The sequence below is a fragment of the Escherichia sp. 93.0816 genome (assembly GCF_013368855.2).
In the GTDB taxonomy this organism is placed as follows: domain Bacteria; phylum Pseudomonadota; class Gammaproteobacteria; order Enterobacterales; family Enterobacteriaceae; genus Escherichia; species Escherichia ruysiae.
Genome location: NZ_JABWNC020000001.1, coordinates 170,338 through 284,255, shown reverse-complemented (window position 1 = coordinate 284,255; position 113,918 = coordinate 170,338). Strand labels below are relative to the sequence as shown.

General features: G+C 49.1%; 118 protein-coding genes, 1 tRNA gene and 9 pseudogenes (2 of these 128 only partly in view). 56 read left to right on the top strand and 72 right to left on the bottom strand.

All coding sequences use genetic code 11. The features are described 5' to 3' along the window. Positions 1–1,245: the 3' portion of an EAL domain-containing protein gene (locus HEM79_RS01475; RefSeq protein ID WP_021550657.1), read on the top strand. The gene continues 354 nt to the left of window position 1, outside the view; the window shows 1,245 of its 1,599 coding nt (coding positions 355–1,599); its start codon lies off the left edge, out of view; the stop codon is at positions 1,243–1,245. Between the two features lie 3 nt (positions 1,246–1,248). Here HEM79_RS01475 and yoaE read toward each other — a convergent pair whose 3' ends face one another. Next, a complete protein-coding gene (yoaE, locus tag HEM79_RS01470) occupies positions 1,249–2,805 on the bottom strand; it encodes a CNNM family cation transport protein YoaE (protein ID WP_000394977.1) in 1,557 nt (518 codons plus the stop codon). Continuing rightward, complete coding sequence (locus HEM79_RS22540) at positions 2,793–2,951, bottom strand: protein YoaL (protein WP_272941839.1); 159 nt, start codon at positions 2,949–2,951, stop codon at positions 2,793–2,795. Before HEM79_RS22540 ends, yoaE begins: the two co-directional genes overlap by 13 nt. A 316-nt stretch (positions 2,952–3,267) precedes the next feature. Here HEM79_RS22540 and manX point away from each other — a divergent pair, with 316 nt between their 5' ends. The 5 genes from manX (at position 3,268) to mntP (ending at position 7,462) form a co-directional block, all read left to right on the top strand. Continuing rightward, positions 3,268–4,239 (top strand): PTS mannose transporter subunit IIAB, encoded by a 972-nt coding sequence (gene manX / locus HEM79_RS01465; protein ID WP_021550656.1) that lies wholly within the window; start codon positions 3,268–3,270, stop codon positions 4,237–4,239. A gap of 62 nt (positions 4,240–4,301) precedes the next feature. After that, positions 4,302–5,102, top strand: coding sequence for a PTS mannose transporter subunit IIC (gene manY, locus HEM79_RS01460; protein WP_000406930.1), 801 nt, complete (start codon positions 4,302–4,304; stop codon positions 5,100–5,102). A gap of 12 nt (positions 5,103–5,114) precedes the next feature. After that, on the top strand, positions 5,115–5,966 hold the full coding sequence (gene manZ / locus HEM79_RS01455) for a PTS mannose transporter subunit IID (RefSeq protein ID WP_001516270.1): 852 nt from the start codon (positions 5,115–5,117) through the stop codon (positions 5,964–5,966). A 54-nt stretch (positions 5,967–6,020) separates the two neighbouring features. Beyond that, positions 6,021–6,479, top strand: coding sequence for a DUF986 family protein (locus HEM79_RS01450; RefSeq protein ID WP_176241183.1), 459 nt, complete (start codon positions 6,021–6,023; stop codon positions 6,477–6,479). Between the two features lie 416 nt (positions 6,480–6,895). Next, positions 6,896–7,462 carry a manganese efflux pump MntP gene (gene mntP / locus HEM79_RS01445; protein WP_016235190.1) on the top strand — a complete coding sequence of 189 codons (567 nt, stop codon included), beginning with the start codon at positions 6,896–6,898 and terminating at the stop codon, positions 7,460–7,462. Here mntP and rlmA read toward each other — a convergent pair. The 5 genes from rlmA to mgrB form a co-directional block, all read right to left on the bottom strand. Beyond that, positions 7,459–8,268 (bottom strand): 23S rRNA (guanine(745)-N(1))-methyltransferase, encoded by an 810-nt coding sequence (rlmA, locus tag HEM79_RS01440; RefSeq protein ID WP_176241184.1) that lies wholly within the window; start codon positions 8,266–8,268, stop codon positions 7,459–7,461. The two genes, mntP and rlmA, sit on opposite strands and share 4 nt — an antisense overlap. A 165-nt stretch (positions 8,269–8,433) precedes the next feature. After that, entirely contained in the window at positions 8,434–8,643 is a 210-nt protein-coding gene (gene cspE / locus HEM79_RS01435; RefSeq protein WP_001062678.1) for a transcription antiterminator/RNA stability regulator CspE, read from the bottom strand. Positions 8,644–8,682: 39 nt separating this feature from the next. After that, positions 8,683–8,799, bottom strand: coding sequence for a DUF2627 domain-containing protein (locus tag HEM79_RS01430; protein ID WP_032141266.1), 117 nt, complete (start codon positions 8,797–8,799; stop codon positions 8,683–8,685). Positions 8,800–9,465: 666 nt separating this feature from the next. After that, complete coding sequence (locus HEM79_RS01425; RefSeq protein ID WP_001006854.1) at positions 9,466–9,753, bottom strand: YebO family protein; 288 nt, start codon at positions 9,751–9,753, stop codon at positions 9,466–9,468. 74 nt (positions 9,754–9,827) lie between these two features. Beyond that, entirely contained in the window at positions 9,828–9,971 is a 144-nt protein-coding gene (gene mgrB, locus HEM79_RS01420; RefSeq protein WP_000714530.1) for a PhoP/PhoQ regulator MgrB, read from the bottom strand. A gap of 157 nt (positions 9,972–10,128) precedes the next feature. Between mgrB and HEM79_RS01415 the strand changes: the two genes are divergently transcribed. Further along, positions 10,129–10,368: a YobH family protein gene (locus HEM79_RS01415; protein WP_001211004.1), complete on the top strand. Its 240-nt coding sequence runs from the start codon at positions 10,129–10,131 to the stop codon at positions 10,366–10,368. A 141-nt stretch (positions 10,369–10,509) separates the two neighbouring features. On the opposite strand, the gene kdgR is transcribed toward HEM79_RS01415, so the two are convergent. Next, positions 10,510–11,301: a DNA-binding transcriptional regulator KdgR gene (kdgR, locus tag HEM79_RS01410; protein ID WP_001262206.1), complete on the bottom strand. Its 792-nt coding sequence runs from the start codon at positions 11,299–11,301 to the stop codon at positions 10,510–10,512. 176 nt (positions 11,302–11,477) lie between these two features. Here kdgR and HEM79_RS01405 point away from each other — a divergent pair, with 176 nt between their 5' ends. Next, entirely contained in the window at positions 11,478–12,851 is a 1,374-nt protein-coding gene (locus HEM79_RS01405; protein ID WP_176241185.1) for an MFS transporter, read from the top strand. 45 nt (positions 12,852–12,896) lie between these two features. Here HEM79_RS01405 and htpX read toward each other — a convergent pair whose 3' ends face one another. From htpX to msrC, 4 genes are all read right to left on the bottom strand, one after another. Next, complete coding sequence (htpX, locus tag HEM79_RS01400; protein ID WP_000984500.1) at positions 12,897–13,778, bottom strand: protease HtpX; 882 nt, start codon at positions 13,776–13,778, stop codon at positions 12,897–12,899. Between the two features lie 191 nt (positions 13,779–13,969). Beyond that, entirely contained in the window at positions 13,970–16,018 is a 2,049-nt protein-coding gene (prc, locus tag HEM79_RS01395) for a carboxy terminal-processing peptidase (RefSeq protein WP_176241186.1), read from the bottom strand. Positions 16,019–16,037: 19 nt separating this feature from the next. Continuing rightward, entirely contained in the window at positions 16,038–16,736 is a 699-nt protein-coding gene (gene proQ, locus HEM79_RS01390) for an RNA chaperone ProQ (protein ID WP_000431380.1), read from the bottom strand. Between the two features lie 96 nt (positions 16,737–16,832). Next, on the bottom strand, positions 16,833–17,330 hold the full coding sequence (gene msrC, locus HEM79_RS01385) for an L-methionine (R)-S-oxide reductase (RefSeq protein ID WP_001043882.1): 498 nt from the start codon (positions 17,328–17,330) through the stop codon (positions 16,833–16,835). A gap of 129 nt (positions 17,331–17,459) precedes the next feature. On the opposite strand from msrC, the gene yebS reads away from it, so the two are divergent. From yebS to HEM79_RS01360, 5 genes are all read left to right on the top strand, one after another. Next, entirely contained in the window at positions 17,460–18,743 is a 1,284-nt protein-coding gene (yebS, locus tag HEM79_RS01380) for a membrane integrity lipid transport subunit YebS (protein ID WP_001207286.1), read from the top strand. Next, positions 18,712–21,345 (top strand): lipid-binding membrane homeostasis protein YebT, encoded by a 2,634-nt coding sequence (gene yebT, locus HEM79_RS01375; RefSeq protein ID WP_176241187.1) that lies wholly within the window; start codon positions 18,712–18,714, stop codon positions 21,343–21,345. Before yebS ends, yebT begins: the two co-directional genes overlap by 32 nt. Before the next feature lie 79 nt (positions 21,346–21,424). Next, the gene (gene rsmF / locus HEM79_RS01370; protein WP_176241188.1) at positions 21,425–22,864 is read left to right on the top strand and encodes a 16S rRNA (cytosine(1407)-C(5))-methyltransferase RsmF; all 1,440 of its coding nucleotides are present in this window, start codon (positions 21,425–21,427) and stop codon (positions 22,862–22,864) included. 117 nt (positions 22,865–22,981) lie between these two features. Beyond that, complete coding sequence (locus tag HEM79_RS01365) at positions 22,982–23,218, top strand: DUF1480 family protein (protein ID WP_010345804.1); 237 nt, start codon at positions 22,982–22,984, stop codon at positions 23,216–23,218. A 105-nt stretch (positions 23,219–23,323) separates the two neighbouring features. Continuing rightward, positions 23,324–23,515 carry a YdfD/YebW family protein gene (locus HEM79_RS01360; RefSeq protein WP_000457831.1) on the top strand — a complete coding sequence of 64 codons (192 nt, stop codon included), beginning with the start codon at positions 23,324–23,326 and terminating at the stop codon, positions 23,513–23,515. Here HEM79_RS01360 and pphA read toward each other — a convergent pair whose 3' ends face one another. The 4 genes from pphA to yobA form a co-directional block, all read right to left on the bottom strand. Next, the gene (gene pphA, locus HEM79_RS01355; protein WP_176241189.1) at positions 23,516–24,172 is read right to left on the bottom strand and encodes a protein-serine/threonine phosphatase; all 657 of its coding nucleotides are present in this window, start codon (positions 24,170–24,172) and stop codon (positions 23,516–23,518) included. Positions 24,173–24,580: 408 nt separating this feature from the next. Beyond that, positions 24,581–24,922, bottom strand: a complete 342-nt coding sequence (locus HEM79_RS01350) for a YebY family protein (protein ID WP_000976488.1) — start codon at positions 24,920–24,922, stop codon at positions 24,581–24,583. A 12-nt stretch (positions 24,923–24,934) separates the two neighbouring features. Next, complete coding sequence (copD, locus tag HEM79_RS01345; RefSeq protein ID WP_021550651.1) at positions 24,935–25,807, bottom strand: copper homeostasis membrane protein CopD; 873 nt, start codon at positions 25,805–25,807, stop codon at positions 24,935–24,937. A gap of 3 nt (positions 25,808–25,810) precedes the next feature. Next, positions 25,811–26,182: a CopC domain-containing protein YobA gene (gene yobA, locus HEM79_RS01340; RefSeq protein ID WP_000255066.1), complete on the bottom strand. Its 372-nt coding sequence runs from the start codon at positions 26,180–26,182 to the stop codon at positions 25,811–25,813. A gap of 138 nt (positions 26,183–26,320) precedes the next feature. Between yobA and holE the strand changes: the two genes are divergently transcribed. From holE to exoX, 3 genes are all read left to right on the top strand, one after another. Beyond that, entirely contained in the window at positions 26,321–26,551 is a 231-nt protein-coding gene (holE, locus tag HEM79_RS01335; protein ID WP_000916765.1) for a DNA polymerase III subunit theta, read from the top strand. Between the two features lie 100 nt (positions 26,552–26,651). After that, on the top strand, positions 26,652–27,308 hold the full coding sequence (gene yobB / locus HEM79_RS01330) for a carbon-nitrogen hydrolase family protein YobB (RefSeq protein WP_176241190.1): 657 nt from the start codon (positions 26,652–26,654) through the stop codon (positions 27,306–27,308). Positions 27,309–27,332: 24 nt separating this feature from the next. Further along, positions 27,333–27,995, top strand: coding sequence for an exodeoxyribonuclease X (gene exoX, locus HEM79_RS01325; RefSeq protein WP_000944297.1), 663 nt, complete (start codon positions 27,333–27,335; stop codon positions 27,993–27,995). Here the strand turns inward: exoX and ptrB are convergent. From ptrB to yebG, 4 genes are all read right to left on the bottom strand, one after another. Next, positions 27,992–30,052, bottom strand: a complete 2,061-nt coding sequence (gene ptrB / locus HEM79_RS01320) for an oligopeptidase B (protein ID WP_021550650.1) — start codon at positions 30,050–30,052, stop codon at positions 27,992–27,994. The two genes, exoX and ptrB, sit on opposite strands and share 4 nt — an antisense overlap. 209 nt (positions 30,053–30,261) lie before the next feature. Further along, entirely contained in the window at positions 30,262–30,921 is a 660-nt protein-coding gene (locus HEM79_RS01315; RefSeq protein ID WP_176241191.1) for a tellurite resistance TerB family protein, read from the bottom strand. Positions 30,922–31,236: 315 nt separating this feature from the next. Continuing rightward, positions 31,237–31,593: a protein YebF gene (gene yebF, locus HEM79_RS01310; RefSeq protein WP_010345796.1), complete on the bottom strand. Its 357-nt coding sequence runs from the start codon at positions 31,591–31,593 to the stop codon at positions 31,237–31,239. 66 nt (positions 31,594–31,659) lie between these two features. Beyond that, positions 31,660–31,950: a DNA damage-inducible protein YebG gene (gene yebG / locus HEM79_RS01305; protein WP_000257576.1), complete on the bottom strand. Its 291-nt coding sequence runs from the start codon at positions 31,948–31,950 to the stop codon at positions 31,660–31,662. 141 nt (positions 31,951–32,091) lie between these two features. On the opposite strand from yebG, the gene purT reads away from it, so the two are divergent. Then, entirely contained in the window at positions 32,092–33,270 is a 1,179-nt protein-coding gene (gene purT, locus HEM79_RS01300; RefSeq protein ID WP_176241192.1) for a formate-dependent phosphoribosylglycinamide formyltransferase, read from the top strand. Between the two features lie 56 nt (positions 33,271–33,326). On the opposite strand, the gene kdgA is transcribed toward purT, so the two are convergent. From kdgA to HEM79_RS01280, 4 genes are all read right to left on the bottom strand, one after another. Beyond that, positions 33,327–33,968 carry a bifunctional 4-hydroxy-2-oxoglutarate aldolase/2-dehydro-3-deoxy-phosphogluconate aldolase gene (gene kdgA / locus HEM79_RS01295; protein ID WP_000800512.1) on the bottom strand — a complete coding sequence of 214 codons (642 nt, stop codon included), beginning with the start codon at positions 33,966–33,968 and terminating at the stop codon, positions 33,327–33,329. 36 nt (positions 33,969–34,004) lie between these two features. Next, positions 34,005–35,816, bottom strand: coding sequence for a phosphogluconate dehydratase (gene edd / locus HEM79_RS01290; protein ID WP_001069467.1), 1,812 nt, complete (start codon positions 35,814–35,816; stop codon positions 34,005–34,007). A 234-nt stretch (positions 35,817–36,050) separates the two neighbouring features. Further along, entirely contained in the window at positions 36,051–37,526 is a 1,476-nt protein-coding gene (zwf, locus tag HEM79_RS01285; protein WP_000301722.1) for a glucose-6-phosphate dehydrogenase, read from the bottom strand. 15 nt (positions 37,527–37,541) lie between these two features. Next, positions 37,542–37,841, bottom strand: coding sequence for a hypothetical protein (locus HEM79_RS01280; RefSeq protein ID WP_000156104.1), 300 nt, complete (start codon positions 37,839–37,841; stop codon positions 37,542–37,544). 22 nt (positions 37,842–37,863) lie between these two features. Between HEM79_RS01280 and hexR the strand changes: the two genes are divergently transcribed. After that, positions 37,864–38,733 carry a DNA-binding transcriptional regulator HexR gene (gene hexR, locus HEM79_RS01275; RefSeq protein ID WP_001056712.1) on the top strand — a complete coding sequence of 290 codons (870 nt, stop codon included), beginning with the start codon at positions 37,864–37,866 and terminating at the stop codon, positions 38,731–38,733. A 126-nt stretch (positions 38,734–38,859) separates the two neighbouring features. Then, positions 38,860–40,302, top strand: coding sequence for a pyruvate kinase (gene pyk / locus HEM79_RS01270; RefSeq protein ID WP_000091160.1), 1,443 nt, complete (start codon positions 38,860–38,862; stop codon positions 40,300–40,302). A 121-nt stretch (positions 40,303–40,423) separates the two neighbouring features. On the opposite strand, the gene lpxM is transcribed toward pyk, so the two are convergent. The 3 genes from lpxM to znuA all read right to left on the bottom strand — a co-directional run bounded on the left by lpxM (position 40,424) and on the right by znuA (position 43,784). Then, entirely contained in the window at positions 40,424–41,395 is a 972-nt protein-coding gene (gene lpxM / locus HEM79_RS01265) for a lauroyl-Kdo(2)-lipid IV(A) myristoyltransferase (protein WP_010357026.1), read from the bottom strand. Positions 41,396–41,513: 118 nt separating this feature from the next. Then, complete coding sequence (mepM, locus tag HEM79_RS01260; RefSeq protein ID WP_001184035.1) at positions 41,514–42,836, bottom strand: murein DD-endopeptidase MepM; 1,323 nt, start codon at positions 42,834–42,836, stop codon at positions 41,514–41,516. Positions 42,837–42,851: 15 nt separating this feature from the next. After that, positions 42,852–43,784 carry a zinc ABC transporter substrate-binding protein ZnuA gene (gene znuA / locus HEM79_RS01255; RefSeq protein WP_024195121.1) on the bottom strand — a complete coding sequence of 311 codons (933 nt, stop codon included), beginning with the start codon at positions 43,782–43,784 and terminating at the stop codon, positions 42,852–42,854. 78 nt (positions 43,785–43,862) lie between these two features. On the opposite strand from znuA, the gene znuC reads away from it, so the two are divergent. Both znuC and znuB read left to right on the top strand, forming a co-directional pair. After that, a complete protein-coding gene (gene znuC / locus HEM79_RS01250; RefSeq protein WP_000202981.1) occupies positions 43,863–44,618 on the top strand; it encodes a zinc ABC transporter ATP-binding protein ZnuC in 756 nt (251 codons plus the stop codon). Continuing rightward, complete coding sequence (gene znuB / locus HEM79_RS01245; RefSeq protein ID WP_000571472.1) at positions 44,615–45,400, top strand: zinc ABC transporter permease subunit ZnuB; 786 nt, start codon at positions 44,615–44,617, stop codon at positions 45,398–45,400. Before znuC ends, znuB begins: the two co-directional genes overlap by 4 nt. 543 nt (positions 45,401–45,943) lie before the next feature. On the opposite strand, the gene HEM79_RS01240 is transcribed toward znuB, so the two are convergent. From HEM79_RS01240 to HEM79_RS01230, 3 genes are all read right to left on the bottom strand, one after another. After that, the gene (locus HEM79_RS01240) at positions 45,944–46,390 is read right to left on the bottom strand and encodes a YcgN family cysteine cluster protein (RefSeq protein WP_203218637.1); all 447 of its coding nucleotides are present in this window, start codon (positions 46,388–46,390) and stop codon (positions 45,944–45,946) included. 92 nt (positions 46,391–46,482) lie between these two features. Continuing rightward, a complete protein-coding gene (locus HEM79_RS01235) occupies positions 46,483–47,142 on the bottom strand; it encodes a fumarylacetoacetate hydrolase family protein (RefSeq protein WP_000284295.1) in 660 nt (219 codons plus the stop codon). Positions 47,143–47,213: 71 nt separating this feature from the next. After that, a complete protein-coding gene (locus HEM79_RS01230) occupies positions 47,214–47,507 on the bottom strand; it encodes a YcgL domain-containing protein (protein ID WP_021550642.1) in 294 nt (97 codons plus the stop codon). A 128-nt stretch (positions 47,508–47,635) separates the two neighbouring features. Here HEM79_RS01230 and minC point away from each other — a divergent pair, with 128 nt between their 5' ends. From minC to HEM79_RS01205, 6 genes are all read left to right on the top strand, one after another. Continuing rightward, positions 47,636–48,331, top strand: a complete 696-nt coding sequence (gene minC, locus HEM79_RS01225) for a septum site-determining protein MinC (protein ID WP_010345785.1) — start codon at positions 47,636–47,638, stop codon at positions 48,329–48,331. Between the two features lie 23 nt (positions 48,332–48,354). Continuing rightward, positions 48,355–49,167 carry a septum site-determining protein MinD gene (gene minD, locus HEM79_RS01220; protein ID WP_000101043.1) on the top strand — a complete coding sequence of 271 codons (813 nt, stop codon included), beginning with the start codon at positions 48,355–48,357 and terminating at the stop codon, positions 49,165–49,167. A 3-nt stretch (positions 49,168–49,170) separates the two neighbouring features. Then, on the top strand, positions 49,171–49,437 hold the full coding sequence (gene minE / locus HEM79_RS01215) for a cell division topological specificity factor MinE (protein WP_001185665.1): 267 nt from the start codon (positions 49,171–49,173) through the stop codon (positions 49,435–49,437). 446 nt (positions 49,438–49,883) lie between these two features. Continuing rightward, positions 49,884–50,036 carry a hypothetical protein gene (locus HEM79_RS22955; protein ID WP_370906317.1) on the top strand — a complete coding sequence of 51 codons (153 nt, stop codon included), beginning with the start codon at positions 49,884–49,886 and terminating at the stop codon, positions 50,034–50,036. A gap of 1 nt (position 50,037) precedes the next feature. Beyond that, a complete protein-coding gene (locus tag HEM79_RS01210; RefSeq protein WP_000730702.1) occupies positions 50,038–50,382 on the top strand; it encodes a YMGG-like glycine zipper-containing protein in 345 nt (114 codons plus the stop codon). 3 nt (positions 50,383–50,385) lie between these two features. Then, the gene (locus HEM79_RS01205; protein ID WP_000979974.1) at positions 50,386–50,721 is read left to right on the top strand and encodes a YmgD family protein; all 336 of its coding nucleotides are present in this window, start codon (positions 50,386–50,388) and stop codon (positions 50,719–50,721) included. Between the two features lie 305 nt (positions 50,722–51,026). On the opposite strand, the gene ymgF is transcribed toward HEM79_RS01205, so the two are convergent. Together ymgF and HEM79_RS01195 are read right to left on the bottom strand one after the other, a co-directional pair. Beyond that, positions 51,027–51,245: a cell division-associated protein YmgF gene (gene ymgF, locus HEM79_RS01200; RefSeq protein WP_001043534.1), complete on the bottom strand. Its 219-nt coding sequence runs from the start codon at positions 51,243–51,245 to the stop codon at positions 51,027–51,029. Between the two features lie 171 nt (positions 51,246–51,416). After that, the gene (locus HEM79_RS01195) at positions 51,417–52,940 is read right to left on the bottom strand and encodes a cyclic diguanylate phosphodiesterase (protein WP_176241193.1); all 1,524 of its coding nucleotides are present in this window, start codon (positions 52,938–52,940) and stop codon (positions 51,417–51,419) included. A gap of 871 nt (positions 52,941–53,811) precedes the next feature. On the opposite strand from HEM79_RS01195, the gene HEM79_RS01190 reads away from it, so the two are divergent. Together HEM79_RS01190 and HEM79_RS01185 are read left to right on the top strand one after the other, a co-directional pair. Further along, positions 53,812–54,141 (top strand): YkgJ family cysteine cluster protein, encoded by a 330-nt coding sequence (locus tag HEM79_RS01190; protein WP_010345776.1) that lies wholly within the window; start codon positions 53,812–53,814, stop codon positions 54,139–54,141. A gap of 309 nt (positions 54,142–54,450) precedes the next feature. Beyond that, positions 54,451–55,167: a YebC/PmpR family DNA-binding transcriptional regulator gene (locus tag HEM79_RS01185; protein ID WP_000532905.1), complete on the top strand. Its 717-nt coding sequence runs from the start codon at positions 54,451–54,453 to the stop codon at positions 55,165–55,167. 87 nt (positions 55,168–55,254) lie between these two features. Here the strand turns inward: HEM79_RS01185 and HEM79_RS01180 are convergent. Further along, positions 55,255–55,633, bottom strand: a pseudogene (locus HEM79_RS01180) (hypothetical protein); the annotation flags it as partial. Positions 55,634–56,383: 750 nt separating this feature from the next. After that, positions 56,384–56,459, bottom strand: a tRNA-Ile gene (locus HEM79_RS01170). Positions 56,460–56,774: 315 nt separating this feature from the next. Between HEM79_RS01170 and HEM79_RS01165 the strand changes: the two genes are divergently transcribed. Further along, positions 56,775–57,068, top strand: a complete 294-nt coding sequence (locus tag HEM79_RS01165; RefSeq protein ID WP_016158092.1) for a hypothetical protein — start codon at positions 56,775–56,777, stop codon at positions 57,066–57,068. Positions 57,069–57,298: 230 nt separating this feature from the next. Next, positions 57,299–57,590 (top strand): annotated as a pseudogene (locus HEM79_RS01160) (IS3 family transposase); the annotation flags it as partial. Positions 57,591–57,701: 111 nt separating this feature from the next. On the opposite strand, the pseudogene HEM79_RS01155 reads toward HEM79_RS01160, so the two are convergent. The 3 genes and pseudogenes from HEM79_RS01155 to pgrR form a co-directional block, all read right to left on the bottom strand. Then, a pseudogene (locus tag HEM79_RS01155) lies at positions 57,702–57,868 on the bottom strand (NADP-dependent isocitrate dehydrogenase); the annotation flags it as partial. 286 nt (positions 57,869–58,154) lie between these two features. Further along, positions 58,155–58,812 (bottom strand): annotated as a pseudogene (locus HEM79_RS01150) (epoxyqueuosine reductase QueH). A gap of 167 nt (positions 58,813–58,979) precedes the next feature. Continuing rightward, positions 58,980–59,879, bottom strand: a complete 900-nt coding sequence (gene pgrR, locus HEM79_RS01145) for a DNA-binding transcriptional regulator PgrR (RefSeq protein WP_176241194.1) — start codon at positions 59,877–59,879, stop codon at positions 58,980–58,982. 137 nt (positions 59,880–60,016) lie between these two features. Here pgrR and HEM79_RS01140 point away from each other — a divergent pair, with 137 nt between their 5' ends. The 4 genes and pseudogenes from HEM79_RS01140 (at position 60,017) to HEM79_RS01125 (ending at position 63,256) form a co-directional block, all read left to right on the top strand. Further along, on the top strand, positions 60,017–60,937 hold the full coding sequence (locus HEM79_RS01140) for an alpha/beta hydrolase (RefSeq protein ID WP_176241195.1): 921 nt from the start codon (positions 60,017–60,019) through the stop codon (positions 60,935–60,937). Further along, positions 60,937–61,869 carry an alpha/beta hydrolase gene (locus tag HEM79_RS01135; RefSeq protein WP_176241196.1) on the top strand — a complete coding sequence of 311 codons (933 nt, stop codon included), beginning with the start codon at positions 60,937–60,939 and terminating at the stop codon, positions 61,867–61,869. Before HEM79_RS01140 ends, HEM79_RS01135 begins: the two co-directional genes overlap by 1 nt. 17 nt (positions 61,870–61,886) lie before the next feature. Next, a pseudogene (locus HEM79_RS01130) lies at positions 61,887–62,524 on the top strand (SDR family oxidoreductase). A gap of 72 nt (positions 62,525–62,596) precedes the next feature. Next, complete coding sequence (locus HEM79_RS01125; RefSeq protein WP_286178523.1) at positions 62,597–63,256, top strand: SDR family oxidoreductase; 660 nt, start codon at positions 62,597–62,599, stop codon at positions 63,254–63,256. A gap of 121 nt (positions 63,257–63,377) precedes the next feature. On the opposite strand, the gene HEM79_RS01120 is transcribed toward HEM79_RS01125, so the two are convergent. The 4 genes from HEM79_RS01120 to HEM79_RS01105 are packed head-to-tail and all read right to left on the bottom strand — an operon-like array spanning position 63,378 to position 64,945. Further along, positions 63,378–63,698, bottom strand: a complete 321-nt coding sequence (locus tag HEM79_RS01120; RefSeq protein ID WP_286178522.1) for a DUF6979 family protein — start codon at positions 63,696–63,698, stop codon at positions 63,378–63,380. 38 nt (positions 63,699–63,736) lie between these two features. Further along, entirely contained in the window at positions 63,737–64,180 is a 444-nt protein-coding gene (locus HEM79_RS01115; RefSeq protein WP_176241197.1) for a lysis protein, read from the bottom strand. Then, complete coding sequence (locus tag HEM79_RS01110) at positions 64,177–64,653, bottom strand: glycoside hydrolase family 24 protein (protein ID WP_176241198.1); 477 nt, start codon at positions 64,651–64,653, stop codon at positions 64,177–64,179. The genes HEM79_RS01115 and HEM79_RS01110 overlap by 4 nt, the downstream gene beginning before the upstream one ends. Beyond that, positions 64,640–64,945 carry a phage holin family protein gene (locus tag HEM79_RS01105; RefSeq protein WP_000544528.1) on the bottom strand — a complete coding sequence of 102 codons (306 nt, stop codon included), beginning with the start codon at positions 64,943–64,945 and terminating at the stop codon, positions 64,640–64,642. The genes HEM79_RS01110 and HEM79_RS01105 overlap by 14 nt, the downstream gene beginning before the upstream one ends. A 309-nt stretch (positions 64,946–65,254) precedes the next feature. Between HEM79_RS01105 and HEM79_RS01100 the strand changes: the two genes are divergently transcribed. Beyond that, positions 65,255–65,566: a hypothetical protein gene (locus HEM79_RS01100; RefSeq protein ID WP_176241199.1), complete on the top strand. Its 312-nt coding sequence runs from the start codon at positions 65,255–65,257 to the stop codon at positions 65,564–65,566. A 165-nt stretch (positions 65,567–65,731) separates the two neighbouring features. Here HEM79_RS01100 and HEM79_RS01095 read toward each other — a convergent pair whose 3' ends face one another. Genes HEM79_RS01095 through HEM79_RS01070 form a run of 6 tightly spaced genes read right to left on the bottom strand, consistent with a single transcriptional unit; the run spans position 65,732 to position 67,822 of the window. Next, the gene (locus HEM79_RS01095; protein WP_176241200.1) at positions 65,732–66,421 is read right to left on the bottom strand and encodes a bacteriophage antitermination protein Q; all 690 of its coding nucleotides are present in this window, start codon (positions 66,419–66,421) and stop codon (positions 65,732–65,734) included. After that, positions 66,418–66,558 (bottom strand): YlcG family protein, encoded by a 141-nt coding sequence (locus HEM79_RS01090; RefSeq protein WP_176241201.1) that lies wholly within the window; start codon positions 66,556–66,558, stop codon positions 66,418–66,420. Before HEM79_RS01090 ends, HEM79_RS01095 begins: the two co-directional genes overlap by 4 nt. Further along, positions 66,555–66,917, bottom strand: a complete 363-nt coding sequence (gene rusA, locus HEM79_RS01085) for a crossover junction endodeoxyribonuclease RusA (RefSeq protein WP_176241202.1) — start codon at positions 66,915–66,917, stop codon at positions 66,555–66,557. The genes HEM79_RS01090 and rusA overlap by 4 nt, the downstream gene beginning before the upstream one ends. Continuing rightward, positions 66,914–67,204, bottom strand: coding sequence for a DUF1364 domain-containing protein (locus HEM79_RS01080; RefSeq protein ID WP_176241203.1), 291 nt, complete (start codon positions 67,202–67,204; stop codon positions 66,914–66,916). The genes rusA and HEM79_RS01080 overlap by 4 nt, the downstream gene beginning before the upstream one ends. Further along, positions 67,197–67,367, bottom strand: a complete 171-nt coding sequence (locus HEM79_RS01075; RefSeq protein WP_176241204.1) for a NinE family protein — start codon at positions 67,365–67,367, stop codon at positions 67,197–67,199. Before HEM79_RS01075 ends, HEM79_RS01080 begins: the two co-directional genes overlap by 8 nt. Beyond that, complete coding sequence (locus HEM79_RS01070) at positions 67,367–67,822, bottom strand: YbcN family protein (RefSeq protein WP_176241205.1); 456 nt, start codon at positions 67,820–67,822, stop codon at positions 67,367–67,369. Before HEM79_RS01070 ends, HEM79_RS01075 begins: the two co-directional genes overlap by 1 nt. Positions 67,823–68,311: 489 nt before the next feature. On the opposite strand from HEM79_RS01070, the gene HEM79_RS01060 reads away from it, so the two are divergent. Then, the gene (locus HEM79_RS01060) at positions 68,312–68,989 is read left to right on the top strand and encodes a hypothetical protein (RefSeq protein ID WP_176241207.1); all 678 of its coding nucleotides are present in this window, start codon (positions 68,312–68,314) and stop codon (positions 68,987–68,989) included. A gap of 268 nt (positions 68,990–69,257) precedes the next feature. Here the strand turns inward: HEM79_RS01060 and HEM79_RS01055 are convergent. The 3 genes and pseudogenes from HEM79_RS01055 to HEM79_RS01045 all read right to left on the bottom strand — a co-directional run. After that, positions 69,258–69,809, bottom strand: a pseudogene (locus tag HEM79_RS01055) (P22AR C-terminal domain-containing protein). A 19-nt stretch (positions 69,810–69,828) separates the two neighbouring features. Further along, complete coding sequence (locus tag HEM79_RS01050; protein WP_176241208.1) at positions 69,829–70,905, bottom strand: IS110 family transposase; 1,077 nt, start codon at positions 70,903–70,905, stop codon at positions 69,829–69,831. Between the two features lie 307 nt (positions 70,906–71,212). Then, a pseudogene (locus tag HEM79_RS01045) lies at positions 71,213–71,413 on the bottom strand (transposase); the annotation flags it as partial. A 72-nt stretch (positions 71,414–71,485) separates the two neighbouring features. On the opposite strand from HEM79_RS01045, the pseudogene HEM79_RS01040 reads away from it, so the two are divergent. Then, positions 71,486–71,833, top strand: a pseudogene (locus tag HEM79_RS01040) (tyrosine-type recombinase/integrase); the annotation flags it as partial. 114 nt (positions 71,834–71,947) lie between these two features. Here HEM79_RS01040 and icd read toward each other — a convergent pair. Next, complete coding sequence (gene icd, locus HEM79_RS01035; RefSeq protein WP_000444487.1) at positions 71,948–73,198, bottom strand: NADP-dependent isocitrate dehydrogenase; 1,251 nt, start codon at positions 73,196–73,198, stop codon at positions 71,948–71,950. 171 nt (positions 73,199–73,369) lie between these two features. On the opposite strand from icd, the gene rluE reads away from it, so the two are divergent. The 8 genes from rluE to roxA all read left to right on the top strand — a co-directional run bounded on the left by rluE (position 73,370) and on the right by roxA (position 81,191). Beyond that, positions 73,370–74,023 (top strand): 23S rRNA pseudouridine(2457) synthase RluE, encoded by a 654-nt coding sequence (gene rluE, locus HEM79_RS01030; protein ID WP_176241209.1) that lies wholly within the window; start codon positions 73,370–73,372, stop codon positions 74,021–74,023. A 9-nt stretch (positions 74,024–74,032) separates the two neighbouring features. After that, entirely contained in the window at positions 74,033–74,494 is a 462-nt protein-coding gene (nudJ, locus tag HEM79_RS01025) for a phosphatase NudJ (protein WP_016158089.1), read from the top strand. A 53-nt stretch (positions 74,495–74,547) separates the two neighbouring features. Next, positions 74,548–75,654, top strand: coding sequence for a tRNA 2-thiouridine(34) synthase MnmA (gene mnmA, locus HEM79_RS01020; protein WP_001297484.1), 1,107 nt, complete (start codon positions 74,548–74,550; stop codon positions 75,652–75,654). A 35-nt stretch (positions 75,655–75,689) separates the two neighbouring features. Next, on the top strand, positions 75,690–76,331 hold the full coding sequence (gene hflD / locus HEM79_RS01015) for a high frequency lysogenization protein HflD (protein WP_001297479.1): 642 nt from the start codon (positions 75,690–75,692) through the stop codon (positions 76,329–76,331). A gap of 3 nt (positions 76,332–76,334) precedes the next feature. After that, positions 76,335–77,705: an adenylosuccinate lyase gene (purB, locus tag HEM79_RS01010; protein ID WP_000423715.1), complete on the top strand. Its 1,371-nt coding sequence runs from the start codon at positions 76,335–76,337 to the stop codon at positions 77,703–77,705. Positions 77,706–77,862: 157 nt separating this feature from the next. Continuing rightward, entirely contained in the window at positions 77,863–78,534 is a 672-nt protein-coding gene (gene phoP / locus HEM79_RS01005; protein WP_001265482.1) for a two-component system response regulator PhoP, read from the top strand. Next, the gene (phoQ, locus tag HEM79_RS01000) at positions 78,534–79,994 is read left to right on the top strand and encodes a two-component system sensor histidine kinase PhoQ (RefSeq protein ID WP_176241210.1); all 1,461 of its coding nucleotides are present in this window, start codon (positions 78,534–78,536) and stop codon (positions 79,992–79,994) included. Before phoP ends, phoQ begins: the two co-directional genes overlap by 1 nt. A gap of 75 nt (positions 79,995–80,069) precedes the next feature. Next, positions 80,070–81,191, top strand: a complete 1,122-nt coding sequence (gene roxA, locus HEM79_RS00995) for a [50S ribosomal protein L16]-arginine 3-hydroxylase (protein WP_000456504.1) — start codon at positions 80,070–80,072, stop codon at positions 81,189–81,191. A 48-nt stretch (positions 81,192–81,239) separates the two neighbouring features. On the opposite strand, the gene pepT is transcribed toward roxA, so the two are convergent. Next, positions 81,240–82,466, bottom strand: a complete 1,227-nt coding sequence (gene pepT / locus HEM79_RS00990) for a peptidase T (protein ID WP_000359429.1) — start codon at positions 82,464–82,466, stop codon at positions 81,240–81,242. Positions 82,467–82,715: 249 nt separating this feature from the next. Here pepT and potA point away from each other — a divergent pair, with 249 nt between their 5' ends. From potA to HEM79_RS22535, 5 genes and pseudogenes are all read left to right on the top strand, one after another. Further along, positions 82,716–83,852 carry a spermidine/putrescine ABC transporter ATP-binding protein PotA gene (gene potA / locus HEM79_RS00985; RefSeq protein WP_000531593.1) on the top strand — a complete coding sequence of 379 codons (1,137 nt, stop codon included), beginning with the start codon at positions 82,716–82,718 and terminating at the stop codon, positions 83,850–83,852. Further along, positions 83,836–84,693 (top strand): spermidine/putrescine ABC transporter permease PotB, encoded by an 858-nt coding sequence (gene potB / locus HEM79_RS00980; protein WP_176241211.1) that lies wholly within the window; start codon positions 83,836–83,838, stop codon positions 84,691–84,693. The genes potA and potB overlap by 17 nt, the downstream gene beginning before the upstream one ends. Next, on the top strand, positions 84,690–85,484 hold the full coding sequence (gene potC, locus HEM79_RS00975; protein ID WP_077519400.1) for a spermidine/putrescine ABC transporter permease PotC: 795 nt from the start codon (positions 84,690–84,692) through the stop codon (positions 85,482–85,484). Before potB ends, potC begins: the two co-directional genes overlap by 4 nt. Then, positions 85,481–86,527 (top strand): spermidine/putrescine ABC transporter substrate-binding protein PotD, encoded by a 1,047-nt coding sequence (gene potD / locus HEM79_RS00970; protein ID WP_176241212.1) that lies wholly within the window; start codon positions 85,481–85,483, stop codon positions 86,525–86,527. The genes potC and potD overlap by 4 nt, the downstream gene beginning before the upstream one ends. Positions 86,528–86,878: 351 nt before the next feature. Beyond that, positions 86,879–87,175: pseudogene (locus HEM79_RS22535) on the top strand (DUF3592 domain-containing protein); the annotation flags it as partial. A 138-nt stretch (positions 87,176–87,313) separates the two neighbouring features. On the opposite strand, the gene cobB reads toward HEM79_RS22535, so the two are convergent. The 5 genes from cobB to lolC are packed head-to-tail and all read right to left on the bottom strand — an operon-like array spanning position 87,314 to position 92,228. Then, complete coding sequence (gene cobB / locus HEM79_RS00960; protein ID WP_000952723.1) at positions 87,314–88,135, bottom strand: Sir2 family NAD+-dependent deacetylase; 822 nt, start codon at positions 88,133–88,135, stop codon at positions 87,314–87,316. A 15-nt stretch (positions 88,136–88,150) separates the two neighbouring features. After that, positions 88,151–89,062 carry an N-acetylglucosamine kinase gene (gene nagK / locus HEM79_RS00955; RefSeq protein WP_176241214.1) on the bottom strand — a complete coding sequence of 304 codons (912 nt, stop codon included), beginning with the start codon at positions 89,060–89,062 and terminating at the stop codon, positions 88,151–88,153. 28 nt (positions 89,063–89,090) lie between these two features. After that, positions 89,091–90,335 (bottom strand): lipoprotein-releasing ABC transporter permease subunit LolE, encoded by a 1,245-nt coding sequence (gene lolE, locus HEM79_RS00950; protein WP_176241215.1) that lies wholly within the window; start codon positions 90,333–90,335, stop codon positions 89,091–89,093. Further along, positions 90,335–91,036 carry a lipoprotein-releasing ABC transporter ATP-binding protein LolD gene (gene lolD, locus HEM79_RS00945; protein ID WP_001033695.1) on the bottom strand — a complete coding sequence of 234 codons (702 nt, stop codon included), beginning with the start codon at positions 91,034–91,036 and terminating at the stop codon, positions 90,335–90,337. Before lolD ends, lolE begins: the two co-directional genes overlap by 1 nt. Continuing rightward, positions 91,029–92,228, bottom strand: coding sequence for a lipoprotein-releasing ABC transporter permease subunit LolC (lolC, locus tag HEM79_RS00940; RefSeq protein WP_176241298.1), 1,200 nt, complete (start codon positions 92,226–92,228; stop codon positions 91,029–91,031). The genes lolD and lolC overlap by 8 nt, the downstream gene beginning before the upstream one ends. Positions 92,229–92,488: 260 nt before the next feature. Here lolC and HEM79_RS00935 point away from each other — a divergent pair, with 260 nt between their 5' ends. From HEM79_RS00935 to ldtC, 3 genes are all read left to right on the top strand, one after another. Continuing rightward, entirely contained in the window at positions 92,489–93,559 is a 1,071-nt protein-coding gene (locus HEM79_RS00935) for an acyltransferase family protein (RefSeq protein ID WP_176241216.1), read from the top strand. A 127-nt stretch (positions 93,560–93,686) separates the two neighbouring features. Continuing rightward, on the top strand, positions 93,687–97,133 hold the full coding sequence (mfd, locus tag HEM79_RS00930) for a transcription-repair coupling factor (RefSeq protein ID WP_176241217.1): 3,447 nt from the start codon (positions 93,687–93,689) through the stop codon (positions 97,131–97,133). A 143-nt stretch (positions 97,134–97,276) separates the two neighbouring features. Then, positions 97,277–98,239 carry a L,D-transpeptidase LdtC gene (ldtC, locus tag HEM79_RS00925; protein ID WP_176241218.1) on the top strand — a complete coding sequence of 321 codons (963 nt, stop codon included), beginning with the start codon at positions 97,277–97,279 and terminating at the stop codon, positions 98,237–98,239. 80 nt (positions 98,240–98,319) lie between these two features. Here the strand turns inward: ldtC and bhsA are convergent, their stop codons facing one another. Continuing rightward, positions 98,320–98,577, bottom strand: a complete 258-nt coding sequence (gene bhsA / locus HEM79_RS00920; RefSeq protein WP_000800144.1) for a multiple stress resistance protein BhsA — start codon at positions 98,575–98,577, stop codon at positions 98,320–98,322. Positions 98,578–98,817: 240 nt separating this feature from the next. Between bhsA and comR the strand changes: the two genes are divergently transcribed. After that, a complete protein-coding gene (gene comR / locus HEM79_RS00915; RefSeq protein WP_176241219.1) occupies positions 98,818–99,450 on the top strand; it encodes a TetR family copper-responsive transcriptional repressor ComR in 633 nt (210 codons plus the stop codon). A 62-nt stretch (positions 99,451–99,512) separates the two neighbouring features. Here the strand turns inward: comR and HEM79_RS00910 are convergent, their stop codons facing one another. From HEM79_RS00910 to hinT, 8 genes are all read right to left on the bottom strand, one after another. Then, complete coding sequence (locus HEM79_RS00910) at positions 99,513–100,052, bottom strand: glycine zipper 2TM domain-containing protein (protein WP_010350841.1); 540 nt, start codon at positions 100,050–100,052, stop codon at positions 99,513–99,515. 226 nt (positions 100,053–100,278) lie between these two features. Next, complete coding sequence (ndh, locus tag HEM79_RS00905) at positions 100,279–101,583, bottom strand: NADH-quinone dehydrogenase (protein WP_010352391.1); 1,305 nt, start codon at positions 101,581–101,583, stop codon at positions 100,279–100,281. 401 nt (positions 101,584–101,984) lie between these two features. Then, positions 101,985–102,527 carry an alpha/beta hydrolase YcfP gene (gene ycfP, locus HEM79_RS00900; protein WP_000587922.1) on the bottom strand — a complete coding sequence of 181 codons (543 nt, stop codon included), beginning with the start codon at positions 102,525–102,527 and terminating at the stop codon, positions 101,985–101,987. Between the two features lie 22 nt (positions 102,528–102,549). Further along, positions 102,550–103,575 carry a beta-N-acetylhexosaminidase gene (gene nagZ / locus HEM79_RS00895; RefSeq protein ID WP_000529325.1) on the bottom strand — a complete coding sequence of 342 codons (1,026 nt, stop codon included), beginning with the start codon at positions 103,573–103,575 and terminating at the stop codon, positions 102,550–102,552. Positions 103,576–103,585: 10 nt separating this feature from the next. After that, entirely contained in the window at positions 103,586–104,410 is an 825-nt protein-coding gene (gene thiK, locus HEM79_RS00890) for a thiamine kinase (RefSeq protein WP_176241299.1), read from the bottom strand. Then, positions 104,391–105,032, bottom strand: a complete 642-nt coding sequence (lpoB, locus tag HEM79_RS00885; RefSeq protein WP_000164442.1) for a penicillin-binding protein activator LpoB — start codon at positions 105,030–105,032, stop codon at positions 104,391–104,393. The genes thiK and lpoB overlap by 20 nt, the downstream gene beginning before the upstream one ends. A 13-nt stretch (positions 105,033–105,045) precedes the next feature. Further along, positions 105,046–105,423, bottom strand: a complete 378-nt coding sequence (locus HEM79_RS00880) for a YcfL family protein (protein ID WP_176241220.1) — start codon at positions 105,421–105,423, stop codon at positions 105,046–105,048. 2 nt (positions 105,424–105,425) lie between these two features. Next, the gene (gene hinT / locus HEM79_RS00875; RefSeq protein ID WP_089632671.1) at positions 105,426–105,785 is read right to left on the bottom strand and encodes a purine nucleoside phosphoramidase; all 360 of its coding nucleotides are present in this window, start codon (positions 105,783–105,785) and stop codon (positions 105,426–105,428) included. 333 nt (positions 105,786–106,118) lie between these two features. Here hinT and fhuE point away from each other — a divergent pair, with 333 nt between their 5' ends. Further along, positions 106,119–108,308, top strand: coding sequence for a ferric-rhodotorulic acid/ferric-coprogen receptor FhuE (fhuE, locus tag HEM79_RS00870; protein WP_176241221.1), 2,190 nt, complete (start codon positions 106,119–106,121; stop codon positions 108,306–108,308). A gap of 59 nt (positions 108,309–108,367) precedes the next feature. Here the strand turns inward: fhuE and ptsG are convergent, their stop codons facing one another. The 6 genes from ptsG to pabC all read right to left on the bottom strand — a co-directional run. Beyond that, on the bottom strand, positions 108,368–109,801 hold the full coding sequence (gene ptsG, locus HEM79_RS00865; protein WP_000475698.1) for a PTS glucose transporter subunit IIBC: 1,434 nt from the start codon (positions 109,799–109,801) through the stop codon (positions 108,368–108,370). Positions 109,802–110,093: 292 nt separating this feature from the next. Then, positions 110,094–110,891 (bottom strand): metal-dependent hydrolase, encoded by a 798-nt coding sequence (locus HEM79_RS00860; RefSeq protein WP_000480283.1) that lies wholly within the window; start codon positions 110,889–110,891, stop codon positions 110,094–110,096. Between the two features lie 10 nt (positions 110,892–110,901). Continuing rightward, positions 110,902–111,906 (bottom strand): DNA polymerase III subunit delta', encoded by a 1,005-nt coding sequence (holB, locus tag HEM79_RS00855; protein ID WP_176241222.1) that lies wholly within the window; start codon positions 111,904–111,906, stop codon positions 110,902–110,904. Next, entirely contained in the window at positions 111,903–112,544 is a 642-nt protein-coding gene (gene tmk / locus HEM79_RS00850) for a dTMP kinase (RefSeq protein ID WP_001257008.1), read from the bottom strand. Before tmk ends, holB begins: the two co-directional genes overlap by 4 nt. Next, positions 112,534–113,556: a cell division protein YceG gene (yceG, locus tag HEM79_RS00845; protein WP_176241223.1), complete on the bottom strand. Its 1,023-nt coding sequence runs from the start codon at positions 113,554–113,556 to the stop codon at positions 112,534–112,536. Before yceG ends, tmk begins: the two co-directional genes overlap by 11 nt. 2 nt (positions 113,557–113,558) lie before the next feature. After that, positions 113,559–113,918: the 3' portion of an aminodeoxychorismate lyase gene (pabC, locus tag HEM79_RS00840; protein ID WP_176241224.1), read on the bottom strand. It continues 450 nt past the right edge of the window; 360 of the gene's 810 nt are visible here — the last part of the coding sequence; its start codon lies off the right edge, out of view; its stop codon occupies positions 113,559–113,561.

Below are 113,918 nucleotides of genomic sequence, written 5' to 3'. Positions count from 1 at the left end.
CCTGTTCATGATATCCAGGCCGATTTGCCTTCCCCACTGGCTCTTCTGCGTCTTACCACCGATCGCGTGTTGATTAAAGGTAGCCCAGTGCTGATCCAGTGGTATCCCTCGCCATCACATAGCGGTGATGGCGTTCTGGAGATGATCAACATTGAGCTATTGACGACGATGTTGCTGGAACCGCAGTTGCCGCAAATCAGAAACGCCAGCCTGACGGTGGCCGATCGCCATTTACTCTATGATGACGGCCTGGTTGATTCTTTACCTCCGCTTAATGGCAATGAGCGTTACCAGGTTTCATCGCAGAATTTTCCTTTTACCATTAGCGTCAGCGGACCTGGTGCGACGGAACTGGCGTTGCACCATCTTCCCAGCCAGCTCCCGCTGGCTGTACTGTTGAGTTTACTGGTGGGTTATGTTGCATGGCTGGCAACCGCACACAGAATGAGTTTTTCGCGCGAAATTAATCTTGGCCTCGCGCAACATGAGTTCGAGCTATTCTGTCAACCTTTACTAAACGCACGCAGTCAGCAATGTATTGGCGTAGAGATATTGCTGCGCTGGAATAACCCACGTCAGGGTTGGATCTCGCCGGATGTGTTTATCCCTATTGCGGAAGAACATCACCTGATAGCGCCGCTTACCCGTTATGTGATGATGGAAACCATCCGTCAAATCCACGTTTTTCCAATGAGCAGCCAGTTTCACATTGGGATCAACGTCGCTCCCAGCCATTTTCGCCGTGGCGTGCTGTTGAAAGATCTTAATCAGTACTGGTTCAGTGCTCACCCGATTCAGCAACTTATCCTTGAAATAACCGAGCGCGATGCCCTACTGGATGTTGATTATCGAATTGCCCGCGAACTGCATCGTAAAAACGTCAAACTGGCGATTGATGATTTCGGCACCGGCAACAGCTCGTTTTCCTGGCTGGAAACGTTACGCCCTGACGTCCTGAAAATTGATAAGTCATTCACCGCTGCAATTGGTTCAGACGCGGTTAACTCGACGGTAACCGATATCATCATTGCGTTGGGGCAAAGGCTGAATATTGAACTGGTGGCGGAGGGCGTAGAAACGCAAGAACAGGCAAAATATTTACGCCGTCATGGGGTGCATATTTTACAAGGGTATTTGTACGCGCAACCAATGCCGCTGCGTGATTTCCCAAAATGGCTGGCGGGCAGCCAACCGCCGCCCGCCCGGCATAATGGGCATATCACGCCCGTTATGCCATTTCGTTAATGATTATTCGTCTTCGTCGTGCGCCAGTTGCTCTTTAACAATGCGAACCAGATCAACACGATAATCGTTAGCTTCAACAATGGTGATATGCAACGGCCCTACGTTAATCACATCGCCAGCACGCGGGATGTGACCATTTGCAGAAATCACCAGACCTGCGACCGTCGCGATATCATCGTCATCGGCAAGGTGCTCAACATCAAGCGCCTGCTGTAAGGCGTGGAGGTCTGTACCACCTTTTACCAGCCAGCCGTCGCCGTCGGTAATAATTTCCGGCGTTTCATCAGCGTCCGGGAACTCACCGGCAATGGCTTCCAGCACATCCAGAGGCGTAACCAGACCTTGCACCACACCAAACTCGTTGGTAACGATAACAAAACTACCGCGAGCACGACGCAACACGCCCAACAGGTTGATCGGATCGAGGGTTTCCGGAACGATAATCGCCGGAGACGCCGAAGCAATCGCCGCCACATCAACGCCCTCTTCCAGTGCCACCAGCAGTTCTTTCGCACGCACGATACCGATGATTTCATCCAGTTCTCCGCGACATACCGGGAACAGGCTATGTGGAGAAGAAAGCAACTGCTCACGGATTTCATCGACACTAAGGTTAGCGTCAACCCAGCTGATTTCGCCGCGAGGCGTCATAATCCCGCGCAGAGAGCGCGACGCCAGAGTCAGTACACCGTTAATCATGTATCGCTCTTCTTCGGCAAACGCGCCTTCCGGCACAGGGATCGGCATCGGGTTATCCGCATCATGCTGAACATTCGCCTGACGTTTACCGCCCATCAAACGCAGGATGGCATCGGCAGTACGTGCACGCAGCGGTAAAGTCGACTGGTGACGAATAAAGTTACGGCGCGCAATTTGGTTAAATACTTCGATAATGATCGAGAAGCCAATCGCGGCATACAGGTAACCTTTCGGAATGTGGAAACCAAAACCTTCTGCTACCAGACTCAGACCAATCATTAACAGGAAGCTCAGACAGAGCACCACTACCGTTGGATGCTGGTTAACGAATCGCGTCAGCGGCTTCGACGCCAGCAACATGACCGCCATTGCAATCACCACCGCCGCCATCATCACCGGCAGATGGTTGACCATCCCTACTGCAGTAATCACCGCATCCAGCGAAAAGACGGCATCGAGGATGACAATCTGTGTTACGACCACCCAGAAACTGGCATAGCCTTTGCCATGACCAGAATCATGATCGCGGTTTTCCAGCCGTTCATGCAGCTCCGTTGTCGCTTTAAACAGCAAGAATATCCCCCCGAACAACATAATCAGATCGCGGCCGGAGAAGGAAAAATCCATCACGGTAAATAGCGGTTTGGTCAGGGTGACCATCCATGAAATCAGCGATAACAGTCCCAGACGCATGATCAGCGCCAGCGACAGCCCTAACAAACGTGCTTTATCACGTTGTTTTGGCGGCAGTTTATCGGCAAGAATGGCGATAAAAACCAGGTTATCGATACCCAGCACGATTTCAAGAACGACAAGCGTGAGTAGCCCCGCCCAAATCGAGGGGTCCATTAAGAATTCCATGACAAGCTCCTGCTTAAGGAATAGCTATTCGGCGCCAGAAATAATGCAGGCGTAACGACAAAATGCAAACAAAAGGTGCGGCAAAAAATGCCAGAAAGGCAGGCGCTGAAAGGCCTGATGCTGAAATGACGTCGGTGACGATCCATACTGCGGGCTGCTGCCCCATACTCCTTGATTGTTAAACGGGAGTTAAACATATCAGAGAGAACTCTGATTTGGCAAAGATTTACCTTCCTTTGCAAACGAATGTAACGAGGATATTTTACCTTTCGGAATTTTGCTAATCCAAAGTTAAATTACGGATCTTCATCACATAAAATATTTTTTTCGCTATCTAAAATAAATCGCGAAACGCAGGGGTTTTTGGTTGTAACCCTTATCTGAATCGATTCGATTGTGGACGATGATTCAAAAAATACATCTGGCACGTTGAGGTGTTAACAATAATAAAGGAGGTAGCAAGTGACCATTGCTATTGTTATAGGCACACATGGTTGGGCTGCAGAGCAGTTGCTTAAAACGGCAGAGATGCTGTTAGGCGAGCAGGAAAACGTCGGCTGGATCGATTTCGTTCCAGGTGAAAATGCCGAGACGCTGATCGAAAAGTACAATGCTCAGTTGGCAAAACTCGACACCACTAAAGGCGTGCTGTTTCTCGTTGATACATGGGGCGGCAGCCCGTTCAATGCTGCCAGCCGTATTGTCGTCGACAAAGAGCATTATGAAGTGATCGCAGGCGTTAACATTCCAATGCTGGTGGAGACGTTAATGGCCCGTGATGATGACCCAGGCTTTGATGAACTGGTGGCGCTGGCTGTAGAAACAGGCCGTGAAGGCGTGAAAGCACTGAAAGCCAAACCGGTTGAAAAAGCCGCACCAGCACCCGCTGCCGCAGCACCAAAAGCGGCTCCCGCTCCTGCAAAACCAATGGGACCAAATGACTACATGGTTATTGGCCTTGCGCGTATCGACGATCGTCTGATTCACGGTCAGGTCGCTACCCGCTGGACTAAAGAAACCAATGTCTCCCGTATTATCGTTGTTAGTGATGAAGTGGCTGCGGATACCGTTCGTAAGACACTGCTCACCCAGGTTGCACCTCCGGGCGTAACAGCACACGTGGTTGATGTTGCCAAGATGATCCGCGTCTACAACAACCCGAAATATGCTGGCGAACGTGTAATGCTGTTATTCACCAACCCGACAGATGTTGAGCGCCTCGTTGAAGGCGGCGTGAAAATTACCTCTGTTAACGTTGGCGGCATGGCATTCCGTCAGGGAAAAACCCAGGTGAATAACGCGGTTTCGGTTGATGAAAAAGATATCGAAGCGTTCAAAAAACTGAATGCGCGTGGTATCGAGCTGGAAGTCCGTAAGGTTTCCACCGATCCGAAACTGAAAATGATGGATCTGATCAGCAAAATCGATAAGTAACGTATTGTGTTGATTATCACTCAGTTTTCACACTTAAGTCTTACGTAAACAGGAGAAGTACAATGGAGATTACCACTCTTCAAATTGTGCTGGTATTTATCGTAGCCTGTATCGCAGGTATGGGATCAATCCTCGATGAATTTCAGTTTCACCGTCCGCTAATCGCCTGTACCCTGGTGGGTATTGTTCTTGGCGATATGAAAACCGGTATTATTATCGGTGGTACTCTGGAAATGATCGCGCTTGGCTGGATGAATATCGGTGCCGCAGTTGCGCCTGATGCCGCTCTGGCTTCCATCATTTCTACGATTCTGGTTATCGCCGGTCATCAGAGCATCGGTGCTGGTATCGCGCTGGCAATCCCGCTGGCCGCTGCGGGCCAGGTGCTGACCATCATCGTTCGTACCATCACCGTTGCTTTCCAGCACGCTGCGGATAAGGCGGCTGATAATGGCAATCTGACGGCAATTTCCTGGATCCACGTTTCTTCTCTGTTCCTGCAAGCGATGCGTGTGGCTATCCCAGCCGTGATTGTTGCGCTGTCTGTAGGCACCAGTGAAGTTCAGAACATGCTGAACGCCATTCCGGAAGTGGTGACTAATGGTCTGAATATCGCCGGTGGCATGATCGTGGTTGTTGGTTATGCAATGGTTATCAACATGATGCGTGCAGGCTACCTGATGCCGTTCTTCTACCTCGGCTTCGTAACCGCCGCATTCACCAACTTTAACCTGGTTGCTCTGGGTGTGATTGGTACTGTTATGGCAGTGCTCTACATCCAACTTAGCCCGAAATATAACCGCGTAGCCGGTGCGCCTGTTCAGGCTGCTGGTAACAACGATCTCGATAACGAACTGGACTAACAGGTGAGCGAAATGGTTGATACAACTAAAACTACCACCGAGAAAAAACTCACTCCGAGTGATATTCGTGGCGTCTTCCTGCGTTCTAACCTCTTCCAGGGTTCATGGAACTTCGAACGTATGCAGGCACTGGGTTTCTGCTTCTCTATGGTGCCGGCGATTCGTCGCCTCTATCCTGAGAACAACGATGCCCGTAAACAGGCGATTAAACGTCACCTCGAATTCTTTAACACCCAACCGTTTGTGGCGGCGCCAATCCTCGGCGTAACCCTGGCGCTGGAAGAACAGCGCGCTAACGGCGCAGAGATCGACGACGGTGCTATCAACGGTATCAAAGTAGGTCTGATGGGGCCGCTGGCAGGCGTGGGCGACCCGATATTCTGGGGTACGGTACGTCCGGTATTCGCGGCGCTGGGTGCCGGGATCGCGATGAGCGGCAGCCTGTTAGGTCCGCTGCTGTTCTTTATCCTGTTTAACCTGGTACGTCTGGCAACCCGTTACTACGGCGTAGCGTATGGTTACTCCAAAGGTATCGATATCGTTAAAGATATGGGTGGCGGCTTCCTGCAAAAACTAACGGAAGGGGCGTCTATTCTCGGCCTGTTTGTCATGGGGGCATTGGTTAACAAGTGGACACATGTCAACATCCCGCTGGTTGTCTCTCGCATCACCGACCAGACGGGTAAAGAGCACGTTACCACTGTCCAGACCATTCTTGACCAGTTAATGCCAGGCCTGGTGCCGCTGTTGCTGACCTTCGCCTGTATGTGGCTGCTGCGCAAAAAAGTTAACCCTCTGTGGATCATCGTTGGCTTCTTCGTCATCGGTATCGCTGGTTACGCTTGCGGCCTGTTGGGACTGTAATACTGTTGTACACTACCGGGGCCTATTGGCCCCGTTTTTTTATCTGGAGGATTAATGACAATCACGGATCTGGTACTGATTCTGTTCATCGCCGCACTACTTGCCTTTGCGATATACGATCAGTTCATCATGCCCCGACGCAACGGCCCCACCCTGCTGGCAATTCCTTTGCTCCGGCGCGGTCGCATCGATAGCGTTATCTTCGTCGGGCTGATTGTCATTCTTATCTATAACAATGTGACCAACCATGGCGCACAAATAACCACCTGGTTATTAAGTGCACTGGCGCTAATGGGCTTTTATATTTTCTGGATCCGGGCTCCGAAAATCATTTTTAAACAGCAAGGTTTTTTCTTCGCCAATGTCTGGATTGAATATCGCCGAATTAAAGCGATGAACTTATCGGAAGATGGCGTACTGGTTATGCAATTAGAACAGCGCCGTTTGTTAATCCGCGTTCGAAATATCGACGATCTGGAAAAGATTTATAAACTTCTCTTGTCTAATCAATAAGTTATAGATTTAGCCGAAGCTATGTTTAGTGTATTTTTAATAATCAGACATAGCTTCGGCTATATTATTCATTCCCTTATTTGTTATTTATTTTAACTTTTTATTGATATATAAATCTAAATGAAAATCGTTATCAACAATGCAATGAAATAATATATTCCAACAGTTGTTTTATATTCTCAAAATATGTTAAGGTTGCGCCCTCATTTGGGGAGTAGCCGATTTCCAGACTCCGGAAATGTACGTGTCAACATACTCGTTGCAAAACGTGGCACGTACGGACTGAACACCTTCAGTCAGGCGAGACCATATGCACATCAATCGCTATGCCTGCATGGGCGCTTCTTGTCGTTCATGTGTGCATGTTTGCTGGGGGCGGTGATGTGTTTTATGGATACCCCGGTCAGGACGTTGTCATGAATATCACTGCTACTGTTCTTCTTGCTTTTGGTATGTCGATGGATGCCTTTGCTGCATCAATCGGTAAAGGTGCCACCCTCCATAAACCGAAATTTTCTGAAGCCCTGCGAACTGGCCTTATTTTTGGTGCCGTCGAAACGCTGACGCCGCTGATTGGCTGGGGTATGGGCATGTTAGCCAGCCGTTTTGTTCTCGAGTGGAACCACTGGATTGCGTTTGTACTGCTGATATTTCTCGGCGGGCGAATGATTATTGAGGGTTTTCGTGGTGGAGACGATGAGGATGAAGAACCGCGTCGTCGTCACGGTTTCTGGTTGCTGGTAACTACCGCAATTGCCACCAGTCTGGATGCCATGGCGGTTGGTGTTGGTCTGGCCTTCCTGCAAGTTAATATTATTGCTACTGCTCTGGCGATTGGCTGCGCCACCTTGATCATGTCAACATTAGGTATGATGGTGGGTCGCTTTATCGGTTCAATTATTGGGAAAAAAGCGGAAATTCTTGGCGGGCTGGTGCTTATTGGCATTGGCGCCCAGATCCTCTGGACGCACTACCACGGCTAATTTGTTCGTTGCCAGATGTGAATATTAAAGTCCGTCTGGCAATCAAATTCTTCTTTTGCCGCCAGCGTTTGCCAGACTTCTGGCTTGGCGCGCCAGGCAAACGGAGTCATCTGTAACAACGCAATGGCCTCATCTCCGCGCAGACGCATCGGATAACACAATTCATCGCTCTGCTGTAATGTAAAACCTTCCAGTTGTTCCGTATGGGGCGCATGTAGATGTACTTCGTCGTAAATCAGCCCCTTCAGCTCCATTAGATGCCGTGGTCCCGGGGTAGCGGTAATGACCCATCCTCCCGGTTTGACCACGCGCGCTAATTCTTCTGCTTTGCACGGCGCGTAGATACGGACAATGGCATCCATACTGCTATCAGAAAACGGCAGACGGTGGCTGGAAGCGACACAAAAGGTAACCTGCTGATAACGTTTCGCCGCAGCTTTAATCGCAACCTTAGAGACATCCAGACCAAAAGTAGTCACACCCGGCAATGCCTCGGCAAAAGCATGAGTGTAATACCCTTCCCCACAGCCAATATCCAGTATTGCCGTTGCGTGCTCATCAAGACAAGCACACAATTGAGCGACTATCGCATCACGAAGCGGCTGATAATGGCCGGCATCTAAAAATGTGCGCCGCGCTTGCATCATTTCCGCACTGTCGCCCGGATCGCGGGATCGTTTATGCTGAACGGGCAGCAAATTAACATATCCCTCTTTCGCCATATCAAATTGATGCCGTTGGGGACAGATATAGCTGTTTTTTTCAAGCGATAGCGGCTGATGACAAAGTGGACAGGAAAACGACATGACAACTCCGGCAGGATACTAAAGGCCGCAAGTGTAACGCGAATTGCGCGTCGGGCAAATATCCGCAGGCAAGAGCGTGAATAAAACAAAGTAAAAAGCCTCGCATTTGGACGAGGCTTTATAGCGAGATTGAAGCGCGTTTACACTTCAGATCAGTGGTTTCGATCAGATTGCTGTTACGTTAACAGCTGCCGGACCTTTCTGGCCGTCCTGAATTTCGAACTCAACGTTCTGGCCTTCGGCCAGAGTTTTGAAGCCATTACCCTGAATAGCGGAAAAGTGTACGAATACATCTTTGCTGCCATCAGCCGGAGTAATGAAGCCAAAACCTTTAGACTCGTTGAACCACTTAACCTGACCTTTAATCTTTGCCATTTGAAAAATTCCTTAGATTGTTTTCTTCGCCCGCAGGCATTACAGAGATAAAACTGACACATTACTGCATGAGGCACTAATATAAGGCTCGGCAGAGAAGCGGTATTCAACGACAACGTGTTTACTCAGGACTTCTTTACTGAAAATGCCACACATAAACAGAACTGTACCTCGTTTAACCCGAAACTGTTATCACATACAACGTTAATTATGGCAAGCCATTTTTAAACATGTCTCGATCAGCCGCACAAATCTCGATACGCCTTCCACTTTTTTGCACATTTATGCAACGGAATACGTGCCGATATATCGATGCACTTAACCATACCATTACAAACAGATACTTGACCTGATGCAGTTTCTAACATAGTTCAATAAGTTCAGTTCTTCCAGAGCAGCACTACAACTTATTACGCAATGCGAGCGATATCACTTTTTATGATATATAACGAATAAAATATTATATAAATTCACCTCACAAAACAGTCAGTTAACAACAAACACGAACACAATAAAGAAACCATACTTAAGGCATATTATTATTTTAAAATAAGAAAAATTGATGAATTACTAAAAAGTGAGAAGAGAAACGTTTCGCTAATAAACAATACCGTGATTGATCACTATTCCGATGTAAACATCCCAATGACTTAGTGAGGTAAATATCTTTTTCTGATATCGATATTATGAAATAAATAACACGATAAATAATTGAAGTCAGACCAGAGTATTAATTTGAATCAATTGCACCACTATAGTGCATATATGAATGATAAGATGAGTAACCCGTCAGCACCTGGGTTACTCAAATTTGAGGAAGAATTACCGTTCAGCTACCAGGCGGATGATATCGTCATCTTCAGCCGCTTTTTGGTTCTCAGCAGCACTGGCATTCGTTTTTTCAGGTTCGCTTGCTTCGCACAAACGACGTAACAGTGCATTTTGCCGTTTTTGCTGATCCAGCAATGCCTCGAGAAGTTCAATCTGTTCGTTAGTCCGTGAACTGGCACGGTTGATGAAAAACCACAAGATGAGCCCAATAGCGAGAACAACCACCGATACAACCAAAGACGCAATGTTCATCACGCCTGAATTTACAACTTCGTTCATTTCACCACCTCTAAGTAGAGGCGCCATTCTACCACTGCCACACAGGAAGGAAATCTACCGTTGAAAAAATGATATCACCACGGGATAAATTGATTGATGGTACAAATTCCGTTGAAAAATTGTACATCCTGATCGCACATCATATTGAATACCTGTGCCCATAGCAGCAAGCAAGCCAGCACAGCGACAACCAGAACGCCCCATCGAAACTTTTTCACTCCAGTCTCCGTTTAAACTACCTTATGTCATTAAACTATCATGCGTTAGTTAAACAGCGCCTAACTATGTCGATATTCGTGCTTTTTCGGAACTATACGCTTGCTTCAGCCCATATTACCGCTACGATTAGGCGAACAAAAAAGAGAAGAGGTCATAATGCGATTCATTATTCGCACAATTATGTTGATAGCACTGGTATGGACAGGATTATTACTAAGCGGATATGGCGTTCTGATTGGAAGCAAGGAAAATGCCGCAGGGTTAGGTTTGCAATGTTCCTATCTGACCGCCAGAGGCACCAGCACGGTACAATATCTGCACACTAAAAGTGGGCTTTTCGGGATAACAGATTGCCCGCTGTTACGTAAAAGCAATAACGTTGTAGATAATGGTTAAAGGCATAAATAATTACTTAAACCGAAGATAAAAAGCACATTCATCGCCATAGCGTACTATGTTACGCCATTTGTAACTTTATTTAACCCACGCGAAATACAGAACCTGTCTGAATATTATACAGACAGGTTCTTCCTCTAATCAGAACGGATAGTCGTGATACCCCATTTGAGAGGAAATTTTACGCGCCGCCGTATGCAGCATAGTCACGTACTCCTGCAAACGCTCCTCAGAAAAACGCAGGGTCGGGAAGGAAATACTCAAACCAGCAATAACCACGCCAAAGCGGTCAAATACCGGAACTGCGATACAGCGCAGCCCCTCTTCCTGCTCTTCGTTATCTTCGCCATAGCCTTGCTCACGCACCTGATCCAACACCGGTAATAACGCTTCCGTGCTGGTAATGGTACGATCGGTACTGCGTTTATACTCAACGCCCTCAAGGATTTGCTTTACTTCATCACGATCGCGCCAGGCCAGCAAGACTTTACCAATCGCAGTACTGTAAAGCGGATTACGACGACCAACCCGTGAATACATGCGCAAATTGTACATAGAGTCAATTTTGTGGATGTAAACAATGCTGTCTTCATCCAGCGCACCAAGGTGGATGGTCTCTTTGGTCAGGCGGGAAAGCTCACGCATCTGGATATCTGCGCTACGAATAAGATCAACATTTTGTAACGCCCGGGCGCCCAGTTCAAACAATTTCAGAGTCAGCGAATATTTCTCCGACTCCCCTTCCTGCGCCACATAGCCCAGGGTTTTCATGGTCTGTAAAAAGCGATAAACGGTGCTTTTTGACATCATGACGCGCTGTGACAGCTCGGTTATCCCTATTTCGCGCTCTTCGCCCAGCGCCTGCAGAATGCCAAAAACTTTCAGTACAGAAGATACAGAATCAGGCTGTTTATCCAGATCTGCGTTAGCCATTTATCACCTCATTGCGAGTGTTTTATAAAAATCAGAACTGTTTTTTATTATAATTTCGTGCCTGGGTGGTCGCAATCCATCTTTTGCCGGTTAGTTACAATTCTGCGACATCCGCAGTGAATATCAGTGCTAGAATCATAACCCTGTTGATTATTACCAAAAGATATAAAATTCCTATGCCAAAAGTTCAGGCCGATGGTCTGCCGTTGCCTCAGCGATACGGCGCGATTTTGACCATTATTATTGGTATTTCGATGGCGGTCCTCGACGGCGCTATCGCCAACGTCGCCTTACCAACAATCGCCACAGACCTTCATGCCACACCAGCCAGCTCCATCTGGGTAGTGAACGCCTATCAAATCGCCATTGTTGTCTCTCTACTCTCATTCTCGTTTCTGGGAGATATGTTTGGCTACCGACGCATTTATAAATGCGGTCTGGTGGTTTTTCTGTTGTCTTCGCTGTTCTGCGCCCTTTCTGATTCGCTGCAAATGCTCACCCTGGCGCGCGTCATACAAGGTTTCGGCGGCGCAGCACTGATGAGCGTCAATACTGCACTTATCCGCCTGATCTACCCGCAGCGTTTTCTGGGTAGGGGGATGGGAATTAACTCGTTTATTGTCGCCGTCTCCTCGGCTGCTGGTCCGACAATTGCAGCGGCAATTCTTTCCTTTGCTTCCTGGAAATGGTTATTTTTAATCAACGTGCCGTTGGGTATTATCGCTCTGCTTCTGGCGATGCGTTTTCTGCCACCTAATGGTTCTCGCTCCAGTAAGCCGCGTTTTGACCTGCCCAGCGCCGTGATGAACGCGTTAACCTTCGGCCTGCTTATTACTGCGTTGAGTGGTTTCGCTCAGGGGCAATCGCTGACGTTGATTGCTGCGGAACTGGCGGTAATGGTTATCGTGGGTATTTTCTTTATTCGCCGCCAGCTTGCTCTTCCCGTACCGCTGCTACCGGTGGATTTACTGCGCATTCCGCTGTTTTCACTTTCTATTTGCACATCTATTTGCTCTTTCTGCGCACAGATGTTGGCAATGGTTTCTCTGCCCTTTTACCTGCAAACCGTGCTTGGGCGCAGTGAAGTAGAAACGGGTTTACTCCTGACGCCGTGGCCGTTAGCTACCATGGTGATGGCACCGCTGGCAGGCTATCTGATAGAACGCGTACATGCAGGGTTACTTGGTGCTTTGGGATTGTTCATTATGGCTGCGGGTCTGTTTTCACTGGTTCTGCTGCCCACTTCTCCTGCGGATATCAATATTATCTGGCCAATGGTCTTATGCGGCGCCGGATTTGGCTTATTCCAGTCACCCAATAACCACACCATCATCACCTCCGCCCCTCGCGAACGTAGCGGTGGTGCCAGTGGCATGTTAGGCACTGCTCGTCTGCTTGGTCAGAGTAGCGGCGCGGCTCTGGTGGCTCTGATGTTAAATCAGTTTGGCGATAATGGTACGCACGTCTCGCTGATGACTGCGGCTATTCTGGCCGTGATTGCTGCTTGCGTCAGTGGGTTACGGATTACCCAACCACGATCCCAGGCATAAAAAAAGCGCGTCGACCAGGACGCGCTTTTTAGCATTTACTTCATATTACTTCAGATATTCACCCGTGCGCAGAGCTTCAATACGTTTATCCAGCGGCGGGTGAGTCATGAACAGCTCACTCAGCGATTTCGATTTACCATTAATGCAGAAAGCCATCATGCTGGTTGCTTCTTGCGGCTCATAGCTGGTTTTCAGGCGCTGCAGGGCGGCAATCATTTTTTCACGACCAACCAGTTTGGCAGACCCCGCATCGGCGTGGAATTCACGATGACGCGAGAACCACATGGTAATAATGCTCGCCAGAATACCAAATACCAGCTCCAGCACCGTCGCGACTGCAAAGTAGATCAGAGGGTTGCCGTTGCTCTCTTCACCTTCGTCACGGTTACCGCCCATAAAGCCAGCAGCCAGTTGCGCGAGAATACGAGAAATAAAGATAACGAAGGTGTTCACCACGCCCTGAATCAGCGTCATCGTGACCATATCACCATTGGCAATGTGGCTGATTTCGTGAGCGATTACTGCCTCGGCTTCATCCGGGCTCATGTTTTGCAACAAACCGGTGCTGACAGCAACCAGAGAAGCATCACGGCGCGCACCGGTTGCAAAGGCGTTGATATCCGGCGCATGGTAGATAGCCACTTGCGGCATAGCAATCCCAGCCTGACGCGCCTGGGTTGCAACAGTATTGATCAGCCAACGTTCCCTTTCGTTACGCGGTTGCTCGATCACTTCCCCGCCAACAGATCGTAATGCCATCCATTTGGACATCAGAAGCGAAACGAAGGAACCACCAAAACCGAACAGCAAGGCCATAATCATCAGCCCCTGAACGCTGCTCGACTGTATCCCTGTCAGGCTCAGTACCAGCCCGAAAACGACCATCACGGCCAGGTTCGTTAGCAGGAAGAGCGCGATTCGCATCATAATTTTCTTTTTACCTCAGTTTAACAAAACGCAATATGCGATACCCACATCGTATGGGCTACGTGACTATTTTCAAGTCCGGATAGCGCGTAAGTCACCAGAAAGACACAACTTTACATTTTGTAGCATCTGATTTACGGCATCTTGCCACTGTTAAAAAATCAGGCACAATTTCTTGTGCCTGACTGATGTTACTTGACGGGGGCGGGCTGTTCCGCAGGTCTGGCTTTTTCCAGACGCGCCAAATCAAGCGCGATGTTTACTGTTTCATCCAGATACGGATCAGGCTCCTTGTAATCTTTTGGCAGATCGTCCAGTTTCTTCAACTCCGGTTTTCCTTCGCGTTTAAAGCGATCGTTCAACCGTGCCAGACGCGTCGCATCGTCTTCATTATTCTCTTTTTCACGCACAGCGTAATTCAGAGAAACGATGTTGCGTTTGTCCTTCATGGCGTTGAAGCGAGCGATGTCCTTCATGATGTTCTGGAACTCAGGATCCCTCGCAATACGCGCATTATGTTCCTTCAGCAACTCCGGTTCAAACGCCGTTAAGTCTCCTGATTTCACATAGGTTGCAGCGTCAATGCTATCCCACGGCAGCGCGTTATCTTCGAATTTCTCACCGGTTTCCGTCTCTTCATTGCCCGTAGGCATGATGATATCTGGCGTAACGCCTTTACGTTGCGTACTGCCGCCGTTAACGCGATAGAATTTCTGGATTGTGTACTGTACTGAACCCAGCGCCGGCCATTCAGGACGTAACATCTGATCGTAGATGCGGTTCAGAGAACGATACTGCTGGACTGTGCCTTTACCGAATGTCGGCTCACCCACAACCAGCGCACGACCGTAATCCTGCATGGCAGCAGCAAAGATTTCCGAAGCCGAAGCACTGAAACGGTCAACCAGCACCACCAACGGGCCTTTATAGAAAACCTGACCGTCGTTATCGCTATCTTCGCGAACCTTGCCGTTGTTATCACGAACCTGCACAATCGGACCGGAAGGAATAAACAGCCCTGAGAGCGATACAGCTTCAGTCAGCGCCCCACCACCGTTACTACGCAGGTCGATAATGACACTGCTGACATTTTGCTTTTCCAGTTTCTGCAGTTGAACTTTTACATCGTCCGTCAAGCCAACATAGAAGCCCGGAATATCCAGCACACCGACTTTTTCTTTGCCGACAGTCTTCACAGACATTTTAACTGCACGGTCTTCCAGACGAATGCGTTCACGCGTCAGCGTTACTGTCCGGGTCTTGGTTCCTTTACCTGCAGGCAGAATTTCCAGACGAACCTTACTGCCTTTCGGCCCTTTGATTAAGGCAACGACATCATCAAGACGCCAGCCGATCACATCAACCATCGGTTTACCGGTTTGTCCGACACCGACAATTTTGTCACCAACGCTGATAGCTTTACTCTTCGCTGCCGGCCCACCCGCCACCATTGAATTGATAACGGTGTAGTCATCATCCATTTGCAGCACTGCGCCAATACCTTCCAGCGACAAACTCATTTCAGTATTGAACTGTTCGGTATTGCGCGGAGAAAGGTAGTTGGTATGCGGATCAATTTCGCGTGCAAACGCCGTCATTGCCAGCGAGAAAACATCTTCGCTGTTGGTTTGCGCCAGACGACGAATAGCAAATTTGTAGCGGCGAGTCAGGGTTTCACGAATTTCTTTATCCGTCTTTCCCGTTAGCTTCAGACTTAACTCGTCGAATTTGACTTTGCTGTCCCACAGCGCGTTCAACTCGGCCTCGTTTTTCGGCCAGGGCGCTTTGCTGCGGTCAAGGTTATAAGTGTCGTTGCCGGTGAAATCCATCGGCTTTTCCAGTACAGACAGCGCATACTGGTAACGTTCAAAACGGCGTTTTTGCGCCAGATTGTAGAGATCGTAGAAAACGTCGAGTTTGCCTGAACGCAGTTCATCGCCCAACTCGGTTTTCTTTTTCGCGAACTGTTCAACATCGCTTGCCAACAGCACATTGTGGCTGTAATCAAGCAAATTCAGGTAACGGTCAAAGATTTTGGCCGAGAACGCCTGATCGAGATCGAACTGACGATAATGGGAACGGGTGAAGCGCGACGTTACGCGCTCACTCACAGTCGCATGCTGCGTCTCTTCCTTTAATACCGGAATTTGATCAGCACGCGTAATATCTTCTACAGCGAAGGTCTGGCCTGCTATTGCAAGCAGGCCAGCTAACGCGGTAAGCCTAAAAAACATGTTCATGCCTGGCCCGGCCTCCGTTTCAGAACACCAGGTGTTCTGCGCGCACAATCAAAGACATACCCGAATTCAGTTGGACGCGGACGCCGTCTTTGGTGATTTCTAATACGGTGGCATCCATCGCGTTTTGACCAGCTTTCACCTTCAGGGCTTGTCCGACAGTCAGAGCTGAAATGTCAGAAACCGGGGTATGCTGTTCTTCGCGAGGTGCTTTTACTGTTTTTGGCGCTTTCTCAGCCGGTTTTTGCGCGCGAGGTTTGCGCTCGGCGCCTTCTTTACGGCGTTGCGCGGCAGGACGTGGTTTACGTTCGCGGCGTGGTGCATCTTCTTTCTCACCAGAAGCAGCGGCAGCTTCGCGTTTTTTCGCTTGCTGTTCAGCACGCTGAGCCTGAACGCGTGCTTTCGCTTCTTCAAGCTGTTTGCGAGCATGTTCTACATGCTGCTCGTCCAGCTCACCGCATGGGTTGCCGTCAAGATCGACACGCGTTGCGCCGGGTTTAACACCGTAAAGGTAACGCCAGCTCGAAGTGTAGAGACGTAAAGCAGATCGCAGTTGCGTTTTGCTCAGGTTCATTTCCCCGGCAACACGATCGACCAAATCCTGAAAAATACCGATTTTCAGCGGACGCGCTTCACCTTCCGCACTGAAACAGTGGGGAAAACGTTCGGCCAGAAACGCGATTACTTCTTTACTGCTATTCAACTTAGGTTGATTTTCCATGAAATTTCCTGATTACAACGGACGTAGCCAACAAGCGCAGGCATGAACAGGCGTCATTATAATGACGCCATCAGTAAATGCTACGTTATCCGTTGATTATCCTGCGACGCTCGCAAAGAATTTTTTGTAATCCGTCGTTGCAAGCACCTTTTCAAGTTGTGCCACAAGCTGACGTAAGCCTTGCTCGTCCTCGTCTGTAAAGCGACCGAAGACAGTACTGTCGATGTCGAGAACACCAATAATCTGATTTTTCACCACCAGCGGCAGGACAATTTCAGAATTACTCGCCGCATCACAGGCAATATGCCCGTCAAAAGCGTGAACATCCTCGATTCGTTGTACTTGATTGCGGGCAACCGCAGTGCCACACACGCCGCGCCCGACGGGGATCCGTACACAGGCAATTTTGCCCTGAAATGGTCCGAGCACCAGCGTATCGTCCTCAAGCAAATAAAAACCTGCCCAGTTTACGTCAGTGAGACGCTCATATAACAACGCACTGGTGTTTGCCAGCGTTGCCAGAAAACTGGTTTCTCCCGCCATCAGCGCATTAAAGTCGCGGTTTAAGTCCGCGTAAAATTCTGTTTTGTTCATTATATAATCACTTAGTTGTCTTACCTGAAACTGCCAGCCTATTAAAATAAGCATTAAATGCGTTAATGCTCAAGATCATTCCCATCATGGGTTAAGATTAATGCTAATTCTTATTATATTTGGCTCGTCATGGCACTTAACACCCCGCAAATTACGCCAACAAAAAAGATAACAGTGAGCTCAATCGGCGAGGAACTGCCGCGTGGTGATTACCAACGTTGCCCGCAATGTGACATGCTGTTTAGCCTGCCCGAGATAAATTCGCATCAAAGTGCCTATTGTCCGCGCTGTCAGGCCAAAATTCGTGACGGGCGTGACTGGTCGCTAACGCGCCTGGCGGCAATGGCGTTCACCATGCTGTTGCTGATGCCGTTTGCCTGGGGCGAACCGCTATTGCATATCTGGCTGTTAGGTATTCGTATTGACGCCAACGTCATGCAAGGCATCTGGCAAATGACTAAACAAGGTGATCCTGTAACGGGCGCGATGGTGTTTTTCTGCGTTATCGGCGCCCCACTTATCCTCGTCACATCTATTGCTTATTTGTGGTTTGGCAACCGACTGGGGATGAACTTACGCCCGGTACTGCTGATGCTTGAGCGACTGAAAGAGTGGGTGATGCTGGATATCTACCTGGTCGGCATTGGTGTTGCTTCTATAAAGGTACAGGATTATGCCCATATCCAGGCTGGTGTCGGCTTATTCTCTTTTGTGGCGTTGGTGATTTTAACGACGGTGACGTTGTCACATCTTAATGTTGAACAGCTGTGGGAGCGATTTTATCCTGAACGCCCTGCCACGCGCAGGGACGCGAAACTACGCGTTTGCCTGGGGTGTCACTTTACCGGCTATCCTGATCCGCGCGGTCGCTGCCCCCGCTGCCATATCCCGCTTCGCCTGCGTCGTCATCATAGTCTTCAAAAATGTTGGGCGGCGCTGTTGGCTTCAGTCGTCTTGTTGTTACCAGCCAACCTGTTGCCTATCTCGATCATTTATCTGAACGGTGGACGACAAGAAGATACGATTCTTTCCGGCATTATGTCGCTGGCAAACAGCAATATTGCGGTCGCCGGAATTGTGTTTATCGCCAGTATTCTGGTGCCGTTTACCAAAGTGATTGTTATGTTCACTTTATTATTGAGCATTCATTTTAAATGCCAGCAAGGGCTACGCACGCGAATACTGTTACTGCGAATGGTGACCTGGATTGGTCGCTGGTCGATGCTCGATCTGTTTGTCATTTCTTTAACTATGTCGCTGATCAATCGCGATCAGATCCTCGCTTTTACTATGGGACCGGCTGCGTTTTATTTCGGCGCAGCGGTTATTTTAACTATTCTTGCAGTGGAATGGCTGGACAGCCGCTTACTTTGGGATGCACATGAGTCAGGAAACGCCCGCTTCGACGACTGAAGCGCAGATTAAAACTAAACGCCGTATCTCACCTTTCTGGCTACTGCCGTTCATTGCGTTAATGATTGCCGGCTGGCTGATTTGGGACAGTTATCAGGATCGGGGGAACACCGTCACCATCGACTTTATGTCGGCGGACGGCATTGTCCCTGGCCGCACACCTGTTCGTTATCAGGGCGTTGAAGTCGGAACAGTTCAGGATGTCAGCCTCAGCGACGATCTTCGTAAGATTGAAGTCAGGGTCAGCATCAAGTCCGATATGAAAGATGCGCTGCGCGAAGAGACGCAGTTCTGGCTGGTGACACCAAAAGCCTCTCTGGCAGGTGTCTCCGGGCTGGATGCGCTGGTTGGGGGTAACTATATCGGCATGATGCCAGGCAAAGGCAAAGAGCAGGATCACTTTGTCGCCCTCGATACCCAACCGAAATATCGACTGGATAATGGTGATCTGATGATCCACCTACAGGCTCCCGATCTTGGTTCGCTGAATAGTGGTTCGCTGGTCTATTTTCGCAAGATCCCGGTGGGACGTGTCTACGACTATGCGATCAACCCCAATAACCAGGGCGTGGTGATTGATGTCCTGATTGAGCGGCGTTTTACCGATCTGGTGAAAAAAGGGAGTCGCTTCTGGAACGTTTCTGGCGTTGATGCCAATGTCAGTATCAGTGGTGCGAAAGTGAAACTGGAAAGTCTGGCTGCGCTGGTTAACGGTGCGATTGCCTTCGATTCGCCGGAAGAGTCGAAACCTGCTGAAGCGGAAGATACCTTTGGTTTGTATGAAGATCTCGCCCACAGCCAGCGTGGGGTAATCATAAAACTGGAACTGCCGAGCGGTGCCGGATTAACCGCCGACTCAACGCCGTTAATGTATCAGGGGCTGGAAGTCGGACAACTGACGAAACTGGATTTAAACCCAGGCGGCAAAGTCACCGGAGAAATGACCGTTGATCCCAGCGTCGTAACGCTGTTACGGGAAAATACCCGCATCGAATTACGCAACCCGAAATTATCCCTCAGCGATGCCAACCTCAGCGCCCTGCTCACGGGCAAAACCTTCGAGCTGGTGCCAGGCGATGGTGAGCCGCGCAAGGAGTTTGTCGTTGTGCCTGGGGAGAAAGCCCTGCTGCATGAACCTGATGTTCTGACGCTGACCCTGACCGCGCCAGAAAGTTACGGTATTGATGCAGGCCAGCCACTCATTCTGCATGGTGTGCAGGTCGGTCAGGTAATTGAACGTAAACTCACCAGCAAAGGCGTCACCTTTACCATCGCCATTGAACCACAGCATCGCGAGCTGGTAAAAGGCGACAGCAAATTTGTCGTCAACAGCCGTGTCGATGTGAAAGTGGGACTGGACGGCGTTGAGTTTCTCGGTGCCAGCGCCTCTGAATGGATCAACGGAGGAATACGTATTCTGCCGGGCGATAAAGGCGAAATGAAAGCCAGCTATCCGCTGTATGCCAATCTGGAAAAAGCCCTGGAAAACAGCCTTAGCGATTTGCCCACCACGACCGTGAGTTTGAGTGCAGAAACATTACCAGACGTGCAGGCGGGATCGGTAGTGCTGTACCGTAAGTTTGAGGTTGGCGAAGTCATCACCGTGCGCCCACGGGCTAACGCCTTTGATATCGATCTGCATATTAAACCGGAATATCGCAACCTTCTGACCAGCAACAGCGTGTTCTGGGCAGAAGGCGGAGCGAAAGTTCAGCTTAATGGTAGCGGCCTGACCGTACAGGCTTCGCCACTTTCACGGGCGTTAAAGGGGGCTATCAGCTTCGATAACCTCAGCGGCGCCAGCGCCAGCCAGCGTAAAGGCGATAAGCGTATTCTGTATGCGTCAGAAACGGCGGCTCGTGCAGTCGGCGGGCAGATTACGCTCCACGCTTTTGATGCCGGAAAACTAGCAGTCGGTATGCCAATTCGCTACCTCGGTATTGATATCGGGCAAATTCAGACGCTGGATCTGATAACCGCACGTAATGAAGTACAGGCAAAGGCGGTACTTTACCCGGAATATGTCCAGACCTTTGCTCGCGGTGGTACGCGCTTCTCAGTGGTCACACCGCAAATTTCGGCAGCTGGCGTTGAGCATCTTGATACTATCCTCCAGCCGTATATCAACGTCGAACCAGGCCGGGGCAATCCTCGCCGCGACTTTGAATTACAAGAGGCTACCATTACTGATTCACGTTACCTGGATGGCTTAAGCATTATTGTTGAAGCGCCAGAGGCCGGATCGTTAGGCATCGGTACACCGGTACTGTTCCGTGGTCTGGAAGTGGGTACGGTCACTGGAATGACGCTGGGCACACTATCGGATCGGGTGATGATTGCGATGCGCATTAGTAAACGTTATCAACACCTGGTGCGTAACAATTCCGTCTTCTGGCTGGCATCGGGCTACAGTCTGGACTTTGGTCTTACAGGCGGCGTAGTGAAAACCGGTACGTTTAACCAGTTTATCCGTGGCGGGATCGCCTTCGCCACGCCTCCTGGTACTCCGCTGGCTCCAAAAGCCCAGGAAGGCAAACACTTCTTGTTACTGGAAAGCGAACCGAAAGAGTGGCGTGAGTGGGGAACCGCGCTCCCCAAATAATGCACACTGCTCCGGCGTACCTGCGCCGGAGCGTTTATGCTAAACTGCGCGCCTGTTTTTTTGCCAGTGGTACATGCTCGTGGCCCAACACACCGTTTATTTCCCGGACGCCTTTCTGACGCAAATGCGTGAAGCAATGCCTTCGACGCTCTCATTTGATGATTTTCTTGCCGCCTGTCAGCGCCCGTTGCGCCGCAGCATTCGCGTTAATACGCTGAAAATCTCCGTTGCTGATTTCCTGCAATTAACCGCTCCTTATGGCTGGACGCTAACGCCGATCCCGTGGTGTGAAGAGGGTTTCTGGATCGAACGCGACGATGAAGATGCATTGCCGCTGGGTAGTACCGCCGAGCATTTAAGTGGCCTGTTTTATATTCAGGAAGCTAGTTCAATGTTGCCCGTTGCTGCCTTGTTTGCTGACGGTAATGCACCACAGCGGGTGATGGATGTCGCTGCCGCGCCAGGCTCCAAAACGACGCAAATTGCCGCGCGGATGAATAACGAAGGGGCGATCCTGGCCAACGAGTTTTCCGCCAGCAGGGTAAAAGTGTTACATGCCAATATCAGCCGCTGTGGCATCAGTAATGTTGCGCTCACGCATTTTGATGGCCGCGTATTTGGTGCGGCATTACCAGAAATGTTCGATGCCATTTTGCTGGACGCTCCCTGCTCCGGCGAAGGTGCGGTACGTAAAGATCCCGATGCGCTGAAAAACTGGTCACCAGAAAGCAATCAGGAGATCGCAGCCACCCAGCGGGAACTGATCGACAGTGCCTTTCATGCGTTACGTCCTGGCGGCACGCTGGTTTACTCGACCTGTACTTTAAACCGGGAAGAGAACGAAGCCGTTTGCCTGTGGCTGAAAGAGACTTACCCTGATGCGGTAGAGTTTTTACCGCTGGGCGATCTCTTCTCTGGCGCGGACAAGGCGCTGACCGAGGAAGGCTTTTTGCACGTCTTCCCACAAATTTATGATTGCGAAGGCTTTTTCGTTGCTCGTCTGCGTAAAACTCAGGCGATTCCCGCGTTGCCTGCGCCGAAATATAAAGTGGGCAATTTTCCGTTTACCCCGGTGAAAGATCGCGAAACCGCACAAATTCGGCAGGCAGCTGCAAGTGTCGGCTTAAACTGGGATGAAAACCTGCGCCTCTGGCAGCGCGATAAAGAAATCTGGTTATTCCCGGTGGGCATTGAAGCGTTGATCGGTAAAGTCCGATTTTCCCGTCTGGGGATTAAACTTGCTGAAACGCATAACAAAGGTTATCGCTGGCAGCATGAAGCCGTCATTGCCCTTGCCTCCCCCGATCACGCTAACGCGTTTGAACTGACACCACAGGAAGCGGAAGAGTGGTATCGCGGGCGCGACGTCTACCCGCAAACCGCGCCAACTACGGATGATGTGCTGGTCACCTTCCAGCATCAGCCAATCGGTTTAGCCAAACGTATTGGCTCACGGCTGAAAAACAGTTACCCACGGGAGCTGGTGCGCGACGGGAAACTGTTTACCGGTAACGCCTGACAACGCACAAAAAAAGCGCACGTTTTGACTGGCGCATTCGGCTGCCTCAACTACGCTGAAAAATGGTGCGATCGGACTGGTCGTACCACAACCGGCACTTAAATGGAGAGCACGAAGATGAAAACCAGTGTACGCATAGGCGCTTTTGAAATCGACGACGGCGAGTTAACCGGCGAATCGCCTGGTGACCGAACGTTAACCATCCCCTGTAAATCTGACCCGGATTTATGTATGCAACTTGATGCCTGGGACGCCGAAACCAGCATTCCAGCCCTGCTAAACGGCGAACACTCTGTCCTTTACCGTACCCGCTACGATCAAAAGTCTGATGCCTGGATTATGCGCCTTGCCTGATCCAAAAAGAACCCGTCGGCATGACGGGTTATTTATCCTGGTTATTTCCCCCGTTATAAAATCTCCCCTAAACTTAACGGTACGGCACCGCACTTCGAGGATGAAATGTTCGCGCTGGTACTTTTTGTTTGCTATCTGGACGCTGGTTGTGACGATATTGTGGTTGATGTCTACAATACGGAACAGCAGTGCCTCTATTCAATGGACGATCAACGGATCCGTCACGGCGGCTGTTTTCCGATTGAGGATTTTATTGATGGTTTCTGGCGACCTGCACAGGAGTACAGTGACTTTTAATTATTGCAGTTGCACAAGAGTCAACTCACCTCCGAAGACGGCGCCGGTATCAATATAATGCAAATTACCGATATCCACGCGATGCCGTAATGGCGTATGCCCAAACCAGAAATGATCGGCACCGGTAATTCCCTGCCCTTTTTGCCCTTCACGCAATCGCGAGCGACTCCACAACACCTGATGCAGATCGACTTCCTTATGCCACTCATAAATATCATTGGGGTAATCCGCATGGGCGATGACATGCAGTCCGCTACTACAGCTTAATTCAATTATCCACGGTAAAGACCTGCACTTTTCCAGCACTATTCTTGCCTGCCCGCATTGGCGCTCTGTCAGTGCGGCGAACCAGTCGCCGCCATTCATAAACCACAAAGACATCTGCTGCGAATCCAGCGCATCCATCGCCATCTGCTCATGATTGCCTCTTACCGCTCTGACCCAGCGTTGATCCAGTAATTGCAGGCAACGCAAACTCTCCGGGCCACGATCGATAATGTCACCAACCGAGATCAGCAAGTCTTGCCACGGGTCAAACCGGCAGTGCCACAATTTCTTACGCAGTTGCGCCAGGCAGCCATGAATATCCCCCACCAGCCAGATATGTCGCCACTGACTGCCATCAATCTTCTGATAGATGTGTCTCGCCTGTTTCATCAATTCCTTACTCCCGCGCAGAAGATCACATTATCTTAACAAAAATGTTAAAAAAGCCTGGACTGAAGCAGTAGAGTGTGTGTTATGGTTAATGGCGAAGTCAGTGCAGTAAAGCTGTGATGTAATCATCAAACTGGCTTTATAGATAAAAAGAGACCGAACACGATTCCTGTATTCGGTCCAGGGAAATGGCTCTTGGGAGAGAGCCGTGCGCTAAAAGTTGGCATTAATGCAGGCTTAGTTGCCTTGCCCTTTAAGAATAGATGACGACGCCAGGTTTTCCAGTCCGCGCGTAAAGTGGTCAGAAAAAAAGCGCGTTTATCATCCTCTTAAATGTTAAAAACCGCCCGTTCTGGTGAAAGCACACGGGCGGTTTTTTATTGGAAATCAAAAGACTACTATAGATAATTAACAGAGTTTCTCAGCTCTTTCAATAAACGGTGCCAGACTCATTTTTTCACCTGGTTTGTTAGGATCATCAATCTGGATCACTGAGATAGGCTGGGCGTTGGTCTTTCCGCTGGTAACTTCTTTTTGCGCGACATCGTTCAAAGGGTACTGCACCAGAGTGCTGGGGTTAATGACATACAGCGCATTGCCCGGTCGGCATGTCAGCATCACTTCTTCACGATTAAATGCCCATTTGTCTTTGCCAATTTCAAAGCGACTAACGGTGATCACTTGTGGCGCCGCCAGCGCCGCTGCCGAACTGGTAAGCAATACAAATGCCAGAATACTTTTTTTCATCATTTTCGTAATCCATCAAAAAGGTTCGAGAGTTGCCAGCAGGCTGATAATCACCAGCACTACCGCACCTATCGCCCATTCGAGTTTTGTCATCCACACAAACCACGGAGCCGCACGGTCTTCATCTTGCCCCATCCGTGGCACCAGAACATAACGATTTGCCAGTGCAATGGCTACCATAATCATCACCAGTATGGCTTTGAGCAATAAAAGTTGCCCCCAGTAAGTCGCAAGTGTTGGGGGAAATCCGGTAATGAATAATGCATTAAGCACGCCGCTTGCCAGCACGCCAATCACCGCAAAATGCCCACACCAGGAGAATCGCACCAGTGCATGAATGGCCTGACGTCGCCAGCGCCCTTTCACCAACCGCATACACCAGACAACCGGCAGCAAGCCACCAAACCATGCAGCCGCGCAAATCAGATGTACAGCGTGATTCGTCTGATGGATTTTCGCCGTTAATCCTTCGTTTAACGTCGCATGTCCTACTCCCGCCATCAGGATAAATTGCGCGGTAGTTAGCACAAACAACAAACGTGGCATGTTCCCTGGTTGCATCAGAGCTACAGTTAGCGTAACGAGGGCGAGAACGATTTGCCAAATCCAGACACCACCAAACTGCGTTTGTAACACCGATTGCCAAATGTTCAACGAAACCACATCCGACCATCCCGCGCCCATCAACCCGCCCTGAACGGCGAACATCGCAGCGGCGCTGCTCAAACTCCAGACGGCAGCATGTTGTTGTAAACGCAGAAAACGTTTCGTCAGCAAGCGACGAAGTGCCATTGGAGCCAGCCATGCGCCATACATCGCGAAGCCAAAGACCAGCATCAGGGAGGTAAAATGGATAAATCGCAGTGCGACCCAGGTAAACGCCAGCATGTTTTATTTCACTGTAAAGGTGTAATGCCCTTTGGTTTTATGCCCGTCCACCGAGACAACATGCCAGTTGACGGTATAACTTCCGGGCTTCAGGGCGTCGGCAAGCGGAACAATCAATTGGTTTTTGTCTTGTTCATTACGCTTCGCGGGTAATGTTTTAATATCTTCATTCTTTGAACCGATGATTTTGGCGCCGCTGAATCCGGGTTCAATACTTTCAGAGAAGTTTAAAGTAATGGCCTGTGGGGCAGCAGTAACCTCCGCATTCGCCGCAGGATACTGATGCGTCAGATGCGCATGTGCCCAGACAGAAGGCGCCAGCGAAGCGGCAAAAAATACGAGTGCGTAACGAAGAGAACGTGCAGTTGAAACCATATTATCTATTCCTTTTTGTAATAACTTTTTTACAGAGCATAACCTTGTCTAATGATAGAGTCGAGGATCATCAATTCCGGCTTGCCATCCTGGCTGACTCTTAGTAACTTTTGCCCGCAATTAACGAGGAGACACAATATGCTGAAGAATCTGGCTAAACTGGATCAAACTGAAATGGATAAAGTTAATGTCGATCTGGCTGCTGCCGGGGTGGCATTTAAAGAACGTTACAATATGCCGGTAATTGCTGAGGCGGTTGAACGTGAACAACCGGAACACCTGCGAAGCTGGTTTCGTGAGCGCCTTATCACCCACCGTCTCGCCTCTGTAAATCTGTCACGTTTACCTTACGAGCCTAAACTTAAATAAACCTTATATTAAGTTACACTTTCTTACATGATGCCTGCTAAATTGTGAGTATTTTCTTATACGCATCAATATTTGCGGACACTGTGAAAAGGAAGTCATCATGACATACAGGAAAGTCGCAGCAGCACAATATGAGCCTCGCAATGCCTCACTCACTGAGCAGGTAGCCCATCATCTGGAGTTTGTGAGGGCTGCCGCCAGACAGCAGTGCGAACTTTTAGTTTTTCCCTCGCTTTCTCTACTGGGATGTGATTATAAACGACGATCTCTGCCTGCCCCGCCCGACCTTTCGCTGTTAGCCCCGCTTTGTTATGCCGCGACAACATGGCGAATGACCATTATTACCGGCCTCCCCGTTGAACATAATGAGCGTTTTATTCGTGGTATTGCAGTATTCGCTCCGGGGATGAACGCGCCCGGAATTTATCATCAAAGCCACGGAGCATGTCTGGATCGACATTCTAAAACCATCACTGTGGTGGATGGTCAACCTGAAGGCATTGATATGCCCCCAACCTGTTCGCTGTTTACCACCGGTCAGTGCATCAGTGAGCCCGACCTGTTAGCTTCTACTCGCCACTTACAATTTTTCTCACATCAATTCTCCATCGCCGTCCTGATGGCTAATGCCCGGGGCAACAGCGCACTGTGGGATGAACATGGCAGCCTTATCGTCCGCGCCGATCGCGGTTCGTTATTGTTAGTTGGTCAACGCTCATCGCAGGGTTGGCAAGGCGATATCATTCCATTACGCTAGGCGTTTTCGGCCCGGAGTTTTGCCATGCTGCGTATTATCGATACAGAAACCTGCGGTTTACAGGGAGGGGTCGTCGAGATTGCCTCAGTTGATGTGGTTGACGGGAAAATCGTCAACCCCATGAGCCACCTGGTTCGCCCTGACCGTCCCATTACTCCGCAAGCTATGGCGATTCATCGCATCACCGAAGCCATGGTCGCCGACAAGCCGTGGATTGAAGAGGTGATCCCGCACTACTACGGTAGTGAATGGTATGTCGCCCACAATGCCAGCTTTGACCGCCGCGTATTGCCTGAAATGCCTGGCGAGTGGATCTGCACGATGAAACTGGCTCGTCGTTTGTGGCCAGGAATCAAGTACAGCAATATGGCGTTGTATAAAACGCGTAAACTCAGTGTACAAACGCCGCCAGGCTTGCATCACCACCGTGCGCTGTATGACTGTTACATCACCGCTGCCTTGCTTATCGATATTATGAACACATCCGGCTGGACGGTGGAACAAATGGCGGATATCACTGGACGTCCATCATTGTTAACGACGTTCACGTTTGGCAAGTATCGCGGTAAAGCAGTATCAGAAGTTGCAGAGCGCGATCCGGGCTACCTGCGCTGGTTGTTTAATAACCTCGACAGTATGAGCCCGGAATTGCGTTTAACGTTGAAGCATTACCTGGAGAATGCTTAAGCCGCTGGCTGACCGGGTAATGTCCCCTGCGCCAGCGCAACCAGAAAAGCATATTCCATCGCCACACCTTCGTAAGATTTGAAGCGCCCCGATTTACCGCCGTGCCCTGAGTCCATGTCAGTACACAGCAATAACAGATGGTCATCGGTTTTAAGCTCGCGCAATTTAGCCACCCATTTTGCCGGTTCCCAGTATTGCACTTGTGAATCGTGTAAACCGGTCGTTACCAGCAAATGCGGATAAGGCTGTGCGGTAACGTTGTCATACGGGCTGTAGCTTTTCATGTACTCGTAATATTGCGGATCCTGCGGATTCCCCCACTCTTCAAATTCGCCAGTGGTAAGAGGTATTGATTCATCAAGCATCGTCGTCACGACATCAACAAACGGCACCTGAGCGATAACACCGTGGAACAGTTCGGGGCGTTCGTTAATCGCGACCCCCATCAGCATTCCCCCCGCACTGCCTCCCATTGCATAACAGAGCGAAGGAGAGCCATAGCCCAGTTTTAACAAAGCATCGCAGGCATCAAGGTAATCATTAAACGTATTTTTCTTCTTCAGGAATTTACCGTCTTCGTACCATTGTTGCCCCAGTTCGCCGCCACCACGAACATGCACAATGGCGTAGACAAATCCACGATCCAACAAACTCAGGCGGCTAAAACTGAAATCGGCATCTATGCTTGCGCCGTAAGAACCATAACCGTATACCAGAAGCGGATTGTTGCCTTTCTGGAAGTGCTTACGATGATAGACCAGCGAAACCGGAACTTCGACGCCATCCCGGGCAGTGATCCACAAGTGTTCACTGCGGTAATTCGCCGCATCAAAACCGGGTACTTCAGTTTGTTTCAACACGCGGCGCTCGCCGGTATCCATATCCAGTTCAAATAAAGTATCTGGCGTGGTCATGGAGGAATAACCGTAACGCAATCGCGCGGTTTCAGGTTCTGGATTGTAGGCAATCCAGGTCACGTAGGCCGGATCATCAAAGGCAATGCCGATGACTTCCCGTGTCTTGCGGTTAATTTGGCGCAAACTGGTTAACCCGCGCTGACGCTCTTCAACCACCAGCCAGTCGGTAAACAGCGTAAACCCTTCCAGCATGATGTTATCGCGTGGCGGAATTAACTCTTCCCACTGTTGCTCATCGCGCATACGGGTACGGTATAAGCCAAAGTTTTTGCCGTTACGATTGGAACGCACATAAAACCGATGCTGGTAGTGATCAAGACTGTATTCGTGATCTTTGCGGCGCGGCAGAAAAACAAACGGCTCGGCATCGGCCATTTCCGCGTCCAGCAAGCGAACTTCACTGGTGGTGGCGCTGGCCAGGTGAATGACTACATAGTGCTTCGATGTCGTTTTATGCAAACTGACGTAATAGGTATCGTCTTTTTCTTCGTAGATCAGTTTATCTTGCGATGCCGGAGTCCCGATGGCGTGGCGCCAAACCTGATAAGGCAGCAGCGTCACCGGATGCTTACGCACATAATAGAAAGTCCACGAGTCATTCGCCCAGACAAAGCTGGGATCGACATTATCCAGCAATTCGGGATACCAGTTGCCCGTTTCAAGATTGCGAAAACGGATGCCGTACTGGCGTCGCGAAAGGAAATCTTCTGCCAGCGCCATAATGGTGTTATCGGGGGTAATTGCCATTCCGCCCATCGAATAAAACTCACTGTGCGCCGCGCGCTTGTTGGCATCGAGCAATGTTTCCCACTCATCCCACTCTTCACTGAACGCCGACTGACGCTGGTAGATGGCATATTCGCAGCCAGGTTCATAAATATGCCGGTAGCGGTAGCCATTTTTGATGTAGGGCGCAGAAACTTCTCTTTGCGGAATGCGGTCGATAATTTCCTTTAATATGCGATCCTGCAAGGCTTGTTGCGAGGCCATCACCCGATGACCGTAGCTATTTTCTTGTTGCAGGTAGTCCAGTACTTCCGGCTGCGAGCGTGTGTCGTCCCGCAGCCAGTAGTAATTATCGATGCGCGTATCGCCATGAAGCGTCATGGCGTGGGGAATGCGGGCGGCTTTTGGTAGCATGTTATTGTTCTTTCTGGTTGAAACATCTTATAAGGGTGGCAAAACTCACCCGGGATGCAAGCGAAACAGGGTAGTCATTGCTCAGATGATGACAGGTAATGGCGTGGATATCGAATGATATGCTGACAGAGAAAATCAGTCCGTTCAAATGGCTGTGCGGTTTTGGATAGCCAGATAAACTCAACTATCGGGCTATCCAGAGAGCGGAATTATTCCGCCAAAGTGCGCTTTTGCTGTTCGAGATCGCGCTCGATCCCTTCACGAACATCCTGGGGAATTTTCAGCGCGTCGCCCAATGCATTCAGGTAGCTACGCTCCATGAAATGATCAATATCAATAGCTGCACAGCTCAAGAAATAGATTTCCAGCGCCTCTTCTTCATTACGAACCCCGTTCGCCAGGCGCTGCGGATCCAGCGGTTGTTCAATTGCCTGTTCAATGAGAACACGTCCCTGCCCCTCCACACCAGCTTCACGCAATTGCTGGTCGATAGCCGCACGTTCTTTGGCATCAATATGACCATCACTTTTAGCGGCAAATACCAGCGCAAGGATCAAACGTTCCGTACGCTCATCCAGCGGCGTGCTTTGAGTACCGAATTGCGGTTCATCCTGATGCGCCGCACGAATTTTATCTTTGTATTTGTTCCACAGCACCGTACCCGCTACCGCTCCGCCACCAACCAACAACGCATTGGTGCCATATTTCGTGAGAAGTTTACGTGCTGATTTATTTGCGACCAGCAGCCCTGCCAGCCCGCCTAATGCGCCCGGCACTAAAAGTTTGCCCAATCCCTGATCCGTAGACGAGGAGGTAGAAGAACTGTTTTGCCCAAGAAGGGATTGCAGTTGATTTAACCAGTTAGCCATATTTGCTCCTCAATAACCATTTTTAGTGCCTGTAGCATAGCGGATGAGGATGTCAGAAAGTGTATATTGCGGCAAAAGATGCGCAAATAAGCGAACCGAAAAGGAAGTCAGCGACGGAAATTCGCGTCAGATAAGGTGCTTGCTGTGGAGCTGCTATGTTGGAAATTTGGGGGAAGGATTGATTGGGATTATCTGTTGCTGATTGCCTGCTGCGATGCGGTCGCGCCTTATCATGCCTACGGATGTGAAATATTGTAAGGCGGACAGGCGTTTACGCCGCATCCGCCAGGAATTATGCGCAATGACTAATAGCCATTAACGCCGCTGATATTCCGCCATTCCCGCTTTACAGTCCACGCTTACCTGATAATGAATATCGGCACTTTTACCGCGCACAGTCAGCGGAACTGACCATTTATCATCTTTACCCTGAATATCCTGCAAACTGACCCACGCTACCGGATCAGCCTGACCAACGATTTTTTGATCGTCTGCCCAGCGCGCTACGCGGTTTTGTTGATAATCGCGTTTTACACTCGCGGCAATTCCGGCTGCATCCAGACCTTCACACTTTGGGAAAGTTACCGACTTGCTGGTTTCGTTATTTGCAGCGAACACTGATGCGCAGGCAGAAAGCAGTAACAGCCCCAACAACGCTCCTCTTTTTTTCATGTTTTTCTCCATAGCACAATGATTCAGGAGAAAGCATGGTACAAATTGTCAGGAGCGCAAGTTGCTTCAGGCGGCGTGGGTCTCATCTTCCGCATCGTTGCTATTATCGACCACCTGCGGAGACGGTAATTTGCCTGTTTTCAGAATGGTACTCAGGACATCTTTCTGTTCTGCCAGCCACAGTGAAAGAGCTTCACGTTGCTCGTCTTCCATTTTGACCGGGGAATTTGCCAGCCAGGTGTCGAGCAGATCCGCCGTATCAAGCATTTTGTCATAAGCATCGGCTTCCTTTTTGCTGGTAAACGACATCTTCTCTTCGCCCTCACGAATGACTACGTATTTAATTTCAACCGCCATTTGCAGCCTCTCATCATAACTGTAATTTTATACAGTATATTTCTTTTCAGTTGAGAAATCAACGCAAGCAATCAAGCAATAAAGACACACGCAAACGTTTTCGTTTATACTTCACGCGGAATTAATCAAGGGATATTCGTTATGACGTTATTAGGCACTGCGCTGCGTCCGGCAGCAACTCGCGTGATGTTATTAGGTTCCGGTGAACTGGGTAAAGAAGTGGCAATCGAGTGCCAGCGCCTCGGCGTAGAGGTGATTGCGGTTGATCGCTATGCCGACGCGCCAGCCATGCATGTCGCGCACCGCTCCCATGTCATTAATATGCTGGATGGTGATGCATTGCGCCGCGTGGTTGAACTGGAAAAGCCGCACTATATCGTGCCGGAGATTGAAGCTATTGCCACCGATATGCTGATCCAGCTTGAAGAGGAAGGACTGAATGTTGTCCCCTGCGCGCGCGCGACAAAATTAACCATGAATCGCGAGGGCATCCGCCGTCTGGCGGCAGAAGAGCTTCAAATTCCCACTTCAACGTATCGTTTTGCCGACAGCGAAAACCTTTTCCGCGAGGCGGTTGCCGCCATTGGCTATCCCTGTATTGTTAAACCGGTGATGAGTTCTTCCGGCAAGGGGCAGACATTTATTCGCTCTGCCGAACAACTTGCTCAGGCGTGGGAGTACGCCCAGCAAGGTGGTCGCGCCGGAGCGGGTCGTGTGATTGTTGAAGGCGTGGTTAAGTTTGACTTCGAAATTACACTACTGACCGTCAGCGCCGTGGATGGTGTCCATTTCTGTGCGCCAGTAGGTCATCGTCAGGAAGATGGAGACTACCGTGAATCATGGCAACCGCAGCAAATGAGCCCGCTTGCCCTTGAACGTGCGCAGGAGATTGCCCGTAAAGTGGTGCTGGCGCTGGGCGGTTATGGGCTGTTTGGTGTCGAGTTGTTTGTCTGTGGTGATGAGGTGATTTTCAGTGAAGTCTCCCCTCGCCCGCATGACACCGGGATGGTGACGTTAATTTCTCAGGATCTCTCAGAGTTTGCCCTGCATGTACGCGCGTTCCTTGGACTGCCTGTTGGTGGGATCCGCCAGTATGGTCCAGCCGCTTCAGCCGTTATCCTGCCGCAACTGACCAGTCAGAATGTCACGTTTGATAATGTGCAGAATGCCGTAGGCGCAGGTTTACAGATTAGATTATTTGGTAAGCCGGAAATTGATGGCAGCCGTCGTCTGGGTGTGGCTCTGGCGACCGCAGAGAGTGTTGATGAGGCGATTGAACGCGCGAAGCACGCCGCCGGTCAGGTGAAAGTGCAAGGTTAAATCTGTTAAAAGCAAGCGACAAAAATGCCCGATTCACAATCGGGCATTTTTAACTTTTACAGCTTAGCGCCTTCTACTGCTTCACGCGCCAGTTTAGTAATACGGTCGTAATCGCCCGCTTCCAGCGCATCTGCCGGAACCAGCCAGGAACCACCGATGCACAGTACGCTTTTCAGCGCCAGGTAATCACGGTAGTTAGCCGGAGAAATACCACCAGTCGGGCAGAAACGCACCTGGGAGAACGGACCTGCGATCGCCTGCAGGGCTTTCACGCCGCCGTTAGCTTCAGCCGGGAAGAATTTGAACTCTTTCAGGCCGTAGTCCATACCCAGCATCAGTTCGGAAACAGTGCTGATCCCTGGAATCAGAGGGATTGTACCTTCAGTCGCCGCTTTCAGCAGTGGCTCAGTCAGACCCGGGCTGATTGCGAACTGTGCACCCGCTTCGGTCACTTCTGCCAGTTGCTGTGGATTCAGCACCGTACCGGCACCCACAATCGCTTCAGGCACTTCTTTGGCGATAGCACGGATAGCATCAACTGCACACTCGGTACGCAGAGTCACTTCCAGAACGCGCACCCCACCAGCAACCAACGCTTTTGCCATCGGCACCGCGTGTTCCAGTTTCTTTACCACAATAACCGGTACAACCGGGCCGGTGGTCAGGATTGATTCTGCACTTGTTTTCCAGTTTTTCATCAGAGTTTTCTCTCGCCTGATTACAAATTTGTCGTCTTAAAAAGTGATACAGGTTGCGCCCTGTTCGGCACCGGACAGTTTTTCACGCAAGGCACTGAATAATTCACGTCCTGTTCCCACGCGTGACGCGCTCAGGTCAGGAATGTGCGGTTCGCGAGCAGCCAGTTCCGCTTCGTCTACCAGCAGCGTCAGTTCGCCTGTCTGTCCATTCACACGAATGATGTCCCCGTCGCGCACTTTTGCCAGCAGCCCGCCATCGTAGGCTTCTGGTGTTACGTGGATAGCTGACGGCACTTTACCTGAAGCACCAGAGAGTCGTCCATCAGTAACTAACGCAATTTTGAAACACCGGTCCAATAATACACCAAGTGGCGGCATGAGTTTATGTAATTCTGGCATTCCGTTCGCTTTTGGCCCCTGATGACGGACAACGACCACACAATCGCGGTCCAGCAAACCCGCTTCAAAGGCCGGCATAACGTCATGCTGGCTTTCAAAAACAACCGCAGGCGCTTCAATTACCTGATTTTCTACCGGCACGGCAGAGGTCTTCATAACCGCACGGCCCAGGTTACCGCTTAACACTTTTGTTCCGCCATGATGAGAGAAAGGCTGTTCGAAGGAAGCTATCACATTGCTGTCGAGCGATTTTTCTGCGCCTTCGCGCCAGTCCAGCTCACCGTTATTCAGCCACGGTTCGAGGGTATAACGCGAAAGGCCAAAACCCGCTACCGTGTTGACATCTTCATGCAGCAGACCCGCCTTGAGCAGTTCACGCACCAGCACCGGTACGCCGCCCGCCGCCTGGAAGTGGTTAATATCGGCCGGACCGTTCGGGTAGAGACGCGCCATCAGCGGTACGACATCAGAAAGATCAGAGAAGTCATCCCAGTTAATCTGAATACCCGCCGCACGCGCCATCGCCACCAGGTGCATTGTGTGGTTAGTGGAGCCGCCGGTCGCCAGCAGTGCCACGATGCCGTTCACCACCACTTTCTCGTCGATCATCTTACCGATCGGCATCCATTCATTACCATTGCCGGTCATGCGTGTAACCTGGCGCGCAGCGGCTGCGGTCAAAGCATCGCGCAGCGGAGAATCCGGATGAACAAAAGAAGAGCCTGGCAACTGCATCCCCATAAACTCCACCACCATCTGGTTGGTGTTGGCAGTACCGTAGAAAGTACATGTTCCCGGCGCATGATAAGACGCGGCTTCTGACTCCAGTAGTGCCATGCGGTCCACTTTACCTTCGGCATAAAGCTGGCGAATACGCACTTTTTCTTTATTTGGCAAACCGCTTGCCATTGGACCTGATGGCACAAATACCGCAGGCAGATGACCGAACGACAAAGCCGCCATCGTAAGCCCAGGGACAATCTTGTCACACACGCCAAGAAACAGTGCGCCATCAAACATATTATGGGACAGCCCCACCGCCGCAGACATTGCAATCACTTCGCGGCTTAGCAGCGACAGTTCCATGCCGTCCTGCCCCTGGGTTACACCATCGCACATAGCCGGAACACCACCTGCAACCTGACCGACCGCGTTGGCTTCATGCAGTGCTTTACGAATAATCTCCGGGTAGTGTTCATAAGGCTGGTGGGCAGAGAGCATGTCGTTGTAGGAGGTGATGATAGCAATATTGTTACGCAACATGCTTTTCAGAGAGGCTTTGTCTTCTGGCTGGCAGGCAGCGAAACCGTGTGCCAGGTTACCACATGCCAACTGCGAACGATGAACGGTCGAAGTTTTCGCTTGTTCGATCCGGGCGAGGTATGCAGAGCGAGTCTCGCGCGAACGTTCAATGATTCGATTTGTTACGCGTAACAATTGTGGATTCATAAAGGCTCCTGAAATTGAGTTGTCAGAGCAGGATGATTCACAACGCGTTTCATTCAGGAAAATTATGACTGAAACGCCTGTAACCGGAGCTCATAGGGCAGAAACGTTTCAGTCAGTGTAATAAAAAAAGCCTCGTGGGTGAATCCACACGAGGCTCAAAAGTGTAAAAATTACTCTACAATCTGTGCAAGATCATGTTACCGGTAAAATAACCCGTAAGGATAAGTCGAGATATTACTCAAACTCATTCCAGGAACGACCGTCACGAGTAATCATCGCCACCGAGGCAACAGGTCCCCAGGTTCCGGCCTGATACGGTTTCGGTGCATCGTTGTCCATCGCCCAGGCTTCAGTAATAGAATCCACCCATTTCCACGCTTCTTCTACTTCATCGCGACGCACAAACAACGCCTGAATACCGCGCATCGTTTCCAGCAACAGACGTTCGTAAGCATCAGCCAGATGTGTCTGATTAAAGGTTTCTGAATAGCTCAGATCCAGCTTAGTGATTTGCAGGTTATGTTTGTGGTCAAGACCCGGGACTTTATTCAGTACCTGGATATCCACGCCTTCATCAGGTTGCAGACGGATGGTTAATTTGTTCTGCGGCAGATCCTGCCAGGATTCTTTAAACAGATTCAGTTCTGGCGTTTTGAAATAGACCACCACTTCAGAGCATTTAGTCGGCAGACGTTTACCGGTACGCAGGTAGAACGGTACGCCAGCCCAGCGCCAGTTATCGATGTCGACGCGGATCGCCACGAAGGTTTCCGTGTTACTGCTTTTGTTCGCGCCCTCTTCTTCCAGATAACCCGGTACTTTTTTGCCCTGCGCAAAACCTGCGGTGTACTGCCCACGCACCGTCTTTTCACGCACGTTAGAGCGATCAATGCGGCGCAGCGACTTCAGTACTTTCACTTTTTCATCCCGGATGCTATCGGCACTCAGGTCAGACGGCGGAGACATCGCAATCATGCAGAGAATTTGTAGCAGGTGGTTCTGGATCATATCGCGCATCTGACCGGCTTTATCGAAATAGCCCCAGCGCCCTTCGATCCCAACCTCTTCTGCCACCGTGATCTCAACATGATCAATGGTGCGATTGTCCCAGTTGTTCACAAACAGTGAGTTAGCAAAACGCAGCGCCAGCAGGTTCAGTACCGTTTCTTTACCCAGATAGTGGTCGATACGGTAAACCTGGCACTCCTCGAAGTATTCGCCTACCTGATCGTTGATTTCACGCGAGGTCGCCAGCGACGTACCCAGCGGTTTTTCCATCACCACGCGTGCCGGTTTGCCGTTCAGCTTCGCCTCACCCAGCCCTTTGCAGATTGCACCAAAGGTGCCAGGAGGCATGGCAAAGTAGTTAATAGTGATACGATTTTTTTGATCCAGCATCGCACCGAGACGACTGAATGCAGCCGTATCATTGACGTCGAGATTACAAAAATCCAGACGCGCACTCAGGGTGTCCCATAAACCTTCATCAATGGTTTCTTTCATGAAAGTTTCGAGCGCCTCGCGGACAACTTTGGTATATGCCGCTTTATCCCAGTCAGCACGCCCTACGCCGATAATCCGGGTGTCTGGGTTGAGCTGACCGGCTTTTTCCAGTTGATACAGGGAAGGCAGCAATTTACGACGCGCAAGGTCGCCTTTCGCGCCGAAAATGACCAGGTCACAGGCCTGGGCTGTTTGCGTTACCGCCATGTCATTCTCCTTAGGTTAACTAACCCGGTACTTAAGCCTGGGTATAATTGTAATTTTCTTACGGTGCACTGTACTGCTTTTACGAGCTTGCGAAAACTGTAAACGCTTATCCACCCGTGCGATTACGGCAAAAGCGCGTAAAGTGCGGCAAAACTGATAAAAAAACCATCGTTTTCCTTTGGGTAAAAATCTGACACTGATCATGTTATGAAAAAAAATAACAACTTTTTTATCTGCTTTTGTCATTAACACAGCACACAGGCGTAATATCTGACAAAACTGCATTTCGATTTCTTTCAGTGTGGAAATCGTCATTACCCGTGAGTCTCTTTACATCATGAATATGCTGGAAAAAATCCAGTCTCAGCTGGAACATTTGAGCAAATCAGAACGCAAAGTTGCCGAGGTCATTCTTGTCTCGCCCGACAACGCGATCCATTCGAGTATTGCTGCGCTGGCACTGGAAGCCAATGTTAGCGAACCTACAGTCAATCGTTTCTGTCGCAGCATGGACACACGCGGTTTTCCTGATTTTAAACTGCATCTGGCGCAAAGTCTGGCTAATGGCACACCCTATGTTAATCGCAACGTCAGTGAAGATGACAGCGTTGAATCATACACAGGGAAAATATTTGAGTCGGCAATGGCTACTCTCGATCACGTCCGCCACTCGCTGGATAAGTCCGCCGTCAATCGTGCTGTTGATCTCCTCACCCAGGCGAAGAAAATTGCCTTTTTCGGGTTAGGTTCTTCTGCCGCTGTTGCTCACGATGCAATGAATAAGTTTTTTCGCTTCAATGTTCCGGTGATCTACTCGGACGATATCGTACTGCAGCGAATGAGTTGTATGAACTGTAGCGATGGAGACGTCGTTGTGTTGATTTCCCACACCGGCAGGACCAAAAATCTGGTTGAACTGGCACAACTAGCGCGGGAAAACGACGCAATGGTGATTGCCCTCACCTCTGCTGGTACACCACTCGCCCGGGAAGCAACGCTGGCAATTACCCTCGACGTACCGGAAGATACTGACATTTATATGCCCATGGTCTCTCGACTTGCCCAGTTGACCGTGATAGATGTGCTGGCAACAGGATTTACTTTGCGACGCGGCGCAAAATTCAGAGATAACTTGAAGCGGGTCAAGGAAGCTCTCAAGGAATCGCGTTTTGATAAGCAGTTACTTAATTTAAGTGACGATCGTTAAAACGATTGCCACTGTTCTAATCTTATACGACATCCGAATGAGATTAATTTATCGCCAAAATGGCTTTATTTCATTCGGATTTCATGTTCAAGCAACACCTTGTTGTTTCAGTCAACGGAGTATTACATGTCCAGAAGGCTTCGCAGAACCAAAATCGTTACCACGTTAGGCCCTGCTACTGATCGCGATAATAACCTTGAAAAAGTTATCGCTGCCGGCGCAAACGTTGTACGTATGAACTTTTCTCACGGCTCGCCTGAAGATCACAAAATGCGCGCGGATAAAGTTCGTGAAATTGCCGCAAAACTGGGGCGTCATGTGGCTATTCTGGGTGACCTTCAGGGGCCAAAGATTCGCGTATCTACCTTTAAAGAAGGTAAGGTATTCCTCAATATTGGGGATAAATTCCTGCTGGACGCCAACCTGGGGAAAGGTGAAGGCGATAAAGAAAAAGTCGGTATCGACTATAAAGGATTGCCTGCTGACGTCGTGCCTGGCGATATTTTGCTGCTCGACGACGGTCGCGTTCAGTTAAAAGTGCTGGAAGTCCAGGGCATGAAAGTGTTCACCGAAGTGACCGTCGGCGGCCCTCTCTCCAACAATAAAGGGATCAACAAACTCGGCGGCGGCCTGTCGGCTGAAGCACTGACCGAGAAAGATAAAGCAGATATCCAGACTGCGGCGCTGATTGGCGTGGATTACCTGGCTGTCTCCTTCCCTCGCTGCGGCGAAGATCTGAACTATGCTCGCCGTCTGGCGCGCGACGCAGGTTGTGATGCGAAAATTGTCGCCAAGGTTGAACGTGCAGAAGCCGTTTGCAGCCAGGACGCGATGGACGACATTATTCTCGCCTCTGACGTGGTGATGGTTGCACGTGGCGACCTCGGCGTAGAAATTGGCGATCCTGAACTGGTCGGCATTCAGAAAGCGTTGATTCGTCGCGCGCGTCAGCTGAACCGCGCGGTAATCACTGCGACCCAGATGATGGAGTCAATGATTACCAACCCAATGCCGACTCGTGCAGAAGTTATGGACGTGGCAAACGCCGTGCTGGATGGTACTGACGCAGTAATGTTGTCTGCAGAAACCGCTGCGGGTCAGTATCCGTCAGAAACCGTTGCAGCCATGGCGCGCGTTTGCCTGGGTGCGGAAAAAATCCCAAGCATCAACGTGTCTAAACATCGTCTGGACGTTCAGTTCGACAATGTGGAAGAAGCTATCGCCATGTCCGCGATGTATGCGGCTAACCACCTGAAAGGTGTTACCGCTATCATCACCATGACCGAATCAGGTCGTACCGCGCTGATGACTTCCCGTATCAGCTCCGGACTGCCGATTTTTGCGATGTCTCGCCATGAGCGCACCCTGAATCTGACTGCGCTTTATCGTGGTGTAACGCCGGTCTATTTTGACAGCGCGAATGATGGCGTGGTTGCTGCCAGCGAAGCGGTAAATCTGCTGCGCGATAAGGGCTACCTGATGTCTGGTGACCTGGTAATTGTCACCCAGGGCGATGTGATGAGTACCGTGGGTTCTACCAATACCACGCGTATTTTAACCGTAGAGTAAGTACATTGCCGGATACGGTGAAAACGCCTTGTCCGGCCTGCAATTCAATGATAATTCAACAGATTTGAAGCAAACTTGAACTTATCATCAGACGAAAGCCTCTCTTCGTGAGAGGCTTTTTCTATTTGATAGGATAAAGATCTTTACGTTTATAAGGCTGGATTTCGCCCGGTTTGCGAGTCTTGAGCAATTTTAAAATCCAGGTGTATTGCTCTGGTCGCGGACCAACAAAAATCTCGACTTCTTCATTCATCCGCCGCGCAATGGTATGGTCATCAGCCTCTGACAAGTCATCCATCGGCGGGCGCACCTGAATCGTCAAACGATGCGTCTTGCCGTCATAAATCGGAAACAACGGTACGACACGCGCACGACACACTTTCATCAGACGACCAATCGCGGGCAGCGTCGCTTTATAGGTTGCAAAGAAATCAACAAATTCACTGTGCTCCGGGCCATGATCCTGATCGGGCAAATAATAGCCCCAGTACCCCTGACGAACCGACTGGATGAACGGTTTTATGCCGTCATTCCTCGCATGTAGACGACCGCCAAAGCGACGACGCACGGTGTTCCAGACATAATCAAAAACCGGATTGCCCTGATTATGGAACATCGCCGCCATTTTCTGCCCTTGCGAGGCCATCAGCATCGCGGGGATATCTACCGCCCAGCCGTGCGGCACCAGAAAGATCACTTTCTCGTCGTTACGCCGCATCTCTTCGATGATTTCCAGTCCCTGCCAGTCTACGCGCGGCTGAATTTTTTCCGGCCCGCGTATCGCCAGTTCTGCCATCATCGCCATCGCCTGCGGCGCTGTGGCAAACATCTCATCCACAATCGCTTCGCGTTCAGCTTCGCTACGTTCTGGAAAGCAAAGAGACAGATTGATTAACGCACGACGACGTGAGCTTTTACCCAATCGTCCGGCAAAACGTCCCAGCCGCGCCAGAATGGGATCGCGGAATTTCGGAGGAGTTAAGGCAATGCCGGCCATCGCCGCCACACCCAACCAGGCTCCCCAGTAACGCGGATGGCGAAAGGATTTATCAAACTCAGGAATGTATTCACTATTATTTTTTTTCGTTTCCATGCTTTTCCAGTTTCGGATAAGGCAAATATCAATCTGCTGATAGTGTAGCGGCGCAACTTGCCCCGCACCAAATAAAAAAGCCGGTACTGACTGCGTACCGGCTGCGAATGGGTGTTAATTAATCAAACTGTAGCTGCGGCACAATCTCTTTGGCCTGCGCCAGGAACTCACTGCGATCGGAGCCAGTCAGCCCTTCGGTACGCGGCAGTTTCGCCGTCAGCGGGTTTACGGCCTGCTGGTTGATCCATACTTCATAGTGCAAATGCGGCCCGGTTGAACGCCCGGTATTACCAGAAAGCGCGATACGATCGCCACGTTTTACCTTCTGCCCCGGTTTCACCAGAATCTTGCGCAGGTGCATATAACGCGTGGTATAGGTGCGGCCATGACGGATCGCAACATAATAACCTGCGGCGCCACTGCGTTTGGCTACAACCACTTCACCGTCACCCACCGAAAGTACCGGCGTACCCTGTGGCATCGCGAAATCAACGCCCCTGTGCGGCGCAACGCGGCCTGTTACCGGGTTCAGACGACGCGGGTTAAAGTTAGACGAGATACGGAACTGCTTCGCCGTCGGGAATCGCAAGAATCCTTTCGCCAGACCAGTACCGTTACGATCATAGAACTTGCCATCTTCGGCACGGATAGCGTAATAATCCTTACCTTCGGAACGCAAACGTACGCCCAGTAACTGGCTTTGCTCACGTTTGCCATCAAGCATTTCACGTGACATTAATACCGCAAATTCATCGCCTTTTTTAACCTTCCGAAAGTCCATCTGCCACTGTAACGCTTTAATCACGGCACTCACTTCAGCACTGGTTAAACCAGCACTTCTGGCGCTGGCAACAAAGCTCGACCCTACAGTGCCTTTCAGTAGATTATTAACCCACTCCCCTTGCTGCATTTCGCTGGTCATTTTAAAACCGTTTGCTGCAGTGCGGTCATAGGTACGCGTTTCCCGACGAGAAACTTCCCAGGTCAGACGTTGTAAATCGCCCTCTGCGGTTAATGTCCAGGTGAGTTGTTGACCAATTTTCAGGTTACGCAGATCTTTATCCGCAGCAGCCAGTTGGGTGATATCACCCATATCAATACCATATTGATTGAGGATGCTACTTAGCGTATCGCCTGTGGAAACAACATATTCATGCACACCCGCTTCTCCGGCGATCTTGTCGTCCAGTTCATCTTGCGGAATGGCTTCATCTTCTTGTGCGGCTTGATCAATCGGTTCACTGGCTTCAGGTAAGAGTGAACGGATTTCGTTTTGTTCCAGCTCAATGGTTTTAACAATTGGCGTGGCGTCGCGGTGGTAAACATAGGGCCGCCAGACAGCGACGGCCAGAGTAAGAACGGTGAGCGACCCCAACATAACGCGGTGTGGTCGCGGTAAATTATTAAACGCCAGGGCGACAGAGCGGGCTATCTGTTGCACGTAATCACTTCCTCATTAATCTCCTTTCAGGCAGCTCGCGTACTGGTTGGCTAATTGATTCAGAAATTCTGAATAGCTTGTTTTACCCAGTTTGATATTCGTCCCAAGGGGATCCAACGTTCCCATACGAACGGATGTCCCTCGTGCGACGCTTTCAACGACCGCTGGCCTGAACTGTGGTTCAGCAAAAACGCAGGTTGCTTTTTGCTCAACCAACTGTGTTCTTATTTCATGTAAACGCTGCGCGCCCGGTTGAATCTCTGGGTTAACGGTAAAATGACCAAGCGGTGTCAGTCCGAATTGTTTTTCGAAGTAGCCGTAAGCATCATGAAAAACGAAATAACCTTTTCCCTTGAGCGGCGCGAGCTCATTACCAACCTGTTTATCGGTTGCAACTAATTGTGCCTCAAAATCCTTCAGGTTGGCGTCAAGTTTGGCTCGACTTTGCGGCATAAGTTCCACTAATTTTTCATGGATTGCAACCGCTGTAGCCCGCGCTATCTCTGGGGAGAGCCAAAGATGCATGTTGAAATCGCCGTGATGGTGATCTTCGTCACTTTTTTCCGCGTGGTTATGATCATCATCATCGCCGTGAATACTTTTCATCAGCATCGGTTTCACATCATCTAGCTGCGCAATCGTTACCTGTTTCGCCTCAGGTAATTTGCTCACCGGCTTTTGCATAAACGCTTCCATCTCCGGGCCAACCCAGACGACTAAGTCCGCGTTCTGTAAGCGTTTTACATCCGATGGACGCAGTGAATAATCGTGTTCAGAAGCACCATCAGGCAGTAATACTTCAGTCTCTGTTACCCCATCAGCAATGGCGGAAGCGATGAATCCAATAGGTTTAAGCGAAGCAACAACGGCGGCATCTGCCGCCTGTGTTGCACCACCCCAGAGAGCGGCGGATAATGCTGCGAAAAGAAGCGTTTTTTTATGTAACATAATGCGACCAATCATCGTAATGAATACAAGAAGTGTGATATTATAACATTTCATGACTACTGCAAGACTAAAATTAACATGACAAGTCTGGTTTCCCTGGAAAATGTCTCGGTTTCTTTTGGCCAACGCCGCGTCCTCTCTGATGTGTCGCTGGAACTTAAACCTGGAAAAATTTTGACCTTACTTGGGCCGAACGGCGCAGGTAAGTCGACGCTGGTGCGGGTTGTGCTCGGGCTGGTAACACCAGATGAAGGTGTTATCAAGCGCCACGGAAAACTGCGTATCGGCTACGTGCCGCAAAAGCTCTATCTCGACACCACGTTGCCACTGACCGTAAACCGTTTTTTACGCTTACGCCCCGGGACATATAAAGAAGACATTCTGCCTGCACTGAAACGCGTTCAGGCCGGGCATCTGATTGACGCACCAATGCAAAAGCTCTCTGGCGGCGAAACGCAGCGTGTACTGCTGGCGCGCGCGTTGTTAAATCAACCGCAATTATTAGTGCTGGATGAACCCACTCAAGGCGTGGATGTAAATGGTCAGGTTGCGTTGTACGACCTGATTGATCAACTGCGTCGCGAACTGGATTGTGGCGTATTAATGGTTTCTCACGATCTGCATCTGGTGATGGCAAAAACCGATGAAGTACTTTGCCTCAATCACCACATCTGTTGTTCCGGCACACCGGAAGTCGTTTCCCTGCATCCAGAATTTATTTCGATGTTTGGACCTCGCGGTGCTGAGCAGCTGGGTATATATCGCCATCATCATAATCACCGCCATGATTTACAGGGGCGGATTATTCTGCGTCGGGGAAATGATCGCTCATGATTGAATTATTATTTCCTGGTTGGTTAGCCGGGATCATGCTGGCCTGTGCTGCAGGTCCGCTGGGTTCGTTTGTTGTCTGGCGCCGTATGTCTTATTTCGGCGACACGCTGGCGCATGCATCTTTACTTGGCGTCGCGTTTGGCCTGCTACTGGATGTGAATCCTTTCTATGCAGTGATTGCGGTTACGCTATTACTGGCGGGTGGTCTGGTATGGCTGGAGAAGCGCCCACAACTGGCGATCGATACATTATTGGGAATTATGGCGCACAGTGCTTTGTCGCTGGGTCTGGTCGTCGTCAGCCTGATGTCTAACATTCGCGTTGACTTGATGGCATACCTGTTCGGTGATTTGCTGGCAGTGACGCCGGAAGATCTGATCTCCATTGCGATTGGCGTGGTCATCGTGGTGGCAATTCTGTTCTGGCAATGGCGCAATTTACTGTCGATGACGATTAGCCCGGATCTGGCGTTTGTTGATGGCGTGAAATTACAGCGCGTAAAATTATTGTTGATGCTGGTGACGGCATTGACGATTGGCGTGGCAATGAAATTTGTCGGCGCGTTGATTATTACCTCGCTGCTGATTATTCCTGCGGCTACTGCACGTCGTTTTGCCCGCACGCCGGAGCAGATGGCTGGTGTCGCTGTTTTGGTGGGGATGATTGCCGTAACCGGTGGTTTAACCTTTTCCGCGTTTTACGATACGCCAGCAGGCCCGTCGGTGGTGCTGTGTGCGGCGCTGTTGTTTATTATCAGTATGATGAAAAAGCAAGCCAACTAAATTGCGACTGGCACTATACAGTGCCAGTTTCATCGACCAGGTCACCGCATTACGAGTATCACCAAAAAACCATTCTGTAAGAACGAGCGACCAGAGAATGTTTATATGGTCCGCATAAAATCCATGTCCGCATTCGACAAATTAAACGACGATATTAAGAATTTTCCTTTGCAGTTATTTCCCCACGAAAAAGCGAAACCAGATCCACTAACCCGCGAAAAATATTATCGTTCTCTCGAAAAAACGTGAGTGAGCAGATAAGCAGTCTCTGGAAACTGGCAATAAATACAGGAATGTAGCACCAAGAAATAGGAGTATCAGTATAAGTTCGTACAGCGTATGAATTGCAGCACATTTGCTCGCCGGGCATTAAGTGCAGGAGTAAATCCAATCTTCATTACTGCACAGAGGGGCATTTTTCTGTTCGCATTGGGGGCAGATAATAATGACAATCCCCTGGCAATTCTGGATGTAAATTTCAGTTCTGATGCACCAACAGTGCCCCGTTCAAAACGAGAAAGTAACCCCTTCTGTTTCAACTACTCACTGCGCCCAGTCCGGTTTATTGAGTATATGATCCTGCCAGTCGATCACTTCTGATTCTTTCACTGCAATATGACGTACAGAGATTCGCTCACCGTGCATTGCCGCTTTCGAACCAGTCATCAGCGGATGCCACTCTGGCAATGTCCTCCCTTCCGCCAGCAACCGATAAGCACAGGTCATCGGTAGCCATTCGAATGTTGGCAGGTTTTCGCGGGTTAATTTAATGCAGTCGGGTTCAAACTCGAAGCGGCGTTCGTAGTTCCGACATTGACAGGTTTTAATATTAAGCTGACGGCAAGCGACGTTAGTGAAGTAGATTTCGTCGGTGTCTTCATCCATCAGTTTATGCAGGCAGCACTGACCACAACCATCACACAACGACTCCCATTCTGCATCGCTCATTTCATCAAGGGTTTTACTTTGCCAGAAAGGTATATCGCTCATCAGGTGTTCCGCCATTACGTTAAAACGCACCTTATAACCAGTCTGGCACAGTGATGCAAGTTTTGCCGCCTCATTCAGGCGGCAAAAAAGTATTACAAAACGCGAGTTGTCAAAGAATGACCATCGAAAGTAACAGTCAGTTCATCGCCACTGTGTAGCGGGCCGACACCATCAGGCGTGCCTGTTAACACAACGTCACCTGCCTTGAGGGTAAAAAACTTGCTCATATAAGCAATCAGCGGAACGATTTTATGGATCATGTCCGCAGTCGTACCTTGTTGGCGTTGTTCGCCATTAACGCTCAGCCCCAGCGATGTATTTTGCGGATCGCCAGTGAACTCTGCGGCGGGAATAAACCCGGAAAGTGGACAAGAGTTATCAAACGCTTTGGCCTTTTCCCACGGCTGCCCGGCTTTCTTCATTTTTGCCTGAATATCACGTAATGTCAGATCGAGCGCCACGCCGTAACCCACAATAGCTTTTCGCACATGCTCTTCCGTGGCCTGACGTAGCGTCGCCCCAATCAACACAGCCAGTTCCACTTCATGATGAACCGCGCCGAAATCTGAGGGGATAGCCAATGGCTGGCGCAGATCGCACAGTGCCGTTTCAGGTTTAATGAACAACACTGGCTCTTCAGGCACTTCACTCCCCATCTCTTTAATATGCCTGGCATAATTACTGCCAACACAAACTACTTTACTCACCGGATAATCCAGCAGCGCACCTTGCCAGTTGTGATGTTGATACATAACGCTCCTCTCACTTCATCGTGGATCTTAAAACCCGCTCCGACAAATATGATGCCACCGCCGGATATTGGTTATTTTTTAGTGCCGTCTGTATTTTTCGCCATCACAGAAAGATGTTGCTTCAGCAAATCCTCAGGAGGTGGTGGCAATTGAAGATAATAGCCATGCTCAGCTAAGGCCTGTTTAACTTTCTCAATATCGGCATTTACCAGTTTCTTTCTCCCGTCCAATGGAAGAATCATCGCAAGTTGCGGTTGACCAAAACCTTTCATCAGCTCCTCTGGAACACGTGAAAAGTCGTCTTTTTTTTCAACATATAAATAGGTCTGGTCACGTTTACTACTTCGATAGATCACACAAAACATAATTTTACTCTGAATAAATGGGGGGGTGACTTGCCTCAATATAATCCAGACTATAACATGCCTTATAGTCTTCGTAATATCATCGCACGCTGATGATGATGGTAATTAGCTAATTGAGTAAGGCCAGGATGTCAAACACGCCAATCGAGCTTAAAGGTAGCAGCTTCACCTTATCTGTGGTTCATCTGCATGAGGCAGAACCTAAGGTTATTCATCAGGCGCTGGAAGACAAAATCGCTCAGGCTCCGGCATTTTTAAATCATGCTCCCATCGTACTCAATGTCAGTGGCCTCGAAGAACAGGTCAACTGGCCAGCAATGCACAAAGCTATCTCAGCAACAGGCTTGCGGATCATTGGTGTCAGTGGCTGCAAAAATGCGAAGCTGAAAGCTGAAATCGAAAAGATGGGGTTGCCAATCCTGACTGAAGGAAAGGAAAAAGCGCCACGTCCAGCACCGGCCCCCCAGGTTCCTGCGAAAAATACAACACCGGACACAAAAACACGCTTAATAGATACCCCTGTACGTTCCGGTCAGCGCATTTATGCGCCACAATGTGATCTGATTGTTACAAGCCATGTTAGCGCAGGGGCAGAATTGATCGCAGATGGTAACATTCATGTCTATGGCATGATGCGCGGTCGTGCGCTAGCCGGGGCAAGTGGTGATCGGGAAGCACAAATATTTTGTACGAGTCTGATGGCAGAACTGGTCTCTATCGCCGGTGAATACTGGCTGAGCGATAAAATCCCAGCAGAATTTTATGGCAAAGCGGCACGACTGCAATTAGTCGAAAACGCTTTGACCGTTCAATCGTTAAATTGATCCCTTTTTAACAAGGAATTTTTATGGCACGCATTATTGTTGTTACTTCGGGGAAAGGGGGCGTTGGAAAGACAACCTCCAGCGCGGCCATCGCCACTGGTTTGGCCCAGAAGGGAAAGAAAACTGTCGTGATCGATTTTGATATCGGCTTGCGTAATCTCGACCTGATTATGGGTTGCGAGCGCCGGGTCGTTTACGATTTCGTCAACGTCATTCAGGGCGATGCAACGCTAAATCAGGCGTTAATTAAGGATAAGCGTACTGATAACCTCTATATTCTCCCGGCATCGCAAACTCGCGATAAAGACGCCCTCACCCGCGAAGGGGTGGCCAAAGTTCTTGATGACCTGAAAGCGATGGACTTTGAGTTTATCGTTTGTGACTCACCGGCGGGTATTGAAACCGGTGCATTAATGGCTCTTTATTTCGCTGATGAGGCCATTATTACCACCAACCCGGAAGTCTCATCAGTTCGTGACTCTGACCGTATTTTAGGTATTCTGGCGTCGAAATCACGTCGCGCAGAAAACGGCGAAGAACCCATAAAAGAGCACCTGCTGTTAACGCGCTATAACCCTGGTCGCGTGCACAAAGGAGACATGTTGAGCATGGAAGACGTGCTGGAGATCCTGCGCATCAAGCTCGTCGGCGTGATCCCAGAGGATCAATCAGTATTGCGCGCCTCTAACCAGGGGGAACCGGTTATTCTCGATATCAACGCCGATGCGGGTAAAGCCTACGCTGATACCGTAGAACGTCTGTTGGGAGAAGAACGTCCTTTCCGCTTCATTGAAGAAGAGAAGAAAGGCTTCCTCAAACGCTTGTTCGGAGGATAAGTTATGGCATTACTCGATTTCTTTCTCTCACGGAAGAAAAACACGGCCAACATTGCAAAAGAACGGTTGCAAATTATTGTTGCTGAACGCCGTCGCAGCGATGCAGAACCACACTATCTGCCCCAGTTGCGTAAAGATATTCTTGAGGTCATTTGTAAATACGTACAAATCGATCCCGAGATGGTGACCGTACAGCTTGAGCAAAAAGATGGTGATATTTCCATTCTTGAGTTGAACGTGACCCTGCCGGAAGCAGAAGAGCTGAAATAAGCTGTATTAGCTCAGGTCCGATCTGACAGTTACCGGTTATTTATTCAGGTATCTGTCAGATTACACCCTGGTTAAATTTTTCTCTTCCCCGGTTCGCTATTAAGTAATGTTGTCATCGGCGTCCAGGCACAGCCCCCTTCCCTCTGTTGAGTTCGCTCATTTGGTTGCTGCGTTGTTAGTACAGGAAATGGGAATTACCTCCTGTTTTGTATAAACGGTAACACTCCCCCTTCAAGCTCCAGCGTCAAATTAAGTCGCAACTAATTCACATTATCGCCACCAGAATAAAATCACTAATATTACGTTTTCTGATAAATATTGTTCACATATAAATTACACAATAATATTGATATTTCAGATTGTCTTACCTTTGCAATGCAATGTTAACATTTGATGACATTTCTTGAATAAAATATTCAAAATCAATGAGTTAATTCTTATTTAAGATTATTCCCATTCAAGCAAAAAACATAACTCTTATTATACAAACCGCGCTCATTTTGAATGATCTGAATAATATCGAGCGTTCTTTAGTTAAGCTGCTCTTAATTGAAGACGAAATTATTGTGTGTGCAACTTACTTAATACCGGACATCTAAGTTGAAGAAAAAAACACTCGCCTTCGGGCTCATCTCAATATTACTCTGCTCCACGCCAGCCATGGCGGATATGAATCGCACCACTAAAGGCGCATTGTTAGGCGCAGGCGTAGGCTTACTGACTGGCAATGGTGTAAATGGCGTACTGAAAGGTGCTGCTGTAGGTGCAGGTGTTGGCGCAGTAACTGAAAAAGGTCGCGACGGTAAAAATGCCCGTAAAGGCGCAAAAGTAGGTGCGGCCGTTGGCGCAGTCACTGGCGTCCTGACCGGCAATGGTCTGGAAGGCGCGATTAAAGGTGCTGTGATTGGTGGTACAGGTGGTGCCATTCTGGGTAAAATGAAATAAGGTATGATGATGAAAAAATTTGCTTTACTGGCTGGACTGTTTGTTTTCGCACCAATGACCTGGGCGCAGGATTATAATATTAAGAACGGCCTGCCGGCAGAAACCTACATTACTTGCGCAGAAGCCAACGAAATGGCAAAAACTGACAGCGCACAGGTTGCAGATATCGTCGCGGTAATGGGTAATGCCAGCGTTACTAGCCGTGATTTAAAAATTGAGCAATCTCCAGAACTGAGTGCCAAAGTGGTAGAAAAACTGAATCAGGTTTGTGCTAAAGATCCGCAAATGCTGTTAATTACCGCAATTGATGACACCATGCGTGCCATCGGCAAAAAATAATAGTTAATGTAGTACCGCGTCGATTTATTCGACGCGGTATATTTTTAGCGGGTGGATGTGCTTATAAACAAAAATGAAGTGTTAGTATTTGACTTTGGTTTATTCCGTCAGTTTTCACTGTATCAAAAACTATTTTACTGCAATCATATCCATATACACACTCCTCACCGCAGAGTAATTTCCCCAAAACTAAACCTGACCAGTTTTTCCAGTTTCAAAGATTAATCATCTACTGATTAGATTTATACGCATTTCTGATCAAATATCTGTTAGCCCAAATTGTCAAAACGTATTGAAAAGAAGGGTTAATGCTGATCCCTTTGGCTTACCAGCTTCTCTCTTAACCGGTTAAGCAAATTGATTACCAGCCAAACCAGTGCATTGATTAAATTTATGGTAACAAGCACTTCTCCTAGCCAGATGCTGGGTTTGGCGACCAGGATAATCAGGATGGAGATCAGCATAAACGCAATGGAAAAGATGATATACAAAGAGAAATAATCCAGGCTATTACTTTTGTTCATGCTACTTACGGTGATCCTGACAAAATCTTCAGACAATTATAGCAAACAAAATAATGAACAATAGTAACAAGAAGCAACGAGCTAATTACCTGTCTACAATTGCACCATTTCATCGCCTTGCTGATCAATTTTCAGCCAAATATCATCATGCTATGTCAACTAGTGCAATATTCACTCAACAACCACTTTCACCTTCGGTTTTGAGAGAATAATTTTGACGAGTTCAATATACGTCACCGGTTTATAGAAATAGTACCCTTGCTGGAACGTAATATTATTCTGGTTCAAATAGTCGAGCTGCTCCTTCGTCTCGACGCCTTCGGCGACAATACTGATAGAAAGTTTGCGCGCCAGATCCAGCACACAGTCCAGAATCCGGGTGGAATCAGGATCTGCATTGACCCGACCGACGAAACTGTGATCAATCTTAATATAATCGATGTGCAGATCATGGAGATAAGAAAGCCCTGAGTAGCCCGTACCAAAATCATCCAGCGCGATAACAAAACCATTTTCATGCAGAATGTTCAATCGCTGAACCAAATTTTCATCAACATGCAACGCTTCACGCTCAGTAACTTCAAGAACGAGATTCAAATCATGGCGAGTGAAGCTGTCGCGGTATGTCAGACATTCTTCAACAAATGTCGGCGAAATAATATGCGAGGCGCTAAAATTGATCCCAACATGAAATCCTTCCGGCAGTTTACTGGCGATCGCGTTCATTTGTGTGGCGACCTGACTCATCAAACTTTGAGTGAGCGGAACTATCAACCCTGATTTTTCAGCAAGTGGAATAAACGCTGCAGGTGAAATATATCCTCCACGTGGGTGTTTCCATCGGGCAAGGACTTCTACGCCGCGTAACGTCCCTTCCCGACCATTAACTACCGGTTGGTAAAAAGGCACAATCTCACCATTACTTATCGCTCTACGCAGAATCTCTTCAGGTGTGTCTGTTTTATTGAAATATTTATCAAGTAAAAAGGCAGCGGAACAGGATATTAACAAGCTGAATATCAAAATACCCAAACCTTTGTCTATCATTCTGGTAAAGCTAAATAGTGGCGGCTGGTTATAGATAATACTGAAATGATATTCAGTGGAGTTAACCCGTCCAGAAAATTGATGTCTGCCATTGAGAGTTGTCACATCTCCCGACGGCCCAATAATATTATCCCCCACGCGCAAACTATATTTCACCCCCTTCAACGGCACATGGAGCGCCCCACGGATATGCTGGTCGCTAATAGTCACCAGAATACGCGTCTCAGCGAACTGAATCTGATAGAGCAGAATGGGTAATCTATTTACAGTGTCGAGCGCCGGAGCCAACAGCAAATTACTGTCAGGTATCACAGGAATACGAGATAGCAGTACTCGATTACCCGGCAGCGATGTACACCAGACCGCACCTTGTTTGAGAATGATGATCGTCCGCAGATGGGGTTTCAGCGCGGCTTCTGTACCTAGCTGATATTGTTCATCCAGATCGCACCTCTTCCCTGCAATTTCCATTGCCGTTTGAGTCGCCTGTGACGCTTCCTCAAGAATATGATTAATGTTGTTGGCGGCGTACCTCGCCCCTGCAAGACTCTCTGCTTTTACGGAATACCAGAGCTGAATATTCAAAATAGAGACGCCAGTAATAAACAGGCACACCGCAACGAGGATGGGGATAAGTGTATTGCGCATTCGCGTGTCCCAGGACCTTTATTCTCTGTTCATTCGCTCAATCTGGCGTCTACAGAGAGCATGGTAGAGAGAATCAGAAATATCCACGTTCTTGATGAAATTTTACCCACCATGCCGTAATACCTTCAATGTTGGATGAAAATCGCAAGTGCGCGTTAATTGATTGCCCCTAAGGCAGAGAAGACGTATTGAGCAACAAACCAGAACAAGAATATTGGGTAGGCAACGTTCTCTGTGTACTCATCCTTTAATACTTAACTGTATCAATGAGTAAGGATATGCTGAACTGGTACAACGTCGATGGGGACAGTAAAGGTGATACCGAGGTAAGGCAGTGTAAATTGTTACTCTACGCGACCCAGCTTTTTCTTCAATCGCACACGGCACCTGCTCATAACAGACCGTATCCATCAATAGCGGCATCCAAAATCAGATCCATTACATGCAGCAATGTCACTGGAATGAATGTGAAAAACCGAGAGCAGTGATATAACTTGTACAAGTCAAAACGTGTATTTTTTACATTCCTGAAAACCAGAGAAATAACTTTTTCTGATAACATCTATAACCAGTTAGAATTAGAAAGAGCGCGATATATTCTTATTTAGCAAGTCAGGCTATAGAAACCATATAATGCGAACTCTGGTTACGTAAGACATTCCCCCCCCATGTTACAAATTGTAAAGATTAACTCTTCATGGTTGCATTCAACTTGTCTGGTCATATCTAAATAGATATGTAAAATTGATAACGGCTGGTAATCATTCAATACTCGCACTATAGAAAGTTCGCCAGCCTGCCGCAGGCACGCGCCTTTATACGTCGTGTCTGCGGTTTTGTTGTGATATTTATATAGAAGTACTGGTGAATTATGAGCAATCTGAATCCATGCATGGCGTGTGGTGCCTGTTGTGCATTTTTCCGCGTCTCTTTTTACTGGGCCGAAGCTGATGATGCAGGTGGAACCATACCGGCTCATCTTACTGAGCAGATATCCCCTTACCACCGATGTATGCGCGGTACTAACCAGAAGAACCCACGCTGTATTGCCCTGGCAGGAACGCCTGGAAAAAACGCCTGCTGCACAATATATAAAAACCGCTCATCCACATGTAGAGAATTCGCCATGTCAGGCGAGCATGGTGAAATTAATGAGGCATGTAATCGCGCCCGAGCTAAATATGGACTACCTCCAATTTAAATTTTTTCAAATTTAATTAGCCCCATACGATCGTCATCCTCAACAATATATCCAGGTAGCAAAACTAAATATGCCGCGACATTACTGTCGCGGTCAAATCATTAAAAATAAATACAGGAGAAAACCAAAATAAATTATAAAACAGCTCATCAACAATTATTAACCATTGATAAAATAAAAGTACATCTGTAACATTATCATATTTTATTTTTCATAGACGATTTTTTCCGTGTTATGCTATAATATGGCGAATAAACACAGGTTATCAACTTGTCAGTAATGTAAATAAATTTCGAGGAGATCATTCCAGTGGGACGTAAATGGGCCAATATTGTTGCTAAAAAAACGGCTAAAGACGGTGCAACGTCTAAAATATATGCAAAATTCGGTGTGGAAATCTATGCTGCCGCTAAACAAGGTGAACCAGACCCAGAATTAAACACATCTTTAAAATTCGTTATTGAACGTGCGAAGCAGGCACAAGTTCCAAAACACGTTATTGATAAAGCCATTGATAAAGCCAAAGGTGGCGGAGATGAAACGTTCGTACAAGGACGTTATGAAGGCTTTGGACCAAATGGTTCAATGATTATCGCTGAAACGTTGACTTCAAATGTTAATCGTACAATTGCTAATATTCGCACAATTTTCAATAAAAAAGGCGGAAATATTGGAGCAGCAGGTTCTGTCAGCTATATGTTTGACAATACTGGTGTGATTGTATTTAAAGGAACAAACCCTGACCATATTTTTGAAATCTTGCTCGATGCCGAAGTAGATGTTCGTGATGTGACTGAAGAAGAAGGAAGCATCGTTATTTATACTGAACCTACAGATCTTCACAAAGGAATTGCAGCTCTGAAAGCTGCCGGTATTACTGAGTTTTCAACAACAGAATTAGAATTGATTGCTCAATCAGAAGTTGAACTTTCACCAGAAGATTTAGAAATCTTTGAAGGGCTTGTTGATGCCCTCGAAGATGATGATGATGTCCAAAAAGTTTATCATAACGTTGCTAATCTCTAATTATAAATATCCTCCGGCTATGCCGGAGGTTTTTCAGATGCGCGCTAACTGGTGCATATGGTCTAACATTTGCATTCAACTTCGTTACTTACGCCCGGTAAACGAGCTGCCTGGATATGGGTTCAATAATTGTTCGCCAATTTTATCTTCTTCGAGCTGTTGCTTTATATATTCTTGTATCTTTGCTGTGTTCTTACCCAGCGTATCTAAATAATAACTTCTACACCAAAACTCCCTGTTCCTGTATTTGAATTTTAGATCTCTAAATTGCTCACAGAGCATCAGACTGCGTTTACTCTTCAGATGGCCCATAAACCTCGATACGCTCATTTTCGACGGGATCTCCACATACACAGCATTCTGCTTTCGCAACGGCTAACTCCTTTGTGTATTTCGCATCAAGTGCAGCAACATCGCACTGGCGCAGCTGCATATCCGTAAAGGAAACGTCCTCAGCTTCTGGTATCTCTGATTATCGATATCCCCCTGAAGAAGGACTGTTGAATAAATCAGATTGCAGTGAGCAACGAGGCTAACGTCAGCAAATAAAAAGGGCGCCTACTGGCAATATTATGAATTCAACACATTACATATAGGTTAAGGTATTGCACAGCCCTGTACCTTGTAACTAATATCGAAAGATAATAAAAATATCCAATATATAACTCATGATACTTGCCCATAAAAAAGCCCTTCCGGAGAAGGGCAGGTTTTTGTATGCGCAATGTTCCATCATCTGCATGGTGCCGGGTGCCTCCCGGTGAGTCCGGCATCAGCATCCGAACCCGCAATATTGCCGCTAAAGCCGAAGGATATTTGCAACCTTGCTGATATGCCCCTCCGCACAGGGGGATTCACCATGCAGGTATTTTTTTAACAAATAAGAAAAATGGTATCAATACTATAATCTCGAAAATACATAATTTTATCAAATACAATTAATTTGTTATCGGAATATGATAATTACGGATTTTCCTGTATCCGAAACAACAAAATCCACTCAACGGCAGGTTTATACTATTTCGGTACAATATCAAAATTTGCTCAAATAAAGAAAAAGGAGTGATAGCGGCCTGCTGATCTCCCCCTTCGCACAGAGGAGTCACCATGCGATGATTTTTTAACACCAACGCATGGTACCGACTACCTGAATTGAACTGGTGCCCCATTGGTTACAAGTCAGTGACTCTGCCTGCTGAGCTAATGGCTGTATGGCTGGTGGCCCTTGCTGGATTTGAACCAGCGACCAGGCGATTATGAGTCGCTCATTCTCACCACTGAGCTAAAGAGCCAGAAAAACGAATTTACTCCCTTAGAAACATATATATACAGTTTACATTATCGCATTATAAATAAAAATTGATATTTTCTTATCCAATAAAGGCATTAATCGTATTGTATATTTTGATGATTTATATCACCTTATAAAAACAATAAGGCTTTAACCATTATCAAAACAAAAATTTCATCATATTTTGAAACAAAAGGATTCAACAGATATATCTATCACCACGATAGACCACATATCAAAAACATTAAAAAATATCTTAACTATGAAAAAAAATGTTTTTATAATATTTCTAAGTATTCTCTGTACAGGAGCCGTTATGGAGCATCCTCACTTAGACAGTAGTGTACCAATAAACGAAATAATCAATTGCCTTTCCAGGTCCATCCATGAAAGTGGTTATATAATGGATCTCAATGGCACCAGGCTACCTATTAATGCAAAAGAATTCGCAACATACAAAATGTCAAACTTCTCTGGTTCATTCTGGATCGAATATTCAACAGAAGGAAGACCAATAAGGGAGACTGGTATAAAAGATGCAACACAGGAGAGTTATAAGGTTCTGAATGATGCATTGCGACTATGTAGTGAGACCCTGACAAGATATTGACGTTCACAATCAATGTGTTTACAGACCACACTATATATCAACAAGTCAGTTTTCCGAAATTGCTGAACATAACATTTCATCTCCGGCAGTCCGCTGGCGAAGATCTTTTCGGATTTACCTGTGAATTACCGAAGCAAAAAACCGTATATCTGCGGGTTTGTATTAATACCCTAACACAGACATAAAAAGTCTATCATTGCGCTTAACTTATCACAGATACGGGAAAAAGTGAGCTAAAGAAAAAGCGACAACGAATTGAAATGGAAAACGAAATATTTAAAAAGGCTACCGTGCTCTTGATGCGGCTCCCTTGAACAGTTCTCGATAATCGGGAAACTCAGGGCGCGTTATCCTGTGGTCACTCTCTACCACGTGTTCGGGGTTCATCGCAGTAGCTACAAATACTGGAAAAACCGTTCTGGAAAACCAGACGGCAGATGTGCCGTATTACGCTGTCAGGTACTTGAGCTACATGGCATCAGCCACGGTTCGGCCGGAGAAAAAAGCATCGCTACAATGAGTAGAACTGCTATCTGCCCCACCAAACTATCAGGGGGTTTTGATAACCCTTAGCAAGCTAACAAAAAAACGGGCGTGTTATACGCCCGTTATAATATTTAACACATGTAGTGATTACATATTCTTGATGATCGCATCACCAAACTCGCTGCATTTCAGCAGCTTAGCGACTTCCATCAGACGTTCGAAGTCATAGTTACGGTCTTCGCGTTGATTGCGCCTTCCATACCTTTAACAATCAGGTCAGCCGCTTCAGTCCAGCCCATATGGCGCAGCAGTATATAAAAACCATGTGTTCAACCCACTGATATTTAATGATAAATATTATTTTATTGTCTTTTTATTAGCCAAAATCAACTTTGTTCAACTGTTTGATTTCATTGATGTTAGTTTTTATTTTGGGGGAAGATTTTCTCTGCCATTTATATCAAAATTACAAGTCTACATTTTATTAACAACTCAATACATGTGAAGCCTTGCAGACCATTGTGAAACCTTATATGTCTCAGTTTTGTCCCACCTTTGTGCTATGAATTACTGCATAGTAAAAAATACACTGATGCAGTGTTATTCATTTTCCTTACCATAGTAAAGTTTGCCGAGTTTAATGAGCGGCCTGCCCTGCGATTTACGATACATATTCACATCACGTAGTGAATAGAAGCAGCCACAATACTCCTGCTGGTAAAACTGCTCACGCTTGCTAATCTCGATCATGCGCGATGAACCTCCCTGCTTACGCCAGTTATAATCCCAGTACACCATTCCCGGATAACGCGCCGCAGCTCGTCGTCCACTATCGTTAACCTGCTGCAGGTTCTTCCAACGAGAAATTCCAAGTGAACTGCTAATCACGCTGAATCCGTGTTCAGCAGCATACAATTCTGTGCGCTCAAGGCGCATGTCAAAGCACATTGAACACCGAACACCACTTTCGGGTTTCCATTCCTTTCGTACGTTCAAACCAGTTTTCGGTATCATAATCAGCATCAACAAAAGGCACGCCATGTTTTTCAGCAAAACGCATATTCTCTTCCTTAAGGATAAGGTACTCCTTCTGCGGGTGAATATTAGGATTATAAAAGAATATAGTGTAATCAATTCCCGAGGCCTCAATCGCCTCCATAATCTCTCCAGAGCAGGGCGCACAGCACGAGTGTAACAGCAGTTTGTTTGCTCCATTCGGCAATGTTAATTGTGGGCGTTTAAAATCAGTGTTATTCATAAATGCATTTGTTAGCAATAGTGTAGTCAGAAATTCTGGTATTAACTTCCGCGATAATAAAAGTAAGAGGACGTAATTGCCGTCATTGTACGAAGAAGAAACAACGACCAAAACGTTGAAAGTAACCGTCAATACGTTAAGGGAGGAATTAAATTAACGTATCAGAACTAAACAACACCTTTATACTTCACTCTATCTATAAATAATGAGAATGCCGAGCCAGCATGTCGACGGTGTGGATAGTACAGGTGATAACCGGGTAAATCTGGTGTGAATTTATCCAGAATACGTATCAGTTTTTTTTCTTTAATAGCCCGCTCAACCTGATCATAAGGTAGATACGCTAATCCATGCCCATCAATTGCAGCATCAGTGATCAGGTCTATGGTATTCAGTAAAAGCTGACCTTCCATGCGAACACGAACTTCACGTCCACCGCGTATTAATCTCCAGCGGTTTGCTGTACCCGATGTGGGAAGATACAAATTAATTGCCTGATGATCTATTAATTGTGACACTGACGTTGGAACACTTCGGCGGGAAAAATAATCCGGTGAACCAACAATAGCCATTGGTATATCAGGTCCGATTCGAATGGCAATCATATCTTTATCCATCTCCCCTCCCAGACGGACACCTGCATCAAAACGTTCAGAAACGACATCGGTCAAACCATAATCAATGATAAGCTGAATATCAATTTCAGGGTGTGATTTCAGGAATGTGCGCATGGCTGGTAACAATATCGTTTTTGCTGCATGTTCTACAGTAGTAATACGTATTGTCCCGGATGGGCGGTTCTGCAGAGCGCTCAGGGATGTCAGGGCAGAATCTATGTCATGCCGCATAGGGCCAAGAACAGACAAAAGATGCTCGCCCGCTTCAGTTGGTACAACGCTGCGCGTGGTTCGCGTCAGAAGCCGCAATCCCAATCGTTCTTCTATACGGCGTACTATCTGGCTTAAAGCTGACTGCGCCATACTCAGTCGGGCTGCTGCACGAGTGAAGCTACGCTCCTCTGCAACGACGACAAACGCCATCAGATCAGCGATTTCTTCACGCTTCATTCAGTATCTCCATACAATCTATTAATCATTTAAATGATAGGTCTAATCATGATTTTGGGTCTAATCAACTTAATGATCAATATCTATAGTGATATCACCAACCGTTAAAACGAACCGACAACTCCATGAGGAACGGAATGATGAATAATAAAGTCTGCTTCACTAACAGCAATAATCCAACCATCTCTTTGTCTGCAGTGATCTATTTCCCTCCAAAATTTGATGAAACCCGTCAGTATCCGGCAATTGTGGTATCTCACCCAGGTGGGGGCGTTAAAGAACAAACGGCCGGAATCTATGCCGAAAAACTGGCGGAAAAGGGATTTGTCTCCATTGCTTATGACGCATCTTATCAAGGTGAAAGTGGCGGCGAGCCGCGTCAGTTAGAAAACCCATACATTCGTACTGAAGACGTCAGTGCCGTGATTGATTACCTGACAACTCTTTCTTATGTCGACAATACCCGAATTGGTGCGATGGGAATTTGTGCCGGTGCAGGATATACAGCCAATGCTGCAATTCAGGATTGCCGCATCAAGGCCATCGGTACCGTTAGTGCGGTCAATATTGGTTCGATGTTCCGTAATGGTTGGGAAAACAATGTGAAATCTATTGATGCTCTGCCACACATTGAAGCTGGCTCAAATGCCCGAACCAGCGATATTAGCAGCGGAGAATACGCCATTATGCCACTGGCTCCAATGAAGGAGGCTGATGCGCCGAACGAAGAACTGCGTCAGGCCTGGGAGTATTACCACACCCCTCGCGCGCAGTATCCAACAGCACCGGGTTACGCTACTTTGCGCAGCCTTAACCAGATTATTACCTATGATGCTTACCATATGGCGGAAGTGTACCTGACTCAGCCGATGCAGATTGTGGCGGGCAGCCAGGCAGGGAGCAAATGGATGAGTGACGACCTGTACGATCGAGCATCAAGCCAGGATAAACGCTATCACATTGTTGAAGGCGCAAACCATATGGATCTTTATGACGGCAAAGCCTATGTGGCTGAAGCAATGTCAGTATTAGCTCCGTTCTTTGAGGAAACTCTGTAATGAAACATATTCAAATCCGCAATAGTGATATGGCCTGGCATATTGCTGCCAATATTCAGTTTCCACCAAATTTTGATGAGTCAAAACAGTATCCGGCGATTATCAGCGTCCATCCTTTTGGCAGTTGTAAGGAGCAGACGTCTGGCAATATCTATGGCAAGGCATTGGCTGAAAAAGGCTATGTCGTTCTCGCTTATGACGCCAGTTTCCAGGGAGAATCTGGTGGGGAGCCTCGCTGGATAGAAGATCCGACACAGCGCGTAGAGGATATTAGCCGTGTTATTGATTATGCAGTAACTCTGCCATATGTTGATGCTGAACGCATTGGTGTGCTGGGAGTGTGTGGGGGTGGTGGCTATGCCATTAATGCCGCGCTGACAGAAAAACGAATTAAAGCTGTAGTGAGTATTACGGGTGTTAATATCGGGCGTCTTTTTCGGGAAGGTTTCAGCAATTACGATCCGATTGGCGCATTGAATGCAATGGCGTCACAACGAACCAAAGAGGCTCGTGGTGGAGAATTACAGATCAACGAATTACTTCCCGCCAGCCTGGATGCAGCAAAAGCCCATGGACTGACCGAACGCGATGTTTATGAAGCAACTGACTACTATAAAACACCACGCGGGCAACAACCGGGAGGGGCGACAAAAATGTTGTTCTCACATGCACAGAAAACGCTGGCCTGGGATGCCTTCGCATTTACTGAAGTGTTACTGACTCAGCCGGTGATGGTAGTAGTTGGTGAAAAAGTCGGAGTCTTCGGTGCTTATCGTGATGGACTGGAAATCTATGGCCGGGCGATGGTTTCGCAGGATCGTCAGTTAGTTTCGTTACCCGATTTCTCACATTATGAACTGTATGACAAACCGGAAGCAGTTCAGGAGGCGCTAGCAAAAGTTATTCCTTTTTTCAACACCCATCTGGGATAAGTTTCATAAGAAATATTATGAAAAATGTACTGATTCTTGGTGCTGGCGGTCAGATAGCCCGCCATGTGATTAATCAACTGGCAGATAAACAAACCATTAAACAAACTTTATTTGCCCGTCAGCCAGCAAAAATCCCCCCCCCTATCCAACTAAGAGCCAGATTATTATGGGGGATGTACTGAATCATGCAGCACTGAAGCAGGCCATGCAGGGACAGGATGTTGTATATGCCAACCTTACGGGGGAAGATTTAGATATTCAGGCCAATTCAGTGATCGCTGCGATGAAAGCCTGTGATGTTAAACGTCTGATCTTTGTTCTTTCCCTCGGTATTTATGATGAAGTTCCAGGAAAATTTGGCGAATGGAATAATGCAGTTATTGGTGAGCCCCTAAAACCATTCCGCAGGGCGGCAGACGCAATTGAGGCCCCTGGACTGGATTATACAATTCTTCGCCCTGCCTGGCTAACTGATGAAGATATTATTGATTATGAGATTACCTCACGCAATGAACCATTCAAAGGTACGATCGTATCGCGTAAGAGTGTCGCCGCATTAATCACAGATATCATCGATAAACCTGAGAAACACATTGGTGAGAATATAGGCATCAATCAACCTGGCACTGATGGTGATAAGCCATTCTTCATGTAAATCAATTAGATAACCACAATCGTACTGTACTATGTGCAGTACGATTTATTAAACTTATTAAGATAAACTGATATGAATCGAGTTTGGTTTGTAACCGGCGCTACCCGTGGTATGGGAACTCACATCGTCAAAGCAGCTTTACAACAGGGTGATCGTGTAGTGGCCACGGGGCGTGATATGGGTAAATTGCACCAGACATTTATTTCAATTGCACCGGATAAAATTGAACTACTGGAACTTGATGTCCGTAATGAACATCAAGCTATGGTCGCAACTGATGCTGCGGTTCGTCGTTTTGGACGAATAGATATTCTGGTTCACAATGCCGGATACTGTTTATTGGGACGCTTTGAAGAGGCAACTGCAAAACAAATAGAACAGCAATTTGCTACTAACGTTTTTGGAATGGCTAACGTATTACGAGCCATATTACCAATTATGCGTCAACAGCGTAGCGGACATATTATTAACACCTCCTCAATTGCAGGAGTAAAAGCTGTAGCAAATACCACATTCTACTCTGCTTCCAAATTTGCCGTAGAAGGCATGACACTAGCACTTGCCGATGAAGTTGCTCCTTTTGGCATAAAAGTTACTGCTATTGAACCTGGCTTTTGTCGAACAGAATTTCTTAGTGATTGTTCCGCAGTATATGGTGAACGAAACATTGAGGACTATGCTATCTGGGGAAACGCTCGTGAATTATTAGCATCTGCTGACGGCCAGCAATAAGGCGCCCCATCAAAACTAGCACAAGTAATTTGCCGTGTAGCTGAAATGGAAAAGCCGCCATGTCAATTATTAATTGGTAGTGACGCTATCAATTTTGTCATGCCATCTCTGGAGTATCGAATCAAAGAAGCATGGGAATATGAAGAGTTAAGTAACACAACCGATATTGACTGATACACCATAAGTGTCTGAAATATTTTAACTCCCCAAAATATAATAACAAACACTTACCGCCCTTTTTCTCCCCATGCTGTGGTTTTACATTCTTGAGGTAACCGCTATCCGCCAGGGCGAGAAATGTTGCCCTTGGGCATATCTTCTTTCTTGACGATTCGCTTTCTGTAACCTCTGCGACAGCTGCATCCCATGCATCACGAGGGGATATTGAATTATCAGCAACCAAATAATAAGCAATTAAAGCGGCGCGCGCGTATTGAGACATAATGCATCCATATACAAAAATCTTATGATAAGACTTTTCTAATATGAACACTGTGATCTCACATACTCTTGCAGGCCATTCAATTGGTTAGTTGTGGTTTCGATGCGCTCTCTGAGGACGAAATAATCCCGTTGAGCGGTGTCAGTAAGTCTAGGGCTGGTGCCATCATCCACGCCGGAGGCGGCGGTGATTTTATGCATGTCGGGACAGACTGCATTGAAGCGCAGCCGCTTACGCCCAGCAGAAACATCAGCACGAAGACTTTCGATAGTCGCGTTAGCATCAGCAAGTTCCTTTGTATATCTGGCATCAAGTTCAGCGACATTACGTTGACGCTTCTGCATGTCAGCGATGATGGATGTAGCTTTATCCCGCTGGTCTTTGTAGGCGATGGCGTTATCACGGTAATGATTAACCGCCCATGACAGACAGACGACGATGCAGATAATCAGAGCGGAGATAATCGCGGTGACTCTGCTCATACCTCAATCTCTCTGACCGTTCCGCCAGCTTCTTTGAATTTTGCAATCAGGCTGTCAGCCTTATGCTCGAACTGACCATAACCAGCGCCCGGCAGTGAAGCCCAGATATTGCTGCAACGGTCGATAGCCTGACGGATATCACCGCGATCAATCATCGGTAAGGCGTCACGCTCCTTAATCTGCTGCAATGCCACAGCGTCCTGGCTTTTCGGAGAGAAGTCTTTCAGGCCAAGCTGCTTGCGGTAGGCATCCCACCAACGGGAAAGAAGCTGGTAACGTCCGGCTGCTGTTGATTTGAGTTGCGGGTTTAGCGTGACAAGTTTGCGAGGATGATCGGAGTAATCAGTGAAGAGTTCGCCACCTACAATAACGTCGTAGCCGTGATTGCGGGTTGGCTGTCGCCCGTTATCCGTTCCTTCTGACCACGCCAACATATCGAGGAAAGCTTTACGCTGAGGATTAAGATTTTGCATTTTTCACCCCTGTCAGTCGTTCCCAGAAGTACGTCAGTGCAACCGAACCCATCGCACCACTAATCCCCGCTGTCGCGAGAATCATGTAAATACTGAATCCACTTTCGATACTGATCAGGCCACCAATAACACCGGTGAATCCCGATACCACTATCTGAGCCAGAGCATTTATCCAGCTCCACGTTGCTTTACTCTGCTTCACATCTATCAGGTAGCGGACCAGACCGCCCCAACCTGCGATGATCAGCAAAACGAGCCAGAACGCTCCGGCAAGGCTCTCTTTTTCGTGCATATGAATAGCCAATGTTTCGCCGCCGACAAAAGGCCGGGACGTTAAATGTCAGAAATCAGGCTCACGGGGTAATTTAACGACAAAGCACGAACTTACCCTCCCAAGAACCAAATATAAAAAAGTCTACGTTGTTGGTTTCAGAGTTAGTTGCAATATTTCCTGATTACCCTAAGCTGAGTTCTGACTCACCAATTCAGCATGTATTTCAAAGAAGGATGATTAGTCAGATTAATTAAAAAATCCATAAGAGTTCGTTAAGGACACTAGTGAAAATTTTAAATCAATAAAATAAAACATTGGAAAAAACAAATGAAAGCAATTCAAATAACTTTGATATTATTACTGTGCAGCGCAATCACTGCATGCTTTGCCTCTGATTCTGAAGGAAAATATGTTCAAGGTGATTGCATCACGGCTAACGATTCAAGTTACACTTGGTTTGGAGAAGTGGCAAAAGTAGAAGCCTACACATATATCACTGGTTTTACTGGCCCAAAGTACATCCTCTACTTCCCTTATTACAAAGCTGACACTGTAATTTTTGAACCTGGAATCGAAAATCACACGATTAAGGTTCACCCCCGTTACTGTCAAAATATTAATAACGCTTTATCAAGATAAGAAAAAACCAAAACCACGATTATTAGATTTGTAACCAAATTCACAATTATTGTGCACCATCTTCAAAGAATAAGCCCAAGGCTTTAAACCTCGGGCTTGAATTTTGATTACTTCCAGTGCGTATAATATTGGCAAAATATCAGATTTACACAAAATATGTGTTTTTTAATCCAGTTTTGCAATACTTTGCTGTGAAAATGCCACCTTTTGCTTTGAACGCGCTCTCGTCACAAGCAATAAAGCACCGCTATCAAGCTGTAGAAAAATGTGCTTCATTGCAACCCGGCGTTCAGTAAATGTCTCAGACCAGTTTTTTGATGTCACTCCCACCAGTGATGCCAGCTCCTGGTATTCATAGGTCTTACGCCCTGCCAGCTCGTTCTTCACATCCTGTGCAGCCAGCCACATCAACTTCTTTAAGCGTTCCAGTGTGTTACTGGCAATTTTTCTTGTACCTAACAGAGCCTTAAACTCGTTCCATGCCCACTGCGTTATGGCAACCTGATGCTCCCAGCGAATATTTTCACTGTAACTCCACAGCAACCACGCTTTCTGATGTTCTTCGAGAGACAAAATTGCACGGCGCCATGAAGCGGTTGAAAACTCGACCGGACTGACCAGGGCGACAGATGAACCTTTTGCGTACGACTGCTTACCGGAAATCGGCGGATTATCCAGCGTAATCATCTTGCCAGTTACCACATCCAGAATGCGTGGCTTCTTTCGTTTGTATGTACCAGTATCAAATTGTGCATGCTCCTGCCAGGCTTGAAGCTGGCCTTTCGTTGCTCCGCTCAAATCAGCGGTAGCTACCATGAGTTGCTCGCGGACATACTGTAAATATTGGGTATTCATGCGGCAGCTCCTTTCAGTGTTTTGGCGCAATTCTTCAGTATCCGGTAATCGGTCAAAACAGAACCGGGAAAACGATGTAAGCGCAGGCGCATCCAACGGTGGCGAAGAAGTTCTGCCATATAAAACTCAAACATCATTCATTCCCCATTTCGGTGATGGTCAGCTCCAGCTTCCCACCTTTGGTAACAGGCATCTTCACAACGCGGTAATCAACGACCTGAGCATCATCCAGCCAGAAACCAGCTTTGGTGAGTGCGTCAAAAGCGGCTTTTTGCAGATTATCCAGGTCACGGCGACGGCGATCCGGCATGTGGCACTCAATGCGGATTTTCACAGGCATAGCCAGACCGATATCCAGCATTGAGCCTTTAATGATTCGGGAGACGTTATCGCGGTATGCCTGCCCCTCTACGCTGATGTGCGTGCGCCCGCGATTATGGCGGTAATAGCGATTATTGCTTGGCGGCCAGGGTAATGTGATGTTGTAGGTATTCACGCCTTGATTACCCCCTCTTTCAGCCAGATAACCTGTGTTCTCGCCATACCGTCCAGCGCGCATTCTTTTGCATATCCAGCGTCAACAAAATGTGTGCGGCGATCGATTTCATCGTGGCAGGCAGAACATGCAATGGTGGCAATCAGGTGTGGCGGTTTAATACCGGTGCCGCACAATCCAGCCAGCCGGATATGTGCCAGTACAGACGTTTCAGGATTGCCATTACATACACCAGGGATTCTTACCAGGCATTCCCGACCACGCGCTGCTTTTCTCAAATCAGCCATGATTCCTCCTTGCTGCCAGTCGCAACCATTTTTTATCAACCAGGCTGGCGGTATATCCGAGCAGTGTTGGTATTTCGGATGGCTTCAGCTCAGGCTTACACTTACGACGATTTGGTACTCTGTAGATGTGTCCGTTCATGACACGAATAAGCGGTGTAGCCATTACACCTCCTGCTTGTCGCGCAGCAGCTGGAACTCGCAGCTCTGCGGAATAGTCAGGTGGCAGCCAATATTCATCGCCCAAGATTCAACCTTACTCAGGAAGACATACATCTCTCCGGTATCGAGGTCGGAGGTATGGCGTAACGACTGGATAGTAGTGATTTCGCCGGTTACGACATCAACCTGGTCTTTGGTTTCAAAACCGAGATAAGTGTTTTTGAGTGCATCTTTCACCCATGCTGCAGTAGCGAACGTTTTACCCCTGCTTATGAGGTATTCACTGATTTCGCTGTACCACATGTGGCTAAGTGCATTCTGGGAAAGACTGCGTCTCTCGCGCCACGGTTTAAGCACCATGCGAAAGCATTTGCCGTCCTCCAGATAAGGCTGGATCTGCTGACCGATAGCGGTGAAGTTACCGCGATGCAATTTGATACCGTCTTGTGGGAGGTTCACACTTCACCTCCGCAGAGGTCAAACGCAGGATGCAAAAAATCGCAGGTGCATTTCTGCATCTGTAAAGGGAGAAGATAGTTTGGATTGTATGTGCGCATAAACGTCCCCGTTTAGCGCAGAAGTCACCAGAGGTGTTCAGGCTCCGATGACATGATTATGGAAAATCAATTGAAGATGAAATTCAATAATGTCCCATGGTGCTCAATTAATTATATAACTGCAGAGAAAACTGATAGCCCATTGATGATGACATTAGCTCAGACTAAGAAGACTGACAACGGGGGCGAACATGAACAGCAACGCCTGACATAGGTAAATCTCAAAAGCGAATCATATAATACTTACTCCATCACTTAGAGACATTACATAATCATATTCATACCACTATATAATCCCCAAATAACAACAACAATTCATTGATTGCATTAATATCAGCATATTCCGTTGTTCAGGAATAAAACCTTTTATTTAACAAACAAAGAGAGTTCAATGATGAGTAAAATTACAGGCGTATTAGTTGATAGCCATATCTATGATATTAAAAATGATATGGAGAGTGGTTACTGTTTCCCTAACAGTTTGTTCCCAGGAGCCACCTTCAAGATGGTCATTGATAATGACCCTGCAAATAATGACAAGGTGAAATGGAGCTGTAGCACTAATGCAGATGATGATATCCTGGCTATTAGTCAAGATGGCACAGTGACCTTTCCTGACGTAGATGAAACGTGCATTGGGAAAATTTTTGTTATTTTCGCCACTGATAAAATAACGAATAAATCTGCTGGTATTTATATCTTTATCGTGAAACGTTTTTTTAAATACAGCGATGAAACTTATCATTCAGTTAAAGACATTTCACCGTGGATTGAAAGCATTGGCGGAGAATTTCCAGCACCGATTGATGTCGATAGTGACGCTTATTGTATTGATGAAACCCATATTATCAATCGAAAAGTTAACGCAGGGCTTTACCAGGAATGGGGCAACGTGGGTCATGGTGGATGGAAAGTAAACACAACGATCCACGATGATTGTTGTATTTACACTTTTGATAAAGAAAATAACCTTTATTATTGGCTGGAGAATTTTGGATTCGTACAGATTACAACTCACTTATTTACCGCTCAGGCAGTTGCATTCTACGGTGAATCCCTCGGTCGTTAGAGCTTTTTTGCCCACTGTCATTTGATTATAGCAGAGTAGACATTCACTGAAATCATAAAAACTTAACTTAAGCAAAACCACCCGTTTATCGGGTGGTTCTCATTTTTATCCACTATGTGCATGAAGCTTAAAAAGCACACGGACTTAAAAATTCATTTTTATACTGCTATAAGCAATTAATTCCCGACACTAATAATTACAGCCCATATCCTCCCATGTACCGCCTCGCTTCATCACAAAACGCTGGCGGTATTTATCACCCGCTACTTTATTGCACCCGTTCAGAACGCAAATGCGGCAATACTCGCCTCCACTTATCATCCTGCCACGGCTGAATTTTTACATATGCCGTTTCTCTGGCGAGGATTGCTCGCGCTCTGTTGAGTATCCGGGGATATTCTTGTTCGATTGAAGTGAAGCGACCGGCCTCACGATGCTCTGCTACCTAAAGAAGTGGAGTAACATTCTGGCAGGCGATTAACATCATATCCCCTGCTCGCCATAACCAAGCAAGTGTGCAAAGTTCGTTATCAGTGAATTGTTTTGTGAGCGGGGATTGTTGAACTTCTCGATCGAGAATATCCAGCACCCAGCGACGAAATTCTTTAGCTAAAGGAGTGCGGGCGAACATAGCGATCAAATGGGCACCACGGAGGGAGAAAATGCGTATTGTTTTCTGGTAGTTCCCTGAGACACTCAAATTGAGGGTCTCAGTCATATCTGCCCTAAATTCATCGGAATTTCGATCGTAGATCTGAGTTACGGCATCAGATTTTTTATATCCGAGAGCTTGAGCAATCTCAACGGCAGTAAGCCAGATACTGACGCCCTTCTAAGAGTCAAGACGTTATCGGGATACTGTTAACATGCCTGTTTTGATTTCGTAGTAATGTATAAACTTCGCGTGAGATATAGCGTTTCAGACAGCGTATTGCTTCCATTTTTGTATGTCCTTCGGCTACTCGCCTGGCGACATATTCCTTCGTTTTATCGTCAGTTCGTAAACGTCCGATAGCGATGATGTGAAGTGTACTATTTGCAGCACGATCCCCACCCCGATTAAGTCGGTAACGGTTCGTTTTTCCCGAAGATACAGGAACCGGGCTGACACCACACAGCGCCGCAAAACCTGATTCGGTTCTTAACCGTTGGGGATTGTCTCCGGCAGTGATCAGCAACTGCGAAGCGCTTTCGTATCCAACAGCATTACGTTTAATCAGTTCAGGTGCCAGCTCATCGACAATTGCCGCAATCATGACATCCAGGTCGGCGATTTCATCATGTAACTCGAGATAGCGTCGGGCAAGGGATTTCAATGCAATACGATAAACGTTGGTAACATTATGGTATTCACTGGCATCAGGCCTCCAGGCTCCCAGAGTCCTGATGAGCTGCATACGTGTCATATTTCTGAGTTGTTCGCGTAATTCATCCGGTGCAGAGATAATATTGGAATGGATAATCTGGAGAGAGACTATGCGGGCTGATATTGCTGTTTTGCGGCAAGTTTTTAGCACCCGCAGGGATTCAATCATACCATCGCGCGTTTTGGGAGTAACTGTTCTTATTCCGGAGAATGCTGAATGTGCAGCACACTCAGCATCAATCGTGTCACTTTTTCCCCGCTTGCGTCGCTCCATTCGATCTGGTGCTGTCACTTCAAGAACTTCCACCCCTGCATTCTGAAAATAACGAAGCAACCCGGAACCATAGGTACCTGTACACTCAACTCTAATTCGCTTTAATGTCCCAAATGAGACCATCCATGCCAGAATCTGCCGGTAACCTTGTCGTGTTGTGGAGAAATACCGGGTCCCAGGGACTTTATTGTTCTCATCTACGACAGCGGCAACGTGCAGATCTTTATGTGTATCCACGCCACCCACAACAGCGGCTTCGGTATCTTTATCAGCCATGACAGAGCTCCTGTGAGGAAACAGAGTTGAATCTCCAGACAGATAACCCGGACAGGACAGTAACGAGACAAGCCGTCAGGCCCTTCTTGAGTCACGCGCACCGGTGAGGAGACACCTCGCATGAAGGCTCTTCCGGCAACCGACAGGTACAGGGCAGGACACAAAGGGTCGATCGCTGTGTGATTCAGGATGCGGGAAGGTCTTCACTGCATCAGTAATCACACCAATCTGGTTAAACAGCAAACAGAGTGATGATAAAAACTGATACCGGCATTATTACTGTCGCTATGGAACATCACCCCGCCGGTATTTCGATTTGTTCTGGTGTCATCGGAGAGGCTTTTGGTGTTTTGCCCTGACGCTCATCACGCAGTTGTTTGACCCATCTTGTCATTGTGGAAAGGCCGACATCCATAGCTTTGGCGGCATCTGCCACCGTGTAGTTCTGGTCAACAACCAGTTGAGCGGATTCGCGTTTAAACTCTGCGCTGAAATTTCTTTTTTTCATTGGAGCACCTGTGTTGTTCTGAGGTGAGCATATCACCTCTGTTCAGGTGGCTAAATTCAGTGTGCCACTTCAGCTCTGAATATTACCCTTCGTGAAGTTATATCTCAGTGCAGGTATCCTGTTGTTAGTAAATACCAGGTCCATTACCGTCACACTACCTCTCAAGCAAACAGAGGAGACCAGGTTTCTGCAAACACTCTGACAACGGCTTTTAAAAAGGCCAGGGAAAAATGTGGCATAAAATGGGAGCCAGGAACAGCGCCCACATTTCATGAGCAGCGATCTCTGTCAGAACGGTTATATCGGGAACAGGGTCTGGATACGCAAAAGTTGTTAGGTCATAAATCCAGAAAAATGACCGGCCGATACAATGATGATCGTGGTAAAGACTGGGTTATCGTAGATATCAAAACAGCATAGAAAATAGCCAGTTTTGGGGAAGGGTTTTGGGGAAGGGTTTTGGGGAAGATTTTACACCATCATAAAACAACGGGCGTGTTATACGCCCGTTATAATATTTAACACATGTAGTGATTACATGTTTTTGATGATCGCATCACCAAACTCTGAACATTTCAGCAGTTTAGCGCCTTCCATCAGACGTTCGAAGTCATAGGTTACAGTCTTGGCGTTGATTGCGCCTTCCATACCTTTAACAATCAGGTCTGCGGCTTCAGTCCAGCCCATATGGCGCAGCATCATCTCAGCGGAGAGGATGATAGAGCCTGGGTTAACCTTGTCCTGACCGGCGTATTTCGGCGCAGTACCGTGGGTGGCTTCAAACAGGGCACATTCGTCACCGATGTTTGCGCCAGGGGCGATACCGATACCGCCAACCTGCGCTGCCAGGGCGTCGGAGATGTAGTCACCGTTCAGGTTCATACAGGCGATAACGTCGTATTCAGCCGGACGCAGCAGGATCTGTTGCAGGAATGCATCAGCAATCACGTCTTTAATGACGATCTCTTTGCCGGTATTCGGGTTTTTAACTTTCAGCCACGGGCCACCGTCGATCAGTTCACCGCCAAACTCTTCACGCGCCAGCTGGTAGCCCCAGTCTTTAAACGCGCCTTCGGTGAACTTCATGATGTTGCCTTTGTGCACCAGAGTCACAGAGTCACGATCGTTAGCAATTGCGTATTCGATCGCTGCACGAACCAGACGTTTGGTGCCTTCTTCCGAACACGGCTTAATACCGATACCGCAATGTTCCGGGAAGCGAATTTTCTTCACGCCCATCTCTTCACGCAGGAATTTAATCACTTTCTCGGCGTCGGCAGAGTCAGCTTTCCATTCGATACCCGCATAAATGTCTTCCGAGTTTTCACGGAAGATAACCATATCGGTCAGTTCAGGGTGTTTAACCGGGCTTGGAGTGCCCTGATAGTAACGTACCGGACGCAGGCAGATGTAGAGATCCAGTTCCTGGCGCAGGGCAACGTTCAGAGAACGAATACCGCCACCAACCGGAGTGGTCAGCGGACCTTTAATGGCAACGCGATATTCACGAATCAGATCAAGGGTTTCAGCAGGCAGCCAGACATCCTGACCATAAACCTGTGTGGATTTTTCACCGGTGTAAATTTCCATCCAGGAGATTTTACGCTCGCCTTTATAGGCTTTCTCGACTGCGGCGTCGACCACTTTCAGCATGGCTGGGGTTACATCTACACCGATTCCATCACCTTCAATGTAAGGGATAATCGGATTTTCAGGAACGTTGAGTTTGCCGTTTTGCAGGGTGATCTTCTTGCCTTGTGCCGGAACAACTACTTTACTTTCCATTCACCTCTCCTTCGAGCGCTTCTGGTTTGCTCGCCTGCCACCACGTTGCACATGCGTTTGCGTCCTGCGATACGGATGCATTAGAGCAATTTTTTGTTAATGATTTGTAATTGGCTTGTCAATACTACCCTATTGTTTGCCGTCATGAAAGATGCGCGTTATTAGGCTATAATGCGGCAATTCATAATCTCTGAAAATACCATGCAAAAAACTTCTTTTAGAAATCACCAGGTTAAGCGATTCAGCTCGCAACGTTCCACCAGGCGCAAACCTGAAAACCAGCCCACGCGCGTGATCCTGTTCAATAAACCCTACGATGTTCTTCCGCAGTTCACCGATGAAGCCGGGCGTAAAACATTAAAAGAATTCATCCCGGTTCAGGGCGTTTATGCGGCAGGTCGTCTTGACCGCGATAGCGAAGGGTTACTGGTACTGACCAATAATGGCGCGTTACAGGCGCGTTTAACCCAGCCGGGAAAACGTACCGGAAAAATCTATTATGTGCAGGTGGAAGGCATTCCTACGGAAGACGCTCTTGAAGCCTTGCGCAATGGCGTAACCTTAAATGATGGACCTACCCTGCCCGCAGGTGTGGACCTGGTTGAAGAACCGGAGTGGTTATGGCCGCGTAATCCGCCAATTCGTGAACGCAAAAGTATTCCCACCAGCTGGCTGAAGATCACCTTATATGAAGGACGTAATCGCCAGGTGCGCCGCATGACCGCCCATGTTGGTTTCCCCACGCTGCGACTGATTCGCTATGCAATGGGTGATTACTCTTTGGATAATCTTGCCAACGGCGAATGGCGAGAAGCGACAGATTAAGGACGCAAAATGTTTAAACCGCACGTTACCGTTGCCTGCGTGGTGCACGCAGAAGGTAAATTTTTAGTCGTTGAAGAGACGATTAATGGTAAAGCGTTATGGAACCAACCCGCCGGGCATCTGGAAGCAGATGAAACCTTAGTGGAAGCCGCCGCCCGTGAGCTGTGGGAAGAAACCGGCATCAGCGCGCAACCGCAACACTTTATTCGTATGCATCAGTGGATTGCGCCAGATAAAACGCCGTTTTTGCGTTTCCTGTTTGCCATTGAGCTTGAGCAAATATGCCCGACCCAGCCTCATGACAGCGATATCGACTACTGCCGTTGGGTCAGCGCCGAAGAAATTTTACAGGCATCAAATCTTCGTTCGCCGCTGGTGGCGGAAAGTATTCGTTGTTATCAAAGCGGGCAACGCTATCCGCTGGAGATGATTGGCGATTTTAACTGGCCTTTTACAAAGGGTGTCATCTAAAAGGCTGCGTGATAGAATACGCCGCCTTGAAGTTCAATGTCGTGAGTAATCCAATGTCTGAAACCGCAAAAAAAGTGATCGTCGGCATGTCCGGCGGTGTCGATTCCTCCGTTTCTGCCTGGCTGTTGCAACAACAGGGATATCAGGTCGAAGGCCTGTTTATGAAGAACTGGGAAGAAGATGACGGTGAGGAATATTGCACGGCGGCAGCGGATCTGGCTGATGCCCAGGCTGTCTGCGACAAGCTCGGCATTGAACTGCACACCGTAAACTTTGCTGCCGAGTACTGGGATAACGTCTTTGAACTGTTCCTTGCCGAATATAAAGCCGGTCGCACGCCGAATCCGGATATTCTGTGCAACAAAGAGATCAAATTTAAAGCCTTCCTCGAATTTGCCGCCGAAGATTTAGGTGCCGATTATATCGCTACCGGCCATTACGTGCGTCGGGCAGATGTCGATGGCAAGAGCCGCCTGCTGCGTGGTCTGGACAGCAATAAAGACCAGAGCTACTTCCTTTATACGCTCAGCCATGAGCAGATTGCGCAAAGCCTGTTCCCGGTTGGCGAACTGGAAAAACCGCAGGTGCGTAAGATTGCAGAAGATCTTGGTCTGGTCACCGCGAAGAAAAAAGACTCTACCGGCATTTGCTTCATTGGCGAACGTAAATTCCGCGAGTTCCTGGGTCGTTATCTCCCGGCGCAACCGGGCAAAATCATTACCGTTGACGGCGATGAAATTGGCGAACACCAGGGGCTGATGTATCACACCCTCGGTCAGCGTAAAGGTCTGGGTATCGGTGGCACCAAAGAGGGCACCGAAGAACCGTGGTACGTCGTCGATAAAGACGTCGAGAACAACATTCTGGTTGTCGCACAGGGTCATGAACATCCACGTCTGATGTCTGTCGGGCTGATTGCCCAGCAGTTGCACTGGGTCGATCGTGAACCCTTCACCGGCACTATGCGTTGCACGGTGAAAACCCGCTATCGCCAGACCGACATCCCGTGCACCGTCAAGGCGCTGGACGACGATCGCATTGAAGTGATTTTCGATGAGCCGGTTGCCGCCGTGACTCCGGGTCAGTCTGCCGTCTTCTACAACGGTGAAGTGTGCCTCGGTGGCGGTATCATTGAGCAGCGTCTGCCGCTGCCGGTCTGATTATTTTCTTTACTTAAAACAAGGAAGCAGTGAACGTGGCAAAGAATTACTATGACATCACCCTCGCCCTGGCCGGTATTTGTCAGTCGGCTCGCCTGGTGCAACAACTCGCTCACCAGGGGCATTGTGATGCCGATGCGCTACACGTTTCACTCAACAGTATTATTGATATGAACCCCAGCTCCACGCTGGCGGTTTTTGGCGGTAGCGAAGCCAACCTGCGCGTCGGGCTGGAAACCCTGCTCGGCGTGCTCAATGCCAGCAGCCGTCAGGGCTTGAACGCTGAGTTAACCCGCTACACCCTTAGCCTGATGGTGCTTGAGCGTAAACTTTCATCTGCCAAAGGTGCGCTCGACACTCTGGGTAACCGGATTAACGGCCTGCAACGCCAGCTGGAACACTTCGATTTACAGTCCGAAACGCTGATGAGCGCGATGGCTGCCATCTATGTTGATGTTATCAGCCCGCTAGGCCCACGCATTCAGGTCACCGGATCCCCTGCTGTATTGCAAAGCCCGCAGGTGCAGGCGAAAGTTCGCGCAACCCTGCTGGCAGGCATTCGCGCCGCCGTGCTCTGGCACCAGGTCGGCGGTGGACGTCTGCAACTGATGTTTTCTCGTAATCGCCTGACCACTCAGGCAAAACAAATTCTTGCTCATTTAACCCCGGAGTTGTGATCTATGGAATTATCCTCACTGACCGCCGTTTCCCCTGTCGATGGACGCTACGGCGATAAAGTCAGCGCGCTGCGCGGGATTTTCAGCGAATATGGTTTGCTGAAATTCCGTGTACAAGTTGAAGTACGTTGGCTGCAAAAACTAGCCGCGCACGCAGCGATCAAGGAAGTTCCTGCTTTTGCTGCCGACGCAATCGGTTACCTTGATGCAATCGTCGCTAATTTCAGCGAAGAAGATGCTGCACGCATCAAAACCATCGAGCGTACCACTAACCACGACGTTAAAGCGGTTGAGTATTTCCTGAAAGAAAAAGTGGCAGATATCCCGGAACTGCACGCGGTATCTGAATTCATTCACTTTGCCTGTACTTCGGAAGATATCAATAACCTCTCCCACGCGTTGATGCTGAAAACCGCGCGTGATGAAGTTATCCTGCCGTACTGGCGTCAACTGATTGATGGCATTAAAGATCTCGCTATTCAGTACCGCGATATTCCGCTGCTGTCCCGTACCCACGGTCAGCCAGCCACACCGTCAACCATCGGGAAAGAGATGGCTAACGTTGCCTACCGTATGGAACGCCAGTACCGCCAGCTTAACCAGGTGGAGATCCTCGGCAAAATCAACGGTGCAGTCGGTAACTATAACGCCCACATCGCCGCTTACCCGGAAGTTGACTGGCATCAGTTCAGCGAAGAGTTCGTCACCTCGCTGGGTATTCAGTGGAACCCGTACACCACGCAGATTGAACCGCACGACTACATTGCCGAACTGTTTGATTGCGTTGCGCGCTTTAATACCATCCTGATCGACTTTGACCGTGACGTCTGGGGTTATATCGCTCTTAACCACTTCAAACAGAAAACTATCGCTGGTGAGATTGGTTCTTCCACCATGCCGCACAAGGTTAACCCGATCGACTTCGAAAACTCCGAAGGTAATCTGGGGCTTTCCAACGCGGTATTGCAGCACCTGGCAAGCAAACTGCCGGTTTCCCGCTGGCAGCGCGACCTGACTGACTCTACCGTGCTGCGTAACCTCGGTGTGGGTATTGGTTATGCACTGATTGCTTACCAGTCTACCCTCAAAGGCGTGAGCAAACTGGAAGTGAACCGTGACCATCTGCTGGATGAACTGGATCACAACTGGGAAGTGCTGGCTGAGCCGATCCAGACAGTCATGCGTCGCTATGGCATTGAAAAACCGTATGAGAAGCTGAAAGAGCTGACTCGCGGTAAGCGCGTTGACGCCGAAGGCATGAAGCAGTTTATCGACGGTCTGGCGTTGCCAGAAGAAGAGAAAGCCCGCCTGAAAGCGATGACGCCGGCAAACTATATTGGTCGCGCCATCACCATGGTTGATGAGCTGAAATAAACTCGTATCAGTGCCGGATGGCGATGCTGTCCGGCCTGCTTCTTAAGCTAATCTTTTCCTGTATTACCTCCCCTACCCGCTGGTTTAATTAATGTTTACTCCCATAAACACATAATCGCGTTACACTATTTTAATAATTAAGACAGGGAGAATAAAAATGCGCGTACTGGTTGTCGAAGACAATGCGTTGTTACGTCACCATCTTAAAGTTCAGATTCAGGACGCTGGTCATCAGGTCGATGACGCAGAAGATGCCAAAGAAGCAGATTATTATCTCAATGAACATTTACCGGATATTGCCATTGTAGATCTTGGCTTGCCTGATGAAGATGGCCTGTCTCTGATCCGCCGCTGGCGTAGCAATGATGTTTCACTACCGATTCTGGTATTAACCGCCCGTGAAAGCTGGCAGGACAAAGTCGAAGTTTTAAGTGCCGGTGCTGATGATTACGTGACCAAACCGTTTCATATTGAAGAGGTGATGGCGCGTATGCAGGCGTTGATGCGGCGTAATAGCGGTCTGGCTTCACAGGTTATTTCGCTGCCACCATTTCAGGTTGATCTCTCCCGCCGTGAATTATCCATTAACGACGAAGTGATCAAACTGACCGCGTTTGAATACACCATTATGGAAACGCTAATCCGTAATAACGGCAAAGTGGTCAGCAAAGATTCGCTGATGTTACAGCTCTACCCGGATGCCGAACTGCGGGAAAGCCATACCATTGATGTATTAATGGGCCGACTGCGTAAGAAAATTCAGACGCAATATCCGCAAGAAGTGATTACCACCGTTCGCGGCCAGGGCTATCTGTTCGAATTGCGCTGATGAAAAAATTACTGCGTCTTTTTTCCCCACTCTCGCTACGGGTACGTTTTCTGTTGGCAACGGCAGCGGTAGTGCTGGTGCTTTCGCTTGCCTACGGGATGGTCGCGCTGATCGGTTATAGCGTCAGTTTCGATAAAACCACGTTTCGGCTGTTACGTGGCGAGAGCAACCTGTTCTATACCCTCGCGAAGTGGGAAAACAACAAATTGCATGTCGAATTGCCAGAAAATATCGACAAGCAAAGCCCTACTATGACACTGATCTATGATGAGAACGGGCAGCTTTTATGGGCGCAACGTGACGTTCCCTGGCTGATGAAAATGATCCAGCCTGACTGGCTGAAATCTAATGGCTTCCATGAAATAGAAGCGGATGTTAACGATACCAGCATCTTGCTGAGTGAAGATCATTCTATACAGCAACAGTTGCAGGAGGTACGGGAAGATGACGACGACGCTGAGATGACTCACTCGGTGGCGGTAAACATCTACCCGGCAACGTCGCAGATGCCGAAGTTAACCATTGTGGTGGTTGATACCATCCCTGTAGAGCTTAAAAGTTCCTATATGGTGTGGAGCTGGTTTGTCTATGTGCTCTCAGCCAACCTGCTGTTAGTGATCCCTCTGTTATGGGTCGCCGCATGGTGGAGTTTACGCCCTATCGAAGCCCTGGCAAAAGAAGTCCGCGAACTGGAGGAGCACAACCGGGAACTGCTCAACCCCACCACCACGAGGGAACTTACCAGCCTGGTACGTAACCTGAACCGACTGTTAAAAAGTGAGCGTGAACGTTACGACAAATACCGCACCACGCTCACCGACCTGACGCACAGTCTGAAAACACCGCTGGCGGTGCTGCAAAGTACGCTACGTTCTATGCGTAGTGAGAAGATGAGCGTCAGCGAAGCAGAGCCGGTAATGCTGGAACAAATCAGCCGCATCTCGCAGCAAATTGGCTATTACCTGCATCGCGCCAGTATGCGCGGTGGAACATTACTTAGCCGCGAGTTGCATCCTGTCGCCCCACTGCTGGACAATCTCACCTCGGCACTGAACAAAGTTTATCAGCGTAAAGGGGTTAATATTTCCCTCGATATCTCGCCAGAAATCAGCTTTGTGGGAGAGCAGAATGATTTTGTCGAAGTGATGGGCAACGTACTGGATAACGCCTGCAAATACTGTCTTGAGTTTGTCGAAATTTCAGCCAGACAAACCGATGATCATCTCTATATTGTGGTCGAGGATGATGGCCCTGGTATTCCGAAAAGCAAGCGTGAAGTGGTCTTCGACCGTGGTCAACGGGTTGATACCTTGCGTCCCGGACAAGGTGTTGGTCTGGCAGTCGCACGTGAAATTACCGAGCAATACGACGGAAAAATCATCGCCGGAGAGAGTATGCTCGGCGGTGCACGAATGGAAGTGATTTTTGGTCGCCAGCATTCTTCGCCAAAGAGTGAATAAATATGCCCTTTCTTCACGCATTACGTTAAGCATCCGTTATAATCGGTTGCAGATACCCGCCTATGGACGCTTAACATGGAATACCAACTTACCCTTAACTGGCCCGATTTTCTTGAACGCCACTGGCAGAAACGTCCGGTAGTGTTAAAACGCGGCTTTAATAATTTTATTGATCCGATCTCTCCAGACGAGTTGGCGGGTCTGGCGATGGAAAGTGAAGTCGACAGTCGACTGGTCAGTCACCAGGATGGCAAATGGCAGGTCAGCCACGGCCCGTTCGAAAGCTACGATCATCTCGGCGAAACCAACTGGTCATTGCTGGTGCAGGCAGTGAACCACTGGCATGAACCAACCGCCGCGCTGATGCGTCCGTTCCGTGAATTACCGGACTGGCGCATTGACGATCTGATGATCTCATTTTCCGTACCTGGTGGTGGCGTCGGCCCGCATCTCGATCAGTACGACGTGTTTATTATCCAGGGCACCGGTCGTCGTCGCTGGCGGGTCGGCGAAAAGCTGCAAATGAAACAGCATTGTCCGCACCCGGATCTGTTACAGGTCGATCCGTTTGAAGCAATTATCGACGAAGAACTGGAGCCGGGCGATATTCTTTATATTCCACCGGGATTCCCGCACGAAGGCTACGCGCTGGAAAATGCGATGAACTACTCTGTCGGTTTTCGTGCGCCCAATACGCGGGAGCTGATCAGCGGTTTTGCCGATTATGTTCTGCAACGTGAGCTGGGCGGTAATTATTACAGCGATCCGGATATCCCTCCTCGCGCCCATCCGGCTGATGTTCTGCCGCAGGAGATGGATAAACTGCGTGAGATGATGCTCGAATTGATCAACCAGCCGGAACACTTTAAACAGTGGTTTGGCGAGTTTATTTCCCAGTCACGTCATGAACTGGATATCGCGCCGCCAGAGCCGCCTTATCAACCGGATGAAATCTACGATGCGCTGAAACAAGGTGATGTACTGGTACGTCTGGGTGGTCTGCGCGTGTTGCGCATTGGTGATGATGTATACGCCAATGGCGAAAAGATCGATTCTCCGCACCGTCCGGCGCTGGATGCGCTCGCCAGCAATATTGTGCTGACCGCCGAGAATTTTGGCGATGCGCTGGAAGATCCGTCATTCCTCGCGATGCTCGCGGCGCTGGTCAATAGCGGGTATTGGTTCTTCGAAGGGTAAGTTTGAATGTAAGCCGGATGCGACATCACATGCCGCATCCCTTTTCGCTTACTTCCGTTGCGCCGTTAACTCGGCAATACGCACGATCACCTGCACCGCTTTTTCCATTCCTTCCAGGGTCACAAATTCATGTTTACCATGATAGTTGTAACCACCAGTGAACAGGTTCGGGCACGGTAATCCCATAAACGACAACTGCGCACCGTCGGTGCCGCCACGGATCGGTTTCAGATCCGGTTCAATATCACAATCACGCATCGCCTGCTGGGCGATATCGAGAATATGCGGATGATCCACAATTTTCTCGCGCATGTTGTAGTAACTGTCTTCAATCACCAGTTCAATGTAGCAGTCAGGGTGCAGCCCTTTGCCCACTTTCTTGGCAATTTCCATCATTTTACGTTTGCGTGCTTCAAACTGTTTACGGTCGAAATCACGAATGATGTAGTGCATATCGGCACGCTCAACGGTGCCTTTCATGCTCGTCAGGTGATAAAAACCTTCATAACCTTCGGTAGTTTCCGGGCTTTCATCCGCCGGAACTTCTGCATGAATACGTGCGGCCAGCGATAGCGCGTTAACCATCACGCCTTTTGCCGAGCCTGGGTGAACGTTGTTACCGACAATTTTGATATTCACCGATGCGGCGTTGAAGTTTTCAAACTCAAGTTCGCCTACGCCACCGCCATCGACGGTGTAAGCCCAACGGGCATCAAAGGCGTCAACATCAAAGTGTTTCGCCCCTTTCCCCACTTCTTCATCTGGCGTAAAGGCGACGCGAATATCACCATGCGGAATGTTTTTCTGTTGTAGTACCGCCAGCGCGGTCATGATTTCTGCAATACCTGCTTTGTCATCGGCACCTAACAAGGTTTTACCATCGGTGGTAATCAGCGTCTGACCCAGAAGCTGATGCAGAACCGGGAACATAACCGGTGATAAAACTTCATCACCAATACCCAGCGCGATGTCACCACCACGATAGTTTTCGACAATTTGCGGATTTACATTTTTACCGCTGCAATCCGGAGAGGTATCCACATGAGAAATAAAACCAATCGCCGGGATATCGCCAGGAACGTTAGCCGGTAACGTCGCCATTAGCGTTCCTTTCTCACTTAAGGTCACATTGATAAGCCCCATCTCTTCGAGCTGATCTTTCAACAAATGCAATAACTTCCACTGACCTTCCGTGCTGGGAACCTGTCTCACTCCCGCTTTTGATTGGGTATCCAGAGACACGTAGTTCAAAAAACGCTCAAGTAGTTTATCCATGTAGTCACCCTCACTTTTCGTGACAACATTATTAAGAAGCAAGAAAAGACAAATATTGCGTCAGGTCACTTTTACCCCTGCAAGCGGGAATATTTATCAACATTACCTTAATCAATATAAAGCTAAGCCAGTAATTCACAACAAGGATTGGCGATTCCGATGGTTTGCCGTAGAATTACCGCCCTCATTAAGAGTCACCAAGGTGGTTAACCACAAACCCCGCATCGGTAAGCCATCCGTTGCGTTTACATGGGACAGAGTAAAAAATTGAATAAACAACCGAGTTCGCTTTCACCGCTGGTGCAATTGGCGGGAATTCGCAAATGCTTTGATGGTAAAGAAGTCATTCCCCAGCTTGATCTGACTATCAACAATGGCGAGTTCCTCACGCTGCTTGGCCCTTCTGGCTGCGGTAAAACAACCGTTCTTCGCCTGATTGCGGGTCTGGAAACTGTTGATTCCGGGCGCATCATGCTGGATAACGAGGACATCACCCACGTTCCGGCGGAAAACCGCTATGTGAACACCGTTTTCCAAAGCTACGCGTTATTCCCCCACATGACCGTATTCGAAAATGTGGCCTTTGGCTTGCGTATGCAAAAAACCCCCGCTGCTGAAATTACGCCTCGCGTGATGGAAGCCCTGCGGATGGTACAACTGGAAACCTTCGCTCAACGCAAACCGCATCAACTCTCTGGCGGTCAGCAGCAACGCGTGGCCATTGCCCGCGCGGTGGTTAACAAACCTCGTCTGTTGTTGCTTGATGAATCGCTTTCCGCGCTGGATTACAAACTGCGCAAACAGATGCAGAACGAGTTAAAAGCGTTACAGCGAAAACTTGGCATTACTTTCGTCTTCGTTACCCACGACCAGGAAGAGGCACTCACTATGTCTGACCGGATTGTGGTGATGCGCGATGGTCGCATTGAACAAGACGGCACACCACGTGAAATCTACGAAGAGCCCAAAAACCTGTTCGTTGCCGGGTTCATTGGCGAAATCAATATGTTTAACGCCACGGTGATCGAACGTCTCGACGAGCAACGCGTACGCGCCAACGTTGAAGGCCGCGAGTGTAATATTTACGTTAACTTCGCCGTTGAACCAGGGCAAAAACTACATGTTCTGTTACGCCCGGAAGACTTACGCGTTGACGAAATCAACGATGATAACCACGTCGAAGGTCTGATTGGTTACGTTCGCGAACGCAACTACAAAGGCATGACGCTGGAGTCAGTTGTCGAACTGGAAAATGGCAAGATGGTGATGGTCAGCGAATTCTTTAATGAAGACGATCCTGACTTTGACCACTCTCTCGACCAGAAAATGGCCATTAATTGGGTAGAAAGCTGGGAGGTCGTACTGGCTGATGAAGAACACAAGTAAGTTCCAGAATGTAGTGATTGTCACTATTGTCGGTTGGCTTGTGTTGTTTGTCTTTCTGCCCAACCTGATGATCATTGGCACCAGCTTTTTGACCCGCGACGACGCCAGTTTCGTCAAAATGGTCTTTACGCTGGATAACTACACACGTCTGCTCGATCCGCTCTATTTTGAAGTGCTATTGCACTCGCTGAATATGGCGCTGATCGCCACTCTCGCTTGCCTGGTGCTGGGTTACCCGTTTGCCTGGTTTCTGGCAAAACTACCGCATAAAGTGCGACCGCTGCTGCTGTTTCTGCTGATTGTTCCATTCTGGACAAACTCGCTGATTCGTATCTATGGGCTAAAAATTTTCCTCAGCACCAAAGGCTATCTCAACGAGTTCCTGATGTGGCTGGGCGTTATTGATACCCCAATTCGCATCATGTTCACCCCCAGCGCGGTGATTATCGGTCTGGTTTACATTCTGCTACCGTTTATGGTGATGCCACTCTATTCCAGTATTGAAAAACTGGATAAACCTTTACTGGAAGCGGCGCGCGATCTCGGTGCCAGCAAATTGCAGACTTTTATCCGTATTATTATTCCGCTGACGATGCCGGGAATTATTGCCGGATGTCTGCTGGTGATGCTGCCAGCCATGGGCTTGTTCTATGTATCCGACCTGATGGGCGGTGCGAAAAACCTGCTGATCGGTAACGTCATCAAGGTCCAGTTCCTTAATATTCGTGACTGGCCGTTTGGTGCCGCCACCAGCATTACGCTGACTATCGTAATGGGCCTGATGTTGCTGGTTTACTGGCGCGCTTCTCGTTTGCTGAATAAGAAGGTGGAACTCGAATGATCGGTCGACTGCTTCGCGGCGGTTTTATGACCGCTATCTACGCGTACCTGTATATCCCAATCATTATTTTGATTGTGAACTCCTTCAACAGCTCGCGCTTTGGCATTAACTGGCAGGGTTTTACCACCAAATGGTATAGCCTGCTGATGAACAACGACAGCTTGTTACAGGCGGCGCAACATTCACTGACGATGGCGGTGTTCTCGGCGACGTTTGCTACGCTTATCGGTTCACTGACAGCGGTTGCGCTGTACCGTTATCGCTTTCGCGGTAAGCCGTTCGTTAGCGGAATGCTGTTTGTGGTGATGATGTCGCCAGATATCGTGATGGCGATTTCTCTGCTGGTGCTGTTTATGCTGTTGGGTATTCAGCTTGGCTTCTGGTCGCTATTGTTCTCGCATATCACCTTCTGCCTGCCATTTGTGGTGGTGACGGTGTATTCGCGCCTGAAAGGTTTTGATGTGCGGATGCTGGAAGCGGCGAAAGATCTCGGCGCCAGCGAATTTACCATTCTACGGAAAATTATTTTGCCACTGGCAATGCCGGCTGTGGCGGCGGGCTGGGTGCTAAGCTTTACCCTGTCGATGGACGATGTGGTAGTTTCGTCGTTTGTCACCGGACCGAGCTATGAAATTCTGCCGTTAAAAATTTATTCGATGGTCAAAGTCGGCGTATCGCCAGAAGTTAACGCGCTGGCAACCATATTACTGGTGCTGTCGCTGGTGATGGTTATTGCCAGCCAGCTTATTGCTCGTGATAAAACGAAAAGTAACACAGGGGACGTTAAATGAAAAAATGGTCACGCCACCTGCTCGCGGCGGGTGCTCTGGCACTGGGCATGAGCGCCGCTCACGCCGATGACAACAACACGCTGTATTTCTACAACTGGACCGAGTACGTACCGCCTGGACTGCTTGAACAGTTCACCAAAGAAACCGGAATTAAGGTTATCTATTCGACTTACGAGTCGAACGAAACCATGTACGCCAAACTGAAAACGTACAAAGACGGTGCCTATGACCTGGTGGTTCCTTCAACCTATTACGTCGATAAAATGCGTAAAGAAGGGATGATCCAGAAGATCGACAAGTCGAAGTTAAGCAACTTCAGCAACCTCGATCCAGACATGCTCAACAAGCCATTTGACCCGAATAACGACTACTCCATTCCGTATATCTGGGGTGCGACGGCGATTGGCGTTAACGGTGATGCGGTGGATCCGAAATCCGTTACCAGCTGGGCCGATCTCTGGAAGTCTGAGTACAAAGGCAGCCTGCTGCTGACCGACGATGCCCGTGAAGTGTTCCAGATGGCGCTGCGTAAGCTGGGCTACTCCGGTAACACCACCGATCCGAAAGAGATTGAAGCTGCATATAACGAGCTGAAAAAACTGATGCCAAACGTCGCAGCGTTTAACTCCGATAACCCGGCTAACCCGTACATGGAAGGCGAAGTTAACCTCGGCATGATCTGGAACGGCTCTGCTTTCGTTGCGCGCCAGGCGGGTACGCCAATTGACGTGGTATGGCCGAAAGAAGGCGGCATTTTCTGGATGGATAGCCTGGCGATCCCGGCAAATGCCAAAAACAAAGAAGGCGCGCTGAAATTGATCAACTTCCTGCTGCGCCCGGATGTGGCAAAACAGGTTGCCGAAACTATCGGTTATCCAACGCCAAACCTTGCGGCGCGTAAGCTGTTAAGCCCGGAAGTGGCGAACGATAAAACGCTCTACCCGGATGCTGAAACCATTAAAAATGGTGAATGGCAGAATGACGTTGGCGCAGCCAGCAGCATTTATGAAGAGTATTATCAGAAGCTGAAAGCAGGACGTTAATTCAGCAAACGGGCGGTGGTATTACCGCCCGTTTTTTATTTAGCAAGGATGTGGCTAATGAGTCAGGACAGTAACGTTTTTTCCCGCTCTTTCGTCGGTATTGGTTTGGTACTGCTCGTTATTTCTGTTGTTATATTTTACAACCAGTTCACCTATACCAAAAATGCGATGCATACCGAAGGGGTCATTGTTGATGCCGTCTGGTACAACAATCATTCAAACGACGTCGGTGATAATGGTTCCTGGTATCCAGTGGTTGCCTTTCGCCCTACACCAAATTACACGCTAATTTTTAATTCGAGTATTGGTAGTGATTTTTATGAAGATAGCGAAGGCGACAGAGTCAATGTCTATTATCCGCATCCCGAACAAAAGCATGAGAATGATCCGCCAGGCAGCACCTCGACATTAGGTTTTATCTCCTGGGCTGCAGCGTTTGTCTTATTTTCCTGGATCTTTTACTACACGACACGTTTTATTTATGCGTTAAAATTTGCAGTGGCCATGACTGTCGCCAATATGGGCTATCAGGCTTTATGCCTGTATATCGATAATAGCTTTGTTATTGTTAAAATATCGCCGCTCTGGGCGGGGCTGATTGGCGTCTGTACGTTTTTTGCAGCACTGTTATGGACGAGTAAAAGTTAAAAGAGGCCGGTAAAGTGCGCGTGTATTATGCCGGATGCGGCGCGAACGCCTTATCCGGCCTACAAAACCCGCAAATTCAATTAATTGCGCCCCATCGTAGGCCTGATAAGCGTAGCGCATCAGGCAATGCTGCCTGCTTTATAAGCCCTTCAGCAACTTTTCAACAAACTCTGGCACTACCTGGCTTGCCGGGCCGTAATATTTCTCGGCAAATTCGTTACCAACCTGGCTCGGCTCAAGATTGAGTTCCACGGTGTGCGCGCCATGCAATTTTGCTTCATGAACAAAACCGGCCGCCGGATAAACATGCCCGGATGTACCAATAGCAATGAAAATATCCGCCATTGCCAGTGCCATATAAATTTCATCCATGCCGAGCGGCATTTCACCAAACCACACCACGTGCGGGCGCAGCGGAGCCGGGAACTGGCAGCAATGACATTTATCTTCTGGCGTAACATCGCCAGTCCAGTCGAGAACCTGCCCACTTTGCGAACAACGTACTTTCAGCAATTCTCCATGCATATGAATCACATTGGTATTGCCTGCGCGTTCATGCAGGTTATCGATATTCTGCGTCACCAGCAAAAAGCGGTCGCCGAGGGCGTCTTGCAGTTTAGCCAGCGCAAGATGCGCGGCGTTAGGCTGTATTTCTGGCTGCTGTAACTGTCGGCGACGAGCGTTATAAAACGCTTGCACCAGTTCAGGGTCACGATCAAAGCCCTCTGGCGTCGCAACATCTTCAACACGATGTTCTTCCCACAGGCCATCTGCGGCGCGAAAGGTACGAATACCTGATTCCGCAGAAATACCAGCCCCTGTCAGTACGAGTACTCTTGGTTTTTCCATTGCTTCCGACACCACTTTATCTCTGAAAAAAATACGCTGACGTAAACGCTCATGCAGGCGGCGTTTATTTTTACGAAAACGACTTAACCGATGACCCCGACGCGACAGCATAGCAACCTCTGTTGTTTAATCGGTTAGATGTAGGAAGGCAGCTCCACGCATTCCGCCTGCATCACCGTGGCGCGCGCGTTCAATGCGCGGAACACGAGCTACAGGTAAGAGATGACGAGGCAGCCTGTCCGCCAGTTGCGTTGTGATTGCCGGGAAATTGGATAACCCACCGCCAATGACCACCAGATCAGGGTCAATAATGGTCAGGATGTTTCCCAGACAAACCGCTAATAGATCCAGATAACGCTCAACGTGCGCCCTTGCTTGCTCATCGCCTTGCTCATAAAGCGCAATAATTTCGGGAGCCTGCAACGGTTGATGATAATAGTGTTGATACAGCCACGCAAAACCGCGACCAGACAGATAATTTTCAATGCAGCCATGCTGACCACAGCCGCAGCGGCGTAACGGGAAATCAAGCCCCATCATGGTTAACGCATCGACCGGCAGACGCATATGACCAAACTCGCCGGTAATGTAGCTCTTACCCGTCACCGCTTTACCGTTGAATACCAGTCCACCGCCAACGCCAGTACCGAGAATTAACCCCATCACCAGCGGATATTGAGTAAATTCATCATCCCAGGCTTCAGAAAGGGCAAAACAGTTAGCGTCATTATCAAGTCGCACATCGCGCTCAAGACGTGCTCTCAGGTCGGCACGCAGCGGTTTACCACTGGCGGCGGGGACATTGGCGGCATACAGCGTGCCATCTTCTGTTTCTGGCATTCCCGGAATACCGATGCCGACAGAACCTTTACAGCCAAAACGCTGGTCAGCTTCGGCTACCAGCTCGCACACTGCATCTAAAAATGCGTCATAGCTGTCACGCGGGGTCGGCACCCGCTTTTCCCACTGCAACTGCCGACTGCTATCAAACACACCTAGCGCAATTTTTGTTCCACCAATATCAAACCCGTAATACATTGCCGCTCCTTGTTTTAATGTACTGCCTTTACTGGCCGCTAAGGACTCGCGCAGGGTCAATATTGCTGGCGCGCCGCGCCGGATACCAACTTGCCAAAAGACTCAGCAACAATGCTGTGACCAGTACGTAGAAGACATCCAGCCAGTGCAATTCCGATGGCAGGAAGTCAATAAAATAAATGTCACTGGAGAGGAACTGATGACCGATCAGCTTTTCAATCCACTCGATAATCGGAGTGAGTTGCAGCGAAACCACCACGCCGATAATCACACCACACAGGCTGCCGAACAACCCAGCCAGCAATCCATACCAGACAAAAATGGCGCGAATTAAACCGTCTTTCGCGCCCAGCGTTCTTAATACTGCGATATCGCCACTCTTGTCTTTTACCGCCATCACTAAAGTGGAGACGATGTTGAAACAGGCCACGCCAATCACCAGTACCATCGCCAGATACATAATGGCGCGGATCATCTGGATATCACGATACATATAGCCGTAAGTGCCGATCCAGCTCTTGATATAAACATAGCTATTGGTCACTTCGCCTGCGTCACGTACCAGTTTGTTGGCGTTAAAAACATCCGTCATTTTAAGGGCAATACCTGACACACTGGAACCCATATCAAGATATTGTTGGGCATCCGCCAGCGGGATCATGGCAAAACTGTGATCGAGTTGACCGCTCAGCTGCAAAATTCCGGCAATTTGCAAGCGCACTCGTTTTGGTTGCATCAGTTTATGCTCAGGATTCGAATTTGGGATCATGATCGACACCCAATCGCCCTGCTTCACTTTTAACGCATCCGCTACGCCTTTGCCGATAATAATCTGCTGCTCACCGGCTTTAAAATTGTTCCAGGCATCGCCCTGGACAAACGAGGGCAGCGCACTTAGGCGCTGTTCCTGTTGCGGATCAACCCCTTTTACCTGAAGCGCGCGCAGATTTGCTCCGCTTTCCACCAGCCCCGTGAAATTGATATACGGCGCAGCGGCGGCAATACCTGGCACTTTTTGCACGTTATTCAGTGCTTCCTGCCAGTTAGTCCACGGCTGATCCACCGCTTCAATTTCGCCATGCGGTACTACCGCCAGAATGCGGTTATTCAGTTCACGCTCAAAGCCGTTCATCGCGCTTAAGCCGACGATCAGTACCGCCACGCCAAGTGCAATGCCAATGGTAGAAATGACGGAGATCAGCGACACCATGCCGCCACGCCGCCGTCCGCGACTAAAACGCAGGCCAATTAATAACGATAAAGGCATCGCCATTACTCCGCCCCCATCAGGCTCAGTTCCGCCGTCAGACGACCATCACGCATTTCTAACTGGCGGCTCATACGTTTCGCCAGTTGCAGGTCGTGAGTGACCACCAGGAAGGCGGTGCCCTGCAAACGATTCAACTCCCCAAGCAACTGGAAGATGCTGTCGGCGTTACGTGCGTCAAGGTTACCAGTAGGTTCATCCGCCAGTACCAGACGCGGGTTATTGACCAGCGCACGGGCAATCGCCACACGCTGACGTTCGCCGCCGGAAAGTTCGGATGGACGGTGATTCGCGCGATGCTCCAGCCCCACCGCTTTTAACATCTCCAGCGCACGGCTGTTGATTTCAGCGGGCTTTTTCTTGCCAATCAGCAGCGGCATAGCCACGTTTTCCAACGCTGTAAAATCCGGCAGCAGGTGGTGAAACTGATAAATAAAGCCCAGCTTCTGGTTGCGCAGTTCTGCTTTCGCTGCCGACGACAGCTTGCTCATCGGCTGACCGTTAAAAATCACATCGCCGGAAGTTGGCGTATCCAGCCCACCCAGCAAGTGCAGCAAGGTGCTTTTGCCAGAACCAGAGCTACCGACGATAGCCATCATTTCGCCTTCGCCCACGCTGAAACTGACATTGTGCAGCACGTCGGTTTGCACACTGCCTTCCTGATAGCGTTTGCACAGGTTGTCGCATTGCAACAGGATCTTATTCATAACGTAAAGCCTCAGCGGGTTGAGTGGCGGCAGCGCGCCAGGAAGGGTAAAGCGTAGAAAGCAGCGCGATAGCCATCGCCACCAGCGCAATAATAATGACCTGTAAAGGTTCGATAGCGACCGGCAGCGCCGCGCCATCAAGCAGGACGCCGATTATCGGCATCAGATTATTCAACTGGCTGGCAAGCAGCGCACCAAGCGCCGCGCCCAGGATCGCACCAATAATTCCGGCGCTGGCACCCTGTACCATAAAGACCATCATGATTTGTCGCGGAGTTAAACCTTGCGTTTGCAGGATTGCCACTTCGCCCTGCTTCTCCATCACCATCAGCCCCAGCGAGGTAATAATGTTAAACGCCGCAACGGCGACAATCAGGCTCAGCAGCAAGCCCATCATATTTTTTTCCATGCGCACGGCCTGGAACAGCTCACCTTTACGGTCGCGCCAGTCCTGCCATTTACTGCCTTCTGGCAGTTTTTGCTGGCTTAACGAGTCCACTTTCAGCGGCTCATCCAGCCACAGACGCCAGCCGGTGATATTGCCTGCCGGATAACGCATCAGACGCGAGGCATCCTCAATATTCACCAGCATTTCATAGCCGTCGACTTCACTGTTAGCGGCAAAAGTACCAATCACATTGAACAGGCGCTGACTTGGAATACGCCCCATCGGCGTGAACTGGCTGGCAGAAGGCACCATCACGCGGATTTGATCACCGCGATTAACGCCCAACTGTGAAGCAAGCTGTTCACCGAGGATGACATTATATTTCCCCGGCTCGAGGTCGGCTTGCTTCACATTGACCAGATACGGGGTTAGCGGATCTTTTTGCGCCGGCTCGATACCCAGCATGACGCCTACCGCCACGCTGCGTGCGCTTTGCAGCACCACATCACCAGTAGTGATAGGCGCAACGCGATTTACGCCGTCCAGTTTGACTGCCGTTTCCGGGAGTTTCTGCGGGTTAAGAGAGCCCTGCTCCGAAGAGAGGATCGCCTGCGGCATCAGGCCAAGGATGTTGTTTTGCAGTTCGCGCTCAAAGCCGTTCATCACTGACAATACCGTGACCAGTGCCATCACCCCGAGGGTAATGCCAATGGTAGAAAGCCAGGAGACGAAACGACCGAAGCGATCCGCTGCACGCCCACGCATGTAACGCAGGCCAATAAATAGAGCGACAGGTTGGTACATGAAATCCGTCTGGTTGCTGTTAGCAAAGACACGAGTATATAAGCGAAAGCAGGATGGGTAAACGCCTGAACTGTAAGTGATCATCAGGGCTAATCTGAAAAGCATCAGTAAATCAATCGGCTAAAGGGTCTCATTTTCTCATCGGCCTTGTGGCCTGATCTTTATCTGAAAAATAACCAAATACAGACAGATACGCATTACACCACGCGCCTCGCCCCGCAGGATCAACAGCATGTTAAATAAAAGAGCGTGTTGTTCTGATGAAACAAAAAGAACTATGGATTAACCAGATCAAAGGGTTATGCATCTGTCTGGTGGTGGTTTATCACTCGGTAATCACCTTTTACCCGCATCTGACCACTTTTCAGCATCCGTTATCGGAAGTACTGAGTAAATGCTGGATCTATTTCAATCTTTACCTTGCGCCCTTCCGTATGCCGGTTTTTTTCTTTATCTCCGGCTATTTGATTCGCCGCTATATCGACAGTGTGCCGTGGGGAAATTGTCTCGATAAACGCATCTGGAGCATCTTCTGGGTGCTGGCGCTTTGGGGCGTGGTGCAGTGGCTGGCGCTAAGCGCACTGAATCAGTGGCTGGCACCTGAGCGCGATTTAAGCAATGCCTCCAATGCCGCTTATGCCGATTCCACCGGTGAGTTCCTGCACGGGATGCTCACCGCCAGCACCAGCTTGTGGTATCTGTACGCTTTAATTGTCTATTTCGTGATATGTAAAATTTTTAATCGCCAGGCTCTGCCGTTATTCGCCCTGTTTGTACTGATGAGTGTGGCTGTTAATTTCGTTCCCACGCCGTGGTGGGGAATGAACAGTGTGATCCGCAATTTGCCTTATTACAGCCTTGGCGCATGGTTTGGCGCAACATTAATGACCTGTGTTAAAGAAGTACCGTTGCGCCGCCATATGCTGATGTTTTCGCTGCTGGCCGTTCTGGCGGTCGGTGCCTGGTTGTTTAACGTGTCGCTACTCCTGTCGCTGGTATCGATTGTGGTGATCATGAAGCTGTTTTATCAGTACGAGCAACGTTTCGGTATGCGCTCCTCCGGCCTGCTGAATGTGATTGGCTCCAACACCATTGCCATCTACACCACCCATCGCATTCTGGTAGAGATATTCAGCTTGAGTCTGATTCCGCAAATGAACGCGGCGCGCTGGTCGCCGCAACTCGAACTGACGCTCCTGCTGGTTTACCCCTTTGTCAGTTTGTTGATTTGTACTGTTGCTGGCTTGCTGGTACGCAAAATTTCACAACGCGCATTCAGCGATCTGTTGTTCTCCCCGCCTTCTCTGCCTGCAACCAGTTATTCTCGCTAAGCCATCGCCCCAGCCGGGGCGATTCAATTTGCTAAACCATGGCGATTACGGATAATGAACAGCATTGCTTATCAGAGATATGCCCCCATATGTTGAGGCATATCCTAACGAGAATCTGACAACCGTTATGCCTGAACAATATCGTTATACGCTGCCCGTCAAAGCGGGTGAACAGCGTCTGCTGGGCGAGTTAACCGGCGCTGCCTGTGCGACGCTGGTAGCGGAAATTGCCGAACGTCACGCCGGACCGGTGGTGCTCATTGCACCAGATATGCAAAATGCTCTGCGTTTGCATGATGAAATCAGCCAGTTCACCGACCATATGGTGATGAATCTGGCAGACTGGGAAACCCTCCCTTACGACAGTTTTTCGCCTCATCAGGATATTATCTCCTCGCGTCTTTCCACCCTTTACCAGTTACCAACGATGCAACGTGGCGTACTGATTGTTCCGGTGAATACGCTTATGCAGCGCGTTTGCCCGCACAGTTTTCTCCACGGTCATGCGCTGGTGATGAAAAAAGGTCAGCGGTTATCGCGCGATGCCTTGCGTACGCAGCTGGACAGCGCCGGTTATCGCCATGTTGATCAGGTGATGGAGCATGGTGAATACGCCACGCGCGGCGCATTGCTGGACCTCTTCCCGATGGGGAGTGAGCTGCCTTATCGTCTTGATTTCTTTGATGATGAAATCGACAGCCTGCGAGTATTTGATGTCGATAGCCAGCGTACGCTGGAGGAAGTTGAAGCTATCAACCTGCTGCCCGCGCACGAATTTCCGACCGATAAAGCAGCAATTGAACTGTTCCGCAGTCAGTGGCGCGATTCTTTCGAAGTAAAACGCGATCCGGAACATATTTATCAGCAAGTGAGCAAAGGCACATTGCCTGCCGGGATCGAGTACTGGCAACCGCTATTCTTCAGCGAACCGTTGCCGCCACTGTTCAGTTATTTCCCTGCCAATACATTGCTGGTGAATACTGGCGATCTGGAAAACAGTGCCGAACGTTTCCAGGCTGACACGCTGGCGCGTTTCGAGAATCGCGGCGTCGATCCGATGCGTCCACTGCTGCCGCCACAATCGCTCTGGCTGCGGGTCGATGAACTGTTCTCAGAGCTGAAAAACTGGCCGCGTGTACAGCTAAAAAATGAACATTTACCGACAAAAGCAGCGAATGCCAATTTAGGCTTTCAGAAACTGCCAGACCTTGCCGTTCAGGCGCAGCAAAAAGCCCCGCTGGATGCGCTGCGTAAATTTCTTGAATCTTTCGACGGCCCGGTGGTGTTCTCGGTAGAAAGTGAAGGTCGCCGTGAAGCACTCGGTGAACTGCTCGCCCGTATTAAAATTGCTCCGCAACGCATTATGCGCCTCGATGAGGCCAGCGACCGTGGGCGTTATCTGATGATTGGCGCTGCCGAACATGGTTTTGTCGATACGGTGCGTAATCTGGCACTGATTTGCGAAAGCGATCTGCTCGGTGAACGCGTTGCCCGTCGTCGTCAGGATTCTCGCCGCGCCATCAACCCCGATACACTGATCCGCAACCTCGCGGAACTGCATATTGGTCAGCCGGTGGTGCATCTGGAGCACGGTGTCGGGCGCTATGCCGGAATGACCACGCTGGAAGCTGGCGGCATTACCGGCGAGTATCTGATGCTCACCTATGCCAACGACGCCAAACTGTATGTTCCGGTGTCGTCGCTGCATCTGATTAGCCGTTACGCGGGTGGTGCAGAAGAAAATGCCCCGCTGCATAAACTTGGCGGCGATGCGTGGTCACGCGCTCGGCAGAAAGCGGCAGAAAAAGTGCGTGATGTGGCGGCGGAATTGCTGGATATCTACGCTCAACGCGCCGCCAAAGAGGGGTTCGCGTTTAAACACGATCGTGAGCAATATCAATTGTTCTGCGACAGCTTCCCGTTCGAAACCACGCCGGATCAGGCGCAGGCCATTAATGCGGTGCTTAGCGACATGTGTCAGCCGCTGGCAATGGATCGTCTGGTATGCGGCGATGTTGGCTTTGGTAAAACAGAAGTAGCGATGCGCGCCGCTTTCCTGGCGGTAGAGAACCACAAGCAGGTGGCGGTGCTGGTGCCAACAACTCTGCTCGCGCAGCAGCATTACGACAACTTCCGCGACCGTTTCGCCAACTGGCCGGTACGCATCGAAATGATCTCCCGTTTCCGCAGCGCCAAAGAGCAGACGCAAATCCTTACGGAAGTGGCGGAAGGGAAAATCGATATTCTGATCGGTACGCACAAACTGCTGCAAAGTGACGTCAAGTTTAAAGATTTAGGCCTGCTGATTGTCGATGAAGAACACCGCTTCGGGGTGCGTCATAAAGAGCGCATTAAAGCGATGCGCGCGAACGTGGATATTCTGACACTTACCGCAACGCCGATCCCACGTACGCTGAATATGGCAATGAGCGGAATGCGCGATCTGTCGATTATCGCCACGCCGCCCGCCCGTCGTCTGGCAGTTAAAACGTTTGTCCGTGAGTACGACAGTCTGGTGGTCAGAGAGGCTGTCCTGCGTGAAATTCTGCGCGGGGGACAGGTTTATTATCTCTACAATGATGTGGAAAACATCCAGAAAGCCGCCGAACGGCTGGCGGAACTGGTGCCAGAAGCGCGGATTGCCATCGGTCACGGGCAGATGCGCGAACGCGAACTGGAACGGGTGATGAATGATTTCCATCATCAGCGTTTTAACGTGCTGGTTTGTACCACGATTATCGAAACCGGGATCGACATCCCTACCGCCAACACCATTATTATTGAACGCGCTGATCACTTCGGTCTGGCGCAACTACACCAGCTGCGTGGCCGCGTCGGACGTTCGCATCACCAGGCATATGCATGGCTGCTGACGCCGCATCCGAAAGCGATGACTACCGATGCGCAAAAACGTCTCGAAGCGATTGCGTCTCTGGAAGACCTTGGCGCGGGCTTTGCGCTGGCAACGCACGATCTGGAGATTCGCGGTGCCGGTGAACTGCTCGGCGAAGAACAAAGTGGTTCGATGGAAACTATCGGTTTCTCGCTGTATATGGAGTTGCTGGAAAACGCCGTCGATGCACTGAAAGCCGGACGCGAGCCGTCGCTCGAAGATCTCACCAGCCAGCAAACGGAAGTCGAACTGCGGATGCCGTCGCTGTTGCCGGATGACTTCATTCCTGATGTAAATACCCGTCTGTCGTTCTATAAACGTATTGCCAGCGCCAAAACGGAAAGCGAACTGGAAGAGATCAAAGTCGAACTTATCGATCGCTTCGGTCTGCTGCCAGATCCGGCTCGAACCCTGCTGGATATTGCCCGTCTGCGTCAGCAAGCGCAGAAGCTGGGGATCAGGAAGCTGGAAGGGAATGAGAAAGGCGGCGTGATCGAATTTGCCGAGAAGAATCACGTGAATCCGGCCTGGCTGATTGGTTTACTGCAAAAACAGCCGCAGCACTATCGTCTTGATGGTCCGACGCGCCTGAAATTTATTCAGGATTTGAGCGAGCGGAAAAAACGTATCGAATGGGTGCGCCAGTTTATGCGTGAACTGGAAGAGAACGCGATCGCATAATGGCAAATCGGGGGCGTTTCTGCGCCCCCATCCCCAACATTTACAAATTCTTTGCACTTCCCTGCACTATCCGACACTGCCACCATCCATAATTCAGACTTATCTTTTTATTACAATAACCTTATATTTATTATGGATTTTTGGTGATGATCAAAACGCGTTTTTCTCGCTGGCTAACGTTTTTTACGTTCGCCGCTGCCGTGGCTCTGGCGCTACCGGCAAAAGCCAACACCTGGCCGCTACCGCCAGCGGGTAGTCGTCTGGTTGGCGAAAACAAATTTCATGTGGTGGAAAACGATGGTGGTTCGCTGGAAGCTATCGCGAAAAAATATAACGTCGGTTTCCTCGCTCTGTTACAGGCTAATCCCGGCATTGATCCGTATGTACCGCGCGCAGGCAGTGTGTTAACCATTCCATTGCAAACTTTACTGCCAGACGCGCCGCGTGAAGGCATTGTGATCAACATTGCGGAGTTGCGTCTCTATTACTACCCACCGGGCAAAAATTCGGTGACCGTGTACCCCATCGGCATTGGTCAGTTGGGGGGTGACACGCTGACGCCGACAATGGTGACGACCGTTTCGGACAAGCGTGCAAACCCAACCTGGACGCCGACGGCAAACATCCGCGCCCGTTATAAAGCCCAGGGGATTGAGCTTCCACCAGTCATTCCGGCAGGACCGGATAACCCGATGGGTCATCATGCGATTCGTCTGGCGGCCTATGGCGGTGTCTATTTGCTTCACGGTACGAACGCCGATTTCGGTATTGGTATGCGGGTAAGTTCTGGCTGCATCCGTTTGCGAGATGACGATATCAAAACACTTTTCAGCCAGGTCAGCCCCGGCACCAAAGTGAATATTATCAACACGCCGATTAAAGTCTCCGCCGAACCAAACGGCGCACGTCTGGTGGAAGTGCATCAGCCGCTGTCAGAGAAGATAGATGACGATCCGCAATTGTTGCCGATTACGCTCAACAGTACGATGCAGGCATTTAAAAATGCTGCGCAAACTGACGCCGAAGTGATGCAGCGCGTAATGGACGTGCGTTCCGGAATGCCGGTTGATGTGCGCCGTCATCAAGTGAATCAACAGACGCTGTAAATCGCGAGCAAAAAAATCCCCGCAGCACAGGGTGTTGCGGGGAAAAAGCAGCAATAACAGGCATTAATGAGGGTTAATGCTTATTTATAAATTACTGCCGTTCCGTGGAGGGTATTCGGACCGGTTACTGAAGTAATACGGAAAGATTTAGCACCCATCTCATCCGCTTTTTGTGCCAGCTGTTCTTCCAGCGATCCCAGATTTGTCCCCGCGTTAGCACTGATAGTACCCACTTTTTGTTGACCTTCCGGTGTTGCCTGAACTTCAACAGCCGCAAAGCTGGCAAATGATATGGAGCTTAAAATCGCAGCAGCGATGAGGGTTTTCACGTTTTTCATAATAGTGACCTTATGCAGATGAATGGCGTCGCAAGCAATTACTTAACGATCGATAACTAAATGATAGATGTGATCTGGATCACATACAAGATGTTTTTTATAACATTCATTAATTAAATTAAAATTCTTTAAATTTCAGTTAAATAGAGGGCAATTATTTTTCTGGCTTCTGGACTGGTGAACAGAAGTGATTATTTTTATAATAACCATTCATTCACAGCTAAAAGGTACAACGGCATCATGGCAACTGACTCAACACATTGTGTAAAAAAAAGCCGTGGTCGCCCAAAAGTGTTCGACAGGGAAGCCGCGCTTGATAAGGCCATGAAGTTGTTCTGGCAGCACGGTTATGAAGCTACTTCTCTTGCCGATCTCGTCGAAGCGACCGGAGCCAAAGCGCCAACGCTATACGCGGAGTTCACCAATAAAGAGGGATTATTCCGCGCCGTACTGGATCGCTATATCGACCGTTTTGCCGCAAAGCACGAAGCACAACTGTTTTGTGAAGAGAAAAGCGTGGAGTCTGCGCTGACTGACTATTTCGCTGCCATCGCCAACTGTTTTACCAGCAAAGACACCCCTGCTGGCTGCTTTATGATCAACAACTGCACCACGCTCTCCCCGGATTCAGGAGATATCGCCAATACGTTGAAATCACGCTACGCGATGCAAGAACGCACCTTGCAGCAGTTTTTATGTCAACGCCAGGCGCGCGGGGAAATCCCTGCCCACTGTGACGTGACGCATCTGGCGGAATTCCTTAACTGTATTATTCAGGGGATGTCGATCAGCGCCCGCGAAGGCGCATCGCTGGAAAAACTGATGCAGATTGCCCAAACCACTTTGCGTTTATGGCCCGAACTGGTGAAATAAAACGTAAAAAAAAGCCCCTCAGCCTGAGCGAATGAGGGGCTAAATTGCAGAGTACAGCCTTGTTATACTTTGTTATTCAGAATCAGTTGCCCGTTGTTATCTAATTGGATTTGTGTACCCGGATCGCGGTCCATGCGGATTTTGCCCTGCTGATCGCCAATCTTATAGGTCACATCATAACCGAGCATTTTTTCTGACTTGTCATACACCGTTTTACAACGCTGTTGGGTGGTGGTGTAAGTATCACGTTCCTGGAGAGAGCCCTGGATCTGGTTACCAGCATATCCACCACCAAGCGCCCCGACGACTGTAGCAACATCCTTACCGCGACCACCGCCAAACTGATGCCCTATCACCCCACCAGCCACAGCGCCCAGAACTGAACCAGCGATGCGATTTTCATCCTGCACCGGCCGGCGATGGGTCACTGTGACATTGCGGCACTCCTGGCGCGGTGTTTTAACTGTTTCCTTGATTGGGATTGCAGAAACAACCTGAGCGTATTGCGGGCCACGTTCAAACACGTTCAGGCTGGCCACTGCCGCTACGCCCAGCGCAGCCGCGACACCAATCCCGATACCCGCCAACATTGATTTATTCACGGGAACACCTCCTTCTTTGCAGTTATGTCAATCATGCAATCGAAGGGGTGAAACAACCATCAGACAGAAGATGAAAAGCGCAGGAATGGCAGGAAATACTTAAGGATTCGGAGGAGTCTGAAGGAATGCCTGATACGACGCTTAACGCGTCTTATTAGGCCTGCCGCTCGTACCATTTGTCCAGGGCGGATAAGGCATTTACGCCGCATCCGCCAGTACAAGTTGATTAATGCAGTTTCAAACGCGGACGGATAACGCGGTTGATACTACCTACCAACATCATTAGTCCAGTTTTGAAGTAGCCATGCAGCGCAATCTGATGCATCCGGTACAACGAGATATACACAAAGCGCGCAATACGCCCTTCAATCATCATTGAGCCGCGCGTCAGGTTACCCATCAGGCTACCGACGGTAGAGAAGTTCGACAGCGATACCAGCGAACCGTGATCTTTATACTGATAATTTTTCAGCGGTTTGCCATTCATCTGCGCCAGAATATTGTTCATTGCGCAGGTAGCCATCTGGTGTGCGGCCTGAGCGCGCGGCGGGACAAAACCCCCTTCCGGACGCGGGCATGACGCACAGTCGCCAATAGCGTAAATGTCTGGATCACGGGTGGTTTGCAGCGTCGGTTCCACCACCAGCTGGTTGATACGGTTGGTTTCGAGACCGCCAATATCTTTCAGGAAATCCGGCGCTTTGATCCCGGCAGCCCACACCATCAGATCAGCCTCAATATATTCGCCATCTTTAGTGTGCAGACCACCTTTATCGGCGCTGGTGACCATGGTTTGCGTCAGCACGCGAACGCCCAGTTTCGTTAACTCATTGTGGGCGGCAGCAGAGATACGTGGCGGCAGCGCAGGCAAAATACGTTCGCCCGCTTCTACCAGCGTTACGTTCAACGCTTCGTTGGTCAGGCCTTTGTAACCGTAGCTGTGCAGTTGCTTGACGGCGTTGTGCAATTCAGCGGAGAGTTCTACACCCGTCGCGCCGCCGCCAACAATCGCAATATTAACTTTGCCATTCGCGCCAAGGTTGGCGGAGTATTTCAGGAACAGATTCAGCATCTCCTGATGGAAACGACGCGCCTGGTGCGGGTTATCGAGGAAAATACAGTTCTCTTTTACACCCGGTGTATTGAAATCGTTAGAGGTGCTGCCCAGCGCCATCACCAGCGTGTCATAAGCGATTTTGCGTTCCGGCACCAGCAGTTCGCCTTTCTCGTCGCGCAGTTCAGCAATGGTGATTGTTTTCGCTTCTCTATCGATATCAACCACAGAACCCAACTGGAACTGAAAACCATGATTACGCGCATGAGCCAGGTAACTCAGTGCATCGACGCCTTCATCGAGCGAGCCAGTCGCTACTTCGTGCAGCAGCGGTTTCCACAGGTGGCTGTGGTTGCGATCTACCAGCGTAATTTTGGCTTTTTTCTTACGTCCCAGCTTATGTCCAAGCTGTGTCGCCATTTCCAGCCCACCAGCACCGCCGCCGACAATCACAATCTTTTTCAATGGCGTAGTCAACGTGACCCCCTTAAATTTATTAACCAATTGTTAATTAATGGTTATATGCATAGCCCTTAATTAACAGCAGGTTACAGTGATGAAAATGCTCTTCGCTATTGAGAATAACATGAATGGTGCATTGGTCATACCAAAATTGATATGAATCAAGTTTTGTTGCTGAAAAGATAGGCGGATTTACCGGGTGAGATCAAAAAACAGAGATTGTTGTTTATTATTTAAGCGAAGTCGGGAGGGTGAGGCATATATGGAGGACATTTGGTAGGCCTGACAAGATGCGCAGCATCGCATCAGGCATTGGTGCACGGCTGTCGGCTGTGGCGTGGACGCCTCATCCAACCTACAGAATCCGGGGCGCATCAGATACCAGCAAGGTTACCTGATGCGACCGACGATAGCTTTTAACCGAGGGTTTTGAACGCCTTAATGCGCTGCAAATGCGGGGAGATATTTTTGAATTTGTGCGTCTGCTCTTCGTCCCAGACAATCTCGTAATAATGATGCAACTCTTCAGATGTCCGCTGACTGTTAAGCGCCTCATCGTTACGCGACAAAATCACCAGACAACGATCTCGATTCTTCTCACGGAAATTGGTCACACATTTAGTCGCGATATCGGTGTACTCTTCCGGGCGATCAATCTTCCCTTCCATGTTCTCGTAAGGGAACAAATTGGGGTTGAAGATCACCTGGCGGATATCGCAGAGAAAACCAATCCGTTCTGCCCAGTAACCGCCCAGCCCGACACCGCAAATTAGCGGGCGCTCGTCAACATTCAGTTGCAGCATTTTGTCTACTTCTTTGAGCAGATGCTGCATATCGTGTTTCGGATGCAGAGTGCTGTAGCTTATCAAGCGTACATCCGGGTCAATAAACTGTAATTGTAAAACTTTCTCGTGGTTACCCGGACTGTTAGAGTCAAAACCGTGTAAATAGATAATCATCGCTTCCTCACATAAGCCAGGGTTAGTGACCTGCTTTCTCTTCCTGCCAGCGTTCATGTAACTGATTCAGACGGGCGCTGATCTCTTTCCAGCGAGTCGAGTCCATCAGCTCCTGTCGCGAAAATGAACCTTTATGATACAAACGTGTAACACGCTCTGCCTTGATCGGTGACAGATTATCTAACACGCTGACGGCCCCTTTACGATTATTGCAGACCAGGATCATATCGCAACCCGCATCCAGTGATGCCTGCCCACGTTCGGCATAACTGCCCATAATCGCGGCACCCTCCATCGATAAATCGTCTGAGAAAATCACGCCGTCAAACCCCAGCTCCTGACGTAAAACGGTTTTCAGCCAGTAGGGAGAACCGCTCGCCGGACGCGGATCAACATCGCTGTAGATCACATGCGCAGGCATAATGGCGTCGAGTTTATTTTCGCGAATTAACGTACTGAAGACTGACATATCTTTGGCGCGAATTTCCGCTTGCGGACGAGGGTCGCACGGCGTCTCTTTGTGCGAGTCTGCCGTTACTGCACCATGGCCAGGAAAGTGTTTACCAGTGGTTTTCATTCCGGCTTCATGCATACCATCAATAAACCGGCTGGCGATTGCGAGGGCTTTTTCGGGATCGGCATGGTAAGAACGCTCGCCAATCGCCGCGCTAATGTGCCCTACATCCAGCACGGGTGCAAAGCTGATATCAATATCCATGGCGATCATTTCGCTGGCCATCAACCAGCCTGCCTCTTGTGCCAGTTTGCCGCCTTCTTCCATTCCCAACAGCGCAGCGAATGATTGCGCCGCTGGCAAGCGGGTAAAACCTTCACGAAAACGCTGCACGCGTCCACCTTCCTGATCTACCGCCACCACCAGATGATTGCGCGAAGCTGTGCGAATTTGGCGCACCAGTTCGCGTAACTGCGCAGGATCATGATAGTTACGCGTAAAGAGAATCAGCCCACCCACCAGCGGATGCGCCAGTATTTCGCGCTCTTCCGCGTCCAGTTCGTAACCTTCGACATCCAACATTACTGGACCCACACTGCTCTCCTTATTGTTTTATTGATAGCTGCCGCCAGGTGTCATCGGCAAGCCTGATAAATTGTTGATCGCCGGTTTGTTGCCAGCGGTACTCAAACCACCCTGCTTTGAGCGTCAGCAACCAGGGAAACCAGCGCCTGACCTGACGCCATAATTGCGCCGGATTGATCTTTGCGCGCACGGCATAGTCATTGACCAATTGCCGGTGCTGCTCAGTATTTTCCACCCACACCGCCGCCAGTTCCAGCGCGATATCGCCATCGCCAGCATACTCCCAGTCAATGAGCTTTAACCCAGAAGTACTATGCACTAAGTTTCCGGCATGAACATCCATATGCAATGGGCTTAAGCGTAATGGCTGTGGTTCCCGTATTTTGCGCAGACGTTTTAACAGCCGCAGCCAACCCGCTGTCCGCCGCGCAGGATCGCTTCGCTGCCAGTACCTTTCCAGTAACGGCAGCAGGGTTATTCGCCAGCCAAAGCGCGGTTGTTGATGCAGATAATACAGCAAGCCTGCCAGTTCGTCGGTATCCGGCAATTGCGTTTTTACCTCGCCGGGCAAATAGTCAACCACCATCCAGCCACGGAGATAGAGATGTGGCTTCGGTGCAAGGTATGCCGGTAATCGTGATAACGCCCGATACTGGCGCAGGAACACGGACTGCGGAGCATCAGGATCGTGAGTCTGACGCACAACGAAACGCAGATCCTGATGTTCAATGAGAAAACTCCCGCCGCTAAGTCCATGATTAAACGTCGCGACGGGATGATACTGCGGGAAATAGCGCGACAATAATTCGTCGCGCGTGATAGGTTTATTGTTGCTGAACGGCACCTTTACCTGACCAGATAATTTCACCCGTCTGCACCAGCATGAGTTGCATTTGCAGGGTCGGTGCGTTGACGTTACCAGAGGCACTGGAGTACAGCACATAATGAGCGCCGACGTTACGGGCAATGCCAATCGCTTTACTGCGAGTGCCTAAACTGTCCTGCGGCGACAAACCTAACTGCTGCTTGGCCATTGAAAGCTGTTGGGCAGAAACGAGTGTAAATTTACCGTTATTGGCCAGCGCATTACGTAGCGTTTCGGTCGCTTCTCCGGCATTCAGCGAACCGTTAGTACGGTTGTTAACGCTATCAACCAGCAGAACGCTGCCTGCGGTCACACCATCAGCCCCAAGCATTTTACTGACCATCGGCTGCATTGCACCGTTCCAGTCATAATGACGAATATGCGGCGCAGGCGGTGCGGTTTGATCTTCGTGCTCAATTGGCCCTGGCTGCTGCGGGATCGTCGGCACCGATGGCACGGTTGGTACTGGCTGTTGCGGCTCGGCAGGTTGCTCCGGCGCAGGTTTCACCTCTTCTACCGGTGCAGGTTCTCGTTGCCCCACACACCCGGCGAGAAACATCGCCAGCGCGGTGATTAAGGCGTAGCGACTCATTTTTGTCATCAAGATTCACCCCTTACAAATATAGATAAAGTCTGACTTTGTGCGCCCCAAGATAATTGGCGCTGCCGTACAGAGTTACCGCCGAACGTGCGGGAATGGTAACGCTGCGGGGCGTTTCCAGAGGATGCATCTCCAGCCCTCTGGCGTCATACCAGTAAAAACGATAATGAACGGTAACGGGTTCTTGCCTTTCGTTATAAAGCGTCGAGGATGCAGAAGGCTGAATATCAGACATTGAAAGAACGGGCTTTTCTGCACTGATGCCCGCAGCCAGAAGAGATGACTCCATCACCAGAGATTGTTCTTCATTCACCGGAATTTCCGGATGTGAACGACACCCCACCAGCAGTAACAGCGCCAGAGACATCAGCCCAAAGCATCCTTTTCTCATCGTTACAGACCTTTATGCGCCAGCATTGGGCCCAGAGGACGGCCACCCAGCAAGTGCATATGGATGTGGTACACCTCTTGCCCGCCATGGCGGTTGGTGTTCATGATCAGACGATAGCCATCTTCGGCAATGCCTTCTTGCTCAGCAATTTTTGCCGCTACGGTGATCATGCGTCCCAGCGCCTGCTCATGCTCGACAGAGACGTCGTTTACGGTAGGAATCAGGATATTAGGAATGATTAAAATATGCGTTGGCGCTTGCGGCGAAATATCGCGAAACGCCGTTACCAGATCATCCTGGTAGACGATATCGGAGGGGATCTCACGACGAATAATTTTGCTGAAAATAGTTTCTTCTGCCACGACATTTTCCTTTTTCAAATAGTCATGCGTTGCGCCATGCTACGCCGCGCCACACTGCGAGTATAGAGTATGGTCGAGTTAAACCCGCTCTTTCAACCTTAACCCACGATTTATTAAGCAAAAAACCGTTTTACTGCCGCATACATCGCCATTATTCCTTTTTATGCCTGCGAATGAACCGAAAACACACTTTCTCTTTGGTTTACATGTTAAATATGAATGCGTATATTTCTCATTTGCATTTCCATAAAAAATTATTAGCGCGCTAAATATTACTGCTCATCGCCTTCCTCTGGAATGAGCCTGACTACAACATAAATCAAGAGATTTCAGATGCTTTCGACACAATTTAACAGGGATAATCAGCATCAAGCCGCAGCCACGCCGTCGCTGCTCGCAGCCTGCATTGCTCTGGCTTTATTTCCTTCCGCTACACTGGCCGTGCCAACCGCCGAAGAAACAGTGATTGTTGAAGGGACTGCCAATGCTCCAGTTGATGACGAAAATGATTACAGCGTAACGTCTACTTCTGTAGGTACTAAAATGCAGATGACCCGACGTGATATTCCACAGTCGGTCACTATTGTCAGCCGGCAGCGAATGGAAGATCAGCAACTGCAAACGCTGGGCGAAGTGATGGAAAACACTCTGGGGATAAGCAAAAGCCAGGCCGACTCCGACCGCACCCTCTATTATTCGCGTGGATTCCAGATCGATAACTATATGGTCGATGGCATCCCCACCTATTTTGAATCGCGCTGGAATCTGGGCGACGCACTCACGGATATGGCGCTGTTCGAGCGTGTAGAAGTGGTGCGTGGCGCGACCGGGCTAATGACCGGCACCGGCAATCCTTCTGCGGCGATTAATATGGTCCGCAAACACGCCACCAGCCGTGAATTTAAAGGCGATGTCTCGGCGGAATACGGTAGCTGGAACAAAGAACGTTATGTGGCGGATTTACAAAGTCCGCTCACGGAAGATGGTAAAGTCCGCGCACGAATTGTTGGCGGCTATCAGAACAACGATTTATGGCTGGATCGCTACAATAGCGAAAAAACTTTCTTCTCCGGCATTGTGGATGCTGATTTGGGCGAGCTGACCACATTTTCTGCCGGTTATGAATATCAACGTATTGATGTTAACAGCCCGACCTGGGGCGGCCTGCCACGCTGGAATACCGATGGCAGCAGCAACAGTTACGATCGCGCCCGCAGTACCGCGCCTGACTGGGCGTATAACGACAAAGAGATCAACAAAGTCTTTCTGTCACTGAAGCAGCGATTTGCCCATACCTGGCAGGCGACGCTGAATGCTACCCATTCCGAAGTCGAATTTGACAGCAAAATGATGTATGTCGATGCCTACGTAAATAAAGCAGATGGAACGCTGGTGGGACCATATGGCAGCTATGGCCCCGGATTTGATTATGTTGGCGGCACTGGCTGGAACAGTGGCAAACGTAAAGTTGACGCGCTGGATCTGTTTGCCGACGGCAGTTATGAATTATTTGGTCGCCAGCACAATCTGATGCTCGGCGGTAGCTACAGTAAACAAAACAACCGCTATTTCAGCTCCTGGGCTAACGTTTTCCCCAATGAAATTGGCAGTTTCTACAACTTCAACGGTAACTTCCCGCAGACTAACTGGGCGCCGCAAAGCCTGGCGCAGGACGATACCACACATATGAAATCGTTATATGCCGCCACTCGTGTCACCCTTGCCGATCCGCTGCATCTTATCCTCGGCGCACGTTATACCAACTGGCGGGTTGATACGCTGACTTACAGCATGGAGAAAAACCACACTACGCCTTATGCGGGTCTGGTGTTTGACATCAATGACAACTGGTCGACCTATGCCAGCTATACCTCTATTTTCCAGCCGCAAAATGATCGCGACAGTTCGGGCAAATATCTGGCGCCAATCACCGGTAACAACTACGAACTGGGTCTAAAATCAGACTGGATGAATAGCCGTCTGACCACCACGTTAGCCATCTTCCGTATTGAGCAGGATAATGTCGCCCAGTCCACCGGAATGCCTATCCCCGGCAGTAACGGCGAAACCGCCTATAAAGCGGTGGATGGGACAGTAAGTAAAGGCGTGGAATTTGAACTTAACGGCGCAATTACCGACAACTGGCAGCTGACGTTTGGCGCAACGCGCTATGTGGCGGAAGATAACGAGGGGAATGCCGTTAATCCGAATCTGCCACGTACCACGGTTAAAATGTTTACCAGCTATCGGTTGCCTGTCATGCCAGAGTTGACGGTCGGCGGCGGCGTTAACTGGCAAAATCGGGTGTATACCGACACCGTGACACCGTATGGCACCTTCCGCGCCGAGCAAGGTAGCTACGCGCTGGTGGATCTGTTCACCCGCTACCAGGTGACGAAAAACTTCTCGTTGCAGGGGAACGTCAATAACCTGTTCGACAAAACCTACGATACCAATGTGGAAGGTTCTATCGTCTACGGCGCACCACGTAATTTCAGTATTACCGGCACGTATCAATTCTGATTAACACCTGTAAAAAAGGCAGCCATTCGGCTGCCTTAGTCTCCCCAACATTTTACTGATTAGTTGTTGCGGATGTACTCATCCATCTCGGTTTTCAGGTTATCGGATTTAGTACCGAAAATCGCCTGAACACCAGAACCAGCAACCACTACGCCCGCTGCGCCCAGTTTCTTCAGGCCAGCCTGATCCACTTTGGACACATCAGCAACGCTGACGCGCAGACGAGTAATACATGCGTCGAGGTTAGTGATGTTTTCTTTACCACCAAATGCAGCAACCAGAGCCGGTGCCATTTCGCTAGTACCGGTTGCTTTCGCATCTTCAGTTGCGTCTTCGCGGCCCGGCGTTTTCAGATCCAGGGCTTTAATCAGCACACGGAAAATGGTGTAGTAAACAATCGCATAACCAATACCGACAATCGGGAACAGCCACAGTTTGCTGCTGTTACCAGACAGTACGATGAAGTCGATCAGGCCGTGCGAGAACGACGTACCATCGCGCATTCCCAGCAGAATACAGATTGGGAATGCCAGACCTGCCAGAATAGCGTGGATGATGTACAGGATCGGCGCAACGAACATGAAGGAGAACTCGATCGGCTCGGTGATACCGGTCAGGAACGAGGTCAACGCAGCGGAGATCATGATACCGCCAACTTTAGCGCGGTTTTCTGGTTTAGCAGAGTGCCAGATAGCAATTGCAGCAGCCGGCAGACCGTACATTTTGAACAGGAAGCCGCCAGACAGTTTACCCGCAGTCGGGTCACCCGCCATATAACGCGGAATATCGCCGTGGAAGACCTGACCTGCTGCGTTGGTGTATTCACCAATCTGCATCTGGAAAGGTACGTTCCAGATGTGGTGCAGACCAAACGGCACCAGACAACGTTCGATGAAGCCGTAAATACCAAACGCAACTACCGGGTTCTGGTAAGCAGCCCACTGGGAGAAAGTCTGGATTGCGGAACCAATCGGCGGCCAAATGAAGGACAGCACAACGCCAGTAAAGATGGCAGCCAGACCAGAAATGATCGGTACAAAGCGTTTACCGGCAAAGAAGCCAAGATACTCAGGCAGCTTAATACGGTAGAAACGGTTAAACATGTACGCTGCAATCGCACCGGAGATGATCCCCCCAAGTACGCCAGTATCCGCCAGATGTTTAGCGGCAATTTCTTCAGCAGGTAAATGCAGTACCAGCGGCGCGACCACAGCCATGGTTTTTACCATGATGCCATAGGCAACTACTGCGGCAAGAGCGGATACGCCATCGTTATTGGTAAAGCCAAGGGCGACACCGATCGCAAAAATAAGTGGCATGTTTGCAAAGACGGAACCGCCTGCTTCTGCCATAACATGCGATACAACGGCTGGCAGCCAGCTGAAATTCGCGGAACCGACGCCCAGCAGAATACCTGCGATAGGCAGTACGGATACCGGCAGCATCAGCGATTTACCGACCTTTTGCAGGTTAGCAAATGCATTCTTAAACATAATTGAGAGTGCTCCTGAGTATGGGTGCTTTTTACGTTCTCACGCGTGGCAAGGGGGGAGAACCTTGCCGTGTACAGGGCATCTAAGCGCCCTTTATTTATTACACAGAGTAAAATAATTCAGTGTCGATTTGTTTGACGGCTATCACGTTTCAACTTCAGGTCTTTAGCGAAGTTGCACATTTTGACAAAACATATGTCAAGATGTTTCAAACATGGTTAGCCACCGCCCAATTTGCGGCGGTGAACTTTACTCGTTTTAACCATTAATTACGAGCTTAAAAAAAATTCATTCAACTGATGGACTGCAGGCGGGAAGCGTCGATGTGAAACAGACGGGCGAAGTTATCGGTGGTTACCTGCGCCAGTTCTTCAACGGCAACACCTTTCAACACAGCCATGTATTCTGCAACGTCACGAACCATTGCAGGTTGATTCTCTTTTCCTCGATGCGGCACTGGCGCCAGGTAAGGCGAGTCAGTTTCCACCAGTAGCCGATCCAGCGGGACATAACGCGCGGCATCGCGCAGTTGTTCCGCATTACGGAAGGTCACAATGCCGGAAAAGGAGATGTAAAATCCGAGATCCAGTAACTTGCCCGCCGTTTCTTTGTCCTCTGTAAAACAGTGTAGTACGCCACCACAATCCGTCACTTTTTCTTCGCGCAGAATAGCCAGCGTATCGGCGCGGGCGTCACGCGTATGGACGATAACCGGCTTGTTCAGTTCGCGACCAATCTGGATATGATGAATGAAGGATTCTTGCTGACGGACTTTTGTTTCCGGCGTGTAATAATAATCCAGCCCGGTTTCACCCAGCGCAACAACGCCCTCTTCTGCTGCCAGACGGCGTAAATCTTCCACATCGTAGGGATCATTCTGGTTTAGCGGATGCACACCGCAAGAAAAAACGACGTTGTCACGTTCGCCTACCAGATCCCGCATATGCAGGTAACCGGGCAATGTCGTGGCGACCGCCAGACAAAATTTCACATCGCGCGCGGCGGCTTTCGCCAGAACATCATCCACGTCCTTGTGTAAAGATTCATAATTCAAACCATCAAGATGGCAGTGTGAGTCGACTAAAAACATAATGTCTCTCTTAAAGATGAGGAACCGGTAACACAACGTCCGGTTGCAGGTAATGCTCAATACGCAGTAAAAGATCGGTGATGACAAGCTCGCGGTTTACGCCTGTGACAGAAATTAACTGCTCACGACTTTGGCAAACATCCCCCAGTATAGCCTGCAGGCGAGAGGGAGAAAGCTGGTTTGCCAGCGCGGCGACAACGCCAGGAACATCAACATTGGTGACTTGTGAGGCGCCATAATGGCGTTTGAGCGCATCCATCAACAAAGTTGCCAACCAGTGCAGACGCGCCGGAGCTTGTTCGTGGTTAAGTGCCGACAACATCGAATACCAGTCGCCAGATTGCACGCTGTGTGCCAACGCCTGACAAAGTGTCTCACGTGCCTGCCAGATATCCCCTTGAAACAGCCCCAATGCCGCACCAGGCGAACCGGCGCTCAGGCGCAATGCGGTGAGTATGGCCTCTTGTGACATTGTCACTTCACGCGCAAGCCAGCTCACTGCGTACTGTTCCGGCGGCGGTGCAAGGTAATGCAAGCGACAACGGCTGCGCAGTGTTGCCAGTAAGCGTTCAAGTTCTCGTGTAGCGAGGAAAAACCAGGTTTCCGCTGGCGGCTCTTCCAGTGTTTTCAGCAAGGCATTGGCAGCGGCATCGGTCAGCAAGGCGGCATCGGTGACCCAGACAACTTTCGCACCGCCTAATCGTGCGTGTTCATTAAGCTTTTCGGTGACTTCACGCACGGCATCAATGCCCAGAGCATTCTTCCCTTTTTCGGGAGCAAGAGTGTAATAATCGGGATGCGTCCCCGCCTGCATCAACTGGCATCCGCGACAATGACCACAGCTTTTGTGGCCCTGCGGTTGTTGGCAAAGTAAATAACGGCTCAGAGCGTAGATTAAGGCATCATCGCCCATGCCAGGTAATGCCTGAATCAGTAGCGCATGGTGACCCCTTCCGGCCTGATAGCTGGCTACCAGTTTTTCGAAATCAGGTCGTAACCATGGATACCATCTCATTCGCCCTGCTCCTTAACCCAGTGAGTCACGGTGGTGCGAATCGCGTCCATGACGGCTTCCAGCGATTGTGTTGCATCAATAGTGTGAATGCTTTTATCTTGTGCAGCCAGTTCCAGATAGCGAGCGCGGGTACGATTAAAGAAATCAAAAGACTCTTGCTCAATGCGATCCAGCTCGCCGCGTGCACGCGCGCGCTTTAGGCCGACTTCTGGGGTAACATCGAGATAGAGCGTTAAATCAGGGCGAAAATCCCCAAGAACGGCATCACGCAACGTTGCCAGCATATGCTGGTCAATACCACGACCACCGCCCTGATACGCCTGAGTGGAGAGATCGTGGCGATCACCAATCACCCATGTGCCGTTTGCCAGTGCCGGTTTGATGACGGTTTCTACCAGTTGTACACGCGCGGCATAAAACATCAGCACTTCGGCTTTATCGGTAATGACTTCATCGCCTACCGATTTGATATCCAGCACCAGGCTTCTTAACTTTTCGGCAAGTTGCGTACCGCCGGGTTCCCGAGTGAAAACCATGTCGCGGATACCCAGTTGCTCAAGCGTCTCAACCACCACGTTGCGTGCGGTGGTTTTGCCTGCGCCTTCCAGCCCTTCAATGACGATATACTTACTGCGCATTTTTTTCCTTAAGCACTTTCAGATAATCCTGCACAGACTTGTTATGACTGGCAAGATTGGTATTAAACGTGTGACCACCTTTACCATCGGCCACAAAATAGAGATACGGCGTTTTCGCCGGATGCGCAGCAGCCTTCAGCGAATCTGCCCCCGGCGTAGCAATCGCGCCTGGCGGCAGACCAGTTATGGTGTAGGTGTTATACGCTGTCGGCGTTTCCAGATCTGCACGAGAAAGTTTGCCATTATAACGCTCTCCCATCCCGTAAATCACCGTCGGGTCGGTCTGCAGACGCATACCAATGCGTAAGCGGTTGATAAATACCGAGGCAACCTGATCTCGCTCACTGGCAACGGCGGTTTCTTTTTCGATAATTGATGCCATCGTCACCAGCTGGTTTTTATCTTTATAGGGCAGACCGTCCGCACGCCCTTCCCAGGCGCTTTCTACCGCTTTCACCATTTTCTTGTGCGCTCGCTTGAGTAACGCAACATCGGTGGTATTGGCGGTATACATCCAGGTGTCTGGCCAGAACCAGCCTTCAATCCACTCAGGGTTTTCCAGCTCCAGCGCCTGTGCCACGGTGGCGTATTTATCGTCGCTCAGCGTGTGCTTGACATACGGTGCCTCACGCAATTGTTTGAGGTAATCGCTCAGACGCATCCCCTCCACCAGGCGTAGTGGAAACTGTGCTTCTTTACCGCTTTCCAGCAATTTCAGCATCTCGCGCACGGTCATCTGCGGTGTAAAGCGGTAAGTCCCGGCTTTGAAATGAGAAAGATCCGGCTCGATACGCAGCAGCCATTGAAATACCCGTGGGCGATTGATGATCTTATCGGCATAAAGCTGTTCACCGAGCGCCAGACGTCCGGTCCCCGGTTTCAGAGTAAATATCGTCTCTTCTTTAATAAGTAATTTGCTGTCGGCGAGGTGGCGAACCTTCCAGACGCCCACACCAGCGGCGATACCCAGTACCACCAGCAATAACAAAACAATCAATAACACTTTTTTCATGACTAATTCGGGTGCTCACAAAGTGGGGCTAAATATTCATATAGCGTTGTTGACGAAAAGGAGGCTTCGCCACAGGCACGCACGGGAATCACTGGCATCAACGCATTACAAACTACCATCTCATCTGCCTGCATCACCTCCTCCAGCGAGGCTTGTACTTCGACAAGCTGATAAGAGGATTGTGCCAGTAAACGGATGCAGAATTGTCGCATAATACCGTTGACACCAGCCTGATCCAGGCGCGGCGTATAAACTACGTTGCTCTTGCGCCAGAACAAATTAGCCGCACAGCATTCCGTAACCCACCCTTCGCTGTCAAGAACCAGCGCCTCATCGGCGTTTGTCTGCTCAAGATGAGAGCG

Coding starts and splice junctions, on each gene's coding strand:
- znuB (WP_000571472.1), top strand. CDS start 44,615: ATGATTGAATTATTATTTCCTGGTTGGTTAGCCGGGATCATGCTGGCC.
- pepT (WP_000359429.1), bottom strand. CDS start 82,466: ATGGATAAACTACTTGAGCGTTTTTTGAACTACGTGTCTCTGGATACC.
- rlmA (WP_176241184.1), bottom strand. CDS start 8,268: ATGTCGTTTTCCTGTCCACTTTGTCATCAGCCGCTATCGCTTGAAAAA.
- yobB (WP_176241190.1), top strand. CDS start 26,652: ATGACATACAGGAAAGTCGCAGCAGCACAATATGAGCCTCGCAATGCC.
- purT (WP_176241192.1), top strand. CDS start 32,092: ATGACGTTATTAGGCACTGCGCTGCGTCCGGCAGCAACTCGCGTGATG.
- HEM79_RS01425 (WP_001006854.1), bottom strand. CDS start 9,753: ATGAACGAAGTTGTAAATTCAGGCGTGATGAACATTGCGTCTTTGGTT.
- HEM79_RS01405 (WP_176241185.1), top strand. CDS start 11,478: ATGCCAAAAGTTCAGGCCGATGGTCTGCCGTTGCCTCAGCGATACGGC.
- HEM79_RS01315 (WP_176241191.1), bottom strand. CDS start 30,921: ATGGCTAACTGGTTAAATCAACTGCAATCCCTTCTTGGGCAAAACAGT.
- yoaE (WP_000394977.1), bottom strand. CDS start 2,805: ATGGAATTCTTAATGGACCCCTCGATTTGGGCGGGGCTACTCACGCTT.
- HEM79_RS01105 (WP_000544528.1), bottom strand. CDS start 64,945: ATGCACGAAAAAGAGAGCCTTGCCGGAGCGTTCTGGCTCGTTTTGCTG.
- HEM79_RS01050 (WP_176241208.1), bottom strand. CDS start 70,905: ATGGCTGATAAAGATACCGAAGCCGCTGTTGTGGGTGGCGTGGATACA.
- icd (WP_000444487.1), bottom strand. CDS start 73,198: ATGGAAAGTAAAGTAGTTGTTCCGGCACAAGGCAAGAAGATCACCCTG.
- HEM79_RS01060 (WP_176241207.1), top strand. CDS start 68,312: ATGATGAGTAAAATTACAGGCGTATTAGTTGATAGCCATATCTATGAT.
- yobA (WP_000255066.1), bottom strand. CDS start 26,182: ATGGTTTCAACTGCACGTTCTCTTCGTTACGCACTCGTATTTTTTGCC.
- HEM79_RS01090 (WP_176241201.1), bottom strand. CDS start 66,558: ATGATGTTTGAGTTTTATATGGCAGAACTTCTTCGCCACCGTTGGATG.
- mfd (WP_176241217.1), top strand. CDS start 93,687: ATGCCTGAACAATATCGTTATACGCTGCCCGTCAAAGCGGGTGAACAG.
- cspE (WP_001062678.1), bottom strand. CDS start 8,643: ATGGCAAAGATTAAAGGTCAGGTTAAGTGGTTCAACGAGTCTAAAGGT.
- HEM79_RS01240 (WP_203218637.1), bottom strand. CDS start 46,390: ATGAGCGATATACCTTTCTGGCAAAGTAAAACCCTTGATGAAATGAGC.
- msrC (WP_001043882.1), bottom strand. CDS start 17,330: ATGAACAAAACAGAATTTTACGCGGACTTAAACCGCGACTTTAATGCG.
- htpX (WP_000984500.1), bottom strand. CDS start 13,778: ATGATGCGAATCGCGCTCTTCCTGCTAACGAACCTGGCCGTGATGGTC.
- nudJ (WP_016158089.1), top strand. CDS start 74,033: ATGTTTAAACCGCACGTTACCGTTGCCTGCGTGGTGCACGCAGAAGGT.
- potD (WP_176241212.1), top strand. CDS start 85,481: ATGAAAAAATGGTCACGCCACCTGCTCGCGGCGGGTGCTCTGGCACTG.
- comR (WP_176241219.1), top strand. CDS start 98,818: ATGGCAACTGACTCAACACATTGTGTAAAAAAAAGCCGTGGTCGCCCA.
- fhuE (WP_176241221.1), top strand. CDS start 106,119: ATGCTTTCGACACAATTTAACAGGGATAATCAGCATCAAGCCGCAGCC.
- prc (WP_176241186.1), bottom strand. CDS start 16,018: ATGAACATGTTTTTTAGGCTTACCGCGTTAGCTGGCCTGCTTGCAATA.
- znuA (WP_024195121.1), bottom strand. CDS start 43,784: ATGTTACATAAAAAAACGCTTCTTTTCGCAGCATTATCCGCCGCTCTC.
- copD (WP_021550651.1), bottom strand. CDS start 25,807: ATGCTGGCGTTTACCTGGGTCGCACTGCGATTTATCCATTTTACCTCC.
- tmk (WP_001257008.1), bottom strand. CDS start 112,544: ATGCGCAGTAAGTATATCGTCATTGAAGGGCTGGAAGGCGCAGGCAAA.
- HEM79_RS01100 (WP_176241199.1), top strand. CDS start 65,255: ATGAAAGCAATTCAAATAACTTTGATATTATTACTGTGCAGCGCAATC.
- HEM79_RS01205 (WP_000979974.1), top strand. CDS start 50,386: ATGATGATGAAAAAATTTGCTTTACTGGCTGGACTGTTTGTTTTCGCA.
- HEM79_RS00880 (WP_176241220.1), bottom strand. CDS start 105,423: ATGAGAAAAGGATGCTTTGGGCTGATGTCTCTGGCGCTGTTACTGCTG.
- minC (WP_010345785.1), top strand. CDS start 47,636: ATGTCAAACACGCCAATCGAGCTTAAAGGTAGCAGCTTCACCTTATCT.
- manY (WP_000406930.1), top strand. CDS start 4,302: ATGGAGATTACCACTCTTCAAATTGTGCTGGTATTTATCGTAGCCTGT.
- lolC (WP_176241298.1), bottom strand. CDS start 92,228: ATGTACCAACCTGTCGCTCTATTTATTGGCCTGCGTTACATGCGTGGG.
- cobB (WP_000952723.1), bottom strand. CDS start 88,135: ATGCTGTCGCGTCGGGGTCATCGGTTAAGTCGTTTTCGTAAAAATAAA.
- HEM79_RS01280 (WP_000156104.1), bottom strand. CDS start 37,841: ATGACGATTTCCACACTGAAAGAAATCGAAATGCAGTTTTGTCAGATA.
- kdgR (WP_001262206.1), bottom strand. CDS start 11,301: ATGGCTAACGCAGATCTGGATAAACAGCCTGATTCTGTATCTTCTGTA.
- HEM79_RS01415 (WP_001211004.1), top strand. CDS start 10,129: ATGCGATTCATTATTCGCACAATTATGTTGATAGCACTGGTATGGACA.
- HEM79_RS01365 (WP_010345804.1), top strand. CDS start 22,982: ATGAAAACCAGTGTACGCATAGGCGCTTTTGAAATCGACGACGGCGAG.
- HEM79_RS01080 (WP_176241203.1), bottom strand. CDS start 67,204: ATGGCTGATTTGAGAAAAGCAGCGCGTGGTCGGGAATGCCTGGTAAGA.
- kdgA (WP_000800512.1), bottom strand. CDS start 33,968: ATGAAAAACTGGAAAACAAGTGCAGAATCAATCCTGACCACCGGCCCG.
- nagK (WP_176241214.1), bottom strand. CDS start 89,062: ATGTATTACGGGTTTGATATTGGTGGAACAAAAATTGCGCTAGGTGTG.
- HEM79_RS01140 (WP_176241195.1), top strand. CDS start 60,017: ATGATGAATAATAAAGTCTGCTTCACTAACAGCAATAATCCAACCATC.
- roxA (WP_000456504.1), top strand. CDS start 80,070: ATGGAATACCAACTTACCCTTAACTGGCCCGATTTTCTTGAACGCCAC.
- yebF (WP_010345796.1), bottom strand. CDS start 31,593: ATGAAAAAAAGAGGAGCGTTGTTGGGGCTGTTACTGCTTTCTGCCTGC.
- proQ (WP_000431380.1), bottom strand. CDS start 16,736: ATGGAAAATCAACCTAAGTTGAATAGCAGTAAAGAAGTAATCGCGTTT.
- HEM79_RS01125 (WP_286178523.1), top strand. CDS start 62,597: ATGAATCGAGTTTGGTTTGTAACCGGCGCTACCCGTGGTATGGGAACT.
- lpxM (WP_010357026.1), bottom strand. CDS start 41,395: ATGGAAACGAAAAAAAATAATAGTGAATACATTCCTGAGTTTGATAAA.
- ymgF (WP_001043534.1), bottom strand. CDS start 51,245: ATGAACAAAAGTAATAGCCTGGATTATTTCTCTTTGTATATCATCTTT.
- edd (WP_001069467.1), bottom strand. CDS start 35,816: ATGAATCCACAATTGTTACGCGTAACAAATCGAATCATTGAACGTTCG.
- lolE (WP_176241215.1), bottom strand. CDS start 90,335: ATGGCGATGCCTTTATCGTTATTAATTGGCCTGCGTTTTAGTCGCGGA.
- purB (WP_000423715.1), top strand. CDS start 76,335: ATGGAATTATCCTCACTGACCGCCGTTTCCCCTGTCGATGGACGCTAC.
- HEM79_RS01195 (WP_176241193.1), bottom strand. CDS start 52,940: ATGCGCAATACACTTATCCCCATCCTCGTTGCGGTGTGCCTGTTTATT.
- yceG (WP_176241223.1), bottom strand. CDS start 113,556: ATGAAAAAAGTGTTATTGATTGTTTTGTTATTGCTGGTGGTACTGGGT.
- HEM79_RS01350 (WP_000976488.1), bottom strand. CDS start 24,922: ATGATGAAAAAAAGTATTCTGGCATTTGTATTGCTTACCAGTTCGGCA.
- HEM79_RS01095 (WP_176241200.1), bottom strand. CDS start 66,421: ATGAATACCCAATATTTACAGTATGTCCGCGAGCAACTCATGGTAGCT.
- minE (WP_001185665.1), top strand. CDS start 49,171: ATGGCATTACTCGATTTCTTTCTCTCACGGAAGAAAAACACGGCCAAC.
- potB (WP_176241211.1), top strand. CDS start 83,836: ATGAAGAACACAAGTAAGTTCCAGAATGTAGTGATTGTCACTATTGTC.
- ycfP (WP_000587922.1), bottom strand. CDS start 102,527: ATGATTATCTATTTACACGGTTTTGACTCTAACAGTCCGGGTAACCAC.
- HEM79_RS01165 (WP_016158092.1), top strand. CDS start 56,775: ATGGAGCATCCTCACTTAGACAGTAGTGTACCAATAAACGAAATAATC.
- lpoB (WP_000164442.1), bottom strand. CDS start 105,032: ATGACAAAAATGAGTCGCTACGCCTTAATCACCGCGCTGGCGATGTTT.
- HEM79_RS22540 (WP_272941839.1), bottom strand. CDS start 2,951: ATGGATCGTCACCGACGTCATTTCAGCATCAGGCCTTTCAGCGCCTGC.
- minD (WP_000101043.1), top strand. CDS start 48,355: ATGGCACGCATTATTGTTGTTACTTCGGGGAAAGGGGGCGTTGGAAAG.
- HEM79_RS01235 (WP_000284295.1), bottom strand. CDS start 47,142: ATGTATCAACATCACAACTGGCAAGGTGCGCTGCTGGATTATCCGGTG.
- HEM79_RS00935 (WP_176241216.1), top strand. CDS start 92,489: ATGAAACAAAAAGAACTATGGATTAACCAGATCAAAGGGTTATGCATC.
- mnmA (WP_001297484.1), top strand. CDS start 74,548: ATGTCTGAAACCGCAAAAAAAGTGATCGTCGGCATGTCCGGCGGTGTC.
- HEM79_RS01120 (WP_286178522.1), bottom strand. CDS start 63,698: ATGTCTCAATACGCGCGCGCCGCTTTAATTGCTTATTATTTGGTTGCT.
- mntP (WP_016235190.1), top strand. CDS start 6,896: ATGAATATCACTGCTACTGTTCTTCTTGCTTTTGGTATGTCGATGGAT.
- phoQ (WP_176241210.1), top strand. CDS start 78,534: ATGAAAAAATTACTGCGTCTTTTTTCCCCACTCTCGCTACGGGTACGT.
- bhsA (WP_000800144.1), bottom strand. CDS start 98,577: ATGAAAAACGTGAAAACCCTCATCGCTGCTGCGATTTTAAGCTCCATA.
- holB (WP_176241222.1), bottom strand. CDS start 111,906: ATGAGATGGTATCCATGGTTACGACCTGATTTCGAAAAACTGGTAGCC.
- pgrR (WP_176241194.1), bottom strand. CDS start 59,879: ATGAAGCGTGAAGAAATCGCTGATCTGATGGCGTTTGTCGTCGTTGCA.
- yebS (WP_001207286.1), top strand. CDS start 17,460: ATGGCACTTAACACCCCGCAAATTACGCCAACAAAAAAGATAACAGTG.
- phoP (WP_001265482.1), top strand. CDS start 77,863: ATGCGCGTACTGGTTGTCGAAGACAATGCGTTGTTACGTCACCATCTT.
- lolD (WP_001033695.1), bottom strand. CDS start 91,036: ATGAATAAGATCCTGTTGCAATGCGACAACCTGTGCAAACGCTATCAG.
- HEM79_RS01075 (WP_176241204.1), bottom strand. CDS start 67,367: ATGGCTACACCGCTTATTCGTGTCATGAACGGACACATCTACAGAGTA.
- rluE (WP_176241209.1), top strand. CDS start 73,370: ATGCGGCAATTCATAATCTCTGAAAATACCATGCAAAAAACTTCTTTT.
- HEM79_RS01115 (WP_176241197.1), bottom strand. CDS start 64,180: ATGAGCAGAGTCACCGCGATTATCTCCGCTCTGATTATCTGCATCGTC.
- hexR (WP_001056712.1), top strand. CDS start 37,864: ATGAATATGCTGGAAAAAATCCAGTCTCAGCTGGAACATTTGAGCAAA.
- pyk (WP_000091160.1), top strand. CDS start 38,860: ATGTCCAGAAGGCTTCGCAGAACCAAAATCGTTACCACGTTAGGCCCT.
- HEM79_RS00860 (WP_000480283.1), bottom strand. CDS start 110,891: ATGTTTTTAGTCGACTCACACTGCCATCTTGATGGTTTGAATTATGAA.
- holE (WP_000916765.1), top strand. CDS start 26,321: ATGCTGAAGAATCTGGCTAAACTGGATCAAACTGAAATGGATAAAGTT.
- yebT (WP_176241187.1), top strand. CDS start 18,712: ATGAGTCAGGAAACGCCCGCTTCGACGACTGAAGCGCAGATTAAAACT.
- potA (WP_000531593.1), top strand. CDS start 82,716: ATGGGACAGAGTAAAAAATTGAATAAACAACCGAGTTCGCTTTCACCG.
- manZ (WP_001516270.1), top strand. CDS start 5,115: ATGGTTGATACAACTAAAACTACCACCGAGAAAAAACTCACTCCGAGT.
- HEM79_RS01135 (WP_176241196.1), top strand. CDS start 60,937: ATGAAACATATTCAAATCCGCAATAGTGATATGGCCTGGCATATTGCT.
- ptsG (WP_000475698.1), bottom strand. CDS start 109,801: ATGTTTAAGAATGCATTTGCTAACCTGCAAAAGGTCGGTAAATCGCTG.
- exoX (WP_000944297.1), top strand. CDS start 27,333: ATGCTGCGTATTATCGATACAGAAACCTGCGGTTTACAGGGAGGGGTC.
- HEM79_RS01430 (WP_032141266.1), bottom strand. CDS start 8,799: ATGTGTGGCATTTTCAGTAAAGAAGTCCTGAGTAAACACGTTGTCGTT.
- HEM79_RS01110 (WP_176241198.1), bottom strand. CDS start 64,653: ATGCAAAATCTTAATCCTCAGCGTAAAGCTTTCCTCGATATGTTGGCG.
- HEM79_RS01450 (WP_176241183.1), top strand. CDS start 6,021: ATGACAATCACGGATCTGGTACTGATTCTGTTCATCGCCGCACTACTT.
- HEM79_RS01190 (WP_010345776.1), top strand. CDS start 53,812: ATGAGCAATCTGAATCCATGCATGGCGTGTGGTGCCTGTTGTGCATTT.
- pphA (WP_176241189.1), bottom strand. CDS start 24,172: ATGAAACAGGCGAGACACATCTATCAGAAGATTGATGGCAGTCAGTGG.
- HEM79_RS01230 (WP_021550642.1), bottom strand. CDS start 47,507: ATGTTTTGTGTGATCTATCGAAGTAGTAAACGTGACCAGACCTATTTA.
- HEM79_RS01360 (WP_000457831.1), top strand. CDS start 23,324: ATGTTCGCGCTGGTACTTTTTGTTTGCTATCTGGACGCTGGTTGTGAC.
- zwf (WP_000301722.1), bottom strand. CDS start 37,526: ATGGCGGTAACGCAAACAGCCCAGGCCTGTGACCTGGTCATTTTCGGC.
- ptrB (WP_021550650.1), bottom strand. CDS start 30,052: ATGCTACCAAAAGCCGCCCGCATTCCCCACGCCATGACGCTTCATGGC.
- yebG (WP_000257576.1), bottom strand. CDS start 31,950: ATGGCGGTTGAAATTAAATACGTAGTCATTCGTGAGGGCGAAGAGAAG.
- znuC (WP_000202981.1), top strand. CDS start 43,863: ATGACAAGTCTGGTTTCCCTGGAAAATGTCTCGGTTTCTTTTGGCCAA.
- potC (WP_077519400.1), top strand. CDS start 84,690: ATGATCGGTCGACTGCTTCGCGGCGGTTTTATGACCGCTATCTACGCG.